Source organism: Streptomyces cylindrosporus (assembly GCF_022698165.1).
Classification (GTDB): Bacteria; Actinomycetota; Actinomycetes; order Streptomycetales; family Streptomycetaceae; genus Streptomyces; species Streptomyces cylindrosporus.
In genome coordinates, this window is sequence record NZ_JALDAY010000007.1 from 339,617 (window position 1) to 449,804 (window position 110,188).

The 110,188-nt window shown below is 72.2% G+C and carries 107 protein-coding genes and 1 pseudogene (2 of these 108 cut by a window edge); 48 read left to right on the forward strand and 60 right to left on the reverse strand.

Features of this window, described 5'->3' with window-relative positions:
* The 7 genes from nrfD to MQP27_RS24235 form a co-directional block, all read right to left on the reverse strand.
* Nucleotides 1-113, reverse strand: the start of a protein-coding gene (nrfD, locus tag MQP27_RS24205; protein ID WP_242767470.1) for an NrfD/PsrC family molybdoenzyme membrane anchor subunit. Its footprint begins 859 nt before the window's first position; only the first 113 of its 972 coding nucleotides appear in the window; it begins with the start codon at nt 111-113; its stop codon lies beyond the left edge, outside the window.
* Nucleotides 110-943 carry a 4Fe-4S dicluster domain-containing protein gene (locus MQP27_RS24210; protein ID WP_242767472.1) on the reverse strand — a complete coding sequence of 278 codons (834 nt, stop codon included), beginning with the start codon at nt 941-943 and terminating at the stop codon, nt 110-112. Before MQP27_RS24210 ends, nrfD begins: the two co-directional genes overlap by 4 nt.
* Nucleotides 940-4,185, reverse strand: coding sequence for a formate dehydrogenase (gene fdh, locus MQP27_RS24215; protein ID WP_242767474.1), 3,246 nt, complete (start codon nt 4,183-4,185; stop codon nt 940-942). Before fdh ends, MQP27_RS24210 begins: the two co-directional genes overlap by 4 nt.
* Nucleotides 4,186-4,204: 19 nt before the next feature.
* Nucleotides 4,205-4,426, reverse strand: coding sequence for a hypothetical protein (locus MQP27_RS24220; RefSeq protein ID WP_242767476.1), 222 nt, complete (start codon nt 4,424-4,426; stop codon nt 4,205-4,207).
* Between the two features lie 106 nt (nt 4,427-4,532).
* Nucleotides 4,533-5,819: an ROK family transcriptional regulator gene (locus MQP27_RS24225; protein ID WP_242767478.1), complete on the reverse strand. Its 1,287-nt coding sequence runs from the start codon at nt 5,817-5,819 to the stop codon at nt 4,533-4,535.
* Nucleotides 5,820-5,910: 91 nt separating this feature from the next.
* The gene (locus MQP27_RS24230; RefSeq protein WP_242767480.1) at nt 5,911-6,891 is read right to left on the reverse strand and encodes a phosphotransferase family protein; all 981 of its coding nucleotides are present in this window, start codon (nt 6,889-6,891) and stop codon (nt 5,911-5,913) included.
* 102 nt (nt 6,892-6,993) lie between these two features.
* On the reverse strand, nt 6,994-8,037 hold the full coding sequence (locus tag MQP27_RS24235) for a LacI family DNA-binding transcriptional regulator (RefSeq protein WP_308289982.1): 1,044 nt from the start codon (nt 8,035-8,037) through the stop codon (nt 6,994-6,996).
* A 135-nt stretch (nt 8,038-8,172) separates the two neighbouring features.
* On the opposite strand from MQP27_RS24235, the gene MQP27_RS24240 reads away from it, so the two are divergent.
* Nucleotides 8,173-9,816: a glycoside hydrolase family 13 protein gene (locus tag MQP27_RS24240; protein ID WP_242767482.1), complete on the forward strand. Its 1,644-nt coding sequence runs from the start codon at nt 8,173-8,175 to the stop codon at nt 9,814-9,816.
* 28 nt (nt 9,817-9,844) lie between these two features.
* Here the strand turns inward: MQP27_RS24240 and MQP27_RS24245 are convergent, their stop codons facing one another.
* On the reverse strand, nt 9,845-10,750 hold the full coding sequence (locus tag MQP27_RS24245) for a DUF3626 domain-containing protein (protein WP_242767484.1): 906 nt from the start codon (nt 10,748-10,750) through the stop codon (nt 9,845-9,847).
* Nucleotides 10,751-10,941: 191 nt separating this feature from the next.
* Between MQP27_RS24245 and MQP27_RS24250 the strand changes: the two genes are divergently transcribed.
* Nucleotides 10,942-12,018, forward strand: a complete 1,077-nt coding sequence (locus MQP27_RS24250) for a hypothetical protein (RefSeq protein ID WP_242767485.1) — start codon at nt 10,942-10,944, stop codon at nt 12,016-12,018.
* Here the strand turns inward: MQP27_RS24250 and MQP27_RS24255 are convergent.
* On the reverse strand, nt 11,949-12,542 hold the full coding sequence (locus MQP27_RS24255; protein ID WP_242767486.1) for a TIGR03086 family metal-binding protein: 594 nt from the start codon (nt 12,540-12,542) through the stop codon (nt 11,949-11,951). The two genes, MQP27_RS24250 and MQP27_RS24255, sit on opposite strands and share 70 nt — an antisense overlap.
* Before the next feature lie 116 nt (nt 12,543-12,658).
* On the opposite strand from MQP27_RS24255, the gene MQP27_RS24260 reads away from it, so the two are divergent.
* The 3 genes from MQP27_RS24260 (at nt 12,659) to MQP27_RS24270 (ending at nt 16,382) form a co-directional block, all read left to right on the forward strand.
* On the forward strand, nt 12,659-13,930 hold the full coding sequence (locus MQP27_RS24260) for an FUSC family protein (protein WP_242767487.1): 1,272 nt from the start codon (nt 12,659-12,661) through the stop codon (nt 13,928-13,930).
* 58 nt (nt 13,931-13,988) lie between these two features.
* On the forward strand, nt 13,989-15,023 hold the full coding sequence (locus MQP27_RS24265; protein WP_242767488.1) for a hypothetical protein: 1,035 nt from the start codon (nt 13,989-13,991) through the stop codon (nt 15,021-15,023).
* Nucleotides 15,024-15,140: 117 nt separating this feature from the next.
* A complete protein-coding gene (locus tag MQP27_RS24270) occupies nt 15,141-16,382 on the forward strand; it encodes a lactonase family protein (RefSeq protein WP_242767489.1) in 1,242 nt (413 codons plus the stop codon).
* Here MQP27_RS24270 and MQP27_RS24275 read toward each other — a convergent pair.
* Nucleotides 16,350-17,075, reverse strand: a complete 726-nt coding sequence (locus MQP27_RS24275; RefSeq protein ID WP_242767490.1) for a DUF2470 domain-containing protein — start codon at nt 17,073-17,075, stop codon at nt 16,350-16,352. The two genes, MQP27_RS24270 and MQP27_RS24275, sit on opposite strands and share 33 nt — an antisense overlap.
* 90 nt (nt 17,076-17,165) lie before the next feature.
* Entirely contained in the window at nt 17,166-17,774 is a 609-nt protein-coding gene (locus tag MQP27_RS24280; RefSeq protein WP_242767492.1) for a TetR/AcrR family transcriptional regulator, read from the reverse strand.
* Nucleotides 17,775-17,882: 108 nt separating this feature from the next.
* Here MQP27_RS24280 and MQP27_RS24285 point away from each other — a divergent pair, with 108 nt between their 5' ends.
* On the forward strand, nt 17,883-19,406 hold the full coding sequence (locus tag MQP27_RS24285) for a cytochrome P450 (protein ID WP_242767493.1): 1,524 nt from the start codon (nt 17,883-17,885) through the stop codon (nt 19,404-19,406).
* Here MQP27_RS24285 and MQP27_RS24290 read toward each other — a convergent pair.
* Nucleotides 19,368-20,198 (reverse strand): pentapeptide repeat-containing protein, encoded by an 831-nt coding sequence (locus MQP27_RS24290; protein ID WP_242767494.1) that lies wholly within the window; start codon nt 20,196-20,198, stop codon nt 19,368-19,370. The two genes, MQP27_RS24285 and MQP27_RS24290, sit on opposite strands and share 39 nt — an antisense overlap.
* Nucleotides 20,199-20,348: 150 nt before the next feature.
* Here MQP27_RS24290 and MQP27_RS24295 point away from each other — a divergent pair, with 150 nt between their 5' ends.
* Nucleotides 20,349-20,546 (forward strand): DUF5999 family protein, encoded by a 198-nt coding sequence (locus MQP27_RS24295; protein WP_242767495.1) that lies wholly within the window; start codon nt 20,349-20,351, stop codon nt 20,544-20,546.
* A gap of 21 nt (nt 20,547-20,567) precedes the next feature.
* Here MQP27_RS24295 and sigJ read toward each other — a convergent pair whose 3' ends face one another.
* Nucleotides 20,568-21,461 (reverse strand): RNA polymerase sigma factor SigJ, encoded by an 894-nt coding sequence (gene sigJ / locus MQP27_RS24300; RefSeq protein ID WP_242767496.1) that lies wholly within the window; start codon nt 21,459-21,461, stop codon nt 20,568-20,570.
* A 148-nt stretch (nt 21,462-21,609) separates the two neighbouring features.
* Here sigJ and MQP27_RS24305 point away from each other — a divergent pair, with 148 nt between their 5' ends.
* Nucleotides 21,610-23,769 (forward strand): phosphoinositide-specific phospholipase C-related protein, encoded by a 2,160-nt coding sequence (locus tag MQP27_RS24305; RefSeq protein ID WP_242767497.1) that lies wholly within the window; start codon nt 21,610-21,612, stop codon nt 23,767-23,769.
* A 12-nt stretch (nt 23,770-23,781) separates the two neighbouring features.
* Here the strand turns inward: MQP27_RS24305 and MQP27_RS24310 are convergent, their stop codons facing one another.
* The 10 genes from MQP27_RS24310 to MQP27_RS24355 form a co-directional block, all read right to left on the reverse strand.
* Nucleotides 23,782-24,381: an FxLYD domain-containing protein gene (locus MQP27_RS24310; protein ID WP_242767498.1), complete on the reverse strand. Its 600-nt coding sequence runs from the start codon at nt 24,379-24,381 to the stop codon at nt 23,782-23,784.
* 59 nt (nt 24,382-24,440) lie between these two features.
* The gene (locus MQP27_RS24315) at nt 24,441-25,184 is read right to left on the reverse strand and encodes a PIG-L deacetylase family protein (RefSeq protein WP_242767499.1); all 744 of its coding nucleotides are present in this window, start codon (nt 25,182-25,184) and stop codon (nt 24,441-24,443) included.
* A 28-nt stretch (nt 25,185-25,212) separates the two neighbouring features.
* On the reverse strand, nt 25,213-26,514 hold the full coding sequence (locus tag MQP27_RS24320) for an alpha/beta fold hydrolase (RefSeq protein WP_242767500.1): 1,302 nt from the start codon (nt 26,512-26,514) through the stop codon (nt 25,213-25,215).
* Nucleotides 26,515-26,614: 100 nt separating this feature from the next.
* On the reverse strand, nt 26,615-27,640 hold the full coding sequence (locus tag MQP27_RS24325) for a LacI family DNA-binding transcriptional regulator (RefSeq protein WP_242767501.1): 1,026 nt from the start codon (nt 27,638-27,640) through the stop codon (nt 26,615-26,617).
* 82 nt (nt 27,641-27,722) lie between these two features.
* On the reverse strand, nt 27,723-29,135 hold the full coding sequence (locus tag MQP27_RS24330) for a BNR repeat-containing protein (protein WP_242767502.1): 1,413 nt from the start codon (nt 29,133-29,135) through the stop codon (nt 27,723-27,725).
* A 24-nt stretch (nt 29,136-29,159) separates the two neighbouring features.
* A complete protein-coding gene (locus tag MQP27_RS24335; RefSeq protein WP_242767503.1) occupies nt 29,160-29,480 on the reverse strand; it encodes an L-rhamnose mutarotase in 321 nt (106 codons plus the stop codon).
* A 32-nt stretch (nt 29,481-29,512) separates the two neighbouring features.
* Nucleotides 29,513-30,592: a rhamnose ABC transporter substrate-binding protein gene (rhaS, locus tag MQP27_RS24340; RefSeq protein ID WP_242767504.1), complete on the reverse strand. Its 1,080-nt coding sequence runs from the start codon at nt 30,590-30,592 to the stop codon at nt 29,513-29,515.
* A 30-nt stretch (nt 30,593-30,622) separates the two neighbouring features.
* Nucleotides 30,623-31,615, reverse strand: coding sequence for an ABC transporter permease (locus tag MQP27_RS24345; protein WP_242767505.1), 993 nt, complete (start codon nt 31,613-31,615; stop codon nt 30,623-30,625).
* The gene (locus MQP27_RS24350) at nt 31,608-32,723 is read right to left on the reverse strand and encodes an ABC transporter permease (protein ID WP_242767506.1); all 1,116 of its coding nucleotides are present in this window, start codon (nt 32,721-32,723) and stop codon (nt 31,608-31,610) included. Before MQP27_RS24350 ends, MQP27_RS24345 begins: the two co-directional genes overlap by 8 nt.
* Entirely contained in the window at nt 32,720-34,237 is a 1,518-nt protein-coding gene (locus MQP27_RS24355; protein WP_242767507.1) for a sugar ABC transporter ATP-binding protein, read from the reverse strand. The genes MQP27_RS24350 and MQP27_RS24355 overlap by 4 nt, the downstream gene beginning before the upstream one ends.
* 293 nt (nt 34,238-34,530) lie before the next feature.
* Between MQP27_RS24355 and rhaI the strand changes: the two genes are divergently transcribed.
* Nucleotides 34,531-35,691, forward strand: a complete 1,161-nt coding sequence (gene rhaI, locus MQP27_RS24360) for an L-rhamnose isomerase (protein WP_242767508.1) — start codon at nt 34,531-34,533, stop codon at nt 35,689-35,691.
* Between the two features lie 34 nt (nt 35,692-35,725).
* Here rhaI and MQP27_RS24365 read toward each other — a convergent pair whose 3' ends face one another.
* On the reverse strand, nt 35,726-36,568 hold the full coding sequence (locus MQP27_RS24365; protein ID WP_242767509.1) for a LysR family transcriptional regulator: 843 nt from the start codon (nt 36,566-36,568) through the stop codon (nt 35,726-35,728).
* A 162-nt stretch (nt 36,569-36,730) separates the two neighbouring features.
* Here MQP27_RS24365 and MQP27_RS24370 point away from each other — a divergent pair, with 162 nt between their 5' ends.
* Nucleotides 36,731-37,606: an NAD(P)H-binding protein gene (locus MQP27_RS24370; RefSeq protein WP_242767510.1), complete on the forward strand. Its 876-nt coding sequence runs from the start codon at nt 36,731-36,733 to the stop codon at nt 37,604-37,606.
* A gap of 17 nt (nt 37,607-37,623) precedes the next feature.
* On the opposite strand, the gene MQP27_RS24375 is transcribed toward MQP27_RS24370, so the two are convergent.
* Nucleotides 37,624-40,257: a family 78 glycoside hydrolase catalytic domain gene (locus tag MQP27_RS24375; RefSeq protein ID WP_242767511.1), complete on the reverse strand. Its 2,634-nt coding sequence runs from the start codon at nt 40,255-40,257 to the stop codon at nt 37,624-37,626.
* 175 nt (nt 40,258-40,432) lie between these two features.
* On the opposite strand from MQP27_RS24375, the gene MQP27_RS24380 reads away from it, so the two are divergent.
* From MQP27_RS24380 to MQP27_RS24405, 6 genes are all read left to right on the forward strand, one after another.
* Nucleotides 40,433-42,472 (forward strand): bifunctional aldolase/short-chain dehydrogenase, encoded by a 2,040-nt coding sequence (locus MQP27_RS24380; RefSeq protein ID WP_242767512.1) that lies wholly within the window; start codon nt 40,433-40,435, stop codon nt 42,470-42,472.
* Nucleotides 42,469-43,917, forward strand: a complete 1,449-nt coding sequence (locus MQP27_RS24385) for a rhamnulokinase (protein WP_242767513.1) — start codon at nt 42,469-42,471, stop codon at nt 43,915-43,917. The genes MQP27_RS24380 and MQP27_RS24385 overlap by 4 nt, the downstream gene beginning before the upstream one ends.
* Nucleotides 43,918-43,989: 72 nt before the next feature.
* Nucleotides 43,990-44,745: a (Fe-S)-binding protein gene (locus MQP27_RS24390; protein WP_242767514.1), complete on the forward strand. Its 756-nt coding sequence runs from the start codon at nt 43,990-43,992 to the stop codon at nt 44,743-44,745.
* A complete protein-coding gene (locus tag MQP27_RS24395) occupies nt 44,742-46,220 on the forward strand; it encodes a LutB/LldF family L-lactate oxidation iron-sulfur protein (RefSeq protein WP_242767515.1) in 1,479 nt (492 codons plus the stop codon). Before MQP27_RS24390 ends, MQP27_RS24395 begins: the two co-directional genes overlap by 4 nt.
* Entirely contained in the window at nt 46,217-46,861 is a 645-nt protein-coding gene (locus MQP27_RS24400) for a LutC/YkgG family protein (RefSeq protein ID WP_242767516.1), read from the forward strand. The genes MQP27_RS24395 and MQP27_RS24400 overlap by 4 nt, the downstream gene beginning before the upstream one ends.
* Before the next feature lie 77 nt (nt 46,862-46,938).
* Nucleotides 46,939-48,093 carry an ABC transporter ATP-binding protein gene (locus tag MQP27_RS24405; RefSeq protein WP_242767517.1) on the forward strand — a complete coding sequence of 385 codons (1,155 nt, stop codon included), beginning with the start codon at nt 46,939-46,941 and terminating at the stop codon, nt 48,091-48,093.
* A 43-nt stretch (nt 48,094-48,136) separates the two neighbouring features.
* Here MQP27_RS24405 and MQP27_RS24410 read toward each other — a convergent pair whose 3' ends face one another.
* Genes MQP27_RS24410 through MQP27_RS24425 form a run of 4 tightly spaced genes read right to left on the reverse strand, consistent with a single transcriptional unit; the run spans nt 48,137 to nt 51,067 of the window.
* Complete coding sequence (locus tag MQP27_RS24410; protein ID WP_242767518.1) at nt 48,137-48,733, reverse strand: hypothetical protein; 597 nt, start codon at nt 48,731-48,733, stop codon at nt 48,137-48,139.
* Between the two features lie 53 nt (nt 48,734-48,786).
* Nucleotides 48,787-49,722 (reverse strand): ABC transporter substrate-binding protein, encoded by a 936-nt coding sequence (locus MQP27_RS24415; protein ID WP_242767519.1) that lies wholly within the window; start codon nt 49,720-49,722, stop codon nt 48,787-48,789.
* On the reverse strand, nt 49,719-50,390 hold the full coding sequence (locus tag MQP27_RS24420; RefSeq protein WP_242767520.1) for an ABC transporter permease: 672 nt from the start codon (nt 50,388-50,390) through the stop codon (nt 49,719-49,721). Before MQP27_RS24420 ends, MQP27_RS24415 begins: the two co-directional genes overlap by 4 nt.
* A complete protein-coding gene (locus tag MQP27_RS24425) occupies nt 50,387-51,067 on the reverse strand; it encodes an ABC transporter permease (RefSeq protein ID WP_242767521.1) in 681 nt (226 codons plus the stop codon). Before MQP27_RS24425 ends, MQP27_RS24420 begins: the two co-directional genes overlap by 4 nt.
* 190 nt (nt 51,068-51,257) lie before the next feature.
* Between MQP27_RS24425 and MQP27_RS24430 the strand changes: the two genes are divergently transcribed.
* Together MQP27_RS24430 and MQP27_RS24435 are read left to right on the forward strand one after the other, a co-directional pair.
* Nucleotides 51,258-52,115, forward strand: a complete 858-nt coding sequence (locus tag MQP27_RS24430; RefSeq protein WP_242767522.1) for an AAA family ATPase — start codon at nt 51,258-51,260, stop codon at nt 52,113-52,115.
* Nucleotides 52,112-53,467, forward strand: a complete 1,356-nt coding sequence (locus MQP27_RS24435) for a vWA domain-containing protein (RefSeq protein ID WP_242767523.1) — start codon at nt 52,112-52,114, stop codon at nt 53,465-53,467. Before MQP27_RS24430 ends, MQP27_RS24435 begins: the two co-directional genes overlap by 4 nt.
* Before the next feature lie 10 nt (nt 53,468-53,477).
* On the opposite strand, the gene MQP27_RS24440 is transcribed toward MQP27_RS24435, so the two are convergent.
* Nucleotides 53,478-53,843, reverse strand: coding sequence for a cupin domain-containing protein (locus tag MQP27_RS24440; RefSeq protein WP_242767524.1), 366 nt, complete (start codon nt 53,841-53,843; stop codon nt 53,478-53,480).
* Nucleotides 53,844-54,016: 173 nt separating this feature from the next.
* Between MQP27_RS24440 and MQP27_RS24445 the strand changes: the two genes are divergently transcribed.
* On the forward strand, nt 54,017-54,412 hold the full coding sequence (locus tag MQP27_RS24445; protein WP_242767525.1) for a nuclear transport factor 2 family protein: 396 nt from the start codon (nt 54,017-54,019) through the stop codon (nt 54,410-54,412).
* A gap of 8 nt (nt 54,413-54,420) precedes the next feature.
* Here the strand turns inward: MQP27_RS24445 and MQP27_RS24450 are convergent, their stop codons facing one another.
* The 6 genes from MQP27_RS24450 to pdxR form a co-directional block, all read right to left on the reverse strand.
* On the reverse strand, nt 54,421-55,407 hold the full coding sequence (locus MQP27_RS24450) for a threo-3-hydroxy-L-aspartate ammonia-lyase (protein WP_242767526.1): 987 nt from the start codon (nt 55,405-55,407) through the stop codon (nt 54,421-54,423).
* Nucleotides 55,404-56,093 carry a helix-turn-helix transcriptional regulator gene (locus MQP27_RS24455; protein WP_242767527.1) on the reverse strand — a complete coding sequence of 230 codons (690 nt, stop codon included), beginning with the start codon at nt 56,091-56,093 and terminating at the stop codon, nt 55,404-55,406. The genes MQP27_RS24450 and MQP27_RS24455 overlap by 4 nt, the downstream gene beginning before the upstream one ends.
* 49 nt (nt 56,094-56,142) lie before the next feature.
* Nucleotides 56,143-57,474, reverse strand: coding sequence for a DUF8825 domain-containing protein (locus tag MQP27_RS24460; protein ID WP_242767528.1), 1,332 nt, complete (start codon nt 57,472-57,474; stop codon nt 56,143-56,145).
* A 90-nt stretch (nt 57,475-57,564) separates the two neighbouring features.
* Nucleotides 57,565-58,800, reverse strand: a complete 1,236-nt coding sequence (locus tag MQP27_RS24465) for a 4-hydroxybenzoate 3-monooxygenase (protein WP_242767529.1) — start codon at nt 58,798-58,800, stop codon at nt 57,565-57,567.
* Between the two features lie 58 nt (nt 58,801-58,858).
* Nucleotides 58,859-59,128, reverse strand: coding sequence for a hypothetical protein (locus MQP27_RS24470; protein WP_242767530.1), 270 nt, complete (start codon nt 59,126-59,128; stop codon nt 58,859-58,861).
* Between the two features lie 144 nt (nt 59,129-59,272).
* The gene (pdxR, locus tag MQP27_RS24475) at nt 59,273-60,835 is read right to left on the reverse strand and encodes a MocR-like pyridoxine biosynthesis transcription factor PdxR (protein ID WP_242767531.1); all 1,563 of its coding nucleotides are present in this window, start codon (nt 60,833-60,835) and stop codon (nt 59,273-59,275) included.
* A 21-nt stretch (nt 60,836-60,856) separates the two neighbouring features.
* Here pdxR and MQP27_RS24480 point away from each other — a divergent pair, with 21 nt between their 5' ends.
* Nucleotides 60,857-61,882, forward strand: a complete 1,026-nt coding sequence (locus tag MQP27_RS24480; RefSeq protein WP_242767532.1) for a DMT family transporter — start codon at nt 60,857-60,859, stop codon at nt 61,880-61,882.
* Between the two features lie 306 nt (nt 61,883-62,188).
* On the opposite strand, the pseudogene MQP27_RS24485 reads toward MQP27_RS24480, so the two are convergent.
* Together MQP27_RS24485 and MQP27_RS24490 are read right to left on the reverse strand one after the other, a co-directional pair.
* Nucleotides 62,189-62,515, reverse strand: a pseudogene (locus tag MQP27_RS24485) (VOC family protein); the annotation flags it as partial.
* A gap of 46 nt (nt 62,516-62,561) precedes the next feature.
* Nucleotides 62,562-63,527, reverse strand: a complete 966-nt coding sequence (locus tag MQP27_RS24490; protein WP_242767533.1) for a pirin family protein — start codon at nt 63,525-63,527, stop codon at nt 62,562-62,564.
* Nucleotides 63,528-63,649: 122 nt separating this feature from the next.
* Here MQP27_RS24490 and MQP27_RS24495 point away from each other — a divergent pair, with 122 nt between their 5' ends.
* The 3 genes from MQP27_RS24495 (at nt 63,650) to MQP27_RS24505 (ending at nt 65,030) form a co-directional block, all read left to right on the forward strand.
* A complete protein-coding gene (locus MQP27_RS24495) occupies nt 63,650-64,174 on the forward strand; it encodes a MarR family winged helix-turn-helix transcriptional regulator (protein ID WP_242767534.1) in 525 nt (174 codons plus the stop codon).
* Nucleotides 64,171-64,614, forward strand: a complete 444-nt coding sequence (locus MQP27_RS24500) for a winged helix DNA-binding protein (protein ID WP_242767535.1) — start codon at nt 64,171-64,173, stop codon at nt 64,612-64,614. The genes MQP27_RS24495 and MQP27_RS24500 overlap by 4 nt, the downstream gene beginning before the upstream one ends.
* A gap of 68 nt (nt 64,615-64,682) precedes the next feature.
* Nucleotides 64,683-65,030 (forward strand): tetratricopeptide repeat protein, encoded by a 348-nt coding sequence (locus MQP27_RS24505; protein WP_242767536.1) that lies wholly within the window; start codon nt 64,683-64,685, stop codon nt 65,028-65,030.
* 112 nt (nt 65,031-65,142) lie between these two features.
* Here MQP27_RS24505 and MQP27_RS24510 read toward each other — a convergent pair whose 3' ends face one another.
* Entirely contained in the window at nt 65,143-66,588 is a 1,446-nt protein-coding gene (locus MQP27_RS24510) for a PepSY-associated TM helix domain-containing protein (RefSeq protein WP_242767537.1), read from the reverse strand.
* A gap of 152 nt (nt 66,589-66,740) precedes the next feature.
* Between MQP27_RS24510 and MQP27_RS24515 the strand changes: the two genes are divergently transcribed.
* Complete coding sequence (locus MQP27_RS24515; protein WP_242767538.1) at nt 66,741-67,394, forward strand: peptide deformylase; 654 nt, start codon at nt 66,741-66,743, stop codon at nt 67,392-67,394.
* A gap of 41 nt (nt 67,395-67,435) precedes the next feature.
* Complete coding sequence (locus MQP27_RS24520; protein ID WP_242767539.1) at nt 67,436-67,696, forward strand: hypothetical protein; 261 nt, start codon at nt 67,436-67,438, stop codon at nt 67,694-67,696.
* On the opposite strand, the gene MQP27_RS24525 is transcribed toward MQP27_RS24520, so the two are convergent.
* Nucleotides 67,672-68,349, reverse strand: coding sequence for a DUF6082 family protein (locus tag MQP27_RS24525; protein WP_242767540.1), 678 nt, complete (start codon nt 68,347-68,349; stop codon nt 67,672-67,674). The two genes, MQP27_RS24520 and MQP27_RS24525, sit on opposite strands and share 25 nt — an antisense overlap.
* A gap of 170 nt (nt 68,350-68,519) precedes the next feature.
* Nucleotides 68,520-69,953, reverse strand: coding sequence for a dihydrolipoyl dehydrogenase family protein (locus tag MQP27_RS24530; protein WP_242767541.1), 1,434 nt, complete (start codon nt 69,951-69,953; stop codon nt 68,520-68,522).
* A gap of 121 nt (nt 69,954-70,074) precedes the next feature.
* Between MQP27_RS24530 and trxA the strand changes: the two genes are divergently transcribed.
* On the forward strand, nt 70,075-70,461 hold the full coding sequence (gene trxA / locus MQP27_RS24535) for a thioredoxin (protein WP_242767542.1): 387 nt from the start codon (nt 70,075-70,077) through the stop codon (nt 70,459-70,461).
* 9 nt (nt 70,462-70,470) lie between these two features.
* Here the strand turns inward: trxA and MQP27_RS24540 are convergent, their stop codons facing one another.
* Genes MQP27_RS24540 through MQP27_RS24550 form a run of 3 tightly spaced genes read right to left on the reverse strand, consistent with a single transcriptional unit; the run spans nt 70,471 to nt 74,173 of the window.
* Nucleotides 70,471-71,907, reverse strand: coding sequence for a benzaldehyde dehydrogenase (locus MQP27_RS24540; RefSeq protein WP_242767543.1), 1,437 nt, complete (start codon nt 71,905-71,907; stop codon nt 70,471-70,473).
* Nucleotides 71,908-71,923: 16 nt separating this feature from the next.
* Complete coding sequence (locus MQP27_RS24545; RefSeq protein WP_242767544.1) at nt 71,924-73,120, reverse strand: 4-hydroxybenzoate 3-monooxygenase; 1,197 nt, start codon at nt 73,118-73,120, stop codon at nt 71,924-71,926.
* An 18-nt stretch (nt 73,121-73,138) separates the two neighbouring features.
* Nucleotides 73,139-74,173, reverse strand: a complete 1,035-nt coding sequence (locus MQP27_RS24550; protein ID WP_242767545.1) for a LacI family DNA-binding transcriptional regulator — start codon at nt 74,171-74,173, stop codon at nt 73,139-73,141.
* A gap of 107 nt (nt 74,174-74,280) precedes the next feature.
* Between MQP27_RS24550 and MQP27_RS24555 the strand changes: the two genes are divergently transcribed.
* Both MQP27_RS24555 and MQP27_RS24560 read left to right on the forward strand, forming a co-directional pair.
* Nucleotides 74,281-74,952 carry a TetR/AcrR family transcriptional regulator gene (locus MQP27_RS24555; RefSeq protein ID WP_242767546.1) on the forward strand — a complete coding sequence of 224 codons (672 nt, stop codon included), beginning with the start codon at nt 74,281-74,283 and terminating at the stop codon, nt 74,950-74,952.
* 16 nt (nt 74,953-74,968) lie between these two features.
* Nucleotides 74,969-76,102 carry an FAD-dependent oxidoreductase gene (locus MQP27_RS24560; protein WP_242767547.1) on the forward strand — a complete coding sequence of 378 codons (1,134 nt, stop codon included), beginning with the start codon at nt 74,969-74,971 and terminating at the stop codon, nt 76,100-76,102.
* 7 nt (nt 76,103-76,109) lie between these two features.
* On the opposite strand, the gene MQP27_RS24565 is transcribed toward MQP27_RS24560, so the two are convergent.
* On the reverse strand, nt 76,110-76,793 hold the full coding sequence (locus MQP27_RS24565; RefSeq protein WP_242767548.1) for a TetR/AcrR family transcriptional regulator: 684 nt from the start codon (nt 76,791-76,793) through the stop codon (nt 76,110-76,112).
* Nucleotides 76,794-76,891: 98 nt separating this feature from the next.
* Between MQP27_RS24565 and MQP27_RS24570 the strand changes: the two genes are divergently transcribed.
* Nucleotides 76,892-77,455 carry an NAD(P)H-dependent oxidoreductase gene (locus MQP27_RS24570; protein ID WP_242767549.1) on the forward strand — a complete coding sequence of 188 codons (564 nt, stop codon included), beginning with the start codon at nt 76,892-76,894 and terminating at the stop codon, nt 77,453-77,455.
* Between the two features lie 76 nt (nt 77,456-77,531).
* Here MQP27_RS24570 and MQP27_RS24575 read toward each other — a convergent pair whose 3' ends face one another.
* A complete protein-coding gene (locus tag MQP27_RS24575) occupies nt 77,532-78,437 on the reverse strand; it encodes a LysR family transcriptional regulator (RefSeq protein ID WP_242767550.1) in 906 nt (301 codons plus the stop codon).
* A gap of 119 nt (nt 78,438-78,556) precedes the next feature.
* On the opposite strand from MQP27_RS24575, the gene MQP27_RS24580 reads away from it, so the two are divergent.
* Nucleotides 78,557-78,748 (forward strand): hypothetical protein, encoded by a 192-nt coding sequence (locus MQP27_RS24580; protein WP_242767551.1) that lies wholly within the window; start codon nt 78,557-78,559, stop codon nt 78,746-78,748.
* A 13-nt stretch (nt 78,749-78,761) separates the two neighbouring features.
* Here MQP27_RS24580 and MQP27_RS24585 read toward each other — a convergent pair whose 3' ends face one another.
* Together MQP27_RS24585 and MQP27_RS24590 are read right to left on the reverse strand one after the other, a co-directional pair.
* Entirely contained in the window at nt 78,762-79,643 is an 882-nt protein-coding gene (locus MQP27_RS24585) for an LLM class F420-dependent oxidoreductase (RefSeq protein ID WP_242767552.1), read from the reverse strand.
* Between the two features lie 67 nt (nt 79,644-79,710).
* The gene (locus tag MQP27_RS24590) at nt 79,711-80,670 is read right to left on the reverse strand and encodes an ArsR/SmtB family transcription factor (protein WP_242767553.1); all 960 of its coding nucleotides are present in this window, start codon (nt 80,668-80,670) and stop codon (nt 79,711-79,713) included.
* Nucleotides 80,671-80,726: 56 nt separating this feature from the next.
* On the opposite strand from MQP27_RS24590, the gene MQP27_RS24595 reads away from it, so the two are divergent.
* The 4 genes from MQP27_RS24595 (at nt 80,727) to MQP27_RS24610 (ending at nt 85,215) form a co-directional block, all read left to right on the forward strand.
* A complete protein-coding gene (locus MQP27_RS24595; RefSeq protein WP_242767554.1) occupies nt 80,727-82,013 on the forward strand; it encodes an MFS transporter in 1,287 nt (428 codons plus the stop codon).
* The gene (locus MQP27_RS24600; RefSeq protein WP_242767555.1) at nt 81,980-82,981 is read left to right on the forward strand and encodes an FkbM family methyltransferase; all 1,002 of its coding nucleotides are present in this window, start codon (nt 81,980-81,982) and stop codon (nt 82,979-82,981) included. Before MQP27_RS24595 ends, MQP27_RS24600 begins: the two co-directional genes overlap by 34 nt.
* A 142-nt stretch (nt 82,982-83,123) precedes the next feature.
* A complete protein-coding gene (locus MQP27_RS24605; protein WP_242767556.1) occupies nt 83,124-84,098 on the forward strand; it encodes an alpha/beta hydrolase in 975 nt (324 codons plus the stop codon).
* Between the two features lie 115 nt (nt 84,099-84,213).
* On the forward strand, nt 84,214-85,215 hold the full coding sequence (locus MQP27_RS24610; protein WP_242767557.1) for a helix-turn-helix domain-containing protein: 1,002 nt from the start codon (nt 84,214-84,216) through the stop codon (nt 85,213-85,215).
* 43 nt (nt 85,216-85,258) lie between these two features.
* Here the strand turns inward: MQP27_RS24610 and MQP27_RS24615 are convergent, their stop codons facing one another.
* Both MQP27_RS24615 and MQP27_RS24620 read right to left on the reverse strand, forming a co-directional pair.
* On the reverse strand, nt 85,259-85,612 hold the full coding sequence (locus MQP27_RS24615) for a hypothetical protein (RefSeq protein ID WP_242767558.1): 354 nt from the start codon (nt 85,610-85,612) through the stop codon (nt 85,259-85,261).
* A gap of 9 nt (nt 85,613-85,621) precedes the next feature.
* Complete coding sequence (locus MQP27_RS24620; RefSeq protein WP_242767559.1) at nt 85,622-86,140, reverse strand: 2'-5' RNA ligase family protein; 519 nt, start codon at nt 86,138-86,140, stop codon at nt 85,622-85,624.
* Nucleotides 86,141-86,282: 142 nt separating this feature from the next.
* Between MQP27_RS24620 and MQP27_RS24625 the strand changes: the two genes are divergently transcribed.
* The 3 genes from MQP27_RS24625 (at nt 86,283) to MQP27_RS24635 (ending at nt 88,982) form a co-directional block, all read left to right on the forward strand.
* Nucleotides 86,283-86,741 carry a MarR family winged helix-turn-helix transcriptional regulator gene (locus MQP27_RS24625; protein WP_242767560.1) on the forward strand — a complete coding sequence of 153 codons (459 nt, stop codon included), beginning with the start codon at nt 86,283-86,285 and terminating at the stop codon, nt 86,739-86,741.
* 179 nt (nt 86,742-86,920) lie between these two features.
* Complete coding sequence (locus tag MQP27_RS24630; protein WP_242767561.1) at nt 86,921-88,132, forward strand: MFS transporter; 1,212 nt, start codon at nt 86,921-86,923, stop codon at nt 88,130-88,132.
* Nucleotides 88,133-88,160: 28 nt separating this feature from the next.
* Entirely contained in the window at nt 88,161-88,982 is an 822-nt protein-coding gene (locus tag MQP27_RS24635; RefSeq protein ID WP_242767562.1) for an aldo/keto reductase, read from the forward strand.
* On the opposite strand, the gene MQP27_RS24640 is transcribed toward MQP27_RS24635, so the two are convergent.
* Genes MQP27_RS24640 through MQP27_RS24675 form a run of 8 tightly spaced genes read right to left on the reverse strand, consistent with a single transcriptional unit; the run spans nt 88,975 to nt 96,259 of the window.
* Complete coding sequence (locus MQP27_RS24640; protein WP_242767563.1) at nt 88,975-89,805, reverse strand: NAD(P)-dependent oxidoreductase; 831 nt, start codon at nt 89,803-89,805, stop codon at nt 88,975-88,977. The two genes, MQP27_RS24635 and MQP27_RS24640, sit on opposite strands and share 8 nt — an antisense overlap.
* A complete protein-coding gene (locus MQP27_RS24645; RefSeq protein WP_242767564.1) occupies nt 89,805-90,344 on the reverse strand; it encodes a DoxX family protein in 540 nt (179 codons plus the stop codon). Before MQP27_RS24645 ends, MQP27_RS24640 begins: the two co-directional genes overlap by 1 nt.
* Nucleotides 90,341-91,246 carry an alpha/beta hydrolase gene (locus tag MQP27_RS24650; protein WP_242767565.1) on the reverse strand — a complete coding sequence of 302 codons (906 nt, stop codon included), beginning with the start codon at nt 91,244-91,246 and terminating at the stop codon, nt 90,341-90,343. The genes MQP27_RS24645 and MQP27_RS24650 overlap by 4 nt, the downstream gene beginning before the upstream one ends.
* Nucleotides 91,243-92,901, reverse strand: a complete 1,659-nt coding sequence (locus tag MQP27_RS24655; protein WP_242767566.1) for a thiolase C-terminal domain-containing protein — start codon at nt 92,899-92,901, stop codon at nt 91,243-91,245. Before MQP27_RS24655 ends, MQP27_RS24650 begins: the two co-directional genes overlap by 4 nt.
* A 19-nt stretch (nt 92,902-92,920) precedes the next feature.
* Nucleotides 92,921-94,282 carry a cytochrome P450 gene (locus tag MQP27_RS51425; protein WP_242767567.1) on the reverse strand — a complete coding sequence of 454 codons (1,362 nt, stop codon included), beginning with the start codon at nt 94,280-94,282 and terminating at the stop codon, nt 92,921-92,923.
* A 13-nt stretch (nt 94,283-94,295) separates the two neighbouring features.
* On the reverse strand, nt 94,296-94,487 hold the full coding sequence (locus MQP27_RS24665) for a ferredoxin (protein ID WP_242767568.1): 192 nt from the start codon (nt 94,485-94,487) through the stop codon (nt 94,296-94,298).
* Nucleotides 94,488-94,522: 35 nt separating this feature from the next.
* Nucleotides 94,523-95,383, reverse strand: a complete 861-nt coding sequence (locus MQP27_RS24670; RefSeq protein ID WP_242767569.1) for a mycofactocin-coupled SDR family oxidoreductase — start codon at nt 95,381-95,383, stop codon at nt 94,523-94,525.
* A gap of 60 nt (nt 95,384-95,443) precedes the next feature.
* On the reverse strand, nt 95,444-96,259 hold the full coding sequence (locus MQP27_RS24675; protein ID WP_242767570.1) for an NAD(P)-dependent oxidoreductase: 816 nt from the start codon (nt 96,257-96,259) through the stop codon (nt 95,444-95,446).
* A 198-nt stretch (nt 96,260-96,457) separates the two neighbouring features.
* On the opposite strand from MQP27_RS24675, the gene MQP27_RS24680 reads away from it, so the two are divergent.
* Nucleotides 96,458-97,669: a CaiB/BaiF CoA transferase family protein gene (locus tag MQP27_RS24680; RefSeq protein ID WP_242767571.1), complete on the forward strand. Its 1,212-nt coding sequence runs from the start codon at nt 96,458-96,460 to the stop codon at nt 97,667-97,669.
* A gap of 18 nt (nt 97,670-97,687) precedes the next feature.
* Here MQP27_RS24680 and MQP27_RS24685 read toward each other — a convergent pair whose 3' ends face one another.
* Nucleotides 97,688-98,602, reverse strand: a complete 915-nt coding sequence (locus MQP27_RS24685; RefSeq protein WP_242767572.1) for a LysR family transcriptional regulator — start codon at nt 98,600-98,602, stop codon at nt 97,688-97,690.
* Nucleotides 98,603-98,755: 153 nt separating this feature from the next.
* Here MQP27_RS24685 and MQP27_RS24690 point away from each other — a divergent pair, with 153 nt between their 5' ends.
* The 3 genes from MQP27_RS24690 to MQP27_RS24700 all read left to right on the forward strand — a co-directional run bounded on the left by MQP27_RS24690 (nt 98,756) and on the right by MQP27_RS24700 (nt 101,655).
* Nucleotides 98,756-99,997 carry an MFS transporter gene (locus MQP27_RS24690; protein WP_242767573.1) on the forward strand — a complete coding sequence of 414 codons (1,242 nt, stop codon included), beginning with the start codon at nt 98,756-98,758 and terminating at the stop codon, nt 99,995-99,997.
* Between the two features lie 66 nt (nt 99,998-100,063).
* Nucleotides 100,064-100,900: a TauD/TfdA dioxygenase family protein gene (locus MQP27_RS24695; protein WP_242767574.1), complete on the forward strand. Its 837-nt coding sequence runs from the start codon at nt 100,064-100,066 to the stop codon at nt 100,898-100,900.
* A complete protein-coding gene (locus tag MQP27_RS24700; RefSeq protein WP_242767575.1) occupies nt 100,897-101,655 on the forward strand; it encodes an SDR family NAD(P)-dependent oxidoreductase in 759 nt (252 codons plus the stop codon). The genes MQP27_RS24695 and MQP27_RS24700 overlap by 4 nt, the downstream gene beginning before the upstream one ends.
* A 27-nt stretch (nt 101,656-101,682) precedes the next feature.
* On the opposite strand, the gene MQP27_RS24705 is transcribed toward MQP27_RS24700, so the two are convergent.
* A complete protein-coding gene (locus MQP27_RS24705) occupies nt 101,683-102,402 on the reverse strand; it encodes an enoyl-CoA hydratase/isomerase family protein (RefSeq protein WP_242767576.1) in 720 nt (239 codons plus the stop codon).
* Nucleotides 102,403-102,557: 155 nt separating this feature from the next.
* On the opposite strand from MQP27_RS24705, the gene MQP27_RS24710 reads away from it, so the two are divergent.
* From MQP27_RS24710 to MQP27_RS24740, 7 genes are all read left to right on the forward strand, one after another.
* A complete protein-coding gene (locus MQP27_RS24710; RefSeq protein ID WP_242767577.1) occupies nt 102,558-104,126 on the forward strand; it encodes an AMP-binding protein in 1,569 nt (522 codons plus the stop codon).
* 38 nt (nt 104,127-104,164) lie between these two features.
* A complete protein-coding gene (locus tag MQP27_RS24715; RefSeq protein ID WP_242767578.1) occupies nt 104,165-105,343 on the forward strand; it encodes an amidohydrolase family protein in 1,179 nt (392 codons plus the stop codon).
* Entirely contained in the window at nt 105,340-106,773 is a 1,434-nt protein-coding gene (locus MQP27_RS24720; RefSeq protein ID WP_242767579.1) for a FadD3 family acyl-CoA ligase, read from the forward strand. The genes MQP27_RS24715 and MQP27_RS24720 overlap by 4 nt, the downstream gene beginning before the upstream one ends.
* Nucleotides 106,774-106,822: 49 nt before the next feature.
* Nucleotides 106,823-107,092: a hypothetical protein gene (locus MQP27_RS24725; RefSeq protein WP_242767580.1), complete on the forward strand. Its 270-nt coding sequence runs from the start codon at nt 106,823-106,825 to the stop codon at nt 107,090-107,092.
* Between the two features lie 186 nt (nt 107,093-107,278).
* The gene (locus tag MQP27_RS24730) at nt 107,279-108,484 is read left to right on the forward strand and encodes an MmgE/PrpD family protein (RefSeq protein ID WP_242767581.1); all 1,206 of its coding nucleotides are present in this window, start codon (nt 107,279-107,281) and stop codon (nt 108,482-108,484) included.
* The gene (locus MQP27_RS24735; protein WP_242767582.1) at nt 108,481-109,671 is read left to right on the forward strand and encodes a CaiB/BaiF CoA transferase family protein; all 1,191 of its coding nucleotides are present in this window, start codon (nt 108,481-108,483) and stop codon (nt 109,669-109,671) included. Before MQP27_RS24730 ends, MQP27_RS24735 begins: the two co-directional genes overlap by 4 nt.
* Nucleotides 109,672-109,697: 26 nt before the next feature.
* Nucleotides 109,698-110,188 carry the 5' end (the start) of an acyl-CoA dehydrogenase family protein gene (locus MQP27_RS24740; RefSeq protein ID WP_242767583.1) on the forward strand. 676 nt of this gene lie beyond the right edge of the window, so 491 of the gene's 1,167 nt are visible here — the first part of the coding sequence; the start codon lies at nt 109,698-109,700; its stop codon lies beyond the right edge, outside the window.

Sequence of the window (110,188 nt, forward strand, 5' to 3'; positions counted from 1 at the left end):
CAGGACGGCGCCTTGATGACCGGGCGGCCGTAGTACGACTGGAACTCGGCCTTCGGCACCATCGGCTGCTCGCCCCGCCGCCGCCTGCGCCCCGCACGTTCCGTGATGCTCATCGCCGTCCCCTTCCCGTTCCCGGGCGTCCCGAGACGGCGAAGCACGCCGCGAGGCCGCCCAGCACGGACAGGGCCGCCACGCCCGCGTGCTTCCACATCGTCGGCAGGTCCCGGGTGGTGACGACCGGGTCGGGCGGCAGGCCGTACACCTCTGGGCGGTCGAGGAGCAGGAAGAACGCGCCGTCGCCGCCCACACCGTTGTCGGGGTCGGCGCCGTAGAGCCGGGCCTCGGTGGTCCCCGCCTCGTGCAGCTGGTCGACGCGCAGCGCGGCCCGCTCGCGGAGCTCGTCGAGCGGGCCGAACTGGATGGACTCGGTGGGGCAGGCCTTGGCGCAGGCCGGTTCCTGACCCGCGCCGAGGCGGTCGTAGCACAGCGTGCACTTGAACGCCCGTCCGTCGTGCGGGCGTTGCTCGATGACGCCGTAGGGGCAGGCGGGCACGCAGTACCCGCAGCCGTTGCAGATGTCCTCCTGGACGACGACCGTGCCGAACTCGGTGCGGAAGAGCGAGCCGGTGGGGCAGACGTCGAGGCAGGCGGCGTGGGTGCAGTGCTTGCAGACGTCGGAGGACATCAGCCACCGCATCTCGCCGTCGCCCGACTCCTCGTCGGCGAGCGGCAGTTGCGTGCGCCCCTCGGGCTTCGGCTGCTCGATGAAGGCGACGTGCCGCCAGGTCGAGGCGCCGAGGGCCTGTGTGTTGTCGTACGACATGGCGCTGAGCGAAAGGCCGTCCTCGGGGATGGCGTTCCACTCCTTGCACGCCACCTCGCAGGCCTTGCAGCCGATGCAGACGGTGGTGTCGGTGAAGAAGCCGACGCGTTCCTCGCTCACTTGCGCACCTCCCGTCCGGTGTCCGGGGTGATGCCGGCCCGCCTGCGGTACTCGGCGACCAGCCTGGGCAGGTCCGGTCCGCGCGGCCGGCGGCCCGGGAGGATGTCGGCGGTGAGGGCCTTGTCCTCCTGGATGTGGGCGTTGGGGTCGAGGGCGATGGACGTCAGCTCGTTGGCGGCGTCGCCCGTCGCCACGCCGTTGGGCCCCCAGTGGAAGGGCAGGCCGATCTGGTGGACGGTACGGCCCTGCACCCGCAGCGGGCGGATGCGGTCGGTCACCAGCACCCGTGCCTCGACGGCGTTGCGCGCGGTGACGACGGTGGCCCAGCCGCCGTTCTCCAGCCCGCGTTCGCGGGCCAGCGCGGGCGAGACCTCGCAGAAGAACTCCGGTTGCAGCTCGGAGAGATGGTTCGACCAGCGGCTCATGCCGCCCGCGGTGAAGTGCTCGGTGAGGCGGTGCGTGGTGACGACGTACGGGAAGACGTCGGCGCCCTTCTCGTCGCCGCTGGGGTGGTAGCGGTTGCCCTCGCGGGGCAGCAACTGGCGTACCGGGCTGCGCGGGGTCGAGGGGTGGAGGGCGTTGGGGAACGGGGAGTCCTGGGGCTCGTAGTGGGTGGGCAGCGGACCGTCCTCCAGGCCGGCCGGGGTGTAGAGCCAGCCCTTGCCGTCGGCCTGCATGATGAACGGGTCGTCGCCGCGCAGCGCGGCCACGCCCTCGGCGTCCTCGTCGGGCACGTGGTCGGGTGCCAGGTCGGGCACGAAGTCGGGCACGTCACGGCCGGTCCACCTGCCGGCCTCGCCGTCCCACCAGACGTACTTCTTGCGTTCGCTCCACGGCGTGCCGTCGGGGGCGGCGGAGGCGCGGTTGTAGAGGATGCGGCGGTTGGCGGGCCAGGCCCAGGCCCATTCGGCGGCCACCCAGTCCTGCTCCCAGCCGGGCTTCTTGCGGGCGGCCTGGTTGACGCCGTCGGCGTAGACGCCGCAGTAGATCCAGCAGCCGCAGCGCGTGGAGCCGTCCTCCTTGAGTTCGGTGTACGCGCCGAGCGGGCCGCCGCCCGGGCCGTGGCCGCTGATCTCGGCGAGCACGGCGTCGGCGACCGGCTCGGCCAGTTCCCCGCTGACCGGGTAGTCCCAGGCCAGGTCCTGGACCGGGCGGTCCATGGGGTCGGTGGAGGCGGCCAGCCGCTCCTTGATCCGGCGGCCCAGGTGGTACATGAACCACAGGTCGCTGCGGGCGTCGCCCTCGGGTTCGACGGCCTGGTAGTGCCACTGCACCCAGCGGTTGGTGTTGGTGAAGGAGCCGGACTTCTCGGTGTGGGCGGCGGCCGGGAAGAAGAACACCTCGGTGCCGATGTCCTCGGTGCGCAGCTCGCCGGTCTCGATCTCGGGGCCGTCCTTCCACCAGGTCGCCGACTCGATCAGGGAGAAGTCCCGGACGACGAGCCACTCCAGGTTGGCCATCCCGAGGCGCTGCAGCCGGGTGTTGGCGGAGCCGACGGCCGGGTTCTCGCCGAGCAGGAAGTAGCCCTTGCAGTCGCCGTCGAGCTGGGCCATCACCGTGTCGTAGGTGGAGTGGGAGCCGGTCAGGCGCGGGAGGTGGTCGAAGCAGAAGTCGTTGTCGGCGGTGGCGGCGTCGCCGTAATAGGCCTTGAGCAGGCTGACGACGTATGCCCGCATCCCGGACCAGAAGCCCTTCACCGTGCGGCTCGCCTCGATGAAGTTGTCGAGGTTCATGTCGGCGTGGGCGTGCGGCATCGGGATGTAGCCGGGCAGCAGGTTGAAGAGGGTGGGGATGTCGCTGGAGCCCTGAATGGAGGCGTGGCCGCGCAGGGCCTGGATGCCGCCGCCGGTGCGGCCGATGTTGCCCAGCAGCAGTTGGAGGATGCACGCCGCGCGGATGAACTGGGCGCCGGTGGTGTGCTGGGTCCAGCCGACGGCGTAGCAGAAGGCGCTGGTGCGCTCGGGGCCGGAGTTGGCGGTCAGTTCCTCGCACACGCGCCGGAAGGTCTCGCGCGGGATGCCGCAGACGTCCTCGACCAGCTCGGGGGTGTAGCGGGCGTAGTGGCGCTTGAGGATCTGGTAGACGCAGCGCGGGTGTTGGAGCGTCTTGTCGGTGGGGGCGCGGTGGCCGGTCCGGGCGCCGCCGGAGCCGTGCGACTCGGCGCCGCCTGTCCTGCGGGTGCGCTCCTCGTACAACTCGTCGGCCTCACCGGCGGGTTGCTGGATCTCGACGCCCTCGTACTGCCAACTGTGCGGGTCGTAGTGCGCCTTCTCCTCGTCCAGCCCGGAGAACACCCCGTCGAGGTCCTCGGTGTCCCGGAAGTCCTCGCTGACCAGGGTGGCCGCGTTGGTGTAGTTGAGGACGTACTCGCGGAAGTCCTTCTCCTCGGTGAGGACGTGGTTGATGATCCCGCCGAGGAAGGCGATGTCGGTGCCCGCGCGGATCGGCACGTACAGATCGGAGAGGGCGCTGGTGCGGTTGTAGCGGGGGTCGACGTCGATGATCGTGGCCCCGCGCTTCTTGGCCTCCATGACCCACTGGAAGCCGACGGGATGGCACTCGGCGAAGTTGGACCCCTCGATGACGATGCAGTCGGCGTGCTGGAGGTCCTGCATGAAGGTGGTGGCCCCGCCGCGCCCGAACGACGTGCCGAGCCCGGCGACGGTCGAGGAGTGGCAGACCCGCGCCTGGTTCTCCACCTGGACCACGCCGAGGCCGGTCAGCAGCTTCTTGATGAGGTAGTTCTCCTCGTTGTCGAGGGTGGCGCCGCCGAGGCTGGCGATGCCCATGGTGCGGGCGGTGCGCAGTCCGTCCCGCTCCCACTCCCAGGTCTCGCGCCGGGTCCGGATCACCCGCTCGGCGACCATGTCCATGGCCGTCTCCAGGTCGAGCGGCTCCCAGTCCGTCCCGTGCGGACGCCGGTACAGCACCTGGTGCTCGCGGGCCGGCCCGGTGGTCAGCTCCAGCGTGGCCGACCCCTTGGGGCACAGCCGCCCACGGCTGACGGGAGAGGCGGGGTCCCCTTCGATCTGGACGACCTTGTCGCCCTCGACGTACACCTGCTGCCCGCACCCCACCGCGCAGTACGGGCAGACGGACTGCACGACGCGCTGCGCGCGGTCGGTGCGTGGTCGCAGATTCTCGGTGTACGAGGATTTCGCGGCGCTGCCCCGCCCCGTGCGGTCGCTGCCGGTGAGCTGACGGTAGACGGGCCAGGAACGGACCCGGTCGGCCATACCCATGGTGGGCTCCCTGTGACGGTCAGGCGGAGGACTCGTCGGGATCGGGGTGCTCGGGATGGACGTTGGCCGAGCGGGGGCCGCCCTCACGCCCGGTGCCGGCCTCGTCGGGTTCGGGCACTTCGCCGCCTTCCCCCTCCGGGACGGGAATGTCCAGCGGATCCTCGCCGTCCTGCACCTGCTGATCCGGGAGATCCCTGGGCACGGGCTCCCCGTCGGCCCCTGTGTCGCGCCGATCAGCCACGAGGAACTCCCTTCACGTCGACGAGCGACACGCGAGTACCTCTGGCCGGGACGGCTGAAACCTGGGGCCCCTTGTGAAGCCGACAGCCGATGCGGAGCGCGCTCCGCTAATGCGGAGCCCGCTCCTCCAACGCCGTCTGCCAGGCAGGGGCCGGCCCCTCCGGCACAGGCTCGGGCCGCCGCCCCCCACGGGCGAAGAAGTCGGCGAGCGGCAAGATCGCCGCCCCCACAGTCACCGCGTCCGGCCCCAGCCGCCCCAGCTCGATCGCCACCTTCTCCGCCGGATACCGCAGCGCGTACGACGCCGCATGCCGCCGCACCGCGGGCAGGAACCGCGCACCGAGCTGCAGCCCCGCCCACCCGCCGATGAGAATCCGCTCGGGCTGGAACAGATTGATCAGGTCGGACAGCCCCGCCCCCAGATACTCGGCGGTCTCCTCCAGGACCGAGAGCGCGACAGCGTCGGCCGACCCCTCGGAGGGATACGCCGCGGCGAGCATCGCCGTCAGCGCCGTCTCCTCGTCCGTCCCCTCCGGCGGCCGCCCGCCCTCCTCACGCCACCGGTCGAGCAGCGACTCCGCCCCGGCGTACGCCTCCAGACATCCGAGCGCACCGCACCGGCACCGCCGCCCCCTGACCCGTACCGTCAGATGCCCCCACTCGACCGCCCGGCCGCGCTCCACCTCGGGCGTCACCAGGCACGCGCCGACACCGGAGCCGAACAGGACGACGATCGCGTTGCGCGCGCCCCGGCCACCGCCGAACCACATCTCGGCCTGGCCCAGGGTCTTCGCGCCGTTGTCGATGAAGTACCGCACGGAGTCCGGGAGTTGGGACGTGTCCCGCAGCAGGCTCTCCAGCGGGACCGCGTCCCAGCCGATGGTCTGCCCGTGGACGACGGCACCCCGGTCCGGCGTGTACTCGACGATCCCCGGGACGCCGATGCCGACGCCGAGCAGCTGGTCCGCGGGGACCTGGGCGCCGGCGAGCACCTCGTCGATGCCGTCGCGGATGTGCCCGACGATCACCTCGACCTCGTACCGCTGCTGCTCCAAGGGCCGCTCGGCGCGGGCTAGTTCCGTGAGGGTGAGGTCGAACAGCTCGACGCGGACCCGGGTCTCGCCGACGTCGACGCCGATCATGTGCCCGCTGCCGGGCGCGACCCGCAGCAGCGTGCGGGGCCGGCCGCCGTCGGAGTCGACGCTGCCGGCCTCCTCGACCAGGCCGTCGGCGACCAGGTCCGCGACGACGTTGCTGACCGAGCCGGAGCTCAGCCCGGTCGCCGGGCCGAGCTCGAAGCGGCTGAGGGGTCCGTCGAAGTAGAGCCGCTGCAGCACGGCCGTGCGGTTGGCCCGCCTGAGGTCGCGCACCGTGCGCCCGTTCCGCCCTGCCATGTGGCTCCCTTCGCACCCTTTTCGACCTGCAACATACCTCCGACCGCAGGCCCGGCGCGACTTTCCTCCAACCCTTAGTTCACGATGTGAGCTAAGACGTCAGCTCCTCGACCTCTTCCAGGGCGAAGACGAGTTCCGGTGCGACCACGGCCTGGACCCAGCGCTCCTTCTCCTGGTCGACCGCGCGCGGGACCGTCTCGGTGAGCATGATCAGGTAGAGGTAGGCCCGGTAGAGGGCCAGGCGCACCCGCGCCGGGGCGTCGAACTCGGCCCGGCCGCCCGCCTCCCGGTAGCCCGCGAGGAACGCCTTGTCCTTCTTGATGTCGCCCAGCAGCGCGAGCGAGACGAAGTCCGCGAGGGGGTCGCCCCAGAACATCCGCTCCCCGTCGATGAGCCCGCCGATGCGGGGCTCCTGCCCCGCCGGGCGGTCCAGCAGGATGTTCCCGTCCCACAGGTCGAAGTGGACCAGTGCGGGGGTCGTGACCTCGTCCAGCGCGGGACGGCCGAGCCGGAGGGCGGCCGCCACCTGGTCGACGGAGCGGGGCAGCCGGGCTCCGTAGTCCAGGGCGTCGTCCAGGACGGCCTCCATCATGCCCGTGAACGCGGTGCGCCAGTCGGGGGCGAGCGGGCCGAGGGCGCCGGAGGGGTAGCCGAAGGCCGGCCCGGTCACCGTGTGCAGCCGGGCCACCTGGCGGCCCAGCTCCCGGCGCAGAACCGCTCGTTCGGGAGCGGTGACCGTTTCGTCCCAGGGGTCGCCGGGGCAGGCCGTCATGAGCAGGTGCGGTACGGCGGGGTCCTCGCCGAGGGCCACGACGCGCGGCGCGGCGACCTCGGCCACGGCGGCCGCGCGGTAGAACTCCGCCTCGGCGGTGAGGAGTCCGCGCTCGTAGCGCATGCCGGGGACGGTGGAGGCGGGCGGGACCTTGAGGACGTAACGGGTGCCGTCGGTGAGGAGGAGCTCCTCGACGGTGTTGTACGTGCCGCCGCTCAGCGGCCGGAGCCCGGCGAGCAGGTCGGGATCGAGCCCCGCGCCCTCCAGCACCCGCCGGGCCCATTCCCAGGAGTCCACCAACGCCCCGCCCCTTCCGTCCCGTCAACCCGCGGCGGCCGGCTCGTCGGCGTCCGCCTGCGCTTCCGGAACAGGGTACGGAACGCCTCCCGCCCACCGACGCCCTCAGCAGGGATCCTTCTCCGGTACGGGCGGCGGGGCGGTGCTGGCGCGTGGGATGAGACGGGTCGGCAGGACGACGTGTCGGTGGTGGTCCCCGTCGGGGTCGTCGATCAGCTCCAGGGCCAGTTCGCCGGCCACACGGCCCATCTCCGACGGCGACTGCGCCACCGTGGACAGCTCGAACCACTCGGCGGCCGGCTGGTCGTCGAAGCCGAGCACGGACATCCGCTCCGGCACCTCGATCCGGGCCCGGCGCAGCGTCCAGACGAGGTCGGCGGCCAGCTCGTCCTGCTCGGCGAAGACGGCGGTCGGCGGCTCACGCAGGCTCAGCAGCCTGCCGAGCGCCTCGGCGACACCGCGCTTGCCGTCGGTCTCGGTGGCCACGACGAGGGAGTCGTCCAGGGGGACTCCGGCCTCGGTGAGCGCCTGCTGGTGGCCGAGCAGCCGCTCGCGCGCGCTGAAGGCGAAGCCGGTGGCGCCCGCCGTCTGCAGGAAGGCGATCCGCCGGTGCCCGAGGTTGAGCAGGTGCCGGGTGCCGTGCCGGGCCCCGGCGACGTCGTCGACGTACACGCTCGGCCGCCCGTCGGCGTGCTGGCTGACGTACACGACGGGCATCCCGAGGTCGTCGAGCCGTGCGCTCTCCTCCTCGGTGAGGTCGAAGGAGAACACCAGCAGCGCGTCGGCGTTGCGCCGGGCGGGCAACTGCTCGAAGAACGCGGCCCGTTCGGCCAGATCGGGTATCACATAGACCGCCAGCTGCATGTCGGCGGCGCGCAGCAGCGGGCCCAGGCTGGACAGCGCCGAGCCCATGAACCAGGAGTTCAGGGTGGGCACGAGGACGGCGACGACACCGGTCCTGCCGGTCACGAGGCTCGACGCGTGCCGGGAGACGGCGAAGTCCAGTTCGCGGGCGGCCAGTTCGACCCGCGAGCGGACCTCGGGCGAGACGTTCGCGAAGCCGCGCAGGGCGCGCGAGACGGTGGAGGCGGAGACCCCGGCCCGTTCGGCGACATCGGCCATCGTGGGGTGCCGTTGAGCTGGCGACATGCGCGGACGCTAGCACGGGTGTACGGGAGCCGTGACAGCGCTGTCACGCGGGCGCCGACGGAGGGCTCATTGACGGTGCCCCGGGCGAGGCTCCAAGCTTGCAAGCGTTGTCACAGGTGAGGAGTGAGCGCCCCTATGTCCGACGTCCCGGCGCCCTGGTGGCGCGACGCCGTCATCTACCAGGTCTACATCCGCAGTTTCGCCGACGGGAACGGCGACGGCGTCGGTGACATCGCCGGCCTGCGCTCCCGGCTGCCGTACCTCAGGTCGCTGGGCGTGGACGCCGTCTGGATCAACCCCTGGTACAAGTCGCCGATGGCGGACCACGGTTACGACGTCGCCGACTTCCGGGAGATCGACCCGCTGTTCGGCACGGTCGAGGAGGCCGAGCGGCTGATCGAGGAGGCGCACGGCCACGGCATCCGCGTGATCCCGGACATCGTGCCGAACCACACCTCGGACCAACACGCCTGGTTCCGGGCCGCGTTGGCGGCGGGGCCGGGCAGCCCGGAGCGGGAGCGGTACGTCTTCCGGCCGGGGCGCGGCGCGGACGGTGCCGAGCCGCCCAACGACTGGGTGTCCTGCTTCGGCGGCCCGGCCTGGACGAGGCTGCCCGACGGGGAGTGGTATCTGCACCTGTTCGCACCGGAGCAGCCGGACCTCAACTGGCAACACCCCGAAGTGCGGGCCGAGTTCGAGTCGATCCTGCGGTTCTGGTTCTCCCGGGGCGTGGACGGCTTCCGCATCGACGTCGCGCACGGCCTGATCAAGCACCCCGAACTGCCCGACCTGCCGCCCCGCGAGGAGGCGGCGGCCGAGCGGCCCCGCCGGCATCTCGACCATCCGCACTGGGACCGCGACGAGGTCCACGACATCTACCGTGCGTGGCGGCGGGTGGCCGACGAGTTCCCCGGGGACCGGTCGTTCGTCGCGGAGGCGTGGGCGGACACCCCGGAACGGCTGGCCGCCTACGTCCGCCGGGACGGGCTGCACACGGCGTTCAACTTCGACTTCCTGATGTCCAGTTGGGACGCGAAGGACCTGCGTGCGGTCATCGACGACTCCCTGGCGATGCTCGGCGCGGTGGGCGCGCCCGCGACCTGGGTCCTGTCCAACCACGACGTCGTACGCCATCCCAGCCGCTACGGCCGCAAGGTCGCCCGGCGCTGGGTGGCGAACGAGCCGTACCGGCCCGAGGGCCCCCTGGACCTGGAGCTGGGCACGCGGCGGGCCCGGGCGGCGGCCCTGCTGATGCTGGCGCTGCCCGGCGGGGCCTACGTCTATCAGGGCGAGGAGCTGGGTCTGCCCGAGGTCGAGGACCTGCCCGAGGCGGTGCTGCAGGACCCCGTCTGGGAGCGGTCCGGGCACACCGACCGGGGGCGGGACGGCTGCCGAGTGCCGATCCCGTGGTCGGGGCGGAGTGCGCCGTACGGCTTCAGCGCGGAGGGTGCGCGGGCCGAGCCGTGGCTGCCGCAGCCGGAGGCGTGGGCGGAGCTGAGCGTGGCGGCGCAGAGCGGGGACCCGGACTCGATGCTGGAGCTCTACCGCGCCGCGCTGCGTCTGCGCCGCGAGCATCCCGCCCTGGGCGACGGCACCTTGACCTGGCTGGACGCCCCCGCCGGAGTCCTGTCCTTCAGCCGTGACCCCGGATTCGTCTGCGTCGTCAACCTCTCGCCCGAGGCATGCCGCCTGCCCGACCACACGTCGGTACTCCTGTCCAGCGGCCCACTGGAGAACGGCCGGCTGGCACCGGACCGGGCGGTGTGGCTCGCCGTGTAGGGACGCCGCCCGTGCGCATGATTGCGAATCAAGCGGCGCTCTCTCCGGAGGCACGGCCGCTGCCCGCACCCTGCGCACAAGCCGTGCCCGCTCCCTCCGGTGCGCCGTAGCGGGCGAGGGTGTGCCAGGTCATCTTCAGGCACTGGAGCTCGTGGCGGCCGGTGCGGGCCGCGTCCCCGATGATGCGCGGGTCGATCCGGCCGTCCTGGGCGATGCGGGCGCCCAGCTCCACGTACTCCTGCCCGCGGTAGTCGCCGTGCCGCCGCAGTTCGGCGACGGTGAGCCGGTAGCCGGGGTGCCACTCCAGCGGGCAGGGCAACTGACGGGCCGCGGCCTCGACCGGCGTGCCGCGGTAGCTCGCGTCCAGCACGAGCGCCTCCACGTGCCGGTCGAGCAGGACGCGGCCATGGATCTGGGCCTCGATGTAGTCGTTCAGGGCGTCCTGCTCGTCGGCCTCGGCGAGCGCGATGAGGGACATTCCGGCGGCGACCCCGAAGTCGGTCGGCTCGGCGGCGCTGTCGGGGTAGCAGAAGGTGGTGCGGGTGAGGGCGTCGGCGGTGAGCCGGAAGTGCGAGGAGCCGAAGCGCGGGGCGGCGCCGACGACTTGGCGGCGGAAGTTCAGCGCGCCGTAGACGGGCCGCTCGTGCGGGCCCCCGTCGTCGTAGGCGCCGCCGAAGATCCGGCTCTCCCAGCGCCAGCGGTCGCCGCCCGGGTGCGCGGTGAGCCCGCCGTTGCTCGTGCCGGTGACGAACTGCGAGTGGTACGCGCCGTCCTGGGCCAGCGCCACCAGCACGGGCAGCCCGCCGATCAGCCGGTCGGGGTGGAAGTTCAGCGTGATCCGCAGTTCCGCGCTCACGGCCGGGCCCGCCGAACGCGCGGCGACATGCCGCAGCGCCGCCCGCGCCCGCACCGACTCGACGTGCCCGAAGTCCATCGGCTCCCCTTCCGATCGGGGCGATCTTGTCACGGTTGATCGGAACGCCTCGGCGATTTTTCTTGTGTGCGGGGCGAGTCGGGCACCATCCAGCGGTCCTCCGTACACCCCCCCGAGGGGTGCCAAACCCCCCGCGATGACGGGGGCTGGCCTCATGGATCCCCGGCGGGTACGGCCGCGATCCTGCAGTCATGACGACTTGGCGGCCCACTTTGCCCTCGCGGACGGCGACGACCGGCACCGATCTGCGGGTGTTCCTGCTCGCGGGCATCGCCACCGTGCTGCTCACCCGCTGGCTGCTCGCCCGCATGGGCTACCCAAAACTGGGCGGCCACGGCACCGGACTGCACATCGCCCACATGCTCTGGGGCGGTTTGCTGATGGCAGGCGGCCTGCTGGTGCTGCTCGTCTTCCTCGGCCGCCGGGTGCGCCTGTGCGGGGCGCTGGCGGGCGGGGTGGGGTTCGGGCTGTTCATCGACGAGATCGGCAAGGTGGTCAGCGACGGCGGGGGCTATCTCTACCGGCCCGCCGCCGGGCTGATCTACCTCGCCTTCGCCGGGCTGGTGGTGCTGAGCCGGTGGGTGGTGCGGCGCCCCGGCCCGCCGGCGGCGCGCACGGCACGCGCCGCCGACCTCGCGCTCACCGGCGTCGTGTCCGGGCTCACCGAGGCCCAACGCCGTTCCGCTCTGCGGACGTTGGAGGGTTCGACGCGGCCCGTGGACCTGGCGCTGGTCCGGCTGCTGGAGTGCGTGGAGCCGGCCCCGGCGCGGCCACGCGTGCGCGTGCCGGACGTCGTACGCCACGCGGTGGCGCGCGGGCGAGGTGCCGTCGCCGCCCTGTGCGCGCACCGGGTGACGCTGTCGGCGGCGCTGACCTGGACCGTGCTGCAGGGCGCGGTGCTGCTCGTCGGCGTCGGCCGGGACCTGGCCGCGGGGCGGCTGCGGCACGAGCCGGAGTGGGGCGCGGTGACCGGACTCGTGGTGTGCTCGGCCGTCATGCTGGGGCTGGCGGTGGCCGGGGCGGTGCGGCTGCGCGGCGACCGCGTGCGGGGGCTCTGGCTGCTGCGTGCCTCCCTGCTGGTGGACCTGCTGGCGGGGCAGTTCTTCGACTTCGTCGTCAACCAGTTCTCCGCGGTGACGAACTGGCTGGTCGGGCTGTTCCTGCTGGTCGTCGTCTCGGGCGCGCTGCGCCGGACGCGTCAGGCCGTCGCCGGGGCCCAGCGCGGGTCTCGGCCGAGGAAGGCGAGCAGCGCCTCGGCCCTGTCGTAGCCCTCCGTCAGCTCCCGGGCGGGGGCGAACACCTGGTACGAGTCCCGGAGATGGTCGACGAGCCGCTCCGCCACCGGCCAGATCCCCTCGGCCAGTTCCTCGCCGAGCGGCCGGTCCTGCCCGGTCGCGACCGCGATGTCCCAGGCGTGCACGGCAGCGTCCATCGCGGCCGCCGCGGCGGCGAACGGCGCGGGCAGCGGTCCGAGCGGGGTCGGCACCTGCTCGGCGTCGGCGGCCACCCCGGCGTACGCGTCCGCGACCTGCCGCAGTACCTTGTCGAGCTCGGTGACCGGGTCCCCGTCGAGGGCGTCGGCCGGGTGGAACGGGTCGGAGTCGGGCCGTCCCCCGGTGATCGCGAGGCCGTATCCCTGCTGGTCGATGCGGGCGTGGTTGAGGACCTGCCGGGCGGTCCACTCGGTGCACGGCGTCGGCGCTCCCCACGCCGGCTGCGGCACCGCGGCCACCACCTCGGCGAGATAGGCGTGTGCACGTGTGAGAACCTCGAAGTCTCGGGTGTCCGCCATCACCGTTCTCCCCTCTTGCCGTCCTTCGGCCGTTGCCAACAATCTAGGGGTCATTGCGGACAGTTACGGTCCGCAATGACCATCCGAATGAATCCGTGGAAAGGGAACATCCCGAGGTGCGAGAGGTACGTGCGTGGACCGAGTCCGTCGTCGAGTCCGTGAAGCGGCGACGGGATCCCGTCGTCGTGCAGACGCTGCGGTCGGCGGTCGCGGCGACGCTCGCGTACGTCGTCGCCCTGCGCCTCAGCCCGGAGGCGGCCCCGCTGACCGCGCCGCTCACCGCGCTGCTGGTCGTCCAGGTCACCCTCTACGCCACGCTCACCAACGGCATCCGGCGGGTCAACTCGGTGGTGGCGGGCGTCCTGGTCGCCATCGCCTTCAGCCAGCTGGTGGGCCTGACCTGGTGGAGCCTCGCGCTGCTGATCGTGGCCTCCCTGGCGGTGGGACGGCTGGTGCGGGTCGAGGAGTACGTGCCCGAGGTGGCGATCAGCGCGATGCTGGTGCTCGGGGTCACGACCGTCGGTGACACGGCCTGGGCGCGGATCGTGGAGACGCTGATCGGCGCGGTCGTCGGGCTCGGCTGCAATCTGCTGCTCGCGCCGCCGGTGTGGGTGGACGAGGCGGGCGAGTCGATCGAGGGGCTGGCCCGGCGGGTGCGGCAGCTGATGCTGCGCATGGGTGAGGAGGCCGCGGGCCGTACGCCGGTCGAGCACGCCACCGAGCGGCTGCACGAGGCGCGCCGACTCGACCACGACATCGTCGAGGTGGACGCGGCGCTCAGACAGGCCGAGGACAGCCTGCGGCTCAATCCACGCGTGCGTGAAGGCCTGTTGCACCGGGTGGTGCTGCGCACGGGGCTGGACACGCTGGAGATCTGCACGGTCGTACTGCGGGTGCTCGCGCGCACTCTGACCGACCTGGCGAAGGAGCGCGATCCGGAGCGGCTGTTCGCGCCCGAGACGGGGGCCGCCGTGGAGCGGCTGCTGTCGGAGATCGCCGACGCGGTGGTCAGCTTCGCGGTGCTGGTCACCGCCAGCGTGAGCGCGAGTGCCCAGTCGGCCGAGGCGCGGCTGGCCGCCGAGCTGCGGCAGGCCGCGGCGACCCGCGACAAGCTCGCCCAGCTGCTCCTGGAGGAGGTCCAGCGCGACGCCCGCACCTGGCAGCTGTACGGCGCCGTCCTGACCGAGGTCAACCGCATCCTCGACGAGATGGACACCGAGCACCGCTCGCGCCGGCTGCTGGAGGAGCTGGACCGCGCCTCCCTGGAGCAGCGCGAGCGCATGCCGCGGATCACCCGGCTGCGCGAGAGCCTGCACGGCTCCGGGCTGCTGCGCGTGCCGGAGGTGCTGCGCCGGAACCAAGCCGGCGGCGCCCGTCGTTCTAGGTGACGAAGTCACCGGGGGCGGCGCACGCACGTCTTCGGCACCGGAAGGTTGGGGGCGGCGCATGAGCGACACGACGGTGCGGATCGACGGAAACACACTGCGCCTGCCGGGCGGCGTGGCGGTGCGGTTCGTCCGCACGCTGCGGCTGCCCGAGACGGGCACTCACCCACTGCCTCCGGGACTGGGCGAGTTCCCGGTCCGCCGGGTCTCCGACCACCCGGACACCGTGCCGGAGCAGTGGCGGGCGCGGGGCGGTGTGATGCTGCCGGTGTATCTGCGCGAGGCCATGTGGCTGAGCTTCGCCGGGACGACGGAACCGGCGGCGCTGCAGGTCGGCGTCGGCAAGGTCTGTGCGGTCTCCGGCAAGAAGTGGAGCGACCGGCTGACCCGGAAACCGCAGAACTACGTGGTCCTCCCCCGCCAGCCCTGGCTGGACGGGATCAACTCCGGGAAGGGCACGGTCCGCCAGTTCGTGGCCGTGCCGCTGGGCCTGGGGGCGACGGTCGAGGGCCAGGTCACGGGCGAGGAGGTGTGGGGCGGCGTACAGCTCCAGGTCTTCCCGTTGCGTGAGCAGAGGCTGGCCGAATGGCGCGAGGATGAGCGGCGGCGGGCGGAGCGGACCCGCGCGCTGACCCTGCCGGCCGGCGGCTACGGGACGGCGCTGCCGATGTCGGCGCCGCCCGCACCGGGCGCGGCGGCGATGCCGCGGGCCGCCGCCGCGATGGGGCTCGGGGTCGGCGGTTCGATGCGGCAGGAGGTCTACCGGGACGACCGGCCCCTGAACGACTGGGCCGAGGAGCCCGCCGGGCGCGTGTTCGTGCATCTGGTGACCCCGCCGGAGTGGCGCCGCATCACCGGCGAGGCTCCCCCGCCGTCACCGGTGGACCGGGCGGCGTACACCCGGGCCGGACTGCCCTGGTACGACTACTACGACCAGGACGCCGTGGATCTCGCGCCCACGGACATGCTGGAGGCGGTCAAGCCGGTCGGCGACTGGCTCGGGGACGACCACGAGCCCTGGGAGGATCCCACCCCGCACCAGGTGAAGCCCCTCAAGGACGCGCCGGGCAAGCCGGTCGAGGACGGCGACTGGTAGGCGGCGCCCGACCCGTTGCAGCCTCCGCAACGCCTGGTGCCGTTCTTGCACGGGTGGGGTGGTCCGGGTCATGGTGGCTTGTCACGGCCGGGGCAAGCGATCACCTGAGGTGCGGACATGGGCAGTGGGACAGGAGCGGCGGGCGGCGGCTGGAGCAGGCGCCGCTTCGTCGGCGCGCTCGCGGGCGCGGCCGCGGCAACCGCACTGCCCGCACCCGCCCCGCCGAAGGGCACCTCCGGGTCAGAGAAAGCGGTGGCCGCCGTGACCGAACAGCCCTCGGCCGAGCCGTCCACGGCACCGCCCTCGCCGCGGCCGTCGAAGACGCCCACCGGTCCCCGGCCCCTGTACCTCGGCACCTACACCTCGGTCGAGGGCGGCGGCAAGGGCATCGGCCTCGCCACGTACGACACCGGGACCGGCCGCATCACCGGCGCCGGGACCCTCACGGGGATCTCCGACCCGTCCTACCTCGCCCTGCACCCGGACGGCCGTACGCTCTACGCGGTCGACGAGCAGGACGACGGCGCGGTGACCGCCGTACGCCTGGCCGACCGCAAGGTCCTGGGCAGCCGCGGCACGGGCGGGGCCGGCCCGTGTCACCTCTCCGTGCATCCGAGCGGCCGCTGGCTGCTGAGCGCGAACTACGCCTCGGGCAGTGTGGCCGTGCACCCGATCGACGCCAAGGGGGCGCCGGGCGAGCGCACCGACCTGGTGAAGCACTCGAGCCCGGCGCCCGGACCGGGCCAACAGGGCCCGCACGCCCACCAGTTCGTCACCAGCCCGGACGGCGGCCATGTGCTCGCGGTCGACCTGGGCACGGACACCGTCTACACCTACCGCCTCGACGAGCGCCGCGGCACCCTCACCGAGGTCTCCCAGGCACACACCCGCCCCGGCGCCGGCCCCCGCCACCTCACTTTCCACCCCGGTGGACGCCACGCCTATCTGGCCAACGAGGTCGACGACACGGTCGCGGTCTGCGCGTACGACCCGTCCAGCGGCCGTCTGACGATCGGCGAGGAGCAGTCCTCGGGCTCCGGTGCGGGCACCAACTACCCGGCGCAGATCCTGGTGACGGCCGACGGCTCGTACGCCTATCTCGCCAACCGGGGCGACAACAGCATCGCGCGCTACGCGATCGAGGCGGACGGCGCCCGGCTGCGGCTGCTGGACACGGTGCCGGTGGCGGGTGACTTCCCGCGGCAGATCGCCCTCTCGCCGGACGGGAGTCTGCTGTTCGCGGCGAACCAGAGGTCGAGCACCGTCAGCGTCTTCCACGTGGACGGCGAGAGCGGTGAACTGCGGCTCGCGGGCGAGCCGTTCGCGTCACCGGTCGCCGTCTGTGCGCTGCCGCTGTAGGGCGCGCGGGCAGGAGACGGCGCCGGCCTGGGTGAGCAGGACGTGCATGCGCTCGGTGAGCTGGCCGACGTCGTCGGCGGGGGTGTGGAAGGCCAGTCGTACGTCGCCGTGGGCGCGGTTGCGCTCGATGCGCAGCGTCAGTCCGTGCCGGTCGACGGCGAGGGGCTGGACGCGGACCGCGCCGTGCAGGCTGGCGTGGTCGACGAGGCGGGTGAGCCGCTCGACGGCGTCGCCGTGGCAGTCGGCGAGGTGGGTCAGCAGATGGGACTCGGCGAGGGCCAGCGGGTCGGGCGCTGCGGCCGCGAACTCGTCGAGGTCGACGACCACCGCGCCGGACGGCTGCCGCAGCACCACCCGCGTGGGGTGGAAGACCAGGTGGTCGTCCTCGGGCACGAAGTACCCGGCGAGCCAGAGCCGGGCCCGGATCCGGCCGCGGACCGGGACGGGCGCGACGTCGGCGAACTCCAGCACGGCGTTCGGCTCGCCGCGGGGCGCGCAGATCGCAGCCGCGAGCAGGGCGCTGCCCTCGGGCACACGCACGTGCACCCGGCCGTCCTCGTCCACGGTGTGCGCGCCGACGAACTCCTCGCGACCGCCGTCCGCGGTCACCGCGCAGGACCATGCGACGGCGAGCACCGAGCGGGCCCGTTCCGCCGCGGCAGGCGCGGCCGTCCAGCTTTGGCTGTCACCCATCCCGGAACCTCCTTCTTAGGTAAGCCTTGCCTAACCTATCGAAGATCGGGGTGTACGCCAACCACGCCCGTATGAGAGTTCCGGCGGGAATCAGGGAACGAGAACGCCGAGCAGCGCACGGGCACACAGATCACGGACCTGTTCCCGCGTCAGGTCCGAACCCCGCAGCCACTCCAGGCACACCGCCGTCGTGAAGGCCAGCCATCCACGGACCGCGAGCTTGAGATCGGGCAACTCCCGCGCGACCGGGCCGAGTTCGGGGTCCGCGGCCAGCGCCGCCAGGATCTGCCGCTCCTGCGCGCCCAGCGCCCGCTGGTAGACCCGGCGCACCGCCTGGTCCCCGGCCGCGTCGGCGCGATGGAAGGCGCGGAAGCCGTGCGCATGGGTGTCGACGTACTCCAGAAACGTGTCCAGGCTGGCGGTGAGCTGGTCGCGTGCCGGAACTCCCGGCACCGCGGCCGTCATCCGCAGCATGCGCTCGCTCTCCCGCTCGACGACCGCGAGGAAGAAGTCCCGCTTGGTCGGGAAGTAGTGGTAGAGCAGACCCCGCGAGACTCCGGCGATCTCGGCGACCTGCTCGATCCACACCTCGTCGTACGGGCTCTCCGAGAACAGCCGCGCCCCCACCGCGAGCAGCTGCTCTCGGCGCTCCTCGGTACTGAGCCGACGGCGGGTGCGCGCGCCCTGGTTCGCGGACATGACCGCACTTTACTTGACGTGGGTTCAACAACGGGACGAGACTGGGCCGCGTTATTGAACCCACGTACAACAGGCTCAGACTGCCGCTGGTTCGAGGGAGATCGCGTCATGGCGGAGACGACGACACGGGCACCGCTGCCGAAGGGGTTCCGCGGCGCCGAGCAGGGCTGGCCCGAGCTGCGGCGCATCCCGCATCCGCCGCGCCGGGTCCCGCTCCTCGGGGACGTGCTCGGCGTCAACCGGCGCACGCCCGTCCAGGACTCGATGCGTTTCGGACGGCAGCTGGGGCCGATCTTCCGGCGCAAGGCGTTCGGCAACGAGTTCGTGTTCGTGTGGGGCGCGGAGCTCGCGGCCGACATGGCGGACGAGTCCCGCTTCGCCAAGCACGTCGGCCTCGGTGTCGCCAACCTCCGGCCGGTCGCCGGGGACGGGCTGTTCACGGCGTACAACCACGAGCCCAACTGGCAGCTGGCGCACGACGTCCTGGCGCCCGGCTTCAGCCGGGAGGCCATGGAGGCCTACCACCCGATGATGCTGGCGGTGGCCGGGCACCTCACCGACCACTGGGACCGCGAGCTGGCGGCGGGGCGGTCGGTGGACGTGCCCGGCGACATGACCAAGCTGACGCTGGAGACGATCGCGCGCACCGGGTTCGGACACGACTTCGGCTCCTTCGAGCGCGACCGGCCGCATCCCTTCGTCTCGGCGATGGTGGGCACACTGACGTACGCCCAGCGCCTGAACACCGTGCCGGTGCCGCTGGCGCCGTTCCTGCTGCGCGGCGCCACCCGCCGCAACGAGGCCGACATCGCCTACCTCAACAGCACGGTCGACGCCCTGGTCCGGGCCCGCCGGGCGGCGGGCGGGGACGGCGATCTGCTGGACCGGATGCTGGACACGGCTCACCCGGACACCGGGGAGCGGCTGTCCGCCGAGAACGTGCGCCGGCAGGTGATCACCTTCCTGGTGGCCGGCCACGAGACGACCTCGGGCGCGCTCTCCTTCGCCCTGCACTACCTCTCCCGGCACCCGGAGATCGCCGCACGCGCGCGTGCCGAGGTGGATGCCGTGTGGGGTGACGCGAAGGTGCCCGGGTACGACCAGGTGGCCAAGCTGCGGTACGTGCGCCGGGTGCTGGACGAGGCGCTGCGGCTGTGGCCGACGGCGCCGGCCTTCGCGCGGGAGGCGCGGGAGGACACGGTGCTGGGCGGGGACCATCCGATGCGGCGGGGCGCGTGGGCGCTGGTCCTGACGATGCTGCTGCACCGGGACCCCGAGGTGTGGGGCGCGGACGCCGAGGGCTTCGACCCGGACCGCTTCGATCCGAAGGCGGTACGGTCCCGGGCCCCGCACACCTTCAAGCCGTTCGGGACGGGCGCGCGGGCCTGCATCGGCCGACAGTTCGCGCTGCACGAGGCGACGCTGGTGCTGGGCCTGCTGCTGCGCCGCTACGAGCTGCGCGCCGATCCGGACTACCGGCTGAAGGTGACGGAGCGGCTGACGCTGATGCCGGAGGGGCTGCGGCTGCGTCTGGAGCGGCGGGCGGTCACGCCTGCGGGGCTCGCCCCGGCGGAGGCGGTCGACGAGGCGTCGTCAGAGCCGCGTTGTCCAGTGCACGGGGCGCGTGACTGAGCCCGGCAGACGGGTGCCGGCGCTGCCCCGGGCCGCGTTGAGCTGCGGCTGGGTCAGGAAGATCGCGCCGGTCAGGTCCGCGTCGGTGAGATCGGCGTCGCGCAGGTCGGCGCCGATGAGGTCCGCGCCCCTGAGGTCGGCGCCGGTCAGGTCGGCGGCGATGAGGTAGGCCCCGCGGAGGCTTGCGCCGCGCAGGTCGGCGCCCTTGAGGCGGGCACCCATCAGGTCGGCACCCCGGCGGTCCTTCTTGCGGCCGCGGATACCGGCCCGGGCCAGCTCGCTGGTCTTCAGCAGCAGGGCGTTGACCTCCTGGCGGTGGGCCGGGACATCCAACTCGGCCAGTTCGTCCGGGGTTTGACGGGTGAGCTCGTCGGTCCGGTCCAGGGCGCGGCGCAGGTCGGCACGGATCGGGCGGGCGGCGTCCAGGTCGAGGGCCTCGGCGAGGTACCAGAGCAGCTCGTGCAACTGCCGTACGACCGGGAAGACGTCGAACATCCGCCGGGCGTCCTCGCGGGAACCCGTGCGCCAGTCCGCCCCGCCGAAGGTGACTTGCGAGACCTTCTGTCCGGCGCCGAAGCAGTCGTACACCGTGCAGCCGGAGAAGCCCTTCTGCCGCAGCTCGGCGTGGATGCCGCAGCGGTGGTCGCCGCGGAGGTTCGGGCAGGGCTTGCCGGCCTGCTTGTCGAGCGCGAAGTCGGCGGAGGCGGTGAACGGGAGGGCGACGCAGCACAGCCCGAAACACCGTTCGCAGTCGCCGCGCAGGTCGGCCCGGCCGACTGTCTGGTCTTGCATGTCGCACAGTTTATCGAGCGGTGCCGCAACCGAATCTCACCGATGAGTTTCCGGCGTTGTGGGGGTCTTCTCATACAACTGAAAACAAGCTCGGCTACCACTGAGGTAGCAGCCGACGAGGCAGGAGCCGTTCGCGACGAGGAGACCGTCATGTGCACCCACCAGCCCCCGTGCCCCACCGCCGACAGCACCGACCACCACTGCGCCGTCATCGTGTCGGCCCACCCCGAACAGGGCTGGAGTCTGCTGTGCAACGGCACCATCGTCTTCGACGACACGGGTGAACTGCTGCCCGACGGCCGGGTCGTGGGCCCGAGCCGCGACCGGCGACTGCTCGCCGCCGCCTGACGCGGGCCGGGCCCGGTCCCGTCAGCCGTCGAGGGCGGGCACCTGGAGGCGGGCCATCCGCTCGGGGTCGGCCAGGATGTACATGTGGGTGATCCGGCCCCCGGAGACGGTGACACCGAGCACCGACACGGCCTTTCCGTCGACCACGTTGACCAGGCCGATGTCCCCGTTGACCAGTGCGAACCGCGCGGCGGGCACGGCCTGCCGGAAGAACATGGCCTGTTCGGCGACCGAGCGCGCGCCGTGCACCAGCTTGGACGCGGCCGGACCGACGGCCAGGGTCCCGGAGTCGGCCCGCAGTACGACGTCCGGGTCGAGGACGGCGAGCAGCGCGTCGAAGTCGCCCGCGCGGGCAGCCGCCAGGAAGGCGTCCAGGACCTCGCGCCGGCGGCCCAGGTCGGGGTCCGCCGACGGGGTGGCGCCCTTCACCCGGCGCCGGGCCCGGCTGGCCAGCTGCCGGGTCGCCGCCGAACTGCGCTCCACGATCGGCGCGATGTCGTCGAAGGGCACGGCGAACATGTCGTGCAGCACGAACGCCAGCCGCTCGGCGGGCTCCAGTGTCTCCAGGACGACCAGCAGCGCGAGGCCCACCGAGTCCGCCTGGAGCACCTCCTGCTCGGGGTCGATCTCCGAGAGCGGTCTGATCACGGGGTCGGGCACGAACGTCTCGTCGATGGGCTGCTCACGGCGTGCGCCGCGCGAGCGCAGCATGTCGAGGCAGATCCTTCCGACCACGGTGGTCAGCCACCCGCCGAGGTTCTGGATCCCGTCGGCGTCGCTGCGGCTCAGTTTGAGCCAGGCCTCCTGGACGGCGTCCTCCGCCTCGGTCTGCGAGCCGAGCATGCGGTAGGCGACCGCCTTCATCCGGCCGCGGTGTTCCTCGAAACGCCCGGCCAGCAGATCCGTCTCCGTCATTCCGCTTCCCCGTCCCGTTCGCGGTGCCGCGTCCGCGGCTTGTTGATCAAATCACGCGTCCACGGGCCTCCCCACCCCGTTTTCCCCGATTGCGGCGCCCCTCCCCGAGGCGGACGATGAGGGCGTCACCGATCCAGAGGTTTCGGCCATGGCCCCGGTCCCGTCCCGCAGTCCGGCGCGCGTCGCGGCCTTCGTGCTGGCCGTCCTGTGCACGGCCGTCTGCATCGCGACGGCCACCGCCCGCAGCACGCTCGTGTCGCCCTCCTTCTACCGCTCGGTGCTCAATGACGAACGGGCGTACGACCGCCTGTACGACGAGGTCCTGGTCGATCCGCACGCCGTCGCCGTCACCCGCCCGCTGCTGGCCCGGCTGCCGGTGCCGGAGGCCCAGGTGACCTCCAACATCAAGCTGGTGCTGCCCCCGGACTCGGTCCGCGATCTCACCGGCCGGCAGATCGACGCCGTGGTCGGCTACCTCAACGGCGACCGCGACAGCCTGGTGCTGAAGGTGGACCTCGCCCCGTTCCTCGGCAACCTCAACGACCTGGCGCAGGTCTACTTCGGCGACCTCGTCTCCGGGATCCAGGACCGCGCCGAGCCCGACTTCGCCACGTTCTCCGCCGACCTGTCGGCCGCCCTGCGCGAGGTGTCCGCGGGACACGCCCCGGGGGGCCTGCCGAGCCTTCCGCTGACCGACGAGCAGGCCGGCACGGCGGCCGACGCCCTGCTGCTCGCCGTCCCCGAGGCGGAGCGGGATGCGCTGCGCACGGAGGTCCGGGCGGCGCTGGCCGACGGGGACGTGGCCACGGCCCTGGCCACCGTGGCGCCCGCCGTGGTGACCGACCGCACCCGGGACGCGGCGGCCCGCCTGCGCGCCACCGCGGGCGGCACCACCTGGAACGTCACGCAGACCCTGGCCGCCTCCGGCAACGACCTCACGGCCCTCCACCGCATACGCCCCTACACGGCCGTCGGCCTGGGGCTCGCGGAGACCCTGGCGGCCGTCCTGCTCGTCGGCTCCCTCCTGGCCCTGTGGTTCCTGAGCTCCGCACCTCCCGCCCGCCGGTTGGCCCTGCTGGGCTGGGCGATCGCCGCAGGCGGCCTGGTCGGTGCGCTGGCCGCCGCGGTCGTCCGCCTGGCCACCGGCGGACGGGTGATCGACCCGCCGTCGACCTGGCCGCCGAGCCTGGCCCGGCTGGTCGGCGACCTCCAGCACTCCGCCTTCGACCGCTTCACGACCACCGCCCTGGCCACCGCGCTGGTCCCGGTGGCGCTGGGCACCCTCCTGGCGGGCGCGGCCTGGCTGCTGGAGGTCCGCCCCCGGCCCGCCTTCTCGGTCCCCCGCATCCGCGGCCTGGGGCTCGCCGCGAGCGGCGCGGCCGTCGCCGGAATCCTGCTGGTCCCGCTGACGGCCGGTGCGGGCGCACCCCGGCTGTGCGAGGGACAGGCCCGGCTGTGCGACCGGCCCTACGACGAGGTCGCCTATCTCACCTCCCACAACGCCATGTCGACCACGGTCGACCGGTTCATCGGCCCGCTCCAGGACCCCGGCATCACGGCCCAGTTGGACGACGGCGTGCGCGCGCTGCAGCTCGACACCTACCGCTGGGAGCGGCCCGACGAGGTCGCCGGGCGGCTGGCCGACTCCGACTTCACGCCCGAGCAGCGGGAGTTCATCGCGGCCGCCGTCGCCAAGCTCAACCCGCCGCGCGAGGGACTCTGGCTGTGTCACGCGGTGTGCCGGGCCGGCGCGATCGAACTGGTGCCCGCGCTCAAGCAGCTCGGCGACTGGATGCGGGCCCATCCGACGGAGGTCGTGACCCTGATCGTCCAGGACGCGATCAGGGGCGAGGACACCGAAAAGGCCTTCGCCCAGGCCGGGTTGACCGATCTCGTGCACACCCCGGACGCCGATCCCGCGAAGCCCTGGCCGACCCTGGGCGAGCTGATCGACAGCGGGCGGCGGCTGGTCGTCTTCGCCGAGCAGGCCGACGGACCGGCGGCCTGGTACCGGAACTTCTACCGCTACGGCATGGAGACGCCGTTCGCGTTCCGCACCCCGTCGGAGATGAGCTGCGTTCCGCACCGAGGCGGCACCGGCAAACGGCTGTTCCTGCTCAACCACTTCATCACGGCCGACGGCGGCAGCCGCCTGGACGCGGGGGAGGTCAACGCCCGCCGGTTCGTGCTCGACCGGGTTCACCGGTGCGAGCGCGAGCGGGGCAGGCCGGTGAACTTCATCGCCGTGGACTACGCGACGATCGGCGACGCGCAGGGCGCGGTGCACGCGCTCAACGCCGACCGCTGACCGCCGTACGCCTCAATACCGTTGTGCCTTCACCAGTTTCGGGGTCAGTACCGGCTCGGGAGGCTTGCGGCTGATGGCGAGCGGCTGGGCCTTCTCGCCGGGTTCGAGGTCCTCCGCGCCGACATAGCGGGTCTCGACCGTCTTGCCCGAGGAGTCGAGGAAGTCGACCTGGACGGCGTACGACGCCTTCTTGTCGGTCTTGTTGGTGATGGTGACGACGACGGCGAGCAGTCCGGCGGTCTGGGCGCGCGGCTTTCCGGTGATGGCGACCTCGGACATGGCGTTGCCCTGCCCCTGTACGTCCTTCAGCTCGCTCTGGGCGGCCTTGTTGGCGCGCTCGACCTCGGCCGAGACGGAGGCCTCGAAGGAGGCCGCCGCCGCGGAGGCCGACGACGCCGCCGCGGAGGCGGAGGCGCGCGCCGACGCGACGGCGGAGGCGGCCTTGGACTCCAGCGCGGACGGCGTGTTGCCCGAGAAGGAGGCGGTGTCGGGCGCCGTCGGCCGCGCCGACGGCGAGCTGGAGCCGCCGCTGTCGTCGCTGCTGCACGACACCACCAGCACGCCGCTCGCCAGGGCAGCGGCCACGGCCAGATGCACTGTCCTCGTATTCACGAAATGAACCATATGCCGGAATATTCGGGCGGGCATGTCGTCGCCCGCCCCTCCGGGGCCTACCGGGCGAACACCTCGAAGGCCACGGCCGGCTTCCCGCCGAACCGCTCGGCCGTCCGCTCGGCGCCCGCCGTCAGGAAGCCACGGACGTACGTCTCCGGGTCCTCGTCGGTCAGTGCCTCGATGTAGCTGCGGTGTTCGAGCAGCGAGCCCACCGCGCGCTCCAGTCCGGGCGTCGCGTCCACGGCGTGCGTGGGCGAGGCGGAGCCGGCGATGGCGACCCAGCGGACGCCGGTCCAGGGCTCCAGGCCCTGCTCGACGAGCTCGGGGAAGATCCAGCGGTTGCCGGCGTCGGCCGCGGCGTCCAGGGTGGCCCGGCCGACCGCCACGTGGTCGGGGGTGTTCCAGGCGAAACCGCCCCAGGTGTCGCGGTGGTTGAGGGTGATGACCAGTTCGGGCCGGTGCCTGCGGATCGCGGCGGCGATGTCCCGGCGCAGGCCGAGCCCGTACTCGATGACACCGTCCTTGTGGTCGAGGAACTCCACCGTCGACACGCCCACGACGGCCGCGCTGGCCCGTTGCTCCCGTTCGCGCAGCGGGCCGCACTTCTCGGGTTCCAGCGAGTCGATGCCGGCCTCGCCGCGGGTCGCGAGCAGATAGGCGACCTCGCGGCCCTCGTCGGTCCAGGCGGCGACGGCCGCCGCACAGCCGTACTCGAGGTCGTCCGGGTGGGCGACGACGGCGAGGGCGCGCTGCCAGTCGGTGGGCATGGGCTGGAGTTGAGTGATCGTCGGCTCGGTCATGGTCGCAGGTTAGCCCGGAAAGGTGATCTCATGCCTCGTCCCTGGTGAGGGCGAGCAGCCGGTCCAGGACCCGGGGGCCGCCGGCCCGTACGCCGTCGTGCTCGAACTCGTTCGTCACCCAGGTGCGCAGCCCCCGGATCACGCGCGCCGTCTCCAGGGCGTGGGTGGTGTCGACGTACATGTCGTCGTGGTAGACGGCTGCCGCGACCGGGACCTCGTTGACGGCGAGGCGCGCGGGGTCGTAGAGGGGGGTCCAGTCGGTGCGGGCGGCGAGGAGTTCACCGGTCTCGCGCAGCGGGCGCAGGGCCGGGTCGACGTCGAACATCCAGGGGTGGATCGATTCGCCGGTGAACAGGAGCGGTCCGTCGCCCGCGAGGGCCTTGGCCGCGTCGAACTGCGGGAACTCGGCGCGCACCCGCTCGGCCGACCAGGCCGTGGGGCGCTCGTCCTGACCGTAGGCCGCCTCGTGGACGAGGGCGTAGAGGGGGTGGCTCGCGTACGACAGGAGCGCCTGTACGTCCTCCTGGAAGGCATCGGCGAGTTCGGTGCCGCGCGGGGTGCGGACGAAGGGCTCCTCCAGGAGGTGGTGCAGGCGGTGACTGCCCTCGCTGCCGCCGAGGAGGATGCCGAGGGACTGGAAGGCCTCGGCGGTGAGGCGGTAGCCGTTCGGCAGGGTCACCTCGTGGTGGAGGAGGTGGTCGGCGATGCGGCGGGCGCGTGCGACGTCCTGCGGGTAGCGGGCGTAGTGCGCGGCGACCTTGCGTTCGATGCGGGGGTAGGCGGCCCGGTAGACGTCGTCGGCGTGCGCGTCGAGGGAGGGCAGGCCGCCGGTGATGACGGCCGCGGCAAGGCCTTCGGGCGCGGTGGACAGGTAGTTGACCGTGCAGAAGCCGCCGAAGCTCTGGCCGAGGACAGTCCAGGGGGCGCCGCCGGTGACCTGCGGGCGGATGGCCTCGCAGTCGCGGACGATGGAGTCGGCGCGGAAGTGCGTGAGGTAGTCGGCCTGTTCGGCGGGGCCGCCGCGCAGCGGGAGGGTCTGACGGTTGGCGGGGGTGGAGTGACCGGTGCCGCGCTGGTCCAGGAGGAGGACGCGGTACTCCTTGAGGGCGCGGCCGAGCCAGGACGGCTTACCGATGAAACGGTTCGCCCCGAAGCCCGGGCCGCCCTGAAGATAGAGCAACCAGGGCAGGTCCTGGCGGGCTTTCTCACCGGCGACGACCTCGCGGGCGTAGAGCTCGATGCTCTCCCCCGCCGGGTCGTCGTGGTCGAGGGGCACGGTGAAGTGGCGGTCGGTGAGGACGACACCCGGCTGGCGGTACGTGGCGGTCAACAGGGCTCCAGGGACGGACGGTTTTCGGGCCGCGTCCCACTTCATCACAAGTTCGTCCGCCCGCCGACCCCGGGATCATGAAATCGTACTGAACGGTGGCTCAGCGGGCCGAGAGGCTGGAGCGACGTACGACCAGCTCCGGCTGGAGGACGACGCGCCGGTGATCGTGCCGCTTGGTGCCGGTCTCCGCCTCGGTCTCCTCCAGGAGGAGTTCCGCGGCCAGGGCGCCCATGGTGACGGCGGGCTGGCGTACGGAGGTCAGCGGGACGGCCGCGGCGGCGGCGAACTCGATGTCGTCGTAGCCGACGATGGCGAGGTCGTCGGGGACCGTTATCCCGGCCGCGTACATGGCCTGAAGGACGCCCAGGGCGAGGAGGTCGTTGGCGCAGAAGACGGCGGTGGGGCGGTCGGCGAGGCCGAGCAGGCGGGCGCCCGCGTCGCGGCCCGCGGCCACGTCGAGGCGCTCGGTGGGCAGTTCGCGCAGGCACTCGGGGCCGAGCCCGGCCTCGGCGAGCGCGTTCAGGGCGCCGGTGCGGCGGTCGCGGACCTGGTTGAGTCCGGGCGGGCCGCTGACGTAGGCGATGGAGCGGTGCCCGGCGTCGATCAGATGGCGTACGGCCAGCGCGCCGCCCGCCACGTCGTCGACGGAGACGGAGCACTCGGTGGTGCCCTCGGCGACCCGGTCGACCAGCACGAAGGGGATGTTGTGCCGCCGGAACGTGTCGATGTTGCGGCCGGAGGCGTCGGTGGGGGTGAGCAGCACGCCGCGCACCCGCTGCTCGGCGAAGAGCGACAGGTAGTCGGCCTCCTCGCCGGCGCTCTGTGCGCTGTTGCAGACCATCACGCCGAGCCCGGCCTCGCGCGCGGCGCGCTCGGCACCGCGGGCCACGTCGACGAAGAACGGGTTGCCCATGTCCAGGACGAGCAGCCCCATGATCCGGCTGCGGCCCGCGCGCAGCTGGCGCGCGGACTCGCTGCGGACGTAGCCGAGCCGGTCGATCGCGGACTGCACCCGTGCCCGGGTCTCCGTGGCGACCGTGTCCGGACGGTTGATCACGTTCGACACCGTGCCGACGGAGACTCCGGCGGCACGGGCGACGTCCTTGATACCCACCGACTGGGCCATCAGGCAGGGACCTCCAGTAGAACGCGGAGCGGCGGGAAGAGGACCTTCACATTACCGCCATCGCCCCGCACGTCAGCGCCGGTCACGCGGGCAGCGCGAAGTCGACGACATGGAGTGCCGAGGGGGTCGTACCGCTCGACTTCTCCTGGTACATGAACGACAGCACGTTGTCCGCCCTGATCCGCGGTTCGTCGATGACGACCTCGCCGAAGGCGTTGAGGTCGCTGCCGTCGTACAGCAGGGTCCAGTCGGTGTACCCGGAGGACTTCGACGCGCCGGCGATCCGGCCGTACGGGAAGACCGCGTAGGCGTTGTCGTACTTGTCCAGGACCAGCTTGGTGCGCTGGCTGGAATTGAGGGCGACCGGGATCTCCGTCTTCTGCCAGGTTCCGGAGGAGTTCTTGCGGACGTGGAAGGCGCGGCCGTTTGCGGTGCGGTCGCTGACGTAATCGGTGGTGCACTGGCCGAAGCGGCCGGGGACGTAGCTGATGATCGCGTGCGGAAGGCCGGTGGAGTCGGTCCACTGGCTCTCCTGGTTCATCAGGGAGTGGTCCGGGTTGAGGGAGTCGACGACCAGGCCGGAGTCGGTGACGGCGACGGTGTCCGAGGTGCCGGTGGTGGCGACCAGGGTGCCGGCGTCGTTGCGCCAGGTGCGGCCGCGGTCGGTCGAGTAGACGTAACCGGTGTCGTGGTTGGTGATGCCACCGCTGTTGCACATCACGGCGGCGTTCTGCTCACGCCAGGTGAAGAAGGCGTGCAGCCGTCCGTCGACGTCGTAGTCGATGCCGTGCAGATACATGTTGCGGGCGGTCGAGGAGCCGTGCGAGCTGGTGTACGTGCCCGTCGAGCCGGACCACTCCCCCAGTGCCGTCCAGGTCGAACCGTCGTACTCCGCGAGGGCGTTGCGGCCGTTGCCGGAGATGCCGACCCGGTAGCTGAGCTGGAGCTTGCCCTCGGGCGTGGCGACGAACTGCGGGTACGTGAACTGTGTGGTGAGGGCGAGCCCGTCCAACGAGGTCTGGACGGAGCCGAAAACGGATGAGGTCCAGGCCGTGGAGCCGGGGTTGTCCAGCAGCCCCGCCACCGACTTCACATAGAAGTAGCCGTCGCTGTGGGAGTCCATGTTGATGTGCAGGCGGCCGTCGACCTTGGAGACGCCCATGGAGATGACGTTGTGCGAGTCGCTGCTCTTGAGCTGGTGGGACAGGGTGACCGTGGACCAGCTCGAACCGCCCAGCACCCGGCGGGCGATGACCGCGTACTTGGTGGAGGTGTACCAGGCGGCGTACTGGTAGCCCTTGTACGTGAACAGGCCGTTCTTCTGGAACGAGTTGTTGTTCACCAGGCCGTCGTAGGAGACGAAGAACACGGCCTGCGAGTCGAGTTGAGTGCTGCCCGTCTTACTGACCGAGGGGCCGGGATCGGCGGCCCGTGCGATGCCCGGTGTTGCCACGGCGGCCAGTATCGCCGACGCGAGCACGGTGCGTCTTCTCATGAGCGGCTCCGGAAGAGGGGGACGTCAGGCGAGGTGGAACACTTCGGTGAGCGGTTTCATGGCCTCGTCGGGCCGGGCGCCGTCCAGCGACTCGAAGAACGGCGCCATCTCCGCCTGCCAGCGGGCGTTGACCTCGGTGGCCTCCATGCCGGCCTGGGCGGCGGCGAAGTCCTCGGTCTCCAGGTAGCCCACGAGGAGGCCGTCGTCGCGCAGGAAGAGGGAGTAGTTGTGCCAGCCGGTGGCGGAGAGCGCCTGGAGCATCTCCGGCCACACGGCGGCGTGTCTTTCGCGGTACTCGGCGAGCCGGTCCTCGCGGACCTTGAGGAGGAAACAGACGCGCTGCATGAAGTACCAGCTCCCGAACGGGACGTAGGGGCCTAGAAGTTGAACTGGTCGATGTTCTTGGCGTTGAACACGGTGGGCTTGCCGAGGGTGATCACGCCGTCCTTGCCGATGGTGTACTCGGTGGAGCCGGCCTTGAAGGTCTCGCCCTCCTTGCCGGTGATCTGACCGGAGGCCAGCGCGACGGCGGTGCGGGCGGCGAGGTCGCCGAGCTTGGCCGGGTCCCACAGCTCGAACGCCTCGACGGTCCCGTTCTTGACGTAGGTGCGCATGTCGTTGGGGGTGCCGAGGCCGGTCAGCTTGACCTTGCCCTTGTACTTGGAGCCGGACAGGTACTGGGCGGCGGCCTTGATGCCGACGGTGGTCGGGGAGATGATCCCCTTCAGGTTCGGGTACTGCTGGAGCAGGCCCTGGGTCTGCTGGAAGGACTGCTGGGCGTCGTCGTTGCCGTAGGCGATCTTGACGAGCTTGACGTTCTTGTACTTGGGGTCCTTCAGCTCGTCCTTCATGTACCCGATCCAGGTGTTCTGGTTCGTGGCGGTCTGGGCGGCGGACAGGATGGCGATCTCGCCCTTGTAGCCGATCTGTTCGGCGAGCAGCTGCACCTCGGTGCGGCCGAGGTCCTCGGCGGAGGCCTGCGAGACGAAGGCGTTGCGGCAGTCGGCCTTGGTGTCGGAGTCGTAGGTGACGACCTTGATGCCGTTCTTCATGGCCGTCTTCAGCGCGGTGCACAGCGCGCCCGGGTCCTGCGCGGACACGGCCATCGCGTTGACCTGCTGCTGGGTGAGCGTGTTGACGTAGGAGACCTGCCCGGAGGTGTCCGTGGCGCTGGAGGGGCCGACCTCCTTGTACTTGCTGCCCAGTTCGGTGAGCGCCTTCTCGCCGCCCTTGTCGGCGGAGGTGAAGTACGGGTTGTTGACCTGCTTGGGCAGGAACCCGACGGTCAGCCCCTTCTTGAGCGCCGCGTTCGGGTTGGCCTTGGCGGTGGAGGTGGCCGCCGAGTCGTCGCTCTTGGAGTTGTTCTTGGTGGTCCCGCCGCAGGCGGTGAGGGCGAGGGCGAAAGAGGTTCCGGCGGCGAGGGCCGCGCAGGCACGGCGAAGGGATGACTTGCGCATGGTGAAGGTCCTTTACGAGGAAGAGCGGAGTTACGACGTCGGAGTCGAGGCGGCGGCTCTGCGTCCCGCCCTCGCTACGGAGATCTGCCGTGCGACCCGGGGGCCGAGCACGGAGATGACGAGCAGGACGCCGGTGACGACGATCTGCGACTGGGCGGAGACGTTCAGGAGGCTCATCACGTTCTGCAGCGCTCCGAGCAGGAAGACCCCGGCGACGGCACCGCCCAACGTGCCCTTGCCGCCGTCGAAGTCGATCCCGCCGAGCAACACCGCCGCCACGACGGACAGTTCGAGCCCGGTCGCGTTGTCGTACCGCGCACTGGCGTAGTGCAGCGCCCAGAAGATCCCGGTGAGCGAGGCCATCAGCCCGGTCACCGTGAACAGGATCAGCTTGTGCCGCTTGACGCGGATCCCGGCGAACCGCGCCGCCTCCTCGTTCGCGCCGATCGCGAACAGCGACCGCCCGAACGGCGTGGCGTGCAGCACCACGACGGCGATGACCAGCAGCACCAGGAAGGGCAGGAAGGCCTGCGGGAGGAAGCTGTTCCCGACGCGTCCGGCCGCGAAGTCCAGGTACTGCGAGGGGAAGTCGGTCACCGCGTCGGAGCCGAGCACGATCTGGGCGATGCCCCGGTAGGCGGCGAGGGTGCCGATGGTGACGGCGAGGGAGGGCAGTCCGAGCCGGGTCACCAGCAGACCGTTGACCAGCCCGCACACCACACCCAGCAGCAGGCACAGCGGGATGATCGTCTCGATCGCCATGCCCTCGTTCCACAGCTTGCCCATCACCGCGCCGGACAGGCCGGCCGTCGAGGCGACGGACAGGTCGATCTCGCCGGAGACGACGAGCAGGGTCATCGGCAGGGCGATCAGGGCGATGGGCAGGGTGTTGCCGATCAGGAAGGACAGGTTGAGCGCGTTCCCGAAGCCGTCGACGGTGCCGAACGACAGCAGCAGGAGGACCACGAGGAGGGCGCCGACGACCGTGTCCCAGCGGATCGCGCGCGTCAAGGACTCAGGCATGGCCGGCATTCCCCTTCTTCGCGGCCGAACTCTGCGCAGCCGAACTCTGCGCAACCGAGTTCTTCACGGCCGAGTTCTTCGCGGCCGTCTTCTTCAGGGTGGAGGCCACCCGCAGGGCGACGATCCGGTCGACCGCGATGGCGAGGATGAGCAGGATGCCGTTGATCGCGAGCACCCAGACGGAGCTGACGCCGAGGGCGGGCAGCACGCTGTTGATGGAGGTCAGCAGCAGCGCGCCGAGTGCCGCGCCGTACACGCTGCCGGAGCCGCCGGTGAAGACCACGCCACCGACCACGACCGCGCTGACCACGGTGAGTTCGTAGCCGTTGCCGGTGCTGGAGTCGACGTTGCCGAAGCGGGCCAGGTACATCGCACCCGCGAGGCCGGCCAGGCCGCCACAGAAGGTGTACGCGGCGAGGATCCGCTTGCGCACCGGGATGCCGGCGAGCCGCGCCGCCTCCGGGTTGGAGCCGAGGGCGTACAACTCCCGCCCGCTGCCGAAGTGTTTGAGGTAGTACGCCGTCGCCACCAGCACCGCCAGCGCGATGAGCGCCAGCCAGGGCACCGCCGAGATGCCGCCGGAGCCGAAGTCGACGAAGCCGCCGGGCAGGTCGGCCGCGGTGATCTGGCGGGAGCCGACCCAGATGGAGTCGATGCCGCGGATGATGTAGAGCGTGCCGAGGGTGACGACGAGGGCGGGCACCTGGCCGAGGCTGACGAGGAGGCCGTTGAGCAGGCCGAAGCCGATGCCCATCAGCATCGCCAGCAGGATGGCGACCACCGCGTTGCCGCCGCCGTGCAGGAAGTCGCCGGCGGCGAAGGCGCAGATGCCGAGCGTGGAGCCGACCGACAGGTCGACGTTCCGCGTGATCACCACGAGCGCCTGCCCGGTGGCGACCAGCACCAGGATGGTCGCGTTCAGCAGCAGGTCCTTGATGCCCTGCTCGGACAGGAAGTCGCTGTTGCCGATCTGGGTGATGACGATCATCACCAGGAAGACGACCAGGATGGCGAGTTCGCGCATCTTGAAGACGCGGTCGACGAGCCGGGTGCCGCTGGATTTGGGCACCTCGGCGACGGGGGTTTCGCTGGGTGTGGTCACCGTCATGCGGCGGCCCTCCCGGTGGCTGCGGCCATCACGGTTTCCTCGGTGGCTTCGGCGCGTGGGATCTCTGCGGTGAGGCGGCCCTCGTGCATCACGAGCACGCGGTCGGCCATGCCGAGGATCTCGGGCAGGTCGGAGGAGATCATCAGGACGGCGACACCGTCCGCGGCCAGCTCGCCGAGCAGCCGGTGCACCTCGGCCTTGGTGCCGACGTCGATGCCGCGGGTGGGCTCGTCGACGATCAGCACCCTGGGGCCGGTGGCGAGCCACTTGGCGAGGACGACCTTCTGCTGGTTGCCGCCGGACAGCGTGGAGACGGCGTCGGCGATCCGCGCGTACTTGACCTGGAGCTTGACGGCCCAGTCGAGGGACCGGCTGCGCTCGGCGCCGCGGTCGACGAGGCCCGCCCGGACGGTCGTCCGCAGGCCGGTCAGGCCGATGTTGCGCTCGATGGACATGTCCATCACCAGGCCCTGGGCGCGCCGGTCCTCGGGGACGAGCGCGAGCCCGGCGGCCATGGCGGTGGACGGGGCGCCGTTGACCAGCTTGCGCCCCTGCACCTCGACCTCGCCGCCGTCCCACCGGTCGATGCCGAAGACGGCCCGGGCCACCTCGGTGCGACCGGCGCCGACCAGGCCCGCGAGACCCACGATCTCGCCGTGCCGGACCTCGAAGGACACGTCGGTGAAGACACCCTCGCGGGTCAATCGCCTTACGCTCAGGGCCACTTGACCCGGCTTGACGTCCTTCTTGGGGTACAGCTCGTCGAGGTCGCGGCCGACCATGCGCCGTACGAGATCGTCCTCGGTCATGCCGTCGACCGGCTCGCTGGAGATCAGCGCGCCGTCGCGCAGGGTCGTCACCCGCCCGCAGATCTCGAAGATCTCCTCGAGGCGGTGCGAGATGAACAGCACGGCAGCGCCCTGCTCGCGCAGGGTGCGGACGACGCCGAAGAGGCGGGCGACCTCGCTGCCGGTGAGGGCCGCGGTCGGCTCGTCCATGATCAGGACGCGGGCCTCGAAGGAGAGCGCCTTGGCGATCTCGACGATCTGCTGGTCGGCGATGGACAGGCCGCGGGCCGGGCGGTCGGGGTCGAGTTCGACGCCGAGGCGCCGCATCAGCGCCAGGGTCGCGGCATGCGTGGCCTTGTGGTCGATGCGGCCGAGGGCGCGCCGGGGCTGACGGCCCATGAAGATGTTCTCGGCGATCGAAAGGTCGGGGAAGAGCGTGGGCTCCTGGTAGATCACGGCGATGCCGGCGTCGCGGGCGTCGCCGGGGCCGTGGAAGACGACCGGTTCGCCGTCGAGCAGCACCCGGCCGGCGTCCGGCCGGTGCACGCCTGCAAGGGTCTTGATCAGGGTCGACTTGCCCGCGCCGTTCTCGCCGGCGAGTGCGTGCACCTCGCCGGGGAACAACTCCAGGGACACGTCACGCAGGGCGCGTACGGCCCCGAAGGACTTGGAGATGTCCTCCAGCGCCAGCACCGGGGCCGGACCCGCGTCGGACGGGTGGGTCATGAGGGGCTCCTCGACGACGCCCGGGAGGCCTCCGGGAGGCCCTCACGACGTCGTGAAAGGTTTCAACTTGGTTGCCGGGACGTTAGGCGCGCGGGAGATGTCACGTCAATGGGTCGAGCCCGAAAAAGTTTCGAGACTTCTTCGAGAGCCAAAGGTCACGGTCGGGATACAGGCAACAGGGCCTGCGCGAATGCTTGACACCCCTTCGGGAGACTCTTAGCTTGCCCTTCTGAATCGATTCATCCAGACACAGTGCAGAAGCTGTTCCGGACCGACGTCACAGGAGCCCTGAAGTGACCGAGCTCGCCGCGGTGAAGGCCGCGCTCAAGACCCAGGCAGTCGAGACGCCGTCGTGGGCGTACGGGAACTCGGGCACCCGGTTCAAGGTGTTCGCCCAGCAGGGCGTTCCGCGTGACCCCCGGGAGAAACTGGCCGACGCGGCGCAGGTGCACGCCGTCACCGGGGTGGCGCCGACGGTGGCGCTGCACATCCCGTGGGACAAGGTCGACGACTACGCCGCGCTGGCGAAGTACGCGGAGGATCTCGGGCTGAGGCTCGGGGCGATCAACTCCAACACCTTCCAGGACGACGACTACAAGCTCGGCAGCATCTGCCACGCCGATCCGGCGGTGCGGCGCAAGGCGCTGGACCACCTGCTGGAGTGCGTGGACATCATGGACGCGACCGGGTCCACGGACCTGAAGCTGTGGTTCGCCGACGGCACGAACTATCCCGGGCAGGACGACATCCGCGAGCGGCAGGATCGGCTGGCGGAGGGCCTCGCGGAGGTGTACGGGCGGCTCGGGGACGGGCAGCGGCTGCTGCTGGAGTACAAGTTCTTCGAGCCGGCGTTCTACGCGACCGACGTCCCGGACTGGGGGACGGCGTACGCGCACTGCCTGAAGCTCGGCGAGAAGGCACAGGTCGTGGTGGACACGGGGCATCACGCCCCGGGGACCAACATCGAGTTCATCGTCGCGACGCTGCTGCGGGAGGGGAAGCTGGGCGGGTTCGACTTCAACTCCCGCTTCTATGCCGACGACGATCTGATGGTGGGGGCGGCCGATCCCTTCCAGCTGTTCCGGATCATGTACGAGGTGGTCCGGGGCGGCGGGTACGGGCCCGACGTCGCGTTCATGCTCGACCAGTGCCACAACATCGAGCCGAAGATCCCGGCGATCATCCGGTCGGTGATGAACGTGCAGGAGGCCACGGCGAAGGCGCTGCTGGTCGACCGGGAGGCGCTGGCGGTGGCTCAGCGGGAAGGTGACGTGCTGGAGGCCAACGCGGTCCTGATGGACGCGTACAACACGGATGTGCGGCCGCTGCTCGCCGAGGTGCGGGGGGAGATGGGGTTGGACGCGGATCCGATGGGGGCGTATCGGCGGTCCGGGTGGGCCGCGAAGATCGTCGAGGAGCGGGTCGGGGGGCAGCAGGCCGGGTGGGGGGCCTGAGCCGGCTCCTCGTCTGCCGTGTGTTGTCGGCGCCTCAACGCAGTGAGGTCGCGGCGCGGATCAGCGCCGCCGTTGCCGTTGAGCGGGAGTGCTGGGGCCAGGCGATCGACAGGGTGGCCGGTGGGGCGTCCGGGAGTTTGCGGTAGGCGACTCCCGGGCGGGGGTAGCGGGTCGTGACCGATTCCGGGAGGAGGGTCACGATCTCGCCCAGTTCCACGAGGGTGAGCAGCTGGGGCAGGTCCGCGATCCCGTGCCGCTCGACGATCGTGTCGAGGTAGCGGGCCAGGCCGTGCGGGTTGCCCTCTTCCACACCCGGGAGGGCCAGGTCGGCGAGGGTCAGGTCCGTACGGGACGCCAGGGGGTGGGTGGCTGGGATGGCGGCGACCCGGGGTTCGACGGTCACCGTCTCGGCGTCCAGGCCCGTGCGGTCGAAGGGTTCGTAGAGGAGGGCCGCGTCCGCCTCACCCGCGCGCAGCAGCCGGGCCTGATCGCCCCAGCCGGAGAGGCGGATCGTGACGGGGCGGGCCGCGGGCTCGGTGGCGTAGCGGGCCAGGATGGACTCCAGCAGGCCCGCCTCGCCGTCGGCCTTGACCGCCAGGACCAGCTTGGGGTGCGGATCGGCGGCGCGCTGGGCCCGCCGGACGGCCGCGTGCAGGGCGTCCAGGGCGAACCGGGCCTCGGTCAGCAGGACCGTGCCGGGCGGGGTGAGGGTCACGCTGTGCGTCGTGCGCTCGAAGAGGGTGACGCCCAGGTCCGCTTCGAGCTTGCGGATGGCCCGTGACAGGGGCGGGGCGGAGATGCCCAGCCGTTCGGCGGCGCGGGCGAAGTTGAGCTCCTCCGCGACGGCGACGAAGTAGCGCAGTGACCGGGACTCCATGGCCTGGCACCTCCGATTCGGTATGACCCAGAGGGTAACAAGCGGGATCCGGGCGGTCCTTCCGTCTCCGCGGGCCCCGGCGCAGGATCGGTGCAGAGCGGTCACCGGGCGTCCGGCCCGGGTCTCAACCGCCTTTCCGGTCAACCCTCTTGGAGCTTCCGCATGCTTGTCATCACCACGCCCACCGGTCAGATCGGACGGCAGGTCGTCGACGGTCTCCTCGACGGCGAGGAACCGGTCCGGGTGATCGCGCGCGATCCCGCCCGGCTCTCCCCCGCCGTGCGCGACCGCGTCGAGGTCGTCCAGGGTTCGCATCGGGACCCCGATGTCCTCATGAAGGCGTTCGTGGGCGCGGACGCCGTGTTCTGGCTGGTGCCACCGGACCCGGCCGCACCGGACGTCCTCGCGCACGTCCTCGACCCGACCCGGGCGGCGTGCGAGGCGATCGCCGGCCACGGCGTCCAGCGGGTCGTCGCCGTCTCGACCATGGGCCGCGGCATCGAGAAGAACGCCGGTCTGCTGTCGGCGGCCCAAGCCGGTGAGGACCTGATGGCGGGGACGGGTGCGCGGTTCCGGGCGCTGCGCCCGGCGGGCTTCATGGAGAACCTGTTCCGGCAGCTCGACGCGATCAGGGACCGGGGCGTTCTCTTCTGGCCGTACACCGCGGACCGTACCGTCGGGCTCATCGCCACCCGGGACATCGCCGCGAAGGCCGTCGAGCTGCTGCGCGACGACTCCTGGACCGGTCAGGGCCAGGTGCCCCTGGTCAGCCCCGACACCCTCACCCCCGAGGGCGTGGCCCAGGTGGTCTCGGAAGTGCTGGAAAGGCCGGTCCGCTACCAGCAGGTCTCGCTGGACGCGCTCAGGGCGACCGCGCTGGAGCATCGCGCGAACGAGGCATGGGCACAGGCGCTCGTCGACATGACCGCGGCCCAGAACGCGGGCGTCTACGACGAGGAGCACCGCACCGCGCAGCCCGCCCCGACCGGCTTCCGGCAATGGTGCGAGGAGGTGCTCAGGCCCGCGTTCCTGGCCTGAGTGGCTGTACCGGCCGCCTACTCGGGGCCGCTGAACGGATGCCGGATCGCGACCGGCGGCCAAGCGGGTGCGGTGTACGCCCGCCGGAACGTGTGACGGCCCGAGCCGACCTCGAACGGATCGCCGTCGCCCGGGAGTTGGACCTCGGCCCGGGTGTTGGGCGGCACGAGCACCTCCACCACCAGCGTGTCGCCGTCGGTCCGCCAGCCCGACTCCGCCCGTCCGTACGGCGTCTCGTGCGCCGCCTTCGCGAAGGTGAGGCCGCCGCCCGGGACCGGCGCGACGCGCAGCCGGCGCCAGCCGGGCTCGGCGGCCTCCAGCCCGGCCACCGTCCGGTGCAGCCAGTCGGCGACCGCGCCGAGCGCGTAGTGGTTGAAGGAGGTCATCTCACCGGGGTTGACGCTCCCGTCGGGCAGCATCGAGTCCCAGCGCTCCCATACCGTCGTGGCCCCCATGGTCACCGGGTACAACCAGGACGGGCACCCCTCCTCCAGCAGCATCCGGTACGCCAACTGCGGCTCCCCGCCCATGCACAGCGCGTCGCAGATCAGCGGCGTACCCGCGAACCCGGTGGCGATCCGGAAGCCGGCCTTGCGCACCACGTACGCCAACCGCCTGGCCGCGCCGACCCGTTGACGCTCCGTGGGCAGCAGCGCGAAGCACAGCGCCAGGGCGTACGCGGTCTGCGCGTCGCTCGACAGCCGCCCGCCCGGGGTCACGAACTCGTCGGCGAACGCGGCCCGCACGGACCGCGCGAACTCCTCGTACCGCACGGCGTCGTCCTTCTCCCCGAGCAGCCGAGCCGTCTCGGCGAGTACGTCGGCGGAGCGGGCCACGTAGGCGTTGGCAACCAGGTCGCCGTCGGTGCGGGCGGCGCCAGGGTCCTCGGGCGGGGCGGCCGGGTCGAGCCAGTCGCCGAGTTGGAAGTCCTGCCGCCACAGGCCACCGCCCTCCTCCACGAGACGGGCCGCGCACTCCACCCACGCGCGCATGCTCGGGTACTGCGTGCGCAGCACCTCCAGGTCGCCGAAGCGCCGGTACAGCGTCCACGGGAGCAGCACGGCGACGTCGGCCCACACCGCGTGCGGGGTACCGCCGAAGTCGTACGGCAGGACGTCCGGCACCACCAACGGCGGTGCACCGTCCGCCCGTTGGAGCTGTTCGGCGGCGAGGTCGCGCAGCCAGCCGGCGAGCATGCCCGAGCAGTCGTGGAGGAAGGACGCGGTGGGTGCGAAGACCTGGATGTCGCCGGTCCAGCCGAGGCGTTCGTCGCGCTGCGGGCAGTCGGTGGGGATGTCCAGGAAGTTGCCGCGCATGCTGCGGACCACGTTCTCGTGGAGGCGGTTGACGAGTGCGTGCGAGGACTCGAACCATCCGGTGCGGGCCATGTCCGTGTGCAGGACGACCGCTTCGACGGCGGCGGGGTCCAACTCGCCCGGCCAGCCGTCCACTTCGGCGTAGCGGAAGCCGTGGAAGGTGAAGCGCGGCTCGTACGTCTCCACGCCCCGGCCCAAGAGCGTGTACGTGTCCGTCGCGGCGGCCCGGCGCAGCGGCCGTACGCCGAGTTCGCCGTGCTCCAGCACCTCGGCGTGGCGCAGGGTGACCGTGTGCCCGGCCGGACCGGACACCCGGATGCGCAGGCGTCCGACGAGGTTCTGCCCGAAGTCGAGGACGGTCCTGCCGGAAGGGGTGGTGATGACGTCGACCGGGGTCAGCGCTTGGGTGCGGCGCACGGGCGGGCCGGTCGGCGCCACCAACTCGGCATCCGGCAGCGGGAGTTCGAGGACGGGTGACCAGTCGGCGGTGTCGTGGCCGGGCTCCGACCAGCCGGGCCGGGCCAGTCGGGCGTCGTACGCCTCGCCGTCGTACAGTTCCGAACGGAGGATCGGGCCGGTCGTGGCGCGCCACGACTCGTCGGTGCCGACGGTCGTGACGGTGCCGTCGGGGTGGGTGATCTCCAGCTGGGCGAGGAGGGTGCGGCGGTCGCCGTAGAGGTTGCGGCGGCCGCCGTGGAAGCCGAGGCGGCCGGTGTACCAGCCCTCGCCGAGCAGCGCGCCGATCGCGTTGTCGCCCTCGCGCAGCAGGTCGGTGACGTCGAAGGTCTGGTAGCGCAGGCGGTGGTGGTACGAGGTCCAGCCGGGGGCGAGGACGTGGTCGCCGACGCGGGTGCCGTTGATCTCGGCCTCGTAGACGCCGTGGGCGGTGATGTGGAGGCGGGCCGAGGCGGCGGGGCGGTCGAGAGTGAAGGCGCGGCGCAGCAGGGCGACCGGGAGCGGTGCGTCGGAGGCCGCACGGTCGGGCGTGACGGGGCGGGCGGTCCAGTCGGTACGGGTGAGCAGTCCCGTCTCCGCCCGGGTGACCGGCGACCAGGGTGACGGCTCGGCGCCCTCGCCCCAGACCCGGACGCGCACCCCGACCCGGGTGCGGGAGCCGAGCGCGGCGCCCGGCCACGCCACCAGCACCGAGTCCGCGCTCGCGACCCGCCCGGTGTCGGTGAGGACCGTCCCGTCGGCGCCGGTGATCTCGATCCGGTAAGCCCGCTGGAGCCAGCCCGGCGAGTCGGTCTCGGTGCGCCAGCTCAGGCGGGGCCGGGACTCGCCGATGCCGAGCGGTTCGCGATGGTGTTCCAGGATGGGTGCGGTGACGCGCATCGGATCGCTTCCTCATCTCATGGTCGGCCTGGTCGGCGGACCGACGTCTTGACGCCGTCGAAGCGGTGCGGCTAGGTTCGCTTGAAACGATTCAAGCGGTGTTCTGATGAGGCTCGACCCGAGGCCTGCCCCGCCACCCGCAACCGTTCCCACGACGCAAGGAAGAGAACCGCTCATGGCACCCCACCCCGAGGCCGCCGCTCTCCTGGCCCGTTCCCATCGGCTCGGCGCCGACCCCCGCAACACCAACTACGCCGGCGGCAACGCCTCCGCCAAGGGCACCGGGACCGACCCCGTGACCGGGGGTGACGTGGAGTTGATGTGGGTCAAGGGGTCCGGTGGCGACCTCGGGACGCTCACCGAGGCCGGGCTGGCCGTGCTGCGGATCGACCGGCTGCGGGCGCTCAAGGGCGTGTACCCGGGGGTCGAGCGCGAGGACGAGATGGTCGCCGCGTTCGACTACTGCCTGCACGGCAAGGGCGGCGCCGCGCCGTCCATCGACACGGCGATGCACGGGCTCGTCGAGGCCGCGCACGTCGACCATCTGCATCCCGACTCGGGGATCGCGCTCGCCTGCGCGGCCGACGGGGAGAAGCTGACCGCCGAGTGTTTCGGCGACACGGTGGTGTGGGTGCCGTGGCGGCGGCCCGGCTTCCAGCTCGGGCTGGACATCGCCGCGGTCAAGGAGGCCAACCCGCGGGCGATCGGGTGCGTCCTGGGCGGCCACGGGATCACCGCGTGGGGCGAGACGTCCGAGGAGTGCGAGCAAAACTCGCTGCACATCATCCGGACCGCGGAGGCCTTCCTGGCCGAGCGGGGCAGGGCCGAGCCGTTCGGGCCGGTGATCGAGGGCTACGAGGCCCTTCCCGAGGGCGAGCGCCGTGACCGGGCCGCGGCCCTCGCGCCGTACGTCCGCGCGATTGCCTCCCAGGACCGGCCGCAGGTCGGGCATTTCACCGACTCCGACGTGGTGCTGGACTTCGTGGCCCGCGCCGAGCACCCGCGGCTGGCCGCGCTCGGCACCTCCTGCCCGGACCACTTCCTGCGCACCAAGGTGCGGCCCCTGGTGCTCGACCTGCCGCCCACCGCGCCGCTGGAGGAGGCCGTCGCCCGCCTCAAGGAGCTGCACGCCGAGTACCGCGAGGAGTACGCGGCCTACTACCAGCGGCACGCGCTGCCCGACTCCCCCGCGATGCGCGGCGCCGACCCGGCGATCGTGCTGGTCCCGGGTGTGGGCATGTTCTCCTTCGGCAAGGACAAGCAGACCGCCCGCGTGGCCGGCGAGTTCTACGTCAACGCGATCAACGTGATGCGGGGCGCGGAGGCGGTGTCGACGTACGCGCCGATCGAGGAGTCGGAGAAGTTCCGCATCGAGTACTGGGCCCTTGAAGAGGCCAAGCTGCGGCGGATGCCGAGGCCGAAGCCGCTGGCGACCCGGGTGGCGCTGGTGACGGGCGCGGGCAGCGGGATCGGCAAGGCGATCGCGCACCGGCTGGTCGGTGAGGGTGCCTGTGTCGTCGTAGCCGATCTCAACGCCGAGAACGCGGCTGCCGTGGCCGAGGAGTTGGGCGGGCCGGACAAGGCCGTCGCCGTGAGTGTGGATGTGACGTCCGAGGAGCAGATCGCGGAGGCGTTCAAGGCCGCCGTCCTCGCGTTCGGGGGCGTCGATCTGGTGGTCAACAACGCCGGGATCTCCATCTCCAAGCCGCTGCTTGAGACTTCGGCGCGCGACTGGGACCTGCAGCACGACATCATGGCCCGCGGTTCCTTCCTCGTCTCGCGGGAGGCGGCGCGGGTGATGATCGCGCAGGGGCTGGGCGGCGACATCGTCTACATCGCCTCCAAGAACGCCGTGTTCGCCGGTCCCAACAACATCGCCTACTCCGCCACCAAGGCCGACCAGGCGCATCAAGTGCGGCTGCTGGCCGCCGAGTTGGGCGAGCACGGCATCCGCGTCAACGGGGTCAACCCGGACGGCGTGGTGCGCGGTTCCGGGATCTTCGCGGCCGGCTGGGGCGCCCAGCGCGCGGCCGTCTACGGGGTGCCCGAGGAGAAGCTCGGCGAGTTCTACGCCCAGCGGACCATCCTCAAGCGCGAGGTGCTGCCCGAGCACGTGGCGAACGCGGTGTTCGCGCTGACCGGCGGCGAGTTGACGCACACCACCGGGCTGCACGTCCCGGTCGACGCCGGCGTCGCGGCCGCGTTCCTGCGGTGAGCGCGCCCGTGAAGTCGTACGCCGCGGTCGACCTCGGCGCGTCCAGCGGGCGCGTCATGGTCGGCCGCGTCGGCCCCGACAGCCTGGAGCTGACCGAGGCCCACCGCTTCCCGAACCGGCCCGTGCGGGTGCCCGAAGGCCTGCGCTGGGACATCCTCGGTCTGTACGGCGGTGTCCTGGACGGCCTCAAGGCGGCCGGGCCGGTCGACTCGGTCGGCATCGACAGCTGGGCCGTGGACTACGGGCTGCTGGACGCGGACGGGGCGCTGCTCGGCAATCCCGTGCACTACCGGGACCCCCGCACCGAGGGCATCGCCGAGAAGGTGTGGGCGAGCCTGCCCGCGGAGCGGCTGTACGCGGCGACCGGACTGCAGTACGCGCCCTTCAACACCCTGTACCAGCTGGCCGCGGCCCGCGGATCGGCCCAACTCGACCGGGCCGAGCGGCTGTTGCTCATCCCCGACCTGATCTCGTACTGGCTGACGGGCGAGCAGGGCACGGAGCTGACCAACGCCTCGACCACCCAGCTCATCGACCCCAGGACCCGCGACTGGGCGCACGGCGTCGCCTCCCGGCTGGACATCCGCCTCGGCCTGTTCGCCCCGCTGCGGCAGCCCGGCGATCCGGCGGGGTTCCTGCGGCCGGAGGTGCTGGAGGAGACCGGGCTGTCCGGCCCGGTGCCGGTGACGGCCGTCGGCTCGCACGACACGGCGTCCGCGGTGGCCGCCGTACCGGCCGAGGGCGAGCGGTTCGCGTACATCTGCACCGGCACCTGGTCGCTCGCGGGCCTGGAGCTGGAGCGGCCGGTGCTGACCGAGGAGAGCAGGGCCGCCAACTTCACCAACGAGCTGGGGCTGGACGGCACCGTCCGGTATCTGCGCAACATCATGGGACTGTGGCTGCTGGAGGAGAGCCGGCGGTCCTGGGGCGAGCCGGGCCTGGACGTGCTGCTGCCCGCGGCCGCCGAGGTGCCGGGACTGCGGTCGGTCGTGGACGCGGGCGACCCGGCGTTCCTGGCCCCCGGCCGGATGCCGGAGCGGATCGGCGAGGCGTGCCGGGCCTCGGGCCAGCCGGAGCCGTACACCGTCGCCGAGGCCACGCGCTGCATCCTCGACTCCCTCGCCCTGGCCCACAGCCGGGCCGTCCGTGAAGCGCAGCTCCTCGCGGACCGGGGGGTGGACGTCGTGCACATCGTGGGCGGCGGCGCGCGCAACGCCCTGCTGTGCCAGCTCACCGCCGACGCCTGCGGGCTGCCGGTCGTGGCGGGTCCCGCCGAGGCGGCCGCCTTCGGCAACGTCCTCGTGCAGGCCCGCGCCGACGGCCTCGTCGGCGACCGCGCCGACATGCGACGGCTGCTCGCCCGGACGCAGCGGCTGACCCGCTACGAGCCGCGCGGCGACGTGGCGCGGTGGCGCGAGGCGGAGGCCCGGCTCGCCGCTCGGTGAGCCGGGGTCTCCCCCGGACCCCTCACCCGGACTACGCTGCACTCATCCGATGATCGACAACAAGGAGCCGCGATGCGTGTCGCCCTGTTCCTGACCTGCGTCAACGACACGCTCTATCCGGACACCGGGCGCGCCGTGGTGAAACTGCTGACCAGGCTGGGCGTCGAGGTCGACTTCCCGATGGCCCAGACCTGCTGCGGACAGGCCCACTACAACACCGGATACCGCCATGAGGCCGAGCCGCTCGCCCGGCATTTCTCCGATGTCTTCGGGGAGTACGAGGCGATCGTGACGCCGTCGGGATCGTGCGGGGCGATGGTGCGGGAGCTGTATCCGCGGATGGGCGAGCGGGCCCGGGCCGAGGGGCGCGGGGACACCCTCGCGGCCACCCTGGCGCCGGTGGTGCCGAAGACGTACGAGCTGACGGAGTTCCTGGTGGACGTGCTGGGGGTGACGGACGTCGGCGCGTACTACCCGCACAAGGTCACCTACCACCCCACCTGCCACGGCCTGCGCGGCCTGGGGCTCGGCGACCGTCCCCGGCGGCTCCTCCAGGCCGTCGAGGGGCTGGAACTGGTGGAGCTTCCGGGCGCCGACGAGTGCTGCGGCTTCGGCGGCACGTTCGCCCTGAAGAACTCCGACGTGTCCGCGGCGATGGGCGCGGACAAGGTACGCAACGCCGAGTCGACCGGCGCCGAGGTGCTGTGCGCGGCCGACAACTCCTGCCTGATGCACATCGGCGGCACGATGGCGCGGCTGGAGACGGACATGCGGCCGGTGCACATCGCGGAGATCCTGGCGAGCACGGACAAGGAGCCTGCGGTATGAGCGGGACGTTCGTAGGGATGCCGGCCTTCCCCGAGGCCGCGCACGAGGCCGTACGGAACGAGACGCTGCGCGGCAATCTGCGGCATGCCACGCACACCATCCGCGCCAAGCGGGCCAAGGCCGTCGCGGAGGTGTCGGACTGGGCGGCGCTCCGGGACGCCGGGAAGCGGATCAAGGACCACACGCTGCGCCATCTCGACCGGTATCTGGAGCAGTTGGAGGCGTCGGTCACGGCCGCGGGCGGCACGGTGCACTGGGCCGCCGACGCGGACGAGGCCAACCGGATCGTCGCCGGACTGGTCAAGGAGACCGGTGAGTCGGAGGTCGTGAAGGTCAAGTCGATGGCCACGCAGGAGATCGGCCTCAACGAGGCGCTGGAGGCCGAGGGCATCCGCGCCTACGAGACCGATCTCGCCGAGCTGATCGTGCAGTTGGGCAAGGACCGGCCCTCGCACATCCTGGTCCCGGCGATCCACCGCAACCGGGGCGAGATCCGGGACATCTTCGAGCGGGAGATGAGCGAGTGGGGCCGCCCGGCGCCCGAGGGCCTGACCGACACGCCCGCCGAACTCGCCGAGGCCGCGCGCCTTCACCTCCGTGAGAAGTTCCTGCGCGCCAAGGTCGGCATCTCCGGCGCCAACTTCATGGTCGCCGAGACCGGCACGCTGGTCGTCGTGGAGTCCGAGGGCAACGGCCGCATGTGCCTCACCCTCCCCGAGACGCTGATCTCGGTCGTCGGCATCGAGAAGATCGTGCCGACCTGGCGGGACCTGGAGGTGTTCCTGCAGACCCTCCCGCGCTCCTCTACGGCCGAGCGGATGAACCCGTACACGTCCATGTGGACGGGAACGACAGACGAGGACGGGCCGCGCGACTTCCACCTGGTCCTCCTCGACAACGGCCGCACCGACACCCTCGCCGACGAGGTCGGCCGCCAGGCCCTGCGCTGTATCCGCTGCTCGGCCTGCCTGAATGTCTGCCCGGTGTACGAGCGGGCCGGCGGTCACGCGTACGGCTCGGTCTACCCGGGCCCGATCGGCGCCATCCTCAGCCCCCAACTCCGGGGCACGCAGAGCGAGATCGACGCCTCACTGCCGTACGCCTCGTCGCTGTGCGGCGCCTGCTACGAGGTCTGCCCGGTCGCCATCGACATCCCCGAGGTGCTGGTGCACCTGCGCGAGCGGGTCGTGGAGGGCGGTCCGGCGGTCCGCGAGGGCAACAAGGTCGTCCTCAGGCCGGCCAAGGGGCACGCCGCCGAGCGGGCGGCGATGCGGGCGGCACGCTGGGCGTTCACCCACCCGGGCGCCCTGCGCGGCGGCCAGCGGCTCGCCTCGCGCACGCGCAGGATCCATCCGCGTTCGCTGCCGGGGCCCGGCAAGGCGTGGAGCGGGACGCGGGAGCTGCCGGCGGTACCGGCGGAGCCGTTCCGCGACTGGTGGCAGCGGACGCAGGGCGGAAAGGGCGGCGCGAAGTGAGCAGCAGGGAACGGGTCCTGGGCCGGGTGCGGCGCGCGCTGGCGGATGTGCCGAAGGACGACACGCCGTACGAGCAGGCGGTTGTACGGGAGTATCTGCGGGAGCACGGCGAGCGGAGTGTCGCGGAGACGGTGGATCTGCTGGCGGAGAACCTGGCGGACTACCGGGCGGTCGTGCACCGGTGCCCACAAGGTGAACTGACCGCTGTGATCGGCCGGTTGCTCGCCGAGCGCGGGGCGAGGACGGTTGTCGTGCCACCGGGGCTGGATGTCGGATGGCTGGCGGCCACCGATGCCGAACAGGTCCCCGACGCCGGGTCGGATACCCCGGACGGGCTCGACCGCGTCGACAGCGTGGTCACGGCATGCGCCCTCGCGATCGCCGAGACCGGCACCATCGTCCTGGACGGCTCCCCCGACCAGGGCCGGCGCCGCATCACCCTCGTCCCCGACCACCACATCTGTGTCGTACGGGTCCCCGACCAGGTGGTCTCCTCCGTGCCCCAGGCCCTCGAACGCCTCGACCCGGCCCGCCCGTTGACGTGGATCTCCGGTCCGTCGGCGACCAGCGACATCGAGCTGGACCGGGTCGAGGGGGTGCACGGTCCGCGCACCCTGGAGGTGGTGCTGGTGGGCGAGTAGGCGGACGCTTCAGCCATTCGCCGGGTGCGGGGCGCCGCGGAGGAGCGGCGTGCCGGGCGCGCCGTTAGCGTGAGGGCATGATCCGGTTCGAGCAGGTCAGCAAGCGGTATCCGGACGGTACGACCGCGGTGGACGACCTGAGTTTCGAGGTGTCCGAGGGTGAGCTCGTCACGCTCGTGGGGCCCTCCGGCTGCGGCAAGACGACGACCATGATGATGGTCAACCGGCTCATCGAGCCGACCTCGGGCCGGATCCTCGTGGCCGGTGAGGACATCGCCGCCGTGGACCCGGTGCGGCTGCGCCGCCGTATCGGCTATGTCATCCAGCAGGTGGGGCTCTTCCCGCACCGGACGATCCTCGACAACACGGCGACCGTGCCGGCGCTGATCGGCTGGAAGCGGGCGAAGGCCCGGGCGCGCGCCGCCGAGCTGCTCGATCTGGTGGGCCTCGACCCGAAGCGGTACGGGCCCCGCTATCCGGACCAGCTCTCCGGCGGCCAGCGGCAGCGGGTCGGTGTGGCACGGGCGTTGGCGGCGGATCCGCCGGTGCTGCTGATGGACGAGCCGTTCGGGGCGGTGGACCCGGTCGTGCGGGAGCAGTTGCAGGAGGAGTTCCTGCGGATGCAGGCCGATGTGCGCAAGACGGTGCTGCTGGTCACGCACGACATCGAGGAGGCGGTGCGGCTGGGCGACCGGATCGCCGTGTACGGGCAGGGGCGGATCGAGCAGTTCGACACGCCGGGGGCGGTGCTCGGGACACCTGCGACGCCGTACGTCGCCGAATTCGTGGGCGCCGACCGGGGGCTGAAGCGGCTGTCGGTGACCGAGATCGAGCCCGAGGATCTGGAGCAGCCGCCGGTCGCGCGGCTCGACGAGGCGGCCGGGCCCGCGGCGGACCGGTTGCGGGCGGAGGGCGCGCGCTGGGCGGTCGTCCTCGACACGCGGGGTGACCTGCACGGCTGGGTCGGCATCGAGGACCTGGGCGCGGGCGGTTCCGTCGGCGACCGCGCCCGCCGGATGAACGCCTGGGTGCCGGTGGGCGCGCCCCTGAAGCAGGCCTTCGGGGTGATGCTCCAGCACGACGCCGGGTGGGTCGCGGTGCTGGACGGGGCCCGCTTCCTGGGCGTGCTGACGCCGGGCAAGCTGCATGAGGCGCTGCGCCGGTCGGTGGACGCGGACGCGCTGGGTGTGTCGCGGGGGCAGGTGGAGTTCGACTCGGTGGCCGACGCCTGACCGGTGCCGTGCGGGATGGCCGGTACGCCGCCTGGCCGGTCCGTCAGCAGTAGACCATCGGGCAGCCGCGGCGCAGCGAGTGCTGGGCGGCGCGCAGATACAGGGCCACGTAGAACGCCGCGTCCAGGTCCTCGGCCCACGGTCCGGGGCGCGCGGCGGCCAGCTCCTTCACGGGGCCGTCGAGGAACAGGCTGGTCAGATCGAGGTTGTCGCAGGCCGCCGGTATCTCGTCCACCGGCAGTCCGACGGCCGTCGCCAACCGCTCCGCGAGCGCGAGCACCTGAGGCGCGCCCACGACCACGGTTTCGTCGGTGTAGGAGGAGCCGACGGGCAGCACGACCGGCTCGTCCAGGGAGATGGGCACCAGCACCGTCCAGCCGCAGAGCAGCTCCCACTCCTCCTGGGTGATGTGCGCCTCGCACAGCGCGCTGAACCCGTCCATGGGAGGCACCAGCTTCTCCTCGAACGACTGCCCCGAGCCCCGTACGAACTCCGCCGGCTCGGGCACGGACGTGTAGGGCGGCAGTCCGCGCCGCCCCAACTCCTCGTTGAGCAGGGCCGCGACGGTGCCGTGTCCGCCCTCCTCCTCGTCGTCGTCGAACCAGTCCCGCGCAGTGCTACTGACCAGATAGATCCCCATGTCCGCAAGGTACAAGGCAGCACTGACAATCGGCCCCGGCCCCTGACCGCCCCTCACTTCAGCAGACCCTTGTCCTTCAGATACGTCCGTGCGACGTCCGACGCCAACCGGCGCCAGCTGTCCACCCGCTGGTTCATGGACGCCAGATCGGCAGTCGTCAGTACGGCGTTGAGCGCGCCGAGCGCCTTCGTCACCCCGGTGCCGCCCGCGCGCGACCGGTTGACGACCGGCACCACGTAGTCGGCGTTCTGCAGGCGCTTGTCGTCGGCGAGCAGCATCAGCCCGAAGCCGGACAGCGTGGCGTCGGTCGTGGTCGTCAACACCATCTGGTCCTGGCCGTTCTGCACGGCCCGCTTGGCCTGTGTCGTGCCCACGCCCTTCGGGTCGACGCCGGTGACGTCGATGCCGTAGGTCTTCTTCAACCCCGGTGCGCAGTACGGCCGTTGCACGCACTCGTCACCCGCTGCGAGCCGTACCTCCAGTCCCGATGCGCCGAGGTCGCTCAGCGTCCTGAGCTGGTGCTGCCTGGCGTAGGAGGCGCTCACCGCGAAGGCGTTCTGGTCGACGGCCCGCCCGGGGTCGAGGACCGTGAGGCCGCGAGGGGTGGCCAGCCTGCGCAGGCCGGCCATCGTGGCGTCGAGGTCGGGCGAGCCGACCGGCGCCGCGTCGGCTCCGTTCGTCTTGGCGTTCAACCAGTCGGCGAAGGTGGCCGCGTACTCGGGGACGACGTCGATCTGGCCCGATTCCAGGGCTGGTTCGTACAGTTCGCGGTTGGCGACGGTGAGCAGGGAGGTCTTGTAGCCGGCCTGGTTCAGCAACTGCGCGTACATCTGCGCCAGCAGGTCGCTCTCGGTGAAGCCGGCCGAGCCGATCGTCAGATGGTGGCTGTCCCCGGGCGGGGCGGTGACCTCGCCGCGCGTCTCCAGCGAGGGGCCGGTGGAGCAGCCCGCGAGCAGCAGGACGGCGGCGAAGGCCGGGCCGCGTCTCATCGGGTGCCTCCGGCCCAGCGGGGCGCGAGCCGCTCGGCCACCTCGAAGACCCCCTCGACGACCAGTGCGAACGCGGCGACGAGGATCGCCCCGGCCACCACCTGCGGGGTACTGGCGAGGTTGAAGCCGGCCGTGATAATCCGGCCCAGCCCTCCCCCGCCGGCCAGCGCGGCGATGGTCGCGGTCGCCACGAGCTGGACGGCGGCGATCCGCACCCCGTTCAGGACCATGGGGAGCGAAAGGGGCAGTTCCACGTGAAACATCATCTGTCGCCCGGTCATGCCCATCCCGCGGGCGGCCTGGACGACACTGCGGTCGACCTCGCGCATGCCGACGTACGCGTTGGTGAGCAGCGGCGGCACGGCGAACAGCACCAGGGCGACGACGGTCGGGCCGTCGCCCCATCTGCCGATCGGGGTCAGCAGGAGGAGCACGAGAACCGCGAAGGTCGGTACCGCCCGGCCGATGTTGGAGATGTTGACCGCCAGCGCGCCGCCCTTGCCGAGGTGACCCAGGACGAGGGCGACCGGCAGGGCGATCAGACAGCTGATGACCAGGCAGACGACGGTGAGGACGAGGTGCTGGAGGAGCCGGTGCCGGATGCCGTCGTCGCCCGACCAGTGGGCGGGGTCGGCGAGCCAGTCCCAGGCGTCCGTGAGGGTCGTCATCCGCGGGCCGCCCTGGTCCAGGGTGTGATCAGGCGTTGCACGGCGAGCAGCAGCACGTCGGCCGCGATCGCGATCAGCACGCACAGCGCGGACGCGGTGAGCACCTGTGCCTTGAAGTAGGTGTTCATTCCGGCGTAGGTGAGGTTGCCCAGGCCGCCGAAGCCGACGATCGCGCCCACCGTCACCAGGGAGACCGCGGACACCGTGGCGATACGCAGTCCGGCCATCGCGGCGGGCAGGGCGAGCGGTAGTTCCACGGTGAGCAGGAGGCGGATCGGGCCGTACCCCAGGCCGCGCGCGGCCTGCCGGGTCTCCTCGGGGACCGCGCGCAGGCCGGCCAGGATGTTTCGCACCAGCAGGGTCAGCGAGTACAGGACGAGTCCGGCGACGACCAGGCTCGCCGAGAGGCCGTAGACCGGCAGGAGCAGCGAGAACATCGCCAGGGACGGGATCGTGTAGAGGATCGTCGTGACGCCGAGGACGGGACCGGCCGCCCAGCCCCAGCGGCGGGCGAGGACGGCCAGCGGGAGCGCCAGGGCGAGGCCGACGAGCACCGAGACCGCGGTGAGCTGGAGGTGCTGGACGACCGCGTCGATCAGGATCTGGCGGCGGCTGGTCAGGTACTCGCCGCAGATCCACTCGTTGCGGGCGAGGCAGTCGTCCGGGGGTGCGGTCACGGCTCCATTGCACCGGTGGCCTGCGGGGTCGGCGCGTTGTGGTGACCCGTACGGGGCGCCGGGCCGGACTTGCGTCCTCCGGTGGGAGCAGCGGATTCCCCGTGACAAAGGGGGTGAACAAGCGCTTAGATAGTGAGCCAGGTATCGCCGAGATGGTGAGCCAGGTATCGCCGCCGACCGGGAGGCCCCGTTGTTCACATCCGTCGACGACGTTTCCGCGCGTCTCGCCGCGACCGGCTATCTCGCCTCGCCCGCGGTCGCCACGACCGTCTTCCTCGCCGACCGCCTCGGCAAGCCGCTGCTGGTCGAGGGCCCCGCCGGGGTCGGCAAGACGGAGCTCGCCAAGGCCGTGGCCGAGGTGGCGGGGGCCCGCCTGGTGCGGCTCCAGTGCTACGAGGGCGTGGACGAGTCCCGGGCGCTGTACGAGTGGAACCACGCCAAGCAGCTGCTGCGCATCAGCGCCGGCCGCGACGAGACCTGGGACGAGACGCGCACCGACGTCTTCAGCGAGGAGTTCCTGCTCTCGCGCCCGCTGCTCACGGCGATCCGCGGCGACGACCCCAAGGTGCTGCTGATCGACGAGACCGACAAGGCGGACGTCGAGGTCGAGGGCCTGCTTCTGGAGGTGCTCAGCGACTTCCAGGTGACCGTGCCCGAGCTGGGCACCATCGCCGCGACCCGCCGCCCCTTCGTGGTGCTGACGTCGAACGCGAGCCGTGAGCTGTCCGAGGCCCTGCGCCGCCGCTGCCTCTTCCTCCACATCGGCTTCCCGGACGAGGAGTTGGAGCGGCGGATCGTACGGCTGAAGGTGCCGGGGCTCGACGAGGCGCTCGCGGCGTCGGTGGTCCGGGTGGTCGGCGCGCTGCGGGCCATGGATCTGCGCAAGGTGCCGTCGGTCGCCGAGACGATCGACTGGGCCCGTACGCTGCTGGCGCTCGGCGCCGACACCCTCGACGAGGCCGTCGTACGCGACACCCTGGGCGTGCTCCTCAAGCACCAGGACGACGTCCTGAAGGCGGCGGCCAAGCTCGACCTGGACGCGGTGTGACCGCGCCCGGCGTCGCCGACCGGCTGACCTCGCTGGTCGGGGCGCTGCGTGCGCACGGCATGCGGATCGGCACGGGCGAGACCGTGGACGCGGCCGAGGCGGTGGCGGCGCTGGGCCTCGCGGACCGGGAGCTGCTGCGGGAGGGCCTGGCCGCCACGCTGCTGCACGGGCCGTCCCAGCGGCAGGTCTTCGACCCGGTCTTCGATCTCTACTTCCCGAGCGCGATCGGCGGGCCCGAGTCGCGGCCCGCGAGCCGTGAGGACCTGCGCGAGCGGCTCGCGGCGGCGCTGGCGGCGGGCGATGTCATGCTCATGGGGCAGCTGGCGGCGGAGGCGGTCGACGGCTTCGGCGGCTACGGTTCCTCACCGGAGACGGCGGGCTGGTCCTCGTACCAGACCCTCGAACAGCTGCGTCCGCAGACGCTGTTCGCCCGCGTGCGCGACAGCGTCCGGGCGCGCAACGGGGCTTCGGGGTTCACCGACCGGCTGCTGGAGGACGAGATCCGGCGGCGGATCGAGGTGTTCCGCCGGCAGGTGGCGGTCGAGGCGCGGCGGCGGGTTGCCGAGCGGCGCGACCGGGACATGCTCGCCCGGCGCGCGGTCGCGACGACCCCGGACCGGCTCGACTTCCTGTACGCCGGGAAGCTCCAGCTCGACGAGTTGCGCAGGACGGTTCAGCCGCTGGCCCGCAAGCTGGCGACCCGGCTCGCGGCGCGCCGGCGCCGGGCCGCCCGCGGCAGCATCGATCTGCGCCGCACGCTGCGCGGCTCGCTGTCGACGGGCGGGGTGCCGATGAAGCCGGTGCTGCGCAGACGCCGTCCCGCGCGCCCCGAACTGGTCCTGCTGTGCGATGTGTCGGGGTCGGTGTCCGGCTTCTCGGACTTCACGATGCTGCTGGTGCAGGCGCTGCATGACCAGTTCAGCAAGGTGCGGGTGTTCGCCTTCGTCAACCGGATCGACGAGGTGACCGGGCTGCTGGAGCACGGCGCGGCCGACGCGGAGGGGCTCGGCGCCCGCATCCGCGCCGAGGCGACGCTCACCGGCTGGCACGGCAGCAGCGACTACGGCGTGGCCCTGGGCGAGTTCGCGGAGCGCTACGGCGACGCGGTGGGCCCGCGCACGACGGTGTTCGTGCTCGGCGACGCCCGTACGAACATGAGCGACCCGAACCTCGCGGCCGTCCGGCAGATCGCCGAACGGGCCCGCCGCTTCTACTGGTTGAACCCGGAGCCGCGCGCCCAGTGGGGCACCGGCGACTCCGCGGCACCCGAGTACGCCGACGTGGCCGGCATGCACGAGTGCCGCAACGCCCGACAGCTGAGCGAACTCGTCGCCCGCCTGCTGCCGGTGTGACCCCTGAACGCTAGCTGCCCTGCGCCTTCGCGTAGTCCGTCGCCATGCCGCCGGCGAAGTCGTACACGACGCACGATTCGTCGCTGACCACCCAGGCGTCGTGGCCCGGGGTTATCACGAACACGTCGCCCGGTCCGACCTCCTGTTCGGCGCCGTCGTCCATGCGTACCCGCATACGGCCCGATACGCAGTACCCGTTGTGGTGCACCTGGCAGCTTTCCGTACCCGCGATGGGTCCCACGGACTCGGACCAGCGCCAGCCCGGCTCGAAGGTCCCCACGGCGAAGTCCAGTCCGCTCATGTGGACCGCTTCGAGGTGACCGCGCGGGAAGTCGCGCCGCTCGTCCGGCTTCTCGACAGCCTTGATCTCGATCATGACGGCTCCCTCCATTGCGAGCCCCACCCACCACACCATCGTCCGCCCGTCCAGCCGGTGCCGCCATCCGAAGGAATGCGCATTCCTCGGATCGGCGGACAATCCGCTCGAACGGGCGGAGAATGGTCCGCGAGGCCGCACATCGCCGAAGCACTGGAAAGGTGGCGATCATCGTGGCTGAACACCCGCACGCACAGCTCGTCCGCAAGGGCTACGAAGCCTTCTCACGCGGTGACATGGACACCCTTCGCTCCCTGATGACCGCCGACGCCACGCATCACGTCCCGGGCAGCCACCCGCTGTCCGGCGACTTCAAGGGCGTCGACGCGACACTCGACATGTACCGCCGGCTCTTCGAGGAGACCGCCGGCACCCTACGGGTCGAACTGCGCTCGATCCTCGTGGACGGCCGGGGCCACGCCGTCTCCGTGCACCGCTTCACGGGCGACCGGAACGGCAAGCACATCGACGAGACCGGCGGCATCGTCTTCCGGATCGTCGGCGACAAGATCACGGATCTCGACGAGTGCGTCGAGGACATCGACGTCGGCAACGAGTTCTGGTCCTGACGCCTCCCTCAGCGCGGACCGCTCGGTGATCCGCACAGCTCGGCGAAGCGGTCCGCGTCCACATTGCCGCCGGAGACGACGACGCCGATCCGGCGCGGAAGGGAACCCGCACGCCCGGCGAGCAGCGCGGCCAGCGGGGTGGCCCCGCTCGGCTCGACGACGATCTTCAGCCGTTCGAACGCGAAGCGCATCGCCGCGCGGATCTCGTCGTCGGACACCAGGGCGATCCCGTCGACGAGCCTCCGGTTCACGGAGAACGTCAGCTCGCCGGGCGTGTGCAGGGCCTGCCCGTCGGCGATGGTGTGCGGCACGGGGATGCTGATGCGCCGGCCCGCCTCCAGGGACCGCTTGGTGTCGTCCCCGGCCTCCGGCTCGACGCCGATCACCCTGATCCGCGGGTGCAGCCCCTTGGCCGCCGTGGCGCTCCCGGCGATCAGCCCACCACCGCCCACGGGCACGACCAGGGCGTCCAACTCCCCCGCTTCCTCCAGGAGTTCGAGGGCGGCGGTACCCTGCCCGGCCATGACGTGCGGATGCTCGTACGGCGGGACGAGCGCGAGCCCCCGCTCGGCGGCCAGGGCCTCGGCGACGGCGACGCGGTCCTCCGTGTAGCGGTCGTACGTCACGATCTCGGCGCCGTAGCCCTCCGTCGCCGCCCGCTTCGAGCGCGGGGCGTCCTCGGGCATCACGATGACCGCGGAGGTGCCGAGTTCCCGTGCGGCCAGGGCGACGGCCTGGGCGTGGTTGCCGGACGAGTAGGCGGCGATGCCCCGGGAGAGCTGCTCGGGGGTGAGCCGGGAGGCGGCGTTGTAGGCGCCGCGGAACTTGAAGGCGCCCACCCGCTGGAAGTTCTCGCACTTCAGGTGGACCTCGGCGCCGACGAGGGCGTCGAGGGTGCGTGAGCGCAGGACGGGGGTGCGGTGGGCGACGCCCTCGAGCCGGGCGGCGGCCTCGCGGACGTCGTCGAGGGTGACCGGTGGGGCGGTGGTCGTCACGCGTGTCCTCCAGCGGGGGTCGGGTCGGTGTCGGCGCGGGCCTGGGAGAGGTAGCTGTAGGCGGAGGCGCGGGAGATGCCGAGCCGGCCGGCGACCTGTTCGACGGCGCGGCGCACGGCGAAGACGCCGTGTCCGTCGAGGCTGCGGAACAGGTCGAGGCGCTCGGTTCGGTCGAGTGCGGCCCAGGCGCGGTGCCGGCCGAGGTGGTGGGCGTCGAGGACGGCGTCCACGACGGAGTCGATATCGTTGCCGAAGGTGGTGACCGGAGCCTCGGCCGCGCTCGCCCCGAGTCCGGCGAGGGCGCCGAGCAGGGCGTGGGCCTCGCCGACGGCGGTGACGTCGACGTTGACGCACAGGGCGCCGAAGACGGCCCCGCCGGAGTCGCGCAGCACCATGGTCGACGCCTTGAGCAGCTTGCCGGCCCCGGTTCGCGTGACGTAGTTCAGCTCGTCGGCCGCCTCGTCGCCGCGCGCGAGGACCCGCATGCCGATCTCGCTCATCGCGCCGCCCACCGCCCGGCCGGTGACCGAGCCGGCGACGGCGACGACCGACTTCTCGGGCCGCCGGTAGTCGTGCAGCACCACCTCGCACACCGGTCCGAAGGTGGCCGCGATCCCGTCGACGACGGGCCGCAGCGCGGCGAGGATCGCGTCCCGCTCGGCGTCACGGGTCTGCTCGGTTGCCATGCCGGTCAGACTACCCGTCCAATTGCTGGACGAAAAGTCCAGGGCGGGTTCAGATCATGGTGTCGTGGGTCGCCGCGTACGTCAGTGCCTCCCGTGCCGCGTGCCGGTTCCCGACCGTCTCCCACCAGGGGTGGGTGTGCATCTCCTCGGCGAGCCGCCGGCACCGCTCCCGCGCGTCCGCCAGGCGCTCCCGCTGCTCGCCGGTGATCTCGGCGCGCCCAGCCGCGATCTCGGCCCCGCTGGGCAGGCGCGCGACGATGTCGGCGCAGTGCTCCAGCGCCCGGGTGAAGGTCCGGCGGGCGGCGACGAGGTCGCCGGGTATGACGAACTCGCCGACGGTGAAGGGCCGGGAGAACTCCGACGCCCCGGGCTCGCTGTGCCACAGCGAGGCGTCGATGGGCAGTCCGTCGTCCCGGGCCCGGGTCAGCTCGGCGGGGGTACCGGGCTCCGGGCCCTCGCGGCCCGCCTTCCAGAGGTCCGACCGGCTGTCCGTGCCGTTCGCACGCCGCTGCGTCGGCACCCCGGGCAGGGGTTCGGGGCGTCCTTCGAGGAACTCCTCCTTGTCCGTCGGGGTGACCCACATGTGCCAGCCGCGCCGGCCCGCCGCCGGATGGGGCAGGTACAGCGAGACCAACTCGCCGGTCGCCGTGCGCCGGATGACGTCGTCGTAGTAGAGACCGCGTACGGGCTCCCACAGTGCGTGCCTGCCGCCGCAGCGGCCCGCCCCCCGCTGCGGACAGGGCACGGGGTTGCTCCAGTCGCAGCGGGACATGTGCAGGTGCTTGACCCCGCCGCGCACCGGCAGCGCGGCCCGGTCGGTGACGTCGCGCCAGCTCTGTACGTTCAGCCGGGCCCAGGGGGCGCGGTCTATCGGTATCGCGTTCTCGTTGTTGACGAGCCACAGCGGGGTGAGCCCGGCCTGGTGGGCGAGTCGGGTGCGCTCGTCGACGGAACCGCCCGCTATCGCGGCGAGTTGGATTTCGTAGGCGAGCCGGTGATCGTCGGCGCCCTCGACCGTCACGTCCACGCGGCCCTTTCCCGGCTCTCCGCCCTCGGGCCGGCCCACCCGGAATCCCTCGCCCGTGGCGACCTTCGCCGTGTATTCGCCGAGTGCCTTGTGGAGATCGATTTCGGCCTGGGTTTCGGGGCGCTCTCCCTTTGCCACGTGCATCGCGTGCGGACGGCCGTTGACCTTGCGGATCGTCATGAAGCCGGGGCAGACGAAGCCTTCGTCCTCATGGGCTTCCAGGCAGTACAGAAGATCCGGCTGGTAATTGCCGTAGATCTCGTCGAGCAGCCGCGGGTATTCGGGGTGGCCGAGATCAGCCTCGGTCAGGTCGAGCGTGATTCCGAGGCCCCTGTGCCAGACGCTGTAGGTCATATGGCGAGAGTAGGACGCGCCACTGACAATGGGCCCGGCCATGATCGGCAACAGCCCCGGAATGCGGACCTCTTGATATCTGTCGGGGACTCACGGAATCCGGCTGGACTCGGGATCCAGGCCCGTCATGAGTTCCGCGAAAGCGCCCGCGGCTGCCCGTGAGGTGAACAGCCGGTCGAGGCGGGCGCGCGCCAGGTTGCGGAGGAAGGGGCCGGAGCGGGTGTCGTCACCCGCGTCGTGGACGGTCCGGGTCAGCCAGTGGGAGAACTCCTGGTCGTTCCAGACGCGCCGCAGGCAGCGCCGCGAGTACGCGCGCAGGCCGGTCTCGTCCTGGTCGTCGACGAAGTCCCGTACGGCGCGGGCGAAGAGGTCGGCGTCGTAGAGGGCCAGGTTCATGCCCTTGCCGCCCATGGGGGACACGATGTGCGCGGCGTCCCCGACGAGGAACAGGCGGCCGTGCTGCATGGGGTCGTGGACCAGGCTGCGGAGCCGGAAGATCTCGCGGTCGGTGATCGGACCGGAGGCGAGGGCGGGGTCGCCGAGTCGGCTGCGCAGGGCGTCCCAGACGCGGGCGTCGGGCCAGGCGTCGGTGCGGTCGTCGGGCGGGCACTGGAGGTAGTAGCGGCTGCTGTGCGGGCCGCGCGGGAAGTGGGCGGCGAAGCCGTGCGCGCTGACGGCGAGGAGCGGGTGTGCCGGGGGCGGGGCGTCGGCGAGGACGGTGAGCCACCCGATGCCGTGGTCGAGGGAGTGCGCGGTGAGGGCGCCTTCGGGTACGGCGGTGCGGCTGACGCCGTGATCGCCGTCGCAGCCGGCGACGAAGTCGCAGGTGAGGGTGGAGCGGGTGCCGTCGGCGGTGCGGTAGCGGACGGTGGGCCGGTCGCCGGTCAGGTCGTGCAGGGAGACGTCGAGGGCCTCGAAGCGCAGGTCGCCGCCGTCGGCGAGGTAGGTGGCGGTCAGGTTCTGGACGAGCACCTGCTGGGGGCAGAGGCGGGCCCCGGGGCCTTCGGAGCCGTCGCTGTCGGAGACCAGGTGGCTCTCGCCGTCCACCCGGAACTCCAGGATGCCGTCGTGGGGTGGACCGCCGAGCACGCGGTCGGCCAGTCCCCAGGCCTCGAACATCCGCACGGCGCGGGTCTCGACGATGCCGGCGCGCTGGCGCTGTGTCACGTACTCGCGGGACCGGCGCTCCAGGACGACGCAGTCGATCCCGCTGCGGCGCAGCAGGTTGGCGACGGTGAGTCCGGCGGGGCCCGCGCCGATCACCACGACGGTGGTGGACTCGGCCGGCTCTCCCGGTTCCGCCAACTCCCCAGCGTTCTCCGCCACTTGGCCACCTCCGCAGTCAGGGTAGCCGAGCGGTTCACAGGCGTCCCGCAGGTGGCGGTCAGCGGTCGTATGCGAGACGCGCCGGGCTCGGGACCGGGCCGAGGGCGCCGGAGCGGCAGTCGTCACGCGGGCGGTGCCCCCGGGTTCCACGGCGGCGGGTTGCGGCGTCGTGTCCACCCGCCCGGCGACGGGGTCGGACCAGCCGGTCCGTCCCGCACGGAGTCGAGGTCTCCGGGTCGAGGGTGGCGACCATGCACCGCACCGGGTGATGGGTGTCGGCCGTGCCGGTGACGCCGTCGGCGGTGCCGGCGTGGACGGCGAGGCGCACGCCCGGCGCGTGCACGCGGGCCGAAGCCGGGCGTCGAGAACCGGTCCTCGACCAGGACGAGGAACGGGTCGGTCGGCATGAAGATCAGGGCCTGGTGGTCGACCTGCGGCTGGTCGGTGACGCGGTTCAGGATCCGCTGTTCCGTCAGTGGTGTGGAAACGCGCGGAGGGCCTCGCCGAGCAGGGCGACGCCCTCCTCGATCTCGTGGGCGGGGCCCGCCGCGTAGCCGAGGACGAGGCCCGGTCGGCCGGGGGTGATCCGGTGCCAGGACAAGGGGTGCGCTTTGACGCCCTTCGCGAGGGCGGCCGCCGCGAGGTCGGTGTCGTGGAAGCCGGTCCCCCGGTCGTCGAAGGTGAGCATGAGGTGCAGACCGGCCGCCGCCCCGTGGACGCGGGCGCCGGGCAGATGGGTCTCGATCGCCCGCAGCATCGCGTCCCGGCGCCGACGGTGGCGCAGCCGCACATGGCGCAGATGCCGTTCCAGCTCGCCGGAGTCCATCAGCCGGGCCAGGACCAGCTGGGTGAGGACGCCGTTGCCGAGGTCGGCGTAGCGTTTGGCGGCCACGACGGTGTCCAGCCGGTCCGGCGGTACGAGGAGCCAGCCCACGCGGAGCGCGGGTGCGAGGAGTTTGGAGACGCTGCCCGCGTAGCAGACGCCCTCCGGCAGCAGTGAGCGCAGCGCCGGGACCGGCGGCCGGTCGTAGCGGTGTTCGGCGTCGTAGTCGTCCTCGACGACCACCCCGCCCTCGGCCGCCCAGGCGAGCAGGTCGCGCCGGCGCTCCCCGTCGAGGACGACCCCGGTGGGGAACTGGTGGGCCGGCGTCATCAGCACCGCGCGGGCCCCGCTCGCGCGCAGCGCACCGACGTCCAGTCCGCCCGCGTCCACCGGGACGGGGACGATCGTGTGGCCGCCGTACTCCAACTGCTGGCGCGCCCCCAGCGATCCGGGGTCCTCGACGGCGACACGGCGGATCCCCTCGGCCCGCAGCAGCTGCCCGAGCAGCGCGAGGGCCTGCGCCACGCCCGCGACCACCACCACCTCGTCCGGGTCGGCGCGGATGCCGCGGTTGCGGGCCAGCCAGCCGACGACGGCCCGGCGCAGGGCGGGGGCGCCGCGGGGGTCGCCGTAGCCGAAGTCGGCCGGGGTGACACTCGCGAGGACGGCGCGTTCGGCGCGCAGCCAGCCGGTGCGGGGGAAGGCGGCGAGGTCGGGGACGCCCGGGGAGAGGTCGATGCGGCAGGGCAGAGCGCGGAGGGCGTCGACGACACCCTCGCGGTCGGCGGAGCGGAAGACCGTGGACGTACGGTCCGGGGCCTGATCGGACGGTGCCTCGGGAGGCCGGTCGCGGGGTGCGGCCGGTGCCGCCACGACCACCGTGCCGAGCCGGCCGCGACCGGCGATCTGGCCGGACTCGGCGAGCCGCCGGTACGCCTCGGTGACCACGCCCCGGGTGACGCGCAGTTCCTCGGCGAGCACCCGGCTGGCGGGCAGTCGCGTGCCGACGGGCAGCCGGCCGTCGGCGATGGCCGACCGCAGCCGGTCGGCCAGCCACGCCGTGCGCCCGCCGGCGGGTGCCTGGCCGATGTCCAGCTGGAGGAAGTCGGAGCCGATGGCCGAGGCACTGTCCGCGGCGGCCGGGCCGGGCGTCGGACGCCAGGTTTTGGACCCCTCGGCGGAGGGTTCTGTGGACCTGCCCATGGCATCCATTGTGCGGGCAGGGTGGACGGCATGGACACTCCTTCCGCCTCGTTCGCCCAGCTCCTGCCCGGCATGGCCGGGATGGTGCTGGTCGGCAGCAGCGTCACCGTCTCGCACGCGCTCGTCGACGCCCCCCTGTTCACCGGCCAGGCCGTGCGGTACATGGCCGCGACCGCGCTCCTCGTGGTCATCGCCCGGCTCGCCGGCGCGCACCTGGTGTGGCCGCGCGGACGGGAGTGGCTGTGGCTGACCGGGCTCGCCGTCACCGGTCTGGTGCTGTTCAACCTGGCCGTCGTGCGCGGTGTCGCCCATGCGGAACCCGCGGTGATCGCCGTGGCGGTGGCGTGCGTACCGCTGGTCCTCGGGGTGGTGGGCCCGCTGCTGGAGCGGCGCAGGCCGAGCCGGCAGGTGCTGCTGGCGGCGCCCGTCGTCATGGCGGGTGCGGTGCTGGTGGAGGGGACCGGCCGCACGGACGCGGTCGGGGTGGCCTGGGCGGCGCTGGCCCTGGGGTGCGAGGCCGCGTTCACGCTGCTCGCGGTGCCGGTGCTGGGGCGGCACGGGCCGTGGGGAGTGTCCGTGCACGCGACCTGGCTGGGCGGAGCGCTGCTGGCCGTCGTCGGCGTGAGCGGTGAAGGGCCTTCTGCGGCAGGGGAGTTGACCGCGTCCCAGTGGGCGGCGCTCGGTTATCTGGCGGTGATGGTGACGGCGGTGGCCTTCGTCCTGTGGTATTCGACGGTACGTTCCGTGGGGGCGGGGCGGGCCGGGCTGCTCACCGGGATCGCCCCACTGGCCGCGGCGGTCGTCGGCGCCGTGTCGGGTGCCGGGGTGCCGGGGCCGTCGGTCTGGCTGGGCATCGCCGTGGTGATCGTCGGCCTGGTCGCCGGTCTGCGGCCCGGGAGGCCGGCCGGCGCTCGGCGCCGGTCATCTCTCCGCCAGTCGGGCGGAGCCGATCTCCACTCCTCCCGCGGGCCCTCCGTGGAGGCTGATCCCGGTGATGCCCGCGGTGCCTCCGGCGTGCACGCGGACCGAGCCGCTCGGCCAGGTGAACTCCGCTGAGCCGTCCCACTCACCGACCTGTCCGCCGAGGACGTCCTCGAACAGGCGCCGCGAGAGGGCCGGGTCGGTGGAGCCCAGGTGGGTCGGGCCCAGCCGTGTGGGGGTCGCGGCGGCGGGCGTCTCCCACAGGGGCGTCCACCACAGCGGCTCGGTCGCTCCCGCCACGGCCGGCATGGACGAGGGATCGCGGACGGCGCTGCCGACGAGCTCGCTCGGATCCGGGTAGTCCTTGTCGGACTGGGCGAGCTGGATGACCGTGCGGTGGACCGGATCCGGCATGACGAAGGCCTCGCGCCAGGCCGGATGGCCGTAACTCTCGCCCACCACGGTGAGACCGAGTGCGCGCACCCGGCGCACGGCCGTTCTCAGGTCGGGGACGGTGAAGGTGAGATGGTGCGGTCCCTCGCCGCGGGCCGTGAGGAAGCGGCTGAGGAATCCGGCGCCGACGGGCTCCAGCAGCTCCAGCCGGCCGCCGCCGTCGGCCGAGCCGACGTACAGGAGCAAGTACCGGAATTCCGGGAGGACTTCGCCGCAGACCGGCACCGCTCCGAGCTCTCGGCGCAGCCGTTCCGCCCAGGCCATGGCGTCGTGCACCGCGAAGGAGGTGTGGTCGATGTCGAAGTCCGGCTTCATGCGGCGGCCGGGGTTCTGAGCTCCGGAACCTCGGCGGACGGTGCCGTCAACGCACCCTCCCCCGCGGCTTCAACGGCACCGGCGGCAGTTCCGGAGCCGGGAGCGGCGCACCGTCGTACCCCTTCACCTCGCCGAAGCGGGTGCCCGTCATCCAGTCCTCGCGGGCCTGGGCGATCTCCTGCTGGGTGCGGCCGATCCAGTTCCAGAACATGATCAGCTCTTCCTCGAACGGCTCGCCGCCCAGGAGCATCAGGCCGGCGTCCGACTCGGCGCGCAGCGGGAGTTCGGTGCGGCCGCAGCCGAGGTAGAGCATCGAGCCGGGCAGCACGGGCACGCCGTCGACGTGGGCCTCGCCGGACATGGACAGGACGGCGTACTCGAAGTCCGGTTCCAGCGGCAGGCGTACGTCCGCGCCGCGGGCCAGCGCGAGGTCGGCCCCGACGATCGGGGTGTACGTCGTACCGGGCGAGGTCGCTCCGTCCAGGCCGCCCAGGATCAGCGTGGCGTGGAGGCCGGGGGCCGTCACGACCGGCAGTTCGGCGTGGTGCTCGAAGTGGGGGTCGGTGTGCCGGTGTCCGTCCGGGAGGGCGACCCACAGCTGGGCGCCGTGCAGGAGGCGGGCGTGCGGGCGGGGGCTCTCCTCGGAGTGGCTGATGGCGCGGCCCGAGGTCATGAGGCCCAGTTCGCGGGGGCGGATCGTCTGGAGGCTGCCGGTCGAGTCGCGGTGCAGCACCTCGCCCTCGTGCAGCCAGCTCACCGTCTGCAGGCCCATGTGCGGGTGCGGCGGGACCTGCATGCCGGGCTCGTCGGCGATGTCGTCGGGGCCGTAGTGATCGACGAAGCACCAGGCGCCGACCATGCGGCGGCCCAGGTTGGGCAGCAGCCGGCGGACTTCGGTCGACTCGCCGAGCTTGACGCGGCGAGGGCTGAGGAGTTCACGCACGGGCTCCGCCACCACGAAGCCACGGCCACCGCACAGGGCGGGAACCGGCTCGCGATCAAGATTGCTCATGGCGACAACCTAGTCCCGCCGCGGCCGTCCCGTCAGTCCGTCACCGTGCTGTCACTCGCCCCGGCTCGATGCCGTTCGAAAAATAGTAGCCATGTATATAGTAGCCATGTACTGTATTCGTCATGAGCAAGGGTTCCAGGAGCAAGGGTTCCGAGAAGGCGACGCCGGGGTTCCTGGTGTGGCGTCTGTCGATGAAGTGGCGGGTGGCGGTGGACCGTGCGGTGGCCCCGCTCGGACTCACCCACGCGCAGTACTCGCTGATGGCCTCGCTGTACGGCATGCAGCGCGACGGCGAGCGCCCCAGCCAGCGCCGCCTCGCCGACCACACCGGCCTGGAGCCGTTGTACGTGTCCAAGCTGGCCCGCGCCCTGGAGGCGTCCGGCCTGCTGGAGCGCACCCGGGACCCCCGGGACCCGCGGGCCGTGCAGCTGACCCTCACCGAGCAGGGCCGGGAGGTCACCGGGCGCGCCGTCAAGGTCGTACAGGGACTGCTGCGACAGCTGCTCGCACCCCTCGGCGGCCTCGACAGCCCGCGCGCACGGGAGTTCACCGCCGATCTGGCGACCCTGCTCGACGCACCTCTTGATCCGTCCATCGAACATGTCGACAGCGTCGACAGCAGTGACAGCGACAAGGAGCAGTCATGACCACCACCGCACTCAAGGCCGACGCCCGCGCCCTCGGTCTGGCCCACTACGCCGCCCGCGCCGCACTGGAGAGCGTGCTGGGCCGGCACGGCGCCACCTTCCAGCAGCAGATCACCCTCCGGCTCGTCGTGGTCGCCGAGGGTCCGGTCGAGCGGGCGGAACTCGTCGCGCAGGTCGTCGGCTCGCTCAAGGTCGCCACGGCGGAGGCCGAGCAGGTCGTCGAGGAGCTGACCACCAAGGGGCTGCTCTCCGCCGAGGCGTCCCGGGTCCTGGTCACGGAGGCCGGCCGGGAGTTCTACGACACGGTGAGCGCCGAGTCCTCGAAGATCTCCGCGCGGGTCTGGGGCGACATCCCGGAGGAGGACCTGGCCGCCGCCGGGCGCGTCCTGGCCCTGGTGACCGAGCGGGCCAACGCCGAGCTGGCCGCGGCGTCCGTCTGAGCCACCCCCACAACTCGTTGAATGTTCAACCATCTGTCGTGGTTGTGGTACGCCGAAGGAGGTCAGGAGTGGACACGACGTACTACGACCACGGAACACCGGCGGAGCGCTGGGAGCGCGCCCAGATGTTCTTCGCCGCCAAGGACTACGCCGCCGCCGCGCGCGTGCTGGGCGGGCTGGTCGAGGAGGTGCCGGAGCAGACCGGACCGCGGCTGCTGCTGGCCCGCTCCTACTACCACTCGGCCCAACTGCGGCGCGCGGAGAGCGAGTTGCGCATCCTCGTGGAGCGCGACCCGGTGGAGCACTACGCCCGGCTGATGCTCGGCCGCACGCTCCAGCGGCAGGGCCGACGGGAGGAGGCGGCCTCGCATCTGCGGATCGCCTCCGCGCTGGCGGGCGACTTCGAGCAGGTCTGAGTCCGAACAGGCCTGAGCGACACGGTACGAGGGGACGGCCGGGCCCGGTTCCACAGAGGAGCCGAGCCCGGCCGTTCCGGCATACGGGGCGCCAAGTCCCGTACCCCTGCGGCTACTTGACGGCAGCCTCGGCCGCGCCCCGCCGCCTCCGGTGCGCGATCTCGCCGAGCACGACGTCCGCGACGAGGAAACCGGCCAGCGGGATGCCCAGGAGCGGGACGAAGTAGCCGAGGACGGCTGTGGCGGCGACGCACGGCACCAGGATCTGGGGCGGCACCTGCTGCCAGGCACCACGCGGGATCGGACGGCCGAAGGAGGAGCCGCGGCCGCGCTGCCACCACATGCGGTAGCCCCAGACGATCAGCAGGACCAGGGAGAGGGCGAGCGCCATCAGGGCGATCTGGTTGACCAGGCCGAAGAGGATGCCGGTGTGCAGGTCGATGCCCCAGCGGGTCAGCTTGGCCAGCAGCGGGTAGTCGGCGAACCGCAGCACGTCGGTGACCTCGCCGGTGGCCGGGTCGACCGCGACCGAGTCCTGCTTCTCGGGCCAGCTGCGCTGCACCTGCTTGACGACGTAGGCGGACTCCGCGTCGGCGGGCGGCACGATCTCCACGGGGTCGGTGAGCCCCTCGGAGCGGGCCGCGGCCAGCACCTTGTCGAGCCCGACGCCGTGCTCGGCGTCCCCGGAGGACGCGGCGGCGCCGTGGCCCGCGTGGTCGCCCCCGGCCGCGGACGAGACCGACGGGGTGGCCTGGCCGAGGGAGGTGCGGAGCGTGTCGATGTTGGCGCCCGCGTAGGTGGACCAGGTCAGGCCGGTCGCCGACAGGAAGACGAAACCGGCGGCGGCCCAGACGCCGACGGTGCCGTGCAGGCCCAGCGTGCGCCGCCGGCCGCTCGTGCCGCGCACCTTCCGCAGGGCCCGGCGGCGGGAGAACCACAGCACCAGACCGCCGCCCGCGATGACCCACAGCCAGCTCGCGGCGAACTCGCTGTAGAGCCGGCCGGTGTCCCCGAGGTGCAGGTCGCGGTGGAACTCGTCGATCCAGGTGCGCAGCGGCAACGCGCCGGTGGAGCCGTACTGTTCGAGCGCGCCACGCACCTTGCCGGTGTACGGGTCGACGAAGACCGCGAGAGTGTGGTCGGGGTCTATGCCCTTGACGCCGGCCAGCAGCACGCGGGTGGTGGCGTCGTCCTCGGGGGACGGGCGGACGGCGGAGACGGTGCCCTCGGGATGGGCCTTGCGGGCGGCGGTGACCTGCTCGGAGATCGGCAGCTTGGTGTCACCGACCTTCGCGACGGTCATCTCATGGGCGTACACGAGCCTCTCGGCCTGGAACGCTCCGGCGTAGAGGAAGCCGGTGACGGCTGCGATCAGCAGGAACGGGGCGACGAACACTCCGGCGTAGAAGTGCAGGCGCAGGACGAGCGGTCGCAGCGATGCCCAGGGGCTGGGCGACGGTGCCGGGGCGGGGTCGGCTTTCGGGGCCTCGTCCGATGGGGGTTCTTCCCCCGCTCGGGCGAGGCCGAGGGCGGGAGAGGTCGAGGGGTCGGTGGACATCGGCGCTCCGGGGGACGGGGGCGGGGACGGGACGGTGTGAGGCTGTAGCGGTCCAGTAGTCGGAGCGGGAGGGCGCCGAGTTCCCGGAGGCACGCGTGGCGTACGTCACACGCCGGGACGTCCGTTCCCGGCCGCCGTGGCATGCTGGCCCGATGGCAACTCCCCGTGACCACGCGCCCCTTGCCGACCGGGTCGAGGAACTCCTCGCCGCGGACGGCCCGCTGCCGATCGTCGCGGCCGGCGACCCGGTGCTGCGCCGCGGCACCGAGCGCTTCGACGGCCAGCTGGACACCGCGCTGCTGGCCCGCTTCGTGGAGGCGCTGCGCGTCACGATGCACGCGGCACCGGGCGTGGGCCTGGCCGCACCCCAGGTCGGTGTTCCCCTGCGGATCGCGGTGATCGAGGACCCGGCGCCGGTGCCGGACGAGGTACGGCTGGCCCGCGGCCGGGTCCCGCAGCCGTTCCGGGTCCTGGTCAACCCCTCGTACGAGCCCCTCGGCCCGGCCCGGGCCGCGTTCTTCGAGGGCTGTCTGAGCGTCCCGGGCTGGCAGGCCGTCGTGGCGCGGGCCGCGGAGGTGCGGCTGACGGGCGAGGACGAGCACGGGCGCGCCCTGGACGAGGTGTTCAGCGGCTGGCCGGCCCGGATCGTGCAGCACGAGACGGACCACCTCGACGGAACGCTCTACCTCGATCGCGCCGAGCTGCGGTCATTGTCGTCGAATCAAGCGATGGCGGAGCGATGGGGGCAGGCGACTCCACAAGAGGCCGCGACCTTGCTGGGTTTTGACCTGCCGTCACCAACGTGAAGAACGTTTCTGCAGGTATGGCCGCTGCTAGTGTTCCTGCCGTGACCCATCTCAAGTTGCTGGCAGCCGCCGCCTCCTGCGTCGGCGAGTCCACTTGCCCAGCCATCTTCGAGCTGCCGAACGGCGACCTGGCTCTCATCGGCAAGGAGGCCCCGGGCGAGTTGCACGAGTTCCTACCCCAGGGGACCGGCGTGGGCCCTGGCGAACAACTCGTCGTCGTCCCCCGCAGCGTCGCGCTCGCGGCGGGCTGGCAGCCGCCTACCACCCGAGAACGGGCTCACTCCGTTTCCGACGCCCGGTAGCGCTGATACGCCACTTCGGCCATCTCGTAGAACTTCCACATGGCGCCTCCCGATGCAGTGCCCACGAAACGTGCCGGGCGCGACCGTTCCCAGAATTCACAGATGATCTCGCTCTGGAAGATCCGGTACATGCTCGCGTCCACCTCGTCGGCCGACATGTAGTCGACCATGTACGCCATGCATTGGAACGACACGATCAGGTTGGCGTACAGGAACTGCTTCCGCTTCTCTGCGGAGATGTCGGGTCCCCAGCCCGGCCACACGTCGGCCAGCACGGGATCGTCGATGGCCGAGGTGATGAGGGCATGGTGCTGGGCCCTCACCGTGGCCTCCGCCATCCGCTGCGCGCATTCGTTGTTGATCCGCGCGTACTCGCTCTGCGACATCACCTCATTGAGCTGGGCATCCAGCAACTCCCGCTGCATCTGCGTCTCTTGGCGTTGCTGGTGAAACGTCCTGATCATGTAGACGAGGACGACCATCGATGTCAGGCCGGCTGCAGCGCCGAAGGCCTGGCCGGCGTTGCCGCTCTGAGGGGACTGGAGGCCGGGCACGCGGACCAAGAGCATGGTGATGAGGACCGAGGCGGCGCAGGACGCCGCGACCACTGCGGCGACTGTGGCCAGTTCCTTGAGCATCTTCAGCGCGGACATCGCCCTGCACCCCCTGTGACGGCGGCACGGAACACGTGCCGGCCTTCAGCACGGAGATGCCCAGGCCGCGTCACCACGACCTGGCGCACTCACGGCGCAGAGAGGCACAGACCTGCACGCGGTCCCTCGCGGCCATCCTGACGCCTTGTCCAAGTTCCGTCCGGCAGAGTTCAGTTGTCCCGATACGCCTCCAGCAACCGCAGCCACACCTCGCTGATCGTCGGGAACGACGGGACCGCGTGCCACAGGCGGCTGATCGGGACCTGGCCGGCGACGGCGACGGTGGCCGAGTGGATCAGCTCGCCCACGCCGGGGCCGACGAAGGTCACGCCGAGCAGGATCTCCGCCTCCAGGTCGACGACCATGCGGGCGCGGCCCTTGTAGCCGTCGGCGTACAGGCCCGCGCCGGAGGCCGAGGTCATGTCGACGTCGACCGCGCGGACCCGGTGGCCGGCCTGTTCCGCCTCGGCGAGGGAGAGGCCCACGGCCGCCGCCTCCGGGTCGGTGAAGACGACCTGGGGGACGGCGTGGTGGTCGGCGGTGGCGGCGTGGGCGCCCCAGGGGTCGGACTCCAGGATCGGCACGCCGGAGGCGCGGGCGGCGATGGCGGCGCCCGCGATGCGCGCCTGGTACTTGCCCTGGTGGGTGAGGAGGGCGCGGTGGTTGACGTCGCCGACCGCGTAGAGCCAGTCGCTGCCGGTGACGCGGAGGCTGTCGTCGACCGGCAGCCAGCCGCCCGGTTCCAGGCCGACGGTGTCGAGGCCGATGTCGGCGGTGCGCGGCCTGCGGCCGGTGGCGAAGAGGATCTCGTCGGCCTCGATGCGGTCGCCGGTGTCGGTCACGACCACGACCGTGCCGTTCTCGCGGGTCACCGACTCGACCGAGGTGCCGGTGCGGACGTCCGCGCCGGCCTCGGTGAGGGCCTCGGCGACGAACTCCCCGGCGAACGGCTCCATGCGGCCCAGCAGGCCCTTGCCGCGGACGAGGAGCGTGACCTCGGAGCCCAGGGCCTGCCAGGCGGTGGCCATCTCGGTGGCGACCACTCCCCCGCCGACCACGACGAGCCGGCCGGGCACGGCCTGCGCGCTCGTGGCGTTCCTGCTGGTCCACGGCTTGACCTCGGCCAGGCCCGGCAGGTCGGGCAGTACGGCGTCGGTGCCGGTGCAGACGGCGACGGCGTGCCGTGCGGTGAGCACCTTCTGTCCGCCGTCGGCGCCGGTGACGGTCACCGTGCGCGGGCCGGTCAGCCGGCCGTGGCCGCGGTGCAGGTCGGCGCCGATGCCGTCGAGCCACTGGGCGGCGCCGTCGTCGTGCCAGTCGGATGTGTAGTAGTTGCGATGGGCGAGGACCGCCTCGGCGTCCAGGGGGCCCTGCACCGACTGGCGCAGGCCGGGCACCCGGCGGGCGTCCGCGCGGGCGATCACCGGGCGCAGCAGGGCCTTGCTGGGAATGCAGGCCCAGTACGAGCACTCGCCGCCGACCAGCTCGCTCTCCACGACCGCGGTGGACAGGCCGGCCGCGCGGGTGCGGTCGGCGACGTTCTCCCCCACCGGGCCGGCCCCGAGCACCACGACGTCGTACGCGAAGGTTTCCGTTTCCGTCATGGGGTCAGTCTGGTGGGTGGTGTGCGCTCGGACCACACGGGTAGGGGCGCGGAATACGTGTCCGGTCGGCCGTGTTGTGCGGACGGCTTCGCCCCGACAGCAGGAAGAGGGATTTCAGGTCATGAGCAGCACCGTGGAGCTCACCAAGGAGAACTTCGACCAGACGGTCACGGACAACGAATTCGTCCTGATCGACTTCTGGGCGTCCTGGTGCGGGCCGTGCCGTCAGTTCGCGCCGGTGTACGAGAAGGCGGCCGAGGACAACCCGGACCTGGTGTTCGGCAAGATCGACACCGAGGCCCAGCCCGAGCTGGCCGCGGCCTTCGGCATCCAGTCGATCCCGACCCTGATGATCGTCCGCGACCAGGTCGCGGTGTACGCGCAGCCGGGCGCGCTGCCCGAGGCCGCCCTGGCGGACGTCATCGGGCAGGCGCGCAAGCTGGACATGGACGAGGTCCGCAAGGCGGTCGAGGCCCAGCAGGCCCAGGCCGAGCAGAACGGTCAGTAACGGCCCGTCCTAGAACGGGTACGGCGCCACGTCGCCCCGCACCGTCGTCCAGCGCACGTCGGTGAAGGCCTCCAGGTTGGCCTCGCCGCCGAAGCGGGCGCCGGTGCCGGACGCGGCGATGCCGCCGAAGGGCGCCACGGCCTCGTCGTTCACCGTCTGGTCGTTGATGTGGACGATGCCGGTCGGGATGCGCTCGGCGAGGTCGAGGCCGCGGGCCGTGTCCCGGGTGACGATGCCCAGGGACAGCCCGTACTCCCCCGCCGAGGCCAGGGCCGCCGCCTCGTCGGCGGTGGCGAAGGAGCGTACGGGCGCGACCGGGCCGAAGACCTCCTCGGCGTAGGCGGGGCTCTGGTCGTCGACGCCCGCGAGGACGGTCGGCCGGTAGAAGAGCCGCTCGTGGGTGCCGCCCGCGGCCAGCTTGGCGCCCCGGGAGGTGCTGGCCTCGACCAGGCCGTGCACCTTGGCGAGCTGGGCGTCGTCGATGATCGGGCCGAGGTGGACCTGCTCGCGGTGCGGGTCGCCGACGGCGAGGGAGTCGGCCTTGGCGGCGAGCCGCTCGACGTAGTCCTCGTACAGCGACTGATGGACCAGGTGGCGGCCGGTCGTCATGCAGATCTGGCCCTGGTGGAAGAAGGATCCCCAGGCCGCCGTGGAGATCACGGCGTCGATGTCGGCGTCCTCGAGGACGACCATGGCGGAGTTGCCGCCGAGTTCCAGGTGCACGCGCTTGAGGTGGCGGCCGCCCGCCTCGCCGACCGCGCGGCCCGCCGCGGTGGAGCCGGTGAAGGAGATGACCGGCACGCGCGGGTCGGCGACCAGCGCCTGGCCGACGTCCGGGCCGCCCGGCAGCACGTGCAGCAGCCCCTCGGGCAGACCCGCCTCCGCGAAGACCGCGGCCAGTGACAGGCCGCCGCAGACCGCCGTGCGCGGGTCCGGCTTCAGGACGACCGCGTTGCCGAGGGCGAGGGCGGGGGCGACCGAGCGGATGGAGAGGATCAGCGGCGCGTTGAAGGGCGAGATCACGCCCACCACGCCGACCGGGACCCGCCGGGTGTACGACAGCCTCGGCGCCTCGCTGGGCAGGATCTGGCCGGCCGGGCGGGAGGCCAGCGCGGCGGCCTCGTAGCACTCCTGGGCGGCCACGTGCAGCTCGAAGTCCGCCTTGCCGGCGATGGAGCCGGACTCCCGCACGATCCACTCGCGCAGCTCGTCGGCGTGCGCGGCGAACAGGTCGCCGGCCTTGCGCAGCACCCCGGCGCGCACGAAGTGCGGCACCCGGGCCCACTCGGTCTGGGCGGCGCGGGCGGTCTCGGCGGCCGTGCCGACGTCCTCGGCGGAGGCGAGGGTGACGGTGGCGAGGGTGTCCCCGGTGGCGGGCTCTGTCACGGCGTACTCCGGCCCCGACAGGGGGCGGGACTGCCAGGTCTTCGGGTCGAGCAACGGCATGACGGCTCTCCGTTCGTCACCGGCGGGACTCGGCTCGGGTGATGAGCGGAAGTCCCGAGTAGTTGGCGGCCAGTTCGGCCGCGGCATGGCGGGACGCGGTGATGCGGCGCAGCCGTGCGAGCTGCAGCCGGTTCTCGAACGCGTCCCCATCTGGTTGAGCGTGCAACATCCTAGTCATGTCGTACGAGAATCGGGTGGCCTGCCACACCCGGCCGAGGCACAAGTCCGAGTAGGCGTCGAGGAGTTGCTCGGATCCGGTGCGGTGCAGCTCGGCGAGGGCGCGGTGCAGGACCCGGACGTCGGAGACGGCGAGGTTGAGGCCCTTGGCGCCGGTCGGCGGCACGATGTGCGCGGCGTCCCCGGCGAGCAGCAGCCGCCCGTGCCGCATCGGCTCGTGGACGTAACTGCGCATCGGTGTCACGGACTTGGCGGTGATCGGGCCGCGCCGGAGGGTCCAGTCGGCGTCGACCGCGAAGCGGGCGGCGAGTTCGTCCCAGACGCGGTCGTCGGGCCAGTCCTCGGGGTCGGTGTCGTTCGGGACCTGGAGGTAGAGGCGGGAGACGTGCGGGGAGCGCATGCTGTGCAGGGCGAAGCCCCGCTCGCCGCGCGCGTAGATCAACTCCTCGCAGGAGGGGGCGACGTCGGCGAGGATGCCGAGCCAGGAGTACGGGTAGTCGTGCGCGTACGAGCGGCTGCTCGCGGCCGGGAAGGTGTCGCGGGAGATGCCGTGGAAGCCGTCGGCGCCGACCACCCAGTCGCAGCTCAGGGTCTGCTCGCGCCCTTCGCGCAGGAAGCGCACGACGGGCGACTCGCTCTCCGGCTTCTCCACGGCGAGGGCCTCCGCCTCGAACAACAGCGGTGGCCCGTCGGCGAGTTGGAGGGCGACGAGGTCCTTCACGATCTCGGTCTGGGCGTAGATGGTGACGGTGCGGCCGCCGGTGAGGGTCGGGAAGTCGATGTGGTGGCGTTCCCGGTCGAAGCGCAGCTCGATGCCCTGGTGGACCAGGCCCTCGGCGGTCAGTCGCTCGGCGGCGCCGGCCTCGCGCAGGGCGTCGACCGTGCCCTGCTCCAGCATCCCGGCGCGCTGGCGGTGCTCGACGTACTCACGGGTCCTGGCCTCCAGGACGACGCAGTCGATGCCCGTGCGGTGCAGCAGCCTGGCGAGGAGCAGCCCGGCCGGGCCGCCGCCGATGATGCCGACCGTCGTGCGCATGGGCGTCTCCCCAGGGGTTCAGCTGGAGTCGCGGTGGACCACCGAGGCTCCGAGCACCTTGTGCGTCTCGGGCGCGGCACCCGGGTTGCGCACCGCGCGGTCGACGAGTTCGGCGAGGTCGCGGCCGGACGGCAGCTCAATGTGGACCGTGCTGAGCCGGGGCCTGAGCAGCCGGCCGAGCATGAGGTCGTCGGCGCCGATGACGGCCGTGTCCTCCGGTATGCGCACGCCCTCGTCCTGAAGGGCGCGCATCACCAGCATCGCGTATTCGTCGTTGTAGGCGAACACGGCGTCGAGGTCCAGCTCGCGCCAGCGGGCGGCGAGGCGCGAGGCGGCCTCCTCCTCGTAGGCGAGGGGCAGCTCGGTGACAGTGGCGTCGGTGCCGTGCAGGGCGCGCCGGACGCCTTCGAGGCGGGGCTGGGAGAAGGACTCCAGGCCGGCCTCGCCGGGCACGACCACGCCGATCCGACGCCGGCCGCGGTCGAAGAGGTGGCTGCCGGCGCAGTGGCCGACGGCCTCGTGGTCCATGAGGAGGGAGTGGGCGCCGTCGACGCATTCGGGGCCGAGGGTGACGACGGCCCGGGCGCCGGAGCGCTTGAGCACGGACACGCCCTGCGGGCCGAGTCCGGCGCCGGGCACCAGGACGGCGACCGGGCGCAGTTCGGCCCAGGCGCGGGCGGCCTCGTCGCCGTACACACCGATCGAGCCGTACTGGACGACGGTGTAGTCGAGGCGGCCGAGCGCCCACTGCAGTTCACTGATGAACTGGCTGTAGAGCGGGCCGACGGGGAAGTCCGGCGCGGGCATCAGGACCATGCGGCTGTGTCCGGCGCGCAGACTGCGGGCGGCCGCGTGGGGCACGTACCCGAGTTCCTTGGCGGCCTCGTGGACGCGGCGGCGGGTGGGTTCGCTGATCCGTACGGCGCTGGTGTTGTTCAGGACGTACGAGACGGTCGCGCGCGAGACGCCGGCCAGGCGGGCCACATCGGCGCTCGTCGGCACGGGGCGCGGTGCGGGGGACGAGTGCGGGGGCGGGTTCGGTATCTGCACCATGACGTACGGCATCTTTGCAGAACCTGTGTCCGGGGCCACACCCGGGATCTGACGAACATGTTCGTAACGAACTTGTTCGGAGCGAACATGTTCGTTAGGGTGGGGGCATGACAGAGCGTCCCGACACCCCCCGCAGCCGCCGTGAGCGCCCGGCCAAACCGGCCCTGACCAGGGAGGGGATCGTGGCCGCCGCGGTCGCGATCCTGCGTGCCGAGGGCCTGCAGAAAGTGACCATGCGGCGCCTGGCGCAGGAGCTCGACACCGGCCCGGCCTCGCTGTACGTGTACGTCCGCAACACCGCGGAGCTGCACGCGGCCGTCCTGGACGAGCTGCTGGGCACGGTCGGACCGGCCCCGGCCGAGGGCTCGTGGCGCGAGCGCCTGGAGCGGGTGCTCACCGCGTACACCGCGATGCTCTTCGAGCACCCCAGCCTGGCCCGCTCGGCGCTCACGGCCCGGCCGAGCGGCCCGCACTACCTGAACCTGATCGAGACGCTGCTCGCGCTGCTCGACGAGGGCGGGGTCCCCCCGGCCCAGGCCGCGTGGGGCGTCGACCTGCTGTTGCAGCACGCCACCGCGACGGCGGCCGAGCACAGCGCCGAGGCCTCCGAGGAGGACTGGGACGCGTTGCGCTCCACCCTGCGCTCGGTCTCGGACCGGACCCATCCACGCATCGCCGCGCTCGGCGACGCCCTGCTCTCCGGAGCGCCCGAGGCCCGTCTGTCGTGGGCCCTGCGCGCACTGATCGCCGGCATCGAGCGGACCGCCGTGACCGACTGACCTCAAGGAGAACGTCATGACCACCAACCACCCCATCGCTGTCGTCGGCGCCGGCCTCGGCGGCCTCGCCCTCGCCCGTGTGCTGCACGCGCACGGCGTCGAGGCGGCCCTCTTCGACCTGGACGCCTCCCCCGCCGCCCGCACCCAGGGCGGCATGCTCGACATCCACGACAACTCCGGTCAGGTGGCGCTGCGCGCCGCGGGCCTGTACGAGGAGTTCCTGGGCCTCGTCCACCAGGGCGGTCAGGCCACGCGGATCCTGGACAAGGACGCGGTGGTGCACCGCGAGGAGGCCGACGACCCCGCGCGCGGGCGCCCCGAGATCGACCGCGGCGACCTGCGCGACCTGCTGCTCGGCTCACTGCCCGAGGGGACCGTCCGCTGGGGCGCCAAGGTGACCGGCGCGCGACCGCTGGGCGGCGGCCGGCACGAGGTGACGCTCGCCGACGGCACCGTGTTCACCACGGATCTGCTGGTCGGCGCGGACGGCGCCTGGTCGCGGGTGCGGTCGCTGGTGTCCGGCGCGCGGCCCTCGTACACCGGGATCTCGTTCGTCGAGGCGGATCTGCGGGACGCCGATCTGCGGCACCCGGTGAGTGCCGAGGTGGTGGGCGGCGGCATGCTGTTCGCGCTCGGGGCCGGCCGGGGTTTCCTCGCGCACCGCGAGACCGACGGCAGCCTGCACGTCTACGCGGCCGTGGAGGCTCCCGAGGAGTGGCTCGACGGCGTCGACTTCGGCGACACCGAGGCGGCCAAGGAGCAGGTGCTTCAGCACTTCGCCGGCTGGGACAAGAGCCTGCGGGCGCTGGTCGCGGACGCCGACGGCGCTCTCGTGCCGCGGCGCATCCACGCCCTGCCCGTCGGGCACAGGTGGGAGCGCGTCCCGGGCGTCACGCTGCTCGGCGACGCCGCGCACCTGATGTCCCCGTTCGCCGGCGAGGGCGCCAACCTGGCCCTGCTGGACGGGGCCGAGCTGGGCCTGGCCCTGGTGGCGCACCCCGGTGACACCGAGGCCGCGCTGGCCGCCTACGAGGAGAAGCTGTTCCCGCGCAGCGAGCACGCGGCGCTGGAGTCGGCCCGGGGCGGCGAGCTGCTCTTCCGCGCCGACGCGCCGCTGGGCCTGGTCGAGATGTTCGCCGCCCACGACTGAGCGGGGCTCAGCACGACGGTGCGGTACCCGTCACCCGGGAGACCAGGTCGACCCAGCCGGCCTCCAGCCGCTCCATGGGCATCCCGCACTGCCGGACCAGGTGATGTATCAGGGCCGGGTCCAGATAGCTGAGCAGGGGCTGGGCGAGCAGCTCGCAGTCGGCGTCGGGCGCGATCTGCCGCAGCAGGATCGTGACGTGCGTGTGCAGCGCCCGGTACGACGGGTGAGCGAACCGGCGGGTCGGATCGGACTGCGCGGCCAGATGCAGGTCCAGCTGCTCCACCAGGCGGTACAGCACCGCCACGCCGAAGGCGCGCAGCCGCTCGTCCGCCGGCGCGCCAGGCCCCAGCGGCGGGGGCCCGCCCATGAAGTCGGCCTGCAGCGTCCTCGACGAGTGGTCGAGCAGGGCCATCAGCAGCCCGGTGCGGTCGCCGAAGCGCCGGAAGACGGTCCCCTTGCCGACCTGGGCGGCCGCGGCCACCGCCTCCATCGTGACCCCGGCCACTCCGTGCTCCGCGATCAGCCGGGAGGCCGCGTCCAGCAGCCGGGCCCGGTTGCGGGCCGCGTCGGCGCGCAGGCACGGCGAGTCCTCGGGAGACCCGAGCTGCAGCAACTCGGGCTCGTCGACCGGCTCCTGGGGCGGCCGCGGGAAGGGCGGCAGGGTGGCGGACATGAAGCCAGCGTAAAGCATCGGGAACAAAACTGGACCGCGGTCCGCTTAGGGTGCTAGAACTTTAAACGGACCTCGGTCCGGATCGTAACGGCAATGTTTCAGCATTGGGAGTTCGCATGTCTGTTCGCATCCTTGCGCTCGTCGGCAGCCTTCGCGCCGGTTCGCACAACCGCCAGCTCGCCGAGGCGACCGTCAAGCTCGCCCCGGAGGGCGCGGACGTCGAGCTGTTCGAGGGCCTGGCCGAGATCCCCTTCTACAACGAGGACATCGACGTCGAGGGCAGCGTCCCGGCGCCCGCCGCCAAGCTACGCGAGGCCGCCCAGACCGCCGACGCCTTCCTGCTCTTCTCGCCCGAGTACAACGGCACCATCCCGGCCGTCCTGAAGAACGCCATCGACTGGCTGTCCCGCCCGTACGGCGCCGGTGCCTTCGGCGGCAAGCCGGTCGCCGTGGTCGGCACCGCGTTCGGCCAGTTCGGCGGCGTCTGGGCGCAGGACGAGACCCGCAAGGCCGTGGGCATCGCGGGCGGCAAGGTCCTGGAGGACGTCAAGCTGTCCATCCCCGGCTCCGTGACCCGCTTCGCCGAGACCCACCCGGCCGACGACGCCGAGGTCGCCGCCCAGCTGACCGAGGTCGTCGCCCGGCTGCACGGCCACGCGAGCGAGGCCGTCGCCGCCTGACCAGCGCGTACCCGAGAGGGCCGGAGCCGAGCCGCTCCGGCCTTTTCCGTGTCTCGGGCCACGCCTTCCGCGTGTCTCAGGCCACCGCGGTCGGCGCCAGCTCCCCCAGCTCCTCCAGCGCCGCCGCGACCGCCGGCAGTTCCCGGCCGCCCCGCCGGGTGCAGGTCAGGAGCCTGCGCTGCGGGTTGCCCGTGCAGCGCACCCGGGAGATCGGCAGGTGCGGGGTGAGATGGGCCAGCCGCGGGATCAGGGCGACGCCCAGACCGCTGGCGACCAGGTGGGCGGTGACGTTCCACTCCACCGCGTGATGGACGACGTCGGGACTGAACCCGGCCTCACCGCACGCGGACATCACATGCGCACGGCACGGACTCTCCGGCACCGGCGCGATCCACTGCTCGTGCGCCGCGTCCGCGAGATCGACCCGCGCCCGCCGGGCGAGCGCATGGTCTTCCGGTACGACGAGGTCGAACGGGTCGTCCAGGAGCGGCTGCTGGTCGAAGCGGGCGTCGCTCAGCGGCGGGTTGTGCGGGGTCGCCTCCACGATCGCCAGGTCGGTCGCGCCCTCGAAGAGCAGGTCGAAGCTCTCCGGCACGCCCACTTCCTGGATCCGCACGGACAACCGCCGGTGCCGCTTGTGCAGCCGTGCCGCCATGGGCGCGAGCAGCACCGACACCGCCGCCGCGAAGCCGCTCACGCGCAGCGGTCCGGCCGGGTCGCGGTGGTCGGCGCGCAGGTCGAGTTCGGCCTGTTCCCAGCGGGCCGCGATGGCGTCGGCGTGCGCGAGGAGGCTCTCCGCGGCCGGGGTGAGCCGTACCCCGCGGCCCTGCGGTTCGAGCAGGTCGACGCCGAGGTCGCGGGCGAGCTGGCGGATCTGCTGGGAGGCGGCGGACGGGGTGAAGTGGAGGGCGCGGGCGGCGGCGGTGACCGTGCCGTAGTGCGAGACCGCCCGCAGGACGTGGAGCCGGCGCAGGTCAATCATGAAGTCCACGCTTCAAGGTGAGGTCCACAAAGTCAACCTGGACGTGCACGAAGCTTCGGTTGCACCCTGGCTGTGTCGCGACGGTCAGCCCGCCCTACACGTCCAAGGAGTGTTCAGTCATGACCAGCACCACGGGCACCGTCTGCCCGCACTGCGGCTGGCCCGACGCCGCCGAGCCCTTCCAGGTGGTGTCCCGGCACGCCACGGCCGCGGGAAGCACGCTCTGGACCCGCTGCGCCTGCGGTTCGCTCCAGGTCAGGGCGGTCGACGGCGGCGGGACACGGATCGTCTCCCGCAGCCGCCCGGCCTGAACGCGGCCCGCGCTCAGTCCAGTTCCGCCAGGCGTGGCACGAGGGGGGCGACGAAGCGCTCCATCCAGGCCGCGGTCTCGCCGAGGCGCGGCGACAGGATCAGGGTGTCGATGCCGAGCTTCGTGTAACCCGCGATGTCCTTCAGGAAGGCGTCGAGGTCGCCCTCGGTGGCGGCCTCGCCGCCGTAGGCGACGGTCTTGCGGATCTCGTCGTAGTCGCGACCCTCGGTGTCGCAGTGTCCGCGCAGCACGTCGAGCTTGTGGCGGACCTCCTCCGGCGAGGTCGCGAACAGGTTGCAGGCGTCGCCGTAGCGGGCGACCAGGCGCAGTGTCTTCTTCTCGCCCCCGCCGCCGATCATGATCTCGGGGTGCGGGCTGCTGACCGGCGCCGGCACGCACAGGGTCTCGGCGAGCCGGTAGTGCCTGCCCTCGAAGGGGCCGTTGTTCGCCGGGTCCCACATCTGCAGACAGATCCGCAGCGTCTCCTCCAGCCGCTCGAAGCGCTCGGCGAGCGGCGGGAACGGTACGCCGAGTCCGGCGTGTTCGCGGTCGTACCAGGCCGCTCCGATGCCGAGCGTGGCGCGCCCGCCGGACAGCACGTCGAGGGTGGTGGCGATCTTGGCGAGCAGTCCGGGGCGGCGGTAGGTCACGCCGGTCACCAGGGCGCCGAGCCGGAGCGTGGAGGTGTGGCCGGCGAGGTAGCCGAGGGTCGTGTAGGCCTCCAGCATCGGGTCCTCGGCGCCGCCGTTGAACTCCATCTGGAAGTAGTGGTCCATGACCGACAGCCAGCTGACTCCCGCCGCCTCGGCGGCGGCGCCCGCGGCGGCGAGTTCGGCGCCGAGCGCGGGTCCTCCCCCGCTGTGGTCGAACTTGTTGATGTGTACGCCCACCCGCATGACCGTCTCCGTTCGCCCGGACCTTCACCGTCCTCGCAAGACGCTAGATCTTGGAGCGCTCTCGAAGTCAAGCGCCTGCGGCCAGTTGGTCGCCGAGGGCACTACGCCGGTACAGCACGTGGCGCCCGTCGCGGGCCCGGCTGACCAGGCCGGTCGCGTGCAGCACCTGGAGGTGCTGGGAGACGGCGCTGGGAGTGACGCCGAGGCGGCGGGCGAGTTCGACGGTGGACAGCGGCTCGGCGAGCAGCCGCAGGACGGTGGTCCGGGGCGCGCCGAGCAGGGCGGTGAGCGCGGAGGCGTCGGGGTCCGGGGCCGGTTCCCACAGGGTCGCGGCGCCGCGGCTCGGATAGGCCAGCATCGGGGCTTCGTCGGCGCCGACCGGCGGGGCGGGCTTGTGCGCGAACAGCGACGGCACCAGACGCAGCCCGCGCCCCGCGCCGTCGATCCGGTGCCGGCCGATCATCTGCCCGACGCGCAGCTCGCCGTCCCGCCAGCTGAGGTTGCGGTGCAGGTCGGAGAAGAGCAGCCGGGCCCCGCCCGTCGCCAACTGCCCTGCCCGGTGCGTGATGTCGGCCTCCAGCACGAGCCGCATCCGCGCCCAGTGGGGCAGGATGGCCAACCGCCAGTACCGGAGCAGCAGTTCGCAGAGCTCCTCCAGCAACTCCGGCACAGGTGCCCGCAGTTCCACCGGCAGCGGGCGCGGGGCGTGTGCCGCGTACAGATCCCGTCGTACGACCTCTTCAGGCGTCGCGTGTACGACGGCCAGCTGGTCCTCGATCGTGGGCGCGTAGGCCGTCGGTCTGGGCGTGAGGAAGTCGGGCAGGGCCAGGGTCTCGCCGACCAGCGCGGCCAGCAGCCGGGCGTCGGCCGGGTCGAGGCGGGCGAGCACGGACCGGCGCCACTCCGTGTGCAGGGGGAAGAGGGCGGGGGCGCGCAGGGTCCGCAGGCTGCCCATGACCTCGCGCAACGGGGAGATGGCGAACCGGGTGTCCGCGAGGTCCTGGACGTCCAGCAGGAAGCTGATCATGAAGCCCCCGGCTAAATCCTTTGGCAACCGTCCGCCGGTGCCCTGGACTTGGGCCCATGACGGATCACGACCCGCGCCAGCCTACCGCCGGCCACCGGTTGACCTGGCTGCTCGCACTCACCTGCGGGGTGGCCGTGGGCAATGTCTACTTCCCGCAGGCGATCAGCCCACTGGTGGCCTCGGGCCTCGGCGTCTCCCCCGGCACCGCCGCCTCCGTGGTGACCGCGACGCAGTTCGGCTACGCGGCCGGCATCTTCCTGCTCGTCCCGCTCGGCGACCGTCTGCCGCCGCGCCGGCTGCTGGTCACCCTGCTCGCCCTGACCGGCCTGGGCCTGCTCGCCGCGAGCCTCGCACCGGCCCTGCTGCCGCTGGCCGCCGCGAGTGTCCTGGTCGGTGTGACCACGGTGGTCGCGCCCCTCGCCGGACCGCTGGCGGCCGGTCTGGTGCCCGCCGAGCGGCGTGGCGTGACCAGCGGCATGCTGCTGAGCGGCTCCATCGCGGGCATGCTGCTCTCCCGCACCTTCGGAGCCGCGCTCGGCGACTGGCTGGGCTGGCGGGCCCCGTACGTCCTGTCGGCGGCCCTCTCCCTCACGGCCGCCGCCCTCCTCGCCCGAACCCTGCCGGCGCTCGCCCCGCCGTCCGCCCAGCGCTACCCGGCACTGCTCGCCGAACCCCTGCGCCTCCTGCGCACGCAGCCCCCGTTGCGCCGCTCCTGCCTCTACCAGGCCGCGGTCTTCGCGGGCTTCTCCGCGGTGTGGACCGGGGTGGCCCTGCTGCTGACGGGCCCGGTGTACGGCATGAGCGCGCGGGCCGCCGGCCTGCTCGCCCTGGTCAACGCGGCGACCATGCTGTGCACGCCGGTCGCGGGGCGATGGGTGGACCGGCGGGGGCCGGACACCGTGAACCGCGTCTGTTTCCTGGTGGTCGGTGCCTCGGCCCTGGTGCTGGCGTTCGGCGGGCTCGGCGGGGTGAGCGGGCTCGTGGCCCTGGTCGCCGGGACGCTGCTGCTGGACGTCGGCATGCAGTCCGGGATGGTCGCCAACCAGGTGCGGATCTACGCGCTGGCCGCCGACGTGCGCAGCCGGCTCAACACCGCGTACATGACCTGCGCCTACCTGGGCGGCACGGCGGGATCCTGGCTCGGCGCCCGCGCCTACGCCCGCTTCGGCTGGTCAGGGGTGTGCGCGGTGGTCGGGGCGCTCACCGCGGTGGCCCTCCTGCGCCACCTCACCGCACGGGGACTTCACAGCGACGACCAAGTTCGTTCAAAGCGAGGACCCCTTCCAGTCATGTCTGGAAGGGTGACCGGATGCAGACCCTCTACCGACGACTGCTCGACCTGATGCCCAGGCTGGGCGTGCACGTGACCGACCTCGGACCGGGGACCGCGGTGGTCTCCCGGCGCGGCGGGCGGGTCCGGACCCCGCTGGGGCCGGGCGCCGACCTGCTCACCAGGGGCAACGGCCGGTACGCCGTCACCGAGGCCGGGAAGGACACCTGGGTCGTGGCCCGGGGCAAGGGCCTCGGCAGATGGCGCGCCGAGCGGCTGGGCGACAGCGGCGCACGGCTCCTGTTCGACGAGGAGGCCGGGAAGGACGAGCGCAAGGTACAGCTGGCGGCCGCCGAGTACCTCTGCACGCAGCACGTCGCCGGGATGCTGGAACTCTACGGCGTGAACTGCGTGTTCGACGTCGGGGCCAACGCCGGGCAGTACGCGAAGCGGCTGCGGCGGCTCGGCTACACCGGACGGATCGTCTCCTTCGAACCGACCGCGCACGCCTTCGAGCGGCTCTCCGCGGCGGCCGCGGACGACCCCGCGTGGCAGGTGCACCACCTCGGCCTCGGCCGCGAGGACACGGTGACCGCCATCCACACCGGCTGGAACACCATGAACTCCCTGCTGCCGCCCAGCGACTACGGCCTCGGCCGCTACCGGCGGTTCAACGAGACCCGCACGGAGGAGATCCGCGTCCGGCGCCTGGACGGCGTGCTGGACGAGGCCCTCGACGGCATCGAGCAGCCGCGCCCCTTCCTGAAGATGGACACCCAGGGCTACGACCTGGAGGTGTTCGCCGGCGCCGGGGAGCGGATCGGGGACTTCGTGGGCCTGCAGTCCGAGGTCGCCGTGCTGCGGCTGTACGAGGGCAGCCCCCGGATGAGCGAGGCGGTGGCGGCGTACGAGGACGGCGGCTTCGAGATCACCGGCATGTACCCGGTGACGCGGGAGGCGGCCACCGGGCGGGTGGTCGAGTTCGACTGCGTGATGATGCGCGCGAAGGCCGCACCCGAGCGGGGTCTCGCTGTGCGATGAACCCGGCGCGCAGGACGAGGGGGTAGCGGGCGGCCACCCGCCGTTCGGCGGGCAGGTTCCGCCGTACGGCGGCGGTCCGCGGGGGCCGCGGTGCGTGAATCATGTCGGCCCAGAGCCGCCGCGCCCCGCGTCAGGAGTTGCCATGAACCAGGTTCCGCCCCCGTTCGACCCCGAGCTCGCCGCCGCCCTGGAGGTGATCAAGGACATGATCTCGCCCGGCCTCACGATGGACGAGATCGACCTCATGCGCCAGGGGCCCGGCATCGAGATGCTGGCCCGGCTCGACCTGACGGCGGAGGGGTTCTTCGAGGTCGAGGAACGGGTGGTGCCCGGACCGGAGAACGCGCCCGAGATCTCGCTGCTGGTCTGCCGCCCGGCCGCCCAGGCGACAGGCGGTCCGCGGCCGGTGATCTACCACGTCCACGGCGGCGGCATGATCCTCGGCGACAACCGCGTCGGCGTGGACGTCCCGCTGGCCTGGGCGAAGGAACTGGACGCGGTCGTCGTCTCGGTGGAGTACCGGCTGGCGCCCGAGCATCCGCATCCGGCTCCGATCGAGGACGTGTACGCGGGTCTGGTGTGGACCGCGGAGCACGCCGGGGAACTGGGCGCCGATCCGGAGCGGATCGTGATCGCGGGGGCCAGCGCGGGCGGCGGGCTGAGCGCGGCGCTGGCCCTGCTCACCCGGGACCGCAAGGGGCCGCGGCCGATCGGGCAGGTGCTGATGTGCCCGATGCTGGACGACCGCAACGAGACGCCGTCCTCGCACCAGATGGCGGGGCTCGGTGTCTGGGACCGCACGGCCAACGAGACCGGCTGGACGGCGCTGCTCGGCGACTCCCGGGGCGGCCCGGACGTGTCGCCGTACGCGGCCCCGGCCCGCGCCGAGGACCTGACCGGCCTGCCGCCGGCCTTCCTGGACGTCGGCTCCGCGGAGACCTTCCGCGACGAGGTCGTCGCCTACGCGTCCCGCATCTGGCAGGCGGGCGGGGTCGCCGAGCTCCACGTATGGCCCGGCGGCTTCCACGGCTTCGACGGCTTCGCCCCACAGGCGGCCCTGTCCCAGGCGGCACGGTCAGCCCAACTGACGTGGCTGCGCCGACTTATCGGGTCCTGAGCCATTGCGGAGGGCGTCGGCGTATTGGTGGGGTGCCGTCCGGCGATGGTGGGGGCGCTCGGTGCAGGGGGCATCGGGCTCTCCATCGGGTGGGCCCGTGTCGCACCATGTGCGTATGAAAGAGCTGGCGGGACGGCTGACCGCGCTGGATCCGGACGCGGGCGCCGCGGTGCAGGTCATCTCCTACTTCGACCGGCTGGCCGACACCAGGGCCGGGCTGGAGGCCCTGGTGCGCGGCGCGGCCGTGCTGGCGGGATGCCCGGCACGGCTCGTCGACGCCGGGCGGCGTGTGCGGGTGCGTGTCGAGCCGGACGGGACGAGGAGGGACGCCGAGGGTCCGCCGGACGCCGACTGGCCGTGCGCCGCGCTGGAGCCCGGGGGCGTTCCGGCGCTGTGGCTGGAGCGCACGGGCAGTGAGCCGAGTGTCGTCGACGCGGTGATCCTGGAGCGGGCCGCGGGTGCGATACGGCTGGTGCTGGATCGCACCCGCGGCCGTGCCCCGTCCTCCCCCGCCGACGACCCGGCGCTGGTGGAGGCGCTGCTGGACGTCACGACGCCCGAACCGGCCCGGCTGCACGCGGCCCGCGGCCTCGGCATCGACACCGCCGACCCGGCCGTACGGGTCCGTGCGCTGGCCCCGTCCGACGGGCGGCCGCGCGTCCTGCCCGCCGGGGCGGAACTTCCGGCGGGGCGGCTCGGCGTGGGGCCCGCGGTCGCGGTGCTCGACCTGCCGGGCTCCCTGGCCGCCGCGCGCACGGCCCTGCGCTTCACGGCCGAGGGCACCGCGCAGGACCCCGGGCCTCGGGTGGTCCACGCCGACGAGCTCGGCGGGATCGCGCTCCTCGCCGACCTGGTCGCGCCCGGTGCCGAGCCGCCGCCGGACGTACGAGCCGTCGAGGCGGCCGCCGCGGCGGTGCCCGGCATGCTGGCCACGCTGCACGCCGTCGCCGCGACGGCCAGTCAGCGGGCGGCGGCCGCGGAGATCAACGTGCACCACTCCACGCTCCAGGACCGGTTGACCCAGGCCGAACACCTGCTGGGCTGGCCACTGCGCACCCCGCAGGGCCGCCTGCGGCTCCAACTGGCCCTGACCATGCGACACTTGGCCCGCCCCTGACCCACACCGACGCGCAGTCCCGGCACTCCGCCGTCAGCCGGCCTCAGTTGAACTCGTGCACGACCTCGATCTCGCCGACGATGTGGGCGTTGAACTCGTCGAGTTCCTCGGCGGGCACCCACAGTTCGAGGATCGTCTCGCCACCGGCCTGCTGGACGGGGTACCGGCTCAGGAACTCCGTGTCGACCTCGAAGCGGGTCACGTACCCGGCGCCGTCGTGCTTGACGTTCCAGTCCCGCGCGATCTTGACGGCGTACTCCTCGTTGAGCACCGGATAGAAGATCGGCTGCTCGGGCAGACGAGGCGGCCAGGCGCGCCAGTCGAGCTCGCGGACCAGGTCCAGTTCCTTGGGGCCGGTGGGCCGCCAGAGGGTCGTCGTGGGGCGGGGGCTGATCATGGGGTCACCCTATGCGTGGTCCCGGCGGAGGGTGAAGGTCGCTCGGTGGGTCCATTCGGTGCCGTCGTAGGCGACCAGGTCGACCGTCGAGACGTGAGCCGTGACGGGGAGGTGGGCGCGGAGGGTCGTCGCGAGGTCGGCCAGGACGTCGTCGGCCTGGCCCTGGGCGATCGTCAGGTGCGGGACGGGCTCGTACTTGCCGCCGTACGGCGGGGTCTGCGGCCAGCGTTCGACGATCGCCTCCGTCAGGCGGCGGAAGGGGGCTTCCGGGTCCGGGGCCAGGTACAGCACGCCCGGGAAGCGGCCCAACCTCTCGAAGCTCACGTCGAAGGAGCTGTGGCGTCCGATCACCTCGGCCAGGGCGTCGCACGCGGCGGTGTCGATCAGGTCCGCGTGGAGGAAGGGGAAGAGCACCGTCACGTGGGCCGGGACACCCGCGCGGGCCGCTGGGTCGTAGCGCTCGCGCCAGGTCCGGACCGCCGGTTCGGCCTCGGGGATCCGCACGACGAGGGCCGATTGTCCTGCCACGAAGCCACTGGAATCGTTCGTCACCGTATGTGTATAGCAAGCGGAGGCAGGAGGCAGTGGTTGCGTACGCCGTTTACACGCCCTCGCCCACTATTTCAACCATGGCCTATCCTGGATCCCAGCCACTCGGGACGGAGGACCCATGACCGCGACAGATCCGGCGCTCACCGCGCTCGCCTCGGGCTGGTCCGCCCTCTCGCTGCTGCACGGCCGGATCGAGGCCCACATCGAGCGGGCCCTGCAGGCGAAGCACGATCTGAGCGTCAGGGAGTACTCGCTGCTGGACGTGCTGAGCCGACAGCACGACGGGGACGGCGGGCATCTGCAGATGAAGCAGGTCGCCGACGCGGTCGTACTGAGCCAGAGCGCCACGACCCGGCTGGTCACCCGCCTCGAGGACCGCGGACTGCTCACCCGGTACCTGTGCCCGACGGACCGCCGCGGCATCTACACCAACGTCACCGAGTCCGGCTTCAAGCTGCTCGAAGAGGCCCGCCCGACCAACGAGGCGGCCCTGCGCGAGGCCCTCGACGCGGCCGCCCGGAACCCGGAGCTGGCCCCCCTCGTCAAGGCGGTCGAGGCGATCCGCATTCCCGCGTAGCCCGCCCCCCAAGGCTGGATGTCCCGTAGAGCCGTAGAGCCGTAGGACACCCCTGCACGCACGCTTGCAGACGACGGCTATCCGCTACCTCCGCTCACTACGGCTTGCATTTATACGGCGTCTGCAACTATTGTCTACGCTTGTAAGCGTCACACGCAATCCTCTGGAAGGTTCTCCCCATGCCTCTCGCCCTTCTGGCCCTGGCCATCGGGGCCTTCGGGATCGGCACCACCGAGTTCGTGATCATGGGTGTGCTGCCCGAGGTCGCGGGCGACTTCGGCGTCTCCATCCCCACCGCGGGCTGGCTGGTCTCCGGATACGCCCTCGGCGTCGTCTTCGGCGCACCCCTGCTGACCGTGCTGGGCACCAAGGTCTCCCGCAAGAAGATGCTCATGTTCCTGATGGGCGTGTTCGTGGTGGGCAACACCCTGTCGGCACTGGCCCCCGTCTTCGGCGTGATGCTGATCGGCCGGGTGATCGCCTCGCTCGCGCACGGCGCGTTCTTCGGGATCGGTTCGGTCGTCGCGGCCGATCTGGTCGCCCCGGAGAAGAAGGCCTCCGCGATCTCCCTGATGTTCACCGGTCTGACCGTCGCCAACATCGTGGGCGTGCCGCTGGGCACGTACGTCGGCCAGGCCGCCGGCTGGCGGGTCACCTTCGCCGGTGTCGCCGCGCTCGGGATCGTCGGCCTCCTCGGCGTGGCCCGGCTGGTGCCCGAGTCGGGCCGGCCGGAGAGCCACACGATCCGCACCGAGTTCGCCGCCTTCCGCAACGTCCAGGTGTGGCTCGCGATGGCGATGACCGTCCTGGGCTACGGCGGTGTCTTCGCCGCGATCACCTACATCACGCCGATGATGACCGAGGTCGCCGGCTACTCCGCCGGCGCGGTCACCTGGCTGCTGGTCCTGTTCGGCATCGGGATGTTCCTGGGCAACCTGGTGGGCGGCCGGTTCGCCGACCGTGCGCTGATGCCCATGCTGTTCACCGCGCTCGGCGCGCTGTCGGCGGCGCTGCTGCTGTTCACGGCCACCGCCCACGACAAGGTTCTGGCCGCGGTCACCCTGACGGTGATCGGCGCCCTGGGCTTCGCCACCGTGCCCCCGCTGCAGAAGTGGGTGCTCGACCAGGCCTCGGCCGCCCCGACCCTGGCGTCCGCCGCCAACATCGGCGCCTTCAACCTGGGCAACGCGCTGGCCGCCTGGCTGGGCGGCGTCGTGATCTCCGCCGGGCTCGGCTACACCTCCCCCAGCTGGATCGGTGCCCTCCTGTCCGGGACCGCGCTGCTGCTGTCGTTCCTGGCCGCGTTCCTGGACCGCCGCACCCGCCCGGCCGGCCGGGTCGTGACCGCGCCCGCGGCGGCCGAGCACACCCCGGCCGCTGCCCGGCACTGACTGTCAACTCGCAAAGAAAGCAAGGCACATGACCACTCCGACCGTCACCCTCAACAACGGCGTCGAGATCCCCCAGCTCGGCTTCGGCGTCTTCCAGGTCCCCGACGCCGAGACCACCGCCGCGGTCACCGCGGCCCTGGAGGCCGGCTACCGCAGCATCGACACCGCCGCGATCTACGGCAACGAGACGGGCGTCGGCGCCGCCCTCGCCGCCTCGGGCATCGCCCGCGAGGACCTGTTCGTCACCACCAAGCTGTGGAACGCGGACCAGGGGTACGACGCCACGCTCCGGGCCTTCGACACGAGCCTCGGCAAGCTGGGCCTGGACCATGTCGACCTGTACCTGATCCACTGGCCCACGCCGGCCCGCGACCTGTACCGGGAGTCCTGGCGGGCCATCGAGAAGCTGGCGGCCGACGGGCGGATCCGGGCCGCCGGTGTCTCCAACTTCCAGCCCGCGCATCTGCGCCGGCTGCTGGAGGGGAGCTCCCTGGTGCCGGCCGTCAACCAGATCGAGCTGCACCCCGGCCTCCAGCAGCGCGAACTGCGCGCCCTGCACGCCGAGTCGGGCATCGCCACCGAGGCCTGGAGCCCGCTGGCCCAGGGCGCGGTCCTCGACGACCCGGCGATCACCGCCATCGCCGAACGGCACGGGAAGTCGCCTGCCCAGGTGGTGCTGCGCTGGCACCTTCAGCTCGGCAACATCGTGATCCCGAAGTCGGTCACGCCCGCGCGTATCCGCGAGAACATCGACGTCTTCGACTTCGCCCTGGCGGACGAGGAGATGACCGCGATCGCCGGGCTGGACCGCGGTCTGCGCACCGGGCCTGACCCCGACACCCTCAACTGACCGTCGGGCGCTGCTGGTTCATCAGGGCGAGCGCGGCCCCGGCGGCCGAGGTGACGATCTCCGCCTCGGCCCCGGCGGCCGCGGCCACGTCGGTGACCAGCCGGACGTCCTTGCGCAGCAGGGGCGCGGCGTGGGCGCCGAACCCGTCCAGGGTGCCGCCGGCGGCCGCAACCCGGTCCATCGCGAAGCTGCCCGCGCTGCCGTTCGCGAGGACCTGGGCCAACGCGGCCTGGTCGATGGCGAGTTCGCGTCCCAGGGCGAGGGTGTCGGCGGCGGTGGCCAGGTTGGCCGTGAACAGCACGTTGTTCAGCAGCTTGGCCAACTGGCCGGTGCCCACCGGGCCCATGTGGACGACCGGGTCGCCGTAGGTGGCGAACACCGGACGGCAGTAGGCCACCGTGCCGGGCTCGCCGCCCACCATCACCACCAGCCGGCCCTCGGCCGCGGCCGGCCCTCCCCCGCTGACCGGTGCGTCGATCAGCGTGACGCCGTAGGCCCGCGCGCGGTCGGCGAGCCGGCGGCAGGTGTCGGGGTGGACGGTGCTGTGCACGGCGATCACCCCGCCCTTGCGCAGACCGGCCAGGACTCCGTGCTCGCCGGTGAGCACCTCCTCGACGTCCGCGTCGTCGACGACGCACACGCACACCAGGTCGCTGTTCCCCGCCAGTTCGGCGGGAGAGGCGGCCCGCTCGGCGGGCGTGTCCGCGAAGGGGACGAGGCTCGCGGGGCGGCGGGCCCACAGGGTCGTGTCGTGGCCCGCGTCGATGATCCGGCGGGCCATGGGGCCGCCCTGACTGCCCAGTCCGATGAAACCGACGCGCATCAACCGGCCTCCTGCTCGACGGGGTTCGGGGTGGGTGCCGGTCGCGGGGCGGGCTTCGGGCGCCAGAACGTGGCGAGCAGACCGGCGGTCGCGACCACGCCCACGCCGAGCGCGATACCGCCGCCCGCCCAGCCGGTCACGTCGATGCCGGCCGCCTCGTCGAGCGACGCGCCGCCCGGGCCCAGTACCGCCAGCGCGAGGGCCACGACGGCGAGCGTGAGGACGTACTCGTAACCCTCTTTGAAGACGAAGAATCCGTTGGGGCGGTGGGCCAGGAGGCCGGCGACCAGCATCACCGAGACGACGGCCGCGCAGGCCAGCGGGGTGAACAGGCCGGCCAGGAGGAGGGCGCCCGCGCCGACCTCGGTGAGCACGCTCAGCCAGGCCTGCAGGGTGCCGTGGGTGAGGCCCAGGCCGGTGAACCAGCGGGCGGTGCCCGCGATGCGGCCGCCGCCGCGCCAGTGGTTGAGGCCGTGCGCGATCATGACCACGCCCAGGACCAGCCGCAGCAGCAGTGCGACGGCATCCGTCTCGTTCATCCCGCTCTCCCTTGTCGTGGGGGTGCGGCGATGTCGGCCTCCCGGGTCACCGCGCACTCCTCCGCGAACGACAGCACCTTCAGGTGGTAGGCCCGGGCCGAGTGCCCGAGGCTCAGATTGTGCCCGCTGTCGGGCTGTTCATTGACCCTCACTCGAGGCGAGGCGGTGAACAGGGAGGCGATGTCGGCCAGGGCCTCGGGGCCCGAGCTCCACACCTCCTCGTGCTCGCCGAGGCTGAACTGCACGGGGACGCGCACGCGCGCCGCCAGTTCCGGGAACTCGTACCGCCAGCCGCGGGCCGCGGACTCGTAGGCGGGCGAGGCGGCGGCGATGCTCGCGCCGCCGTACACCTCGGGCGGATACAACTCCCCTGTTCCCCACAGTGCTTGGCGCAGGCGGTCGCGCGCCCGGAGCAGGTCCTTGTCGCCGAGTTCAAGGAAGGCCACCGAGCGCGGGTGGTGGTGTCGTCCGGTGCCGGCGATCTCCAGTCCCAGCAGCCCGTGGCCGCGCGGGTCCGCGGCCATCCGCACGGCGAGTTCGCTGCCCGCCGAGTGGGCCAGCACGAACACGCCCGCCCCGGTGGGGCGGGAGCGGAGGAGACGGTCCAGGGCCGCGTAGGCGAGGTCGACCCGCCGTGCGGGGTCGGTGAGTTCGCGGGCGGCGGGCAGTGAGGCGCCGTAGCCGGGGCGGTCCAGGGCGACGACGGTGAAGCCGAGGGCGACGCCGGTGCGCAGCAGGGAGAGCCGTGGGTGGCCCGGGCAGTCGAAGTAGGCGGAGTCGGTCGCGCCGCCGTGCAGGGCGAGGACGACGGCCCGGGGATCGCGGGCCCAACTCGCCCGGTACGACAGCGGGATGCCGTCGACGTCGACCACGCCGGGCACCACGGGACGGCTGTCGGTCACGTGTCCGTCCTGAGGAGCAGGACCCCGCTGGGCGCGAGTCCGCCGGTGCTGACCACCGCGACCCGCGCCCCGGGCACCTGGCGGGGCCCGCCCTCGCCGCGCAGCTGGACCATCGCCTCGTGGACGAGTCCCATGCCGTGGGTGCGGCCGTGCGAGAGCTGGCCGCCGTGGGTGTTGAGGGGCAGTACGCCGTCGCGGGCGATGTTCTTGCCGCCGTCCAGGAAGTCCTTCGCCTCGCCGATGCCACAGAAGCCCAACGCCTCTATCCAGGAAAGGCAGTTGAAGGAGAAGCCGTCGTAGAGCTCGGCGACGTCGACGTCGGCGGGGCGCAGCGAGGTGCGGGTCCACAGGTGGGCGGACTGGCCGACGGTCTGGGGTTCGTGGGTGAGGGTGCTCTGGTCCCATTCGACGCGCTCGACTAGCTGGGTGCCGACGGCCTCGACGAGGACGGGCGGCTTGGCGAGGTCGCGTGTGGTGTCGACGGCCGAGACGACGACGGCCACGGCTCCGTCGCAGGGCACGTCGCAGTCGTAGAGGCCGAAGGGTGTGGTGATGGACCGGGCGGTGAGGTAGTCGTCCATCGTCATCGGGTCGCGGTAGATCGCGGTGGGGTTCAGGGCCGCGTTGGCGCGCTGGTTGAGGGCGATCCAGCCGAGGGTCTCGCGGGTGGTGCCGTAGCGGTGCATGTGGCGCTGGGCGTTCTGGGCCAGGGTGTGGGCGGCGGAGGTGGCGCCGAAGGGCTTGAGCCAGCCGGGGTCCCCGCCGGCGGGCAGCGGGATCCTGCCCTGCTTGACGAGTTCGCCGTAGGTCGACTCCCACACGGTGCGGAAGCACAGCACGTGCCGGGCGAGGCCGCCGGCCACCGCCAGCATCGCCGCGACCAGGGAGCCGCCCGGGCCGAAGGTCTCGCTGCCGCCGTTGTACCAGGTGGGGCGGATGCCGAGGGCCGACTCCAGGGCGAGGACGCCGCCTTCGGCGAAGCCGCCGAAGGAGCCTGCTCCCGGGTAGGCGGCGAGGCCGTCGATGTCGTCCAGGGTGAGGCCGGCGTCGGCGACGGCGGCCTTGCAGGCCTGGACCGTGAGGGAGAGCGGGGGAACCATCAGGCGGCGGCCGATCGGGGAGGCGCCGACGCCGGTGAGGGCGGCCTTGTCCTCGAACTTCTCCGTGGTGAGCACGGGCCGGATGTGCCGCCGCACCTGGTCGGGTTCGACCTCGTCGGCGGGCAGCGGGGCCGGCTCCCCCTGTTCGGCCGTGGGCCGGAACAGCGGCAGCCACACCTCGCCGGCCTGCTCGAAGACGACCTCCATGCGCATGCCGAGGGCGAGTTCGCCGGGGTCGCACTCGACCGTGTTGGTGGTGAGGCGGATGCGCGGGTCGTCTTCGAGGGCGACCTGGGCGACGACGTACGGGGAGGGCAGGCCGGGCGCGCTGAAGCGGTGGCTGACGGTGAAGCCGATGAGGGTCGCGTACCCGGAGACGGCCCGTACGCCCATCTCCTGTGCGCGGCAGTACCGGCAGACGGGCTGCGGCGGGTGGATCAGGGAACTGCACGAGGTGCACTCCTGGATGCGCAGCCGGCCGTCCGCCCCCGACGTCCAGAAGAACTCGTTCTGGTCGGTGATCAGGGGCAGCGGGCGTCCTGGGTTTGCGGCCACCACTCGTCCTCTCCTGTGTTCAGCGTGCGGTGTCGGCGCGGGCCGTCCGGACGACGGGTTCGGCCAGGCGCTGTTCGTCACAGGCCCGTTGGAGGGTCTGAAGCGTCTCGTCGAGGGAGGGGCCGAGCCGTTCGCCGGGGGTGAAGGTCGCCGGGAGGTGACGCATGCCCTGGATGATGCCGATCGTCTCGTAGTGGACGGTGCCCTCGGCGTCGCAGCGGTAGTCGGGCATCCGGTCCAGTACGGCCGTCACCATCCGCTTGAACACCGTACGGGCGACGTTCGAGCCGATGCAGCGGTGGATGCCGAGGCCGAAGCTGCTGTGCCGGTTGCCCTTGCGGGCCAGGTCGACGCGGTCCGGGTCGGGGAAGACGGAGGGGTCGCGATTGGCCATGGCCCAGGACAGCCACAGTCGTTCACCCTCCTCGAAGCGCTGGCCGGCTATCTCGCAGTCGGCGGAGATCGTGCGGCCGTCGCCCGGTGCGGGGGCGTAGAAGCGCAGGAACTCCTCGGTCGCCGAGTCCAGCAGAGTGCTCCGCTCCCGGCTGAGGCGGTCCCGCTCAGTGGGATTCTGCGACAGCCACTCCAGGGCGTGCGCGGTGAGGGCGGTCGTGGTGTCGAAGCCGCCGCCGATGAGCAGGGCGAGTACGCCGACGAGCTCCTCGTCGGGCGGGTTCTCGCCGTCGATCTCCGCGCGTACCAGGGCGTCGATCAGGCCGGGCCGCGGGCTTCGGCGGATCTCCTGGAGCGCCATGTATAGGGAGATGCCCATGTTTCGACTCAGTTCGGCGACGCGGGGCATGTCGGGTGAGTCGGGCGGGGTGTAGACGGAGGCGTGGGCGGGCTCGTTGTAGACCGTCCAGTCCTTGAGCGGGATGCCCATCATGGCGAGGGTGAGGACGGCCGGGACGATGTTGGCGAGGTCGTCGACGAAGTCGATGCGGCCTTCCTCGATCTTCTCGTCGAGGCAGGCGCGGACGACCTCGTCGACGAAGGGCACCCAGCGGGCGACGGCGGCCGGGGAGAGGTACGGGTTGAGGGCCTGGCGGTAGTGGCGCTGCGCGGGCGGGTCCATCTCCAGGAATCCGCCCTGCGCCTCGGCGGCGCGCGGCGGGGTGGGGATGGTGATGCCCTTGTAGCCGCGCCGTTCGCCCTTCACGTCGTGGTCGTTGGAGAGGAACTCGGCGGACCGGGCCAGTTCGAATACCTCGCGGTTCCCGCTGGCGACCCAGTGGCCGCCGTGGGTGTCGGTCCAGGCGATGGGGCACTTGGCCTGGAGTTCGTGGGTGATCTCCTCGAACTCGTGGCGGTACTCGGGGGTGTGCCGGTCGAAGTGCACCCGGTGCTTCTTGCGGTCGTCGTTGCCGTTTGCCTCGCTCACGGGGCCTCCCTTGTCAGAAGATCTGGATGGCCCGTTCCGGGCACGAGTGCGCGGCTTCCCGCACGTCCTCTTCCTGATCGGCCGGTACGTCCTCGCTGACGGCCGAGGAGTGACCGTCGACCTCGTCCAGTTGGAACGACTTCGGAGCGGTCATCCAGCAGAGCGTGTGGCCCTGGCAGCGCTCCGGATCGACGCGGACCTTCACGGCTTGCCTCCCTGTGACGGTGGGGTTCTGGCGGTTCAGCGGCGCCAGTCGTACCACTTGATGTAGCCGCCGGCGTCCACCCGCAGTTGGGTGCCGGTGATGTAGCGGGCCTCGTCGGAGGCGAGGAAGAGCACGGCGTTGCTGATGTCGCGCGGCTCGACGAACCGGACCGGCATGGCCTGTTGCACGGCGAACGCGGGCTCGGCGTCCTCCCGGGTGGGGTGTTCGAGGTCGGGCCGGAAGGACTCGTACATCGAGGGGTTCTGCAGCATGTGGGTGTCGACGTTGGTGGGGTGGACGACGTTGGCGCGCTGGTTCAACGGGGCCAGGTTGCGGGCGAGTTCGTGCACGTACTCCGACAGGGCGCGCTTGGCGAAGGCGTATCCGGCGCCGCCCGGGTTGTTGCCGGGGTTCTGGACGATGCCGTGGTCCATGAGCGCGGCGGTGGAGCCGGTGGCGATGACGGAGGCGTGCTCGCGCAGGTGGGGCAGGGCTGCCTGGATGGTGTTGATGGTGCCGATCAGGTCGACGTCGATGGCGTCGCACCAGGCCTGCATCTTGGGCTCGCCGCGCAGCGGGGCGATGCCTGCCTGTGCCACCACGATGTCCAGGCCGCCGAGTCGGTCGAGGCCGGCGCTCAGGGCCTCGCGGAGCTGGCCGGTGTCGCGGACGTCGGCCTGGCGGGCGACGATCCGGCGCCCCTGTTCCTCCACCAGCCGGACCGTCTCCTTGAGGTCCTCGGGGGTGGCCATCGGGTAGCGGACCGTCTCGAAGTCGCGGCAGATGTCGACCGCGATGATGTCGGCGCCCTCCTCGGCCAGCCGTACGGCATGGCTGCGTCCCTGCCCGCGTGCCGCGCCGGTGATGAACGCGACCTTGCCATCGACTCGTCCCATCGGGGGTTCCTTCCTTTGTGGTTGTTCCGCGGCCCGAGGCGTCCCGCCCGGGCCGCTCGCTCAGCCCGTGCCGGCGGGTGCGACGGCGTCGGACAGGGCGTCGAGGGCAGGGGCGAGGGCGCCGAAGTCGGCGCTGAGCTGCCCGGCGACCGCGCGCACGACGTCGAGGTCCTTGCCGAGGAACTCCCTTGTCGCGCGGGCGAATCCGGTGACCGAGCCATGGCGTACGACGCCGGCGAGCGCGCGGCTCGACGCGCTGCCGTGGGTGAGGGCGTCCAGCAGGAGGCTTTCGTCGAGGCCCAGTTCGCCGCCGAGGCGGACCGCGTGGGCGAGCAGGCCGATCTGGGCGGCGAAGACGGTGTTGTTGACGAGCTTGACCCGCTGGCCCGCGCCGAGCGGGCCGATGTGCAGGACCGGGTCGCCGTAGGTGCGCAGGACGGGACGGACGCGGGCGACGGTGTCGTCGGCGCCGCCCACGAAGAGGGTGATGCGGCCGGCCGCGATGTCGTGCGGGCCGCCGCTGACCGGGGCGTCGACCACCTCGACGCCGTGCCGCTCCCCCTGTGCGGCGACGGCTTCGGCGGTGTCGGGGCTCCCGGTGGTGTGGAGGACCAAGGTGGCCCCGGCGGGCATGGTGGCCAAGAGCCCGCTGTCGAGGCAGACTTCACGCACCTGCTCGTCGGTGTGCACGCACACCAGGACGGCGGCGGCGCCCGCACCGGCCTGCGCGGCCTCGGACACGATCCGGGCGGGTTCCCGCTCCAGGGAGCGGCGGGACTCGGCGCTCCGGGCGAGGACCTGTACCTCGTGACCTGCCCCGGCGAGCCGTCGCACCATCGGCAGGCCCATCCGACCGGCGCCCACGACTCCAATCACAAGAATCTCCCTTCCGAATGCGAGAACCATACTTTCACCGCTGGACTGCCGGAAGTCCCGCGCGGCGACTTTGTGTCACGGTGCGACAAGTGACAGCGAGGCCGTTCCGAGGTCGTGACGCTGACCAGCCCCGCGGCTATGGTTCTCAAATCGGAGAACTTCATTTTCACGGTCGGGACGGGAAAGGGAGTGCGTCGCATGAGCGGTGGCCCGCTGGACGGGATACGGGTCCTGGAAGTGGCGATGTACGGGTTCGTCCCGTCCGCCGGTGCGGTGCTCGCCGACTGGGGCGCGGACGTCGTCAAGGTCGAGCACGCCGTCAACGGCGATCCGCAGCGCGGGCTGCGGCAGACCGGCGCGTTCAAGGTGGAGGGTGACCCCAATCCCAACATCGAGCACGCGAACCGGGGCAAGCGCAGCATCGGCCTCGACATGGCGCGGGACGAGGGCCGGGAGGTGCTGTACGAGCTGACCCGGCGCTCGGACGTGTTCCTGACCAGCTTCCTGCCCTCGGCGCGGCGGAAGTTCGCCATCGACGTGGCCGACATCCGCGCGGTCAATCCGCGGATCGTGTACGCCCGGGGCAGCGGGCTCGGGCCGCGGGGCCGGGAGGCGGACAAGGGCGGCTACGACATGACGGCGTTCTGGGCCCGCGCGGGGACGGCGGCCAGCCTGACGCCCGCGGGTGTCGAGGGCATGATCCCGCCCCCCGGGCCGGCCTACGGCGACACCATCTCCGGCACCAACCTCGCCGGGGGCATCGCGGCGGCCCTGCTCAAGCGGGAGCGGACCGGGGAGGCGCCGGTCGTGGACGTCTCCCTGCTCGGCAGCGGCGTGTGGGCCCTGGGGCACGGCATCGCCCTCTCCCTCCACCTCGACAAGCCCATGGTCGCGCCGCCGCTGGGCGCCCACGGCTCGCCGACCAACCCGCTGTCCGGGCTGTACCGCACCTCCGACGACCGCTATCTCGCGTTCGTGATGATGCAGCCGGGCAAGTTCTGGGCGGACGTGTGCCGGCACGTCGACCGGCCCGAACTGGCCGAGGACCCGCGGTTCGCGACCGGTGCGGACATCGCCGCGCACACCGAGGAGGCGGTGAAGATCCTCCGGGAGGTGATCGCCACCCGCACGCTGGCCGAGTGGAGCGAGCGGTTCGCCACGCTGGCGGGGCCGTGGGCGCCGGTGCAGGACTCCCTCCAGGTCGGCTCGGACGCCCAGGTCAGGGCGAACGAGTACCTCGTACGGGCCGGGGAGCTCGAACTGGCCGCGAATCCGGTGCAGTTCGACGTGACCGCGCCGCAGCCGGGCCCCGCCCCGGAGTTCGCGGCGCAGACCGAGGAGATCCTGCTGGAGCTGGGGCTGGACTGGGAGCGGATCCTGGCGCTGAAGACGGCGGGGGCGGTGAGCTGACCGCACCGGGTTCTCCTCCTAGCGCGCCCACTTCGGCGTCCAGGTGTCGCTGCCCGGGCCCGGTGAGCCGAGGTGGCTGCGGAGCAGCGCGAGTGCCGGGTGCGGGTTGTCGGCGCGCCAGATCAGCGAGTGCGGGTACACCGGCGTCGGGTCGTGGATCGGGATGCGGCGCAGGTCGTGGCCGGCCGGCCAGACCATGCGCGTCTGCTCGCCGACGAAGGTCGCGAGGTGCGGGGAGTCCGCGATCGTGTCCAGCAGCGGCTCGGCGCCGAAGTCGGGGCCCGTCACCTCGATGGTGATGCCGAACTCCGCGCCGAGGTCGTCGTAGAAGGCGGCCCATTCCGTGCCGGCGTCGTTGCCCGGCATCCAGATCCGGTGCCCGGCCAGCCGGGCAGGAGTGATCGTGCGGGCGGCGGCGAGCGCGTGGGCGGGCCCGGTGAGGAGCTGCACGGGTTCGTCGTGGACGCGGGCGCTCTCGACGCCGTCGGGCAGCCGGCGCTCGGTGAGCGCGCGGAACGACGCGTCGATCGTGCCGGAGCGCACCGCCGCGATCGCCGCGTCGGCGTCGAAGAGGGTCACCACGTCGAGGGCGGCCTCGGGATGGGCGCGGTGGAAGTCCCGTACCAGGTCGGCGGGTGCGAGCCGGCGGCCGATCACGTCGATGCGCAGGGCGCGGCGGCCGGGGCGCACGGAGGCCGCGGCCCGCTCCTCGGCCGCCAGCAGCTCGCGGGCGTGCGGCAGGAAGACCTGGCCGTCGACGGTGAGCCGCGCACCGCGCGCCGTACGCGTGAACAGCCGCGCCCCCAGGTCCTTCTCCAGCGCGGCGACCCGCTTGGAGACGGCCTGCTGGGTGACGTCCAGGGCGAGGGCGGCCTCCCGGAACCGTCCGGCGTCCGCGATCGCCACGAAGGTGCGCACTGCGTCGAGATCCACGGGCTCCTTTGTACACGTCCGCCGGGAGCCATGGGCCTCCTTCCCCGACAACCTCCGGTTGTACGGCGTCGAGCGTGTCGGTTGTTTGCCCGCGCGCCGCGCGACCGGCTTTGATGTCGCCGGTCGGCATTCGGGCGGGGCAGGGAGACGGGCATGCGGGGCGGGCGATCGCTGGGGCGGCGGTTCGGGTGGCTGTGGACGGCGTACGCCGTCAGCGCGCTCGGGACCTGGCTCGCCTTCGACGCGTTCTCGCTGATCGCGGTGGTGGTGCTGCACGCCGGGGCGACCGAGGTGGCGGTGCTGTCGGCGGCCGGCCTCGCGGTGGGAGCGGTCGTGGCCACGCCGCTCGGGCCGTGGATGGAGTTCCGGCGCAAGCGCCCGGTGATGATGGCCATGGACCTGGTCCGTTTCGCGGCACTGCTGACCGTTCCGGCCGCCTTCGCCCTCGGCGGGCTCACCTTCGTACAACTTCTGGTTGTGTCCGTCGTGGTCGGAGCGGCCGACATCGGTTTCACGGCGGCCAGTGGGGCCTTCCTCAAGTCGCTGCTGCCGCCGGAGGACCTGCTGGCCGCGAACGCCCGGTTCGAGGCGACGCAGTGGACCGCGACCATCCTCGGGCCGCCGCTGGGCGGGGCCGCGATGGGGCTGTTCGGGCCGGTGACGACCGTGCTGGTCAACGCGGTCAGCTTCGTGCTGTCGGCGCTCGGCATCCGGGCCATCGGCGGGACCGAGACGCGTGCGGCGCGCAAGGGCCCGGCGCCGGCCGGGGGGCTGCTCGAAGGGTGGCGGTACATCCTGGGCCATCCGGTGCTGCGGCCGCTCTTCCTCAACACCGCGCTGTACAACGCCCTGATCATGGTCTCGCTCCCGCTGCTCGCCGTGCTGATGGTGGGCGAGCTGGGGTTCGCCGCCTGGCAGTACGGCCTGGCCTTCTCCGTGCCGAGCCTCGGCGGCCTGCTCGGATCGTGGCTGGCGCGGCGGCTCGTGCCGCGCTTCGGGGAGCGCCGGGTGCTGCTCACCTCGGGGTGGCTGCGCGCCTGCTGGCCGGTCGGACTCGCCTTCGTCGGGCCCGGCACGCCGGGACTGGTGCTCGTCATGGCCGTGGAGCTGGGGGTGATCACGTCCTGTGCCGTCTTCAACCCGGTGTACGCGACCACGCGCCTGCGGCTGGCGGACCCGGACCGGGTGGCCCGCACGCTGTCCGCGTGGTCGGTCACCAACAAGGCGACCACCGCGGGCATGACCGCCCTGTGGGGCCTGCTGGCCGGAGTCACGGGCCCGCGCGCGGCGATCGCGATCGCGGGCGTCCTCGCCCTCGCCACACCGCTGCTCCTCCCCCGCCGCACCGAGCCCGTCGCGGAGATGGCGCAGCTGCGGACGGACGGAGTAGTCTGATCCGAAAACGCCATTCTCCCTAGCAGAGAAGGCGCTTGACGGACTCGAGAGAAGGGCCGCACCCGAATGCCCGTCACCGTCACCGAACCCACCCCCACCACCGGCGTCGAGATCACCGGGCTCTCCGGGAGCCGGCTGGTGGACCGGGGTGTCGCCGAGGAATGCCTGGCCGCGCTGGAGCGGCGCGGGGTGGTGATCTACCGCGAGGCGGACATCGACGACGACGATCTGGTCGCCTTCAGCCGCCTGCTCGGCGAGGTCGTCCCGCTGCCGATGGGCGGCCATCCGACCCACCGGGAGATCCAGCGGATCACCCGCGACCCCTCGAAGAGCCCGCTGGCCGCCTACCGCGAGTCCACCTTCCACTGGCACATCGACGGCACGACGGAGCAAGTGCCCAACAAGACAACGCTTCTGACGGCACGGCAGATATCCGGTGACGGGGACGGCGACACCGCGTTCGCCAACACCTTCGCCGCGTACGAGGCGTTGCCGGAGGTGGAGCGCAAGGAGCTGGACGGGCTGCGGGTCGTGCACAGTTTCGCCGCCTCGCAGCTGCTGGTGACGCCGGATCCGTCGCCGAAGGAGCGGGCGGCCTGGGACCGCAACCCGTCCCGCGAGCACCCGTTGGTGTGGACCCGGCGCAGTGGCCGCAAGTCGCTGCTCATCGGCGCGACGGCGGGCGAGGTCGTCGGCCGGTCCGCCGCCGAGGGCCGCAGGCTGCTGGACCGGCTCCTGGACCACGCGACCCGGCCGGAGTTCACCCTGCGCCACCGCTGGCGCCAGGGCGACCTCGTCATCTGGGACAACACCGGAATGCTGCACCGCGCACTGCCCTACGGCCGGGCCTCCGCCCGGCTGATGCACCGGACCTCGCTGCTGGGCGAGGAGGCGGTGGCATGAGCGAGCGGCGTATCGCCCTGGTCACGGGCGGCGGTTCGGGCATCGGGCGCGGGATCTCGCAGCGGCTGGCGGAGGACGGCTTCGCCACCGCCGTACTCGATCTGAACGGGGAGGCGGCCGAGCAGGTCGCCGCGGAGTCGCGGCAGAAAGGGCACGAGGCGGTCGCCTTCGGGGGCGTCGACGTGTCCGACCGGGCGCAGGTCGACGACGCGGTGCGGCGGGTGCGCGAGCGGTTCGGCGGGCCGGTGCTGGTGCTCGTGAACAACGCCGGGGTGAGTGACGTCGGCCGGTTCCTGAAGATCAGCGACGAGACGTGGAACCGGGTCATGGCCGTGAACCTCGACGGGCCGTTCTATCTCTGCCAGGCGGTGGTGCCCGACATGCGGGAAGCGGGGTGGGGCCGGATCGTGAACATCTCCTCGTCGAGCACGCACTCGGGGCAGCCGTTCATGGCGGCCTACGTCGCCTCGAAGTCCGGACTGGTGGGTCTCACCAAGTCCCTCGCGCTGGAGCTCGGTCCGGACGGGATCACGGTGAACACCATTCCGCCTGGCTTCATCGACACCCCGATGCTGCGCGACTCGGAGGAGCGCGGGCTGCTGGGCGGATCGGTGGACCACCACGCGGAGCTCACGCCGGTACGGCGGCCGGGGCGCCCCGAGGACATCGCGGCCGCCTGCTCGTTCCTGGTGTCGGAGGAGGCGGGGTACATCACCGGGCAGGTGATCGGGGTCAACGGCGGCCGGAACACCTGACGGCTGTTCCGCCGGGCCGGGCGGCCGTCACTTCCCGCGGTTCATCGCCCGGTCCGCCGCCTCCCAGTGCGCGTCCGCCGCCCACAGGCGGGCGAAGGCCCCTGTCGCCTCGTCCGCCGAAGTGCCCTCGCCCAGCACGCGCTTGATCTCCGCCGCCGGGCCGGTGGCGAGGGCCCGGGCGAGGGAGCGCCACTCCTCCTCGAAGGCGGCCCGCGGCACGACCCGGTCGACCAGTCCGAGGCGCTGCGCCTCGGCCGCGTCGAGCACGGTGCCCGTGCCCGCGAGCATGAGCGCACGGCCGCGTCCGACGAGGGCCGCGAGCCGTTCGGCGCCGCCCCAGGCGGGCATGATGGCGAGGGTCACCTGGTTGAAGCTGATCCTGATGTCGTCGGCGGCGACCCGGATGTCGGCGGCGACGGCGACCTCGGCCCCGCCGCCCAGGGCATGCCCGTTGAGGGCGGCGATCACGGGCGCCGGGAAGGCCGCGATGCGGTCGCAGATGCCCCGCATCCGCCGGGCCATCGCCGCCGCGTCCTCCTCGGTGCGGATCGCGGCGAGCTCCTTGAGGTCTCCGCCGGAGACGAACGCCCGGTCGCCCGCTCCCCGGATCACCAGCGCCCGGGCGCCGGCCGCCGCGTCCAGGGCCTTCTCCAGCTCGTCCATCGTGGCGAGCGAGATGGCGTTGCGGGCGTGGGGGCGGTCGATCGTGAGGACGGTCAGGCCGTCCTCCTGCGCCAGGTCGATCACTCGTCTACCCCCACGATCACTCGATTGCCCCCGAGGGATATCGGCATTTACTCCCGAGGGATATTGGCATTCTCCATTTCGGAGAATAGCGTATGCGCCGCTGGTCGCCGCAAGCCGCAGGCTCCGCACAGCCGCCGCACCGGAGGTAGCCGCAGATGCGAAAGATCCCCGCCGAGCTGGTCGAGCGCTATGAGGCCGAGGGCTGGTGGACCCGGGAGACGATCGGTGACCTGCTGGCCCGGGGGCTGGCCGGGGCGCCGGACGTGGAGTTCCGGGTGCACTCGTCGGTACGGCCGTGGTCCGGGACCTTCCGGGACGTCGAGCGGGTCGCGCGCAGGCTCGCGGGCGGGCTGCGCGAGCGGGGTGTCGGCCCCGGCGACACGGTCGCCTTCCAGTTGCCCAACTGGATGGAGGCGGCCGCGGTGTTCTGGGCCTCGGCCCTGCTGGGGGCGGCCGTCGTGCCGATCGTGCACTTCTACGGGCGCAAGGAGGTCGGCTACATCCTCGACGCCGTCCGGCCGAGCGTCTTCGTGGCCGCCGAGCGGTTCGGGCGGCTGGAGTTCCAGCCCGACCTGTGCGCGCGGGTGCCCGTCGTGGGCGTGGTGGGACGGGACGCGCCCCACCGGCACGCGCCCCACCGGCAGCGCTTCGACGACCTGTTGGGCGACGAGCCCCTCGACGGCGTCCTCCCGGCCGACCCGACCGGACCGGCCCTGATCGCCTTCACCTCCGGTACGACCCGCGACCCCAAGGGCGTCGTCCACAGCCACCAGACGCTCGGCCACGAGACCCGGCAGCTCGCCGCGAGCTACCCGCCCGACCGCGGCAAACAGCTCACCGCCGCGCCGGTCGGCCACTTCATCGGCATGGTGAACGCCTTCCTGATCCCGGTCCTGGAGGGCACGCCCGTCCACCTCACCGACGTATGGGACCCGGCCCAGGCGCTCAGACTCATGTCCGCCCACGAACTCCACATCGGCGGTGGCGCCCCGTACTACCTGACGAGCCTGCTCGACCACCCCGACTTCACGGACGGTCATCTGCGCCACCTGCGCCACGCGGGCCTGGGCGGTTCGTCGGTCCCGGCCGCCGTCACCACCCGGCTGGCCGGCCTCGGCATCCACGTCTTCCGGGCGTACGGCAGCACCGAGCACCCCTCGATCACCTCCTCCCGGCACACCGCGCCCGAGCCCAAGCGGCTGTTCACGGACGGGGACGCGCTGCCGGGCGTGGAGATACGGCTGGCCGAGGACGGCGAGATCCTCAGCCGCGGCCCGGACCTCTGCCTCGGCTACACCGATCCGGCGCTGACGGAGCGGGCGTTCGACGAGGACGGCTGGTACCGCACCGGCGACATCGGGGAGCTGGACGAGGACGGCTATCTGACCGTCACCGGCCGCAAGTCGGACATGATCATCCGGGGCGGCGAGAACATCAGCGCGGTCGAGGTCGAGGAGGTCCTGCTCGGCATGGCCGGCGTCGCGGAGGCCGCGGTCGTGGCCGCGCCCGACCCTCGGCTCGGCGAACACGCCGCCGGCTTCCTGCGGATGCTGCCCGGTCACGCCCTGCCCACCCTCGACGAGATGCGGGCCCACTTCGAACGGGCGGGCCTGGCTCGGCAGAAGTGGCCCGAGGAGCTGCACGAGGTCGAGGACTTCCCGCGGACCGCAAGCGGCAAGGTGCAGAAGTTCCGTCTCCGTCAGGACATTGCCGTACGCAAGTGATGAGAATATGATTCTCCCAAATCGCAAAGGAGGGTCTCATGTCTTCGCGTGCGCTGCCGTATCCGCTCTTCGACGCGGACAACCACCTCTACGAGACAGAGGAGGCGCTGACCAAGTTCCTGCCGAAGCAGTACGCGGGAGCGATCGAGTACGTGCAGGTGCGCGGTCGTACGAAGATCGCGATTCTCGGTCAGATCAGCGACTACATCCCGAACCCCACCTTCGAGGTGGTCGCCCGGCCCGGCGCCATGGAGGAGTACTTCCGCGTCGGCAACCCGGACGGCAAGTCCCGCCGGGAGATCTTCGGCGAGCCGATGCGCTCGATCCCCGCCTTCCGTGAACCGGGGCCCCGCCTGGAGCTGCTGGACGAGCTCGGCGTGCAGCGGACGCTGATGTTCCCGACGCTGGCGAGCCTCATCGAGGAGCGGATGCGGCACCATCCGGAGCTCATCCACGCCGTCATCCACTCGCTCAACGAGTGGCTGCACGAGACCTGGTCCTTCAACTACAAGGACCGCATCCTCACCACCCCGGTGATCACCCTGCCGATCGTCGAGAAGGCGATCGCGGAGCTCAACTGGGCGGTGGAGCGCGGCGCACGGGCGATTCTGGTGCGGCCCGCGCCGGTTCCCGGGTACGGCGGCTCGCGGTCGTTCGCCCTGCCGGAGTTCGACCCGTTCTGGAAGCGCGTCGTCGAGACGGACGTCCTGGTCGCCATGCACTCCTCCGACAGCGGGTACTCCCGGTACGCCAACGACTGGGAGGGCAGCTCCGGCGAGATGCTGCCGTTCAAGTCCAACGCCTTCCGGCAGATCAACGAGTGGCGGCCGATCCAGGACGCGGTGGCCTCCTGGGTGTGCCACGGCGCGCTGTTCCGCTTCCCGGAGCTGAAGATCGCGCTGATCGAGAACGGCTCGTCGTGGGTGGCGCCGCTCCTCGACCAACTCGCCGACGCCTACAAGAAGATGCCGGAGCAGTTCCTCGGCGACCCCGTGGAGGCGGTCAGGAACAGCATTCACGTCAGCCCGTTCTACGAGGACAACCTGAGCGACCTGGTCGACCTGGTCGGCGTGGACCGGGTGCTGTTCGGCTCGGACTACCCGCACCCCGAGGGCCTCGCCCAGCCGACCTCGTACGTCGACGCGATCCAGGACCTCAGCGAGGCCGACCAGGCGAAGATCATGGGCGGCAACCTGTCCCGGCTGATCCCCGCATGACATGGGACACCATCCCCCGGATGGTGCTGAGCGCGGCCGACCGCTTCGGTGACGCCGAAGCGGTCGTCGACGGCGACCTCCGGCTCACCTTCACCCAACTCGTAGAGCGGGTACGGGTGGCGGCGGGCGCGTTCGCCGAGCTGGGGGTCGGCAGGGGCGACCGGGTGGCGATCTGGGCGCCCAACTCCGCCGAGTGGATCGTGGCCGCGTTCGGGCTGCTGACCGCGGGCGGGGTGCTGGTGCCGGTCAACACCCGGTTCAAGGCGGACGAGGCGCACGACATCGTCACGCGCAGCGGAGCCAAGGCGGTCCTGGTCCAACAGGGCTTTCTGGGGCTGGAGTTCACGGGCCCGCCGGGCGTCCCGGTGATCGACCTCAAGTCCGGCTTCCTGGCGAGCGGTTCGCCGTTCGAGCGCGAGGTGGACGGCGACGACGTGGCCGACATCGTGTTCACCTCGGGCACCACGGGCCGTCCCAAGGGCGTCCTGATGACGCACGCGCAGACGCTCCGCCTGTACGCGGAGTGGTGCGACCTCGCCGACCTGCGGGAGGGCGACCGCTACCTGATCGTCAACCCGTTCTTCCACATCTTCGGCTACAAGGCGGGCGTCATCACCTCCCTGATCCGGGGCGCCACGATCCTGCCCGTGCCGGTCTTCGAGGTGGACCGGGTGCTGGACCTGGTCGAGCGCGAGCGGGTGACGATGCTGCCCGGGCCGCCGACGCTCTACCACTCCCTCCTGGAGGCGCAGGCGAAGGGCGGCCGGGACCTGTCCTCGCTGCGGTCGGCGGTGACCGGCGCCGCGGACATCCCGGTCGAGCTGATCCGCCGTATCCGCGAGGAACTCCCCTTCCGGTCGATCATGACGGGTTACGGCCTGTCCGAGGCCGGCACCGTCACCGCCTCCCGCCCCGGCGACTCCTTCGAGGACATCGCCACCACCGTCGGCACCCCCTGTGAGGGCGTCGAGGTGAGCATCGCCGACGACGGCGAGGTGCTGGTGCGCGGCTACACCGTGATGCGCGGCTACCTCGACGACCCGGAGGCGACCGCCGAGGCGATCGACGAGGAGGGCCGACTGCACACGGGTGACCTCGGAACCCTCGACGAGCGGGGCCACTTGAGGATCGTGGGCCGCAAGAAGGACATGTTCCTGGTCGGCGGCTTCAACGCCTACCCGGCCGAGATCGAGGGCTTCCTGCTCCGGCACCCGGCCGTGGCGCAGGTCGCGGTGATCGGGGTACCGGACGAGCGGATGGGCCAGGTCGGCAAGGCGTTCGTGGTACGGCACGGTCCGGTGACCGAGGGGGAACTGATCGCCTGGAGCCGCGAGCGCATGGCCGGGTTCAAAGTGCCGCGATCCGTGGAGTTCCGTGAGGAATTGCCGCTCAACGCCACGGGCAAAGTGATGAAGGACCAACTGCGATGAGGACGACGGGGGCGGCCACCACGCCCCCGCAGGCGAACGGAGACCTCCCGTGACGACGACGAACCCCGCCGCCGATGCTCCGGCGGACGTGTCACTCGACCGGATCGAGCGCCTCGACGAGGAGATCATCGCGCTCCTCGCCCAGCGCCGCGCGATGGCCCAGGGTCTCCCGCACCCCGCCCGCGCCCGCGCCGCCGATCCGGCCTTCGCGGAGACGGTACGGGGCATAACCGGCCGGTACCGCAAGGAACTCGGCGGTGCCGGTGAACTCGTCGCCCGCGCCGTCATGGTGCTGTGCGACCCCAGCAGGGAGCCCTGACAGGCGGGCGGATTGGTGCGTACAAAGGTTCGCGGGTCACTCCCCTGTCGTCTGCGACACACCCGGACAGTGCGCCACAACACAGGTCACCGCAGCCGGTGAGCCGTTGACGGGCCCGCACATTTGGCCGTACAAATCTGGGAAAGGTCGTACGACGGCCCGGCACCGAACCCGCGGAGGGGACCCTTGACCGTCGCCCGAGCCCTCGCCCAGTGGGCCCACGGCTTCCGACCGACGCCGGAGGACCTGGCGCTCGCGGACCGGGCGCTGGCCGACACCCTCTCCGTCGCGCTGGCCGCGCGGACGCACCCGCTTCGGGGCATCGCCGCTTCCCTGCCGGACGCGGCCCGTTGGGCGGCGATGGCGCATGTGCTCGACTTCGACGACCTGCACACCGACACCACCACCCACATCTCCGTGGTCGCCGTCCCCGCCGCGCTGGCCGTGGGCGGGGACGCCCGCGCCTACCTGGCGGGTGCCGGGGTCATGGCCCGGCTCGGGGCGATGCTCGGCTGGGGCCACTACGCGGCCGGCTGGCACGCGACCTGCACGGCGGGCGCCCCGGCCGCCGCCGTCGCCGCGGGTCTCGCCCTCGGTCTCGACGCCGAAGGCCTGGCCACCGCGATGGCGCTCGCCGTGCCCGCCGCCGGTGGCGTCCAGGCGGCCTTCGGGACGCACGGCAAGTCGCTCCAGGTCGGCTTCGCGGCGGAGGCGGGCGTACGGGCCGCCCGGCTGGCGCGGGCGGGCGCCGGCGCGGAGCCGCGGGCGCTGGAGGCCTGGCTGGAGCTGGTCGGCGGGACGCCCACCACGGACTTCCCCGCCGAGCCCGCGATCCCGGGCGGCCTGGCGGTCAAGCTGTTCCCCTGCTGCTACGCCATGCAGCGCCCGATCGCCGCCCTGCGCGCGGTGCGCGACCAGGTGCGCGGCGAGATCACCGGGGTCACGGTGACGACACCAGCGGGGACGGTTCAGCCGCTCGTCCACGACCGGCCGTGGACCGGTCTGGAGGGCAAGTTCTCACTGCCGTACGCGGTCGCCGCGGCGCTGCTCGACGACTGTCCCGGCTTCGACAGCTTCACCGACGCGGCGGTCCGACGACCCGAGGCGCAGAAGCTCGTCGACCTCGTGCACGTGGATCTGGTGCCGGGCGAGGTCGGCTCCCTGCTGGACGGCAAGGTCGCCGCACGCATCGATCTCGCCGACGGAGGCGAGATCTACACCGAGCTGGCGGTGCCGCCCGGCGCTCCCGAACGGCCGCTGTCCGACGGCGACTTGCGCGCCAAGGCCGCCACCTGCGGCCGGGACGTGCCGGCGCTGCTGGACGGGCTGACGTGGACGGGCGCGCGTGACGTGCTGCGGCGGCATTTCCCGTACGAGGCCGAGGAGGCATGACCGTGCAGCAGCTCCCCCTGTCCGGGATCACGGTGGTCAGCCTCGAACAGGCCGTGGCCGCCCCCTACGCCACCCGGCAGCTCGCCGACCTCGGCGCCCGCGTGATCAAGGTCGAGCGGCCGGGCGAGGGCGACTTCGCCCGCCGGTACGACACGACCGTGCACGGCCACTCCAGCTACTTCGTCTGGCTCAACCGGTCCAAGGAGTCCCTCACCCTGGACCTCAAGGACCCGCGCGGCATGGAGATCCTGCGCCAACTCCTCGACGGCGCCGACGTGTTCGTGCAGAACCTCGCGCCGGGCGCCGCCGACCGGCTCGGCCTCGGCACCGCCGCGCTGACCGAGCGCCACCCGCGGCTGATCCCGTGCACGATCTCCGGATACGGCACGACCGGGCCGTGGGCCGACCGGAAGTCGTACGACCTGCTGGTGCAGTGCCAGACCGGCCTGGTCTCGCTGACCGGCACGGCCGAGGAGACCGCCCGGGTCGGCATCTCGGTCGCCGACATCGCCGCCGGGATGTACGCGTACAGCGGCATCCTGACCGCCCTCTACACCCGCGCCACCACCGGCCGGGCACACCCGGTGGAGGTGTCCCTCTTCGAGGCGCTGGCCGAGTGGATGAGCCAGCCCGCCAACTACACCCGGTACGGCGGCAGTCAGCCCGCCCGCCTCGGCACCCAGCACGCGACCATCGCCCCGTACGGCGCGTTCCCCACCGCCGACGGCAAGCAGGTGCTCTTCTCCATCCAGAACGAGCGCGAATGGGCCGTACTGTGCCGGGAGTTCCTCGGGCGGCCCGAGCTGGTGACCGATCCGCGCTTCGCCACCGGCTCCGAACGCGTCGCCCACCGCGCGGAGTTGAACGCGATCGTCGCCGAACGCCTCGCCCGCTCCGACGCCGAGGAGATCCTCAAGGACCTGGAGGAGATCGGTGTCGCGGGCGCCGGGGTCAACGACGTCGCCGCGTTCCTCGACCATCCGGTGCTGGCCGCGCGCGGGCGCTGGCAGGAGGTGGCGGTGCCCGGGGCCACGGTCCAGGCGCTGCTGCCGCCCGCCGACCTCGCGGGCGTGCCCGCCCGGATGGATCCCGTGCCGGACGTGGGCGAGCACACCGAGGCGATCCTCACCGGACTCGGCCGTACCCGCGACGACATCGAGGCGCTGCGCGCCGACGCCGTCATCTGACCATCACCGATCGGGAGTTGCGTGCGATGAGTGTCCTGGACATCCTCTCCGACGACGAGCGGCTCGTCGTACGGACCGTGCGCGAGTTCGTCGACAAGGACGTCAGGCCGGTCGTCCAGGAGCTGGAGCACGCCGACACCTACCCCGAGCACCTCATCGAGCGGATGAAGGAACTCGGCGTCTACGGACTCGCGATCCCCGAGGAGTACGGCGGCAACCCCGTCTCCACGCCCTGCTTCGTCCTGGTCACCGAGGAGCTCGCGCGCGGCTGGATGAGCCTGGCCGGGGCGATGGGCGGGCACACGGTCGTCGCCAAACTCCTGCTGCTGTACGGCACTCCGGAGCAGAGAGAGCGCTATCTGCCGAAGCTGGCGACCGGGGAGATCCGGGCGACGATGGCGCTGACCGAACCGAGCGGCGGCTCGGACCTGCAGGCCATGACGACCGTCGCGCGCCGCGAGGGCGGGGAGTACGTCGTCAACGGGGCGAAGACCTGGATCACCAACTCGCGCCGGGC

What these genes read in the sequence shown, in the direction of transcription:
- fdh (WP_242767474.1), bottom strand. Translation starts at nt 4,185, where the DNA reads ATGGGTATGGCCGACCGGGTCCGTTCCTGGCCCGTCTACCGTCAGCTC.
- MQP27_RS24225 (WP_242767478.1), bottom strand. Translation starts at nt 5,819, where the DNA reads ATGGCAGGGCGGAACGGGCGCACGGTGCGCGACCTCAGGCGGGCCAAC.
- MQP27_RS24235 (WP_308289982.1), bottom strand. Translation starts at nt 8,037, where the DNA reads ATGTCGCCAGCTCAACGGCACCCCACGATGGCCGATGTCGCCGAACGG.
- MQP27_RS24240 (WP_242767482.1), top strand. Translation starts at nt 8,173, where the DNA reads ATGTCCGACGTCCCGGCGCCCTGGTGGCGCGACGCCGTCATCTACCAG.
- MQP27_RS24245 (WP_242767484.1), bottom strand. Translation starts at nt 10,750, where the DNA reads ATGGACTTCGGGCACGTCGAGTCGGTGCGGGCGCGGGCGGCGCTGCGG.
- MQP27_RS24250 (WP_242767485.1), top strand. Translation starts at nt 10,942, where the DNA reads ATGACGACTTGGCGGCCCACTTTGCCCTCGCGGACGGCGACGACCGGC.
- MQP27_RS24255 (WP_242767486.1), bottom strand. Translation starts at nt 12,542, where the DNA reads ATGGCGGACACCCGAGACTTCGAGGTTCTCACACGTGCACACGCCTAT.
- MQP27_RS24265 (WP_242767488.1), top strand. Translation starts at nt 13,989, where the DNA reads ATGAGCGACACGACGGTGCGGATCGACGGAAACACACTGCGCCTGCCG.
- MQP27_RS24270 (WP_242767489.1), top strand. Translation starts at nt 15,141, where the DNA reads ATGGGCAGTGGGACAGGAGCGGCGGGCGGCGGCTGGAGCAGGCGCCGC.
- MQP27_RS24275 (WP_242767490.1), bottom strand. Translation starts at nt 17,075, where the DNA reads ATGGGTGACAGCCAAAGCTGGACGGCCGCGCCTGCCGCGGCGGAACGG.
- MQP27_RS24280 (WP_242767492.1), bottom strand. Translation starts at nt 17,774, where the DNA reads ATGTCCGCGAACCAGGGCGCGCGCACCCGCCGTCGGCTCAGTACCGAG.
- MQP27_RS24285 (WP_242767493.1), top strand. Translation starts at nt 17,883, where the DNA reads ATGGCGGAGACGACGACACGGGCACCGCTGCCGAAGGGGTTCCGCGGC.
- MQP27_RS24290 (WP_242767494.1), bottom strand. Translation starts at nt 20,198, where the DNA reads ATGCAAGACCAGACAGTCGGCCGGGCCGACCTGCGCGGCGACTGCGAA.
- MQP27_RS24295 (WP_242767495.1), top strand. Translation starts at nt 20,349, where the DNA reads ATGTGCACCCACCAGCCCCCGTGCCCCACCGCCGACAGCACCGACCAC.
- sigJ (WP_242767496.1), bottom strand. Translation starts at nt 21,461, where the DNA reads ATGACGGAGACGGATCTGCTGGCCGGGCGTTTCGAGGAACACCGCGGC.
- MQP27_RS24305 (WP_242767497.1), top strand. Translation starts at nt 21,610, where the DNA reads ATGGCCCCGGTCCCGTCCCGCAGTCCGGCGCGCGTCGCGGCCTTCGTG.
- MQP27_RS24315 (WP_242767499.1), bottom strand. Translation starts at nt 25,184, where the DNA reads ATGACCGAGCCGACGATCACTCAACTCCAGCCCATGCCCACCGACTGG.
- MQP27_RS24325 (WP_242767501.1), bottom strand. Translation starts at nt 27,640, where the DNA reads ATGGCCCAGTCGGTGGGTATCAAGGACGTCGCCCGTGCCGCCGGAGTC.
- MQP27_RS24330 (WP_242767502.1), bottom strand. Translation starts at nt 29,135, where the DNA reads ATGAGAAGACGCACCGTGCTCGCGTCGGCGATACTGGCCGCCGTGGCA.
- MQP27_RS24335 (WP_242767503.1), bottom strand. Translation starts at nt 29,480, where the DNA reads ATGCAGCGCGTCTGTTTCCTCCTCAAGGTCCGCGAGGACCGGCTCGCC.
- rhaS (WP_242767504.1), bottom strand. Translation starts at nt 30,592, where the DNA reads ATGCGCAAGTCATCCCTTCGCCGTGCCTGCGCGGCCCTCGCCGCCGGA.
- MQP27_RS24345 (WP_242767505.1), bottom strand. Translation starts at nt 31,615, where the DNA reads ATGCCTGAGTCCTTGACGCGCGCGATCCGCTGGGACACGGTCGTCGGC.
- MQP27_RS24350 (WP_242767506.1), bottom strand. Translation starts at nt 32,723, where the DNA reads ATGACGGTGACCACACCCAGCGAAACCCCCGTCGCCGAGGTGCCCAAA.
- MQP27_RS24355 (WP_242767507.1), bottom strand. Translation starts at nt 34,237, where the DNA reads ATGACCCACCCGTCCGACGCGGGTCCGGCCCCGGTGCTGGCGCTGGAG.
- MQP27_RS24365 (WP_242767509.1), bottom strand. Translation starts at nt 36,568, where the DNA reads ATGGAGTCCCGGTCACTGCGCTACTTCGTCGCCGTCGCGGAGGAGCTC.
- MQP27_RS24370 (WP_242767510.1), top strand. Translation starts at nt 36,731, where the DNA reads ATGCTTGTCATCACCACGCCCACCGGTCAGATCGGACGGCAGGTCGTC.
- MQP27_RS24375 (WP_242767511.1), bottom strand. Translation starts at nt 40,257, where the DNA reads ATGCGCGTCACCGCACCCATCCTGGAACACCATCGCGAACCGCTCGGC.
- MQP27_RS24380 (WP_242767512.1), top strand. Translation starts at nt 40,433, where the DNA reads ATGGCACCCCACCCCGAGGCCGCCGCTCTCCTGGCCCGTTCCCATCGG.
- MQP27_RS24390 (WP_242767514.1), top strand. Translation starts at nt 43,990, where the DNA reads ATGCGTGTCGCCCTGTTCCTGACCTGCGTCAACGACACGCTCTATCCG.
- MQP27_RS24395 (WP_242767515.1), top strand. Translation starts at nt 44,742, where the DNA reads ATGAGCGGGACGTTCGTAGGGATGCCGGCCTTCCCCGAGGCCGCGCAC.
- MQP27_RS24405 (WP_242767517.1), top strand. Translation starts at nt 46,939, where the DNA reads ATGATCCGGTTCGAGCAGGTCAGCAAGCGGTATCCGGACGGTACGACC.
- MQP27_RS24410 (WP_242767518.1), bottom strand. Translation starts at nt 48,733, where the DNA reads ATGGGGATCTATCTGGTCAGTAGCACTGCGCGGGACTGGTTCGACGAC.
- MQP27_RS24415 (WP_242767519.1), bottom strand. Translation starts at nt 49,722, where the DNA reads ATGAGACGCGGCCCGGCCTTCGCCGCCGTCCTGCTGCTCGCGGGCTGC.
- MQP27_RS24420 (WP_242767520.1), bottom strand. Translation starts at nt 50,390, where the DNA reads ATGACGACCCTCACGGACGCCTGGGACTGGCTCGCCGACCCCGCCCAC.
- MQP27_RS24440 (WP_242767524.1), bottom strand. Translation starts at nt 53,843, where the DNA reads ATGATCGAGATCAAGGCTGTCGAGAAGCCGGACGAGCGGCGCGACTTC.
- MQP27_RS24455 (WP_242767527.1), bottom strand. Translation starts at nt 56,093, where the DNA reads ATGGCAACCGAGCAGACCCGTGACGCCGAGCGGGACGCGATCCTCGCC.
- MQP27_RS24460 (WP_242767528.1), bottom strand. Translation starts at nt 57,474, where the DNA reads ATGACCTACAGCGTCTGGCACAGGGGCCTCGGAATCACGCTCGACCTG.
- pdxR (WP_242767531.1), bottom strand. Translation starts at nt 60,835, where the DNA reads ATGGATGCCATGGGCAGGTCCACAGAACCCTCCGCCGAGGGGTCCAAA.
- MQP27_RS24480 (WP_242767532.1), top strand. Translation starts at nt 60,857, where the DNA reads ATGGACACTCCTTCCGCCTCGTTCGCCCAGCTCCTGCCCGGCATGGCC.
- MQP27_RS24490 (WP_242767533.1), bottom strand. Translation starts at nt 63,527, where the DNA reads ATGAGCAATCTTGATCGCGAGCCGGTTCCCGCCCTGTGCGGTGGCCGT.
- MQP27_RS24495 (WP_242767534.1), top strand. Translation starts at nt 63,650, where the DNA reads ATGAGCAAGGGTTCCAGGAGCAAGGGTTCCGAGAAGGCGACGCCGGGG.
- MQP27_RS24500 (WP_242767535.1), top strand. Translation starts at nt 64,171, where the DNA reads ATGACCACCACCGCACTCAAGGCCGACGCCCGCGCCCTCGGTCTGGCC.
- MQP27_RS24510 (WP_242767537.1), bottom strand. Translation starts at nt 66,588, where the DNA reads ATGTCCACCGACCCCTCGACCTCTCCCGCCCTCGGCCTCGCCCGAGCG.
- MQP27_RS24515 (WP_242767538.1), top strand. Translation starts at nt 66,741, where the DNA reads ATGGCAACTCCCCGTGACCACGCGCCCCTTGCCGACCGGGTCGAGGAA.
- MQP27_RS24525 (WP_242767540.1), bottom strand. Translation starts at nt 68,349, where the DNA reads ATGTCCGCGCTGAAGATGCTCAAGGAACTGGCCACAGTCGCCGCAGTG.
- MQP27_RS24530 (WP_242767541.1), bottom strand. Translation starts at nt 69,953, where the DNA reads ATGACGGAAACGGAAACCTTCGCGTACGACGTCGTGGTGCTCGGGGCC.
- trxA (WP_242767542.1), top strand. Translation starts at nt 70,075, where the DNA reads ATGAGCAGCACCGTGGAGCTCACCAAGGAGAACTTCGACCAGACGGTC.
- MQP27_RS24540 (WP_242767543.1), bottom strand. Translation starts at nt 71,907, where the DNA reads ATGCCGTTGCTCGACCCGAAGACCTGGCAGTCCCGCCCCCTGTCGGGG.
- MQP27_RS24545 (WP_242767544.1), bottom strand. Translation starts at nt 73,120, where the DNA reads ATGCGCACGACGGTCGGCATCATCGGCGGCGGCCCGGCCGGGCTGCTC.
- MQP27_RS24550 (WP_242767545.1), bottom strand. Translation starts at nt 74,173, where the DNA reads ATGGTGCAGATACCGAACCCGCCCCCGCACTCGTCCCCCGCACCGCGC.
- MQP27_RS24555 (WP_242767546.1), top strand. Translation starts at nt 74,281, where the DNA reads ATGACAGAGCGTCCCGACACCCCCCGCAGCCGCCGTGAGCGCCCGGCC.
- MQP27_RS24560 (WP_242767547.1), top strand. Translation starts at nt 74,969, where the DNA reads ATGACCACCAACCACCCCATCGCTGTCGTCGGCGCCGGCCTCGGCGGC.
- MQP27_RS24565 (WP_242767548.1), bottom strand. Translation starts at nt 76,793, where the DNA reads ATGCTTTACGCTGGCTTCATGTCCGCCACCCTGCCGCCCTTCCCGCGG.
- MQP27_RS24570 (WP_242767549.1), top strand. Translation starts at nt 76,892, where the DNA reads ATGTCTGTTCGCATCCTTGCGCTCGTCGGCAGCCTTCGCGCCGGTTCG.
- MQP27_RS24575 (WP_242767550.1), bottom strand. Translation starts at nt 78,437, where the DNA reads ATGATTGACCTGCGCCGGCTCCACGTCCTGCGGGCGGTCTCGCACTAC.
- MQP27_RS24580 (WP_242767551.1), top strand. Translation starts at nt 78,557, where the DNA reads ATGACCAGCACCACGGGCACCGTCTGCCCGCACTGCGGCTGGCCCGAC.
- MQP27_RS24585 (WP_242767552.1), bottom strand. Translation starts at nt 79,643, where the DNA reads ATGCGGGTGGGCGTACACATCAACAAGTTCGACCACAGCGGGGGAGGA.
- MQP27_RS24590 (WP_242767553.1), bottom strand. Translation starts at nt 80,670, where the DNA reads ATGATCAGCTTCCTGCTGGACGTCCAGGACCTCGCGGACACCCGGTTC.
- MQP27_RS24595 (WP_242767554.1), top strand. Translation starts at nt 80,727, where the DNA reads ATGACGGATCACGACCCGCGCCAGCCTACCGCCGGCCACCGGTTGACC.
- MQP27_RS24600 (WP_242767555.1), top strand. Translation starts at nt 81,980, where the DNA reads ATGCAGACCCTCTACCGACGACTGCTCGACCTGATGCCCAGGCTGGGC.
- MQP27_RS24605 (WP_242767556.1), top strand. Translation starts at nt 83,124, where the DNA reads ATGAACCAGGTTCCGCCCCCGTTCGACCCCGAGCTCGCCGCCGCCCTG.
- MQP27_RS24610 (WP_242767557.1), top strand. Translation starts at nt 84,214, where the DNA reads ATGAAAGAGCTGGCGGGACGGCTGACCGCGCTGGATCCGGACGCGGGC.
- MQP27_RS24615 (WP_242767558.1), bottom strand. Translation starts at nt 85,612, where the DNA reads ATGATCAGCCCCCGCCCCACGACGACCCTCTGGCGGCCCACCGGCCCC.
- MQP27_RS24625 (WP_242767560.1), top strand. Translation starts at nt 86,283, where the DNA reads ATGACCGCGACAGATCCGGCGCTCACCGCGCTCGCCTCGGGCTGGTCC.
- MQP27_RS24630 (WP_242767561.1), top strand. Translation starts at nt 86,921, where the DNA reads ATGCCTCTCGCCCTTCTGGCCCTGGCCATCGGGGCCTTCGGGATCGGC.
- MQP27_RS24635 (WP_242767562.1), top strand. Translation starts at nt 88,161, where the DNA reads ATGACCACTCCGACCGTCACCCTCAACAACGGCGTCGAGATCCCCCAG.
- MQP27_RS24640 (WP_242767563.1), bottom strand. Translation starts at nt 89,805, where the DNA reads ATGCGCGTCGGTTTCATCGGACTGGGCAGTCAGGGCGGCCCCATGGCC.
- MQP27_RS24645 (WP_242767564.1), bottom strand. Translation starts at nt 90,344, where the DNA reads ATGAACGAGACGGATGCCGTCGCACTGCTGCTGCGGCTGGTCCTGGGC.
- MQP27_RS24670 (WP_242767569.1), bottom strand. Translation starts at nt 95,383, where the DNA reads ATGGGACGAGTCGATGGCAAGGTCGCGTTCATCACCGGCGCGGCACGC.
- MQP27_RS24680 (WP_242767571.1), top strand. Translation starts at nt 96,458, where the DNA reads ATGAGCGGTGGCCCGCTGGACGGGATACGGGTCCTGGAAGTGGCGATG.
- MQP27_RS24690 (WP_242767573.1), top strand. Translation starts at nt 98,756, where the DNA reads ATGCGGGGCGGGCGATCGCTGGGGCGGCGGTTCGGGTGGCTGTGGACG.
- MQP27_RS24695 (WP_242767574.1), top strand. Translation starts at nt 100,064, where the DNA reads ATGCCCGTCACCGTCACCGAACCCACCCCCACCACCGGCGTCGAGATC.
- MQP27_RS24700 (WP_242767575.1), top strand. Translation starts at nt 100,897, where the DNA reads ATGAGCGAGCGGCGTATCGCCCTGGTCACGGGCGGCGGTTCGGGCATC.
- MQP27_RS24710 (WP_242767577.1), top strand. Translation starts at nt 102,558, where the DNA reads ATGCGAAAGATCCCCGCCGAGCTGGTCGAGCGCTATGAGGCCGAGGGC.
- MQP27_RS24715 (WP_242767578.1), top strand. Translation starts at nt 104,165, where the DNA reads ATGTCTTCGCGTGCGCTGCCGTATCCGCTCTTCGACGCGGACAACCAC.
- MQP27_RS24720 (WP_242767579.1), top strand. Translation starts at nt 105,340, where the DNA reads ATGACATGGGACACCATCCCCCGGATGGTGCTGAGCGCGGCCGACCGC.
- MQP27_RS24735 (WP_242767582.1), top strand. Translation starts at nt 108,481, where the DNA reads ATGACCGTGCAGCAGCTCCCCCTGTCCGGGATCACGGTGGTCAGCCTC.